Here is a 112277-nt window from a genome sequence, read left to right as displayed (position 1 = left end):
CCCTCCGCGGTCTCCCCGGCCGACGACGACTGGCTCGCCCGCGGCCTCGTCGGAGGCGACGAGCAGTGTCTGGCCGCTGCCTACCGGCGCTGGGGCCGCTTGGTCCACACCCTGGCGGCCCGTGCGCTGGGCGACCCCCGCGAGGCGGAAGACGTCACCCAGCAGGTGTTCGTCGCCGCCTGGCGGGGCCGGGCCAACTTCCGCCCCGAGCGGGGTTCCCTGCCCGCGTGGCTCACCGGCATCACCCGGCGCAAGATCGCCGACGCCCTGACCGCCCGCACCCGCCGCACCGAGCTCGCGGCGACCCTCGGCGCCTCCCTGGAGCACGAGGACCGGGCGGACGAGGGGCCCGAGCGGGTCCTCGACCGGATGCTCGTCACCGAGGAGCTGTCCAGGCTGCCCCGCGTCCAGCGCGACGTCCTCGAACTCGCCTACTTCGCCGACCTCACCCAGACCCAGATCGCCGATCGCACCGGCATGCCGCTCGGCACGGTCAAGAGCCACGCCCGCCGCGGCCTCCAGCGCATGCGGCACAGCCTCGAACTCGCGGGCGCCGGCGCCCCGGCCGCCCGCTGACCCGACCGGCCCCGCAGCACGTGCGTCAGGCTCCGGGACCGCCCGCTGACCCGGCCGGCCCGCAGCACGTGCGTCAGGCTCCGGGACCGGCCGCGTGGTCCGCGTACAGCCGGGAGACGAGGCCGATCGCCTCGCGCAGACCGGAGGGCCGCACCATGCCGGGAGCCGGTGTCCGGCCGAGCCAGCCGGGGCCCGCGAGCATCACGAGCGGAGTCCTGCGCGCGCCCCGCACGCCGAACGCCGTCGCCGCCACGTGCCGTGCGAGGGCGTGGTCGGCGGTGGACCGCGCCTGGGACCAGAGGGCGACGGCGGCGGGGCCGGACCGCCGGACCGCGGCGTCCAGGGCCTCCGCCGGCACGGCCGCGCCGAACATCCGGATCGGCAGGCCCTGCTCGGCGAGACCGGCGGTCAGCGCCTCCAGCGGCAGGGTGTGCTGCTCGGCCGGGACGCAGGCGAGGACCACCGGGGGGCCCGGGGAGGGTTCGGCGGAACCGGTCACGGTGGCCCGCCGCAGCGCGGTGGAGATGTGCCAGGAGAGCAGGTGCTCCACCTCGACGTACCGGTCGTCGGACGACTCCCACTTCCGGCCCACCGCGTGCAGCGTCGGCGCCATGACGTCCTCCCAGGCGGTGACGAGCCCGTACCGTTCGAGGACCTCCTGGAGCATCCCCTCCACCGCCGGTCCGTCGAGGCGCACCGCGGCGCGCGCGAGTCCGCGGCACTCCTGCCGCACGGCGCCCAGCGGCAGCCCGCTGCCCGCCGCCGCCCGCCCCGGGGCCGGGGCGTCGTCCCTGACCGCCACCCCCGTGGTCCGTGTCCGGAGCGCGGCCCGCGCGGCTTCGGCCGGCGGGACGCCCGAGGCCGTGAGACGGCACATCTCCTCCAGCATCGCCACGTCCCCGGGACCCCACCGCCGGTGGTGCCCGTCCGGGCGGGCGGCGGGACCGATCCCGTAACGCCGGTCCCAGGAGCGCACGGTCGTCGGGGAGACCCCGAGACGCCGCGCCAGGGAGCCGGTGGTGATCCCGTGTGAACCGTCGGACATACCGCCACCCTACGTCGCGAGAGCGGTGCGCGAACGATGCGAGAAGGGCGCGGGCCGGTCCGTCGTCGCGAGGGTCCGCTCACCCGTGCGGCGGCCCGCCGACGCCGAACGCTGCCGTTCGCGTCAACATCAGGCTGATTCCATTCGAAAACCCTCGTACGGCACGGGTGTTGCGTCACGCGGTTCACATGGGCGCATTACTCTTCGTTGACCCACGCTTGGGCTTGCTTTGGTGAATCCCGATGATGATGCGACCGGAGGATCAGGGAGGAGAGCGTCCACGATGCCGTCCGTCCGTACGCCCCCGGCCCTGCGCGCGGTCCTCCTGCTCCTCCTCGCCCTGGTCTGCGGCACCTGCGCCCTCTCCGCCCCCACAGGGCCCACTCCGACGGGGGCCGCGCCCCCGCTCCAGCAGCCCCGGGTCCAGCAGGCCGCGCCGGCCGCGGCGCACGAGCCCGGGCACGCCGGGGGAGGCGAGGCCGACGCCCCCCGGGGCTCCGTCCTCCACGGCGACCGGCGGAGGGCGGTGCCCGCCCCCACCGGCGCCCCGGGCCCGCAGCCCCTCGTCACCCGCACCGCCACGCCGTTCGCCGACCGGGGGACCGGCCGCACGGACGGATCCGACTCCCGCCCCAGACCGCTCGCCGGCCACGACCCCTCCGCCCTCCAGGTCTTCCTCTGCTGACCGGCGCCGCCACCCCGCGCCGACCTGTCAGCCCGACGCGCCCCCACGCGCGCCAGGAGGAAACCTTCATGCAGCCCCTCATCGACACCGCCCGCCGATCCGGACAGCGCCCTGAGGAGTCAGCCCAGGATCCAGCCGTACGCGAGCACCGCACCGGACCCGACGCCCCCGGGGCACCGTGATGAACGACCTCCGGACGCCCCGCTCCCACCCCTTCCTGAGGCAGGACCTCGCCGCCTCGCTCGTCGTCTTCCTCGTCGCCCTCCCGCTCTGCATCGGTGTCGCCGTCGCCTCCGGCGTCCCCGCCGAACTCGGCCTCATCACCGGCATCGTCGGCGGCATCGTCACCGGACTCATGCGGGGCAGCAGCCTCCAGGTCTCCGGCCCGGCCGCCGGGCTCACCGTGCTCGTCCTGGAGGCGGTCCGCGCCTTCGGCCTCCCCGCGCTCGGCGTGATCGTGCTGGCGGCCGGCGTCCTGCAGATCGTCATGGGGCTGCTCCGCTGGGGCCGCTGGTTCCGCGCGATCTCCCTCTCCGTCGTCGAGGGGATGCTCGCGGGCATCGGCCTGGTCATCATCGCCGGGCAGCTCTACGCCGCGGCGGGCCTGACGGCCCCGGCCTCCGGCCTCGACAAGCTCGTCGGCCTCCCGGGCGCCCTGGTCGAAGCGCTCGGCAGCCGTACGGCCCTCGTGTCGCTCGCCCTCGGGGCCGGCACCGTCCTCGTCGTCGTCGGCTGGCGGCGGATGCCGCGCCGGGCCCGCGCGGTGCCCGGCGCCCTGGTGGCGGTGCTCCTCGCCGCCCTGGCGACCGCCGCGTTCGGCCTCCCGGTGGAGACCGTGCGGGTCAGCGGAGTGCTGGAGGCCGTCCACCTGCCGGGAGCCGAGGCCCTCTCCTCCCTCGCCGACCCGGCCCTCCTCGGCACGATCCTCGCGTTCGCCCTGATCGCCTCGGCCGAGTCGCTGTTCAGCGCGGCGGCGGTCGACCGGCTCCACTCGGGACCCCGCACCGACTACGACAAGGAACTCCTCGCCCAGGGCACCGGAAACGCCCTGTGCGGCCTGCTCGGCGCGCTGCCGCTCACGGCGGTCATCGTGCGCAGTTCGGCCAACGTCGAGGCCGGCGCCCGGACGAAGGCGTCCCGGGTCCTCCACGGCGTCTGGCTGCTGCTCTTCGTCGCCCTGCTGCCGGCCGTCCTCGCGTACATCCCGCTGGCGGCACTGGCCGGGATCCTCGTGCACGCGGGCTGGAAGCTCATCCCGTTCAAGGGGATCGTGACGCTCTGGAGCCGTCACCGGGGCGAAGCCCTCGTCCTGGTGGCGACGGCGACGGCGATCGTCGTGGTCGGCATGTTCGAGGGCGTCCTGATCGGTCTCGTCCTGTCGGTGGCCAAGGCCGCCTGGGAGGCGTCGCACCTGCGGATCGAGCACAGTGACGACGGGCGCGACGCGGTGCGCGTACGACTCCAGGGGACGATCACCTTCCTGAGGCTGCCGCAGATACTCGACAGCCTCGAAGCCCTGCCCAGCGACCGCCGCGTGGTGCTCGACCTCTCCGGGATCCACCACCTCGACCACGCCTGCCGGGCGGCGCTGGAGACCTGGGCGGAACGGCACGGCGACGCCGACGCCGAGGCCGTCCGTGCCGGGACGGGCCCGGACAGGCACGAGAACGCGGCCCCCGGCCCCGGCCGGTGAGCCCGCGGGGGACGACGGCGAGCGCGTGCCCGTAGTCCCCCGCCCCACCGGGCACGGCCGCACCACGGCGCACGGCCCGCGGTCGCCCACCCGGTGGTGCGCGGCCCGCGGGCAACGCCGCCGTGGTGCACGGGCCGCGGGCAACTCCGCCGTGGTGCACGGCTCCCAGGCTTCGCGCCTGCTCAGGGTCCGTCGGAGACCCGCTCGGGCTCGCCCCAGCCCCGCAGTCGGTCCGGGCCGGGCACCGTGCCGGTCAGCCGGACCCGGCCTTCCGCGTCCGTGCGGACGGCCAGGGTCTGTCCCCGCGCGGTGGCGGAGACGGGTCCCTGGGCGGTGATCGCGGTCAGGGCCCGGCTGCCGGCGGCGAGGTAGTACCGCGCCCCCGACGGCGCCGTCCAGTACGTCCCCGCCAGCAGGTGCTGACCGAAGCGGCTGCACGCCGCGGTGTCCGCCGGCGGCGGGCCAGCCGCCGGTACCGGCGCCGTGCGGCCGTCCTGCCGCTCCCACGCCACCTGCACGCGGGCGCGTCCGTCCCAGCCCTCCGCACGCGTGCAGGTCCAGGTGGCGCGTCCCGCCCGCTCCGGCAGGGCCTGCTGGGCGAACTCCCACCGGTTCACGGCGCGTACGCCGGTGCCCCGAAGCTCCGGCAGGGCGCAGGCCGAACGGGCCCAGGCGGCGAGGCCCGCGGCCGACGTGGCCTCCCGCGGCTGGCGCGCGGGAGCTCCGGTCCCCGGCGGCGGAGTCCACGTCAGGTGCGCGGCGAAGGGCTCCCCGAGGTCGGCGAGCAGGAACGAATGGTCCTCGACGATCCTGGTCGACGAACGCACCTGGAGCGCGGGAACGGCGCGGCAGTCTCCCGGCGCCTGCGGCACGGGGTCGGTGACGCCGTCCCGGGAGACGCCCAGGGGCCGGGCGGGCACCTCGGGCCGGCGGAGGTCGCGCACCGCGCTCTCGTCGATCCAGGGGGCGAGCAGGAACCGCGCTCCGAGCGGTGTCCTGCTCACCGCCACGGCCGCGCCGCTGGTCACGTCCGCGTCGTCCGCCCGGGCCAGTTCGAGGACCGCCGCACCCCGGCCGCCGAGCGGCTCGGCGTACCGGACGAGCCGGCCGCCGTCGTTCAGGAGGACGACCGCGGAGTCGTCGACCGGGCCGGCGAAGAGCAGCCGGGCCGGCGCGACGGGCGGGGTCGTCGGCGTCCCCGGCGTGGCGGTGACCCGGATGCCCGTACGGTCCCCGGAGCCGCGCGCCCAGGCGTCGAGGGCGCGGGACAGCAGCGCCGTGTCCCCGGTCCCGGCCCCGCGCGCGGGCCACACGGTCAGATCGACGCGCGCGGTGTCGGCCCACAGCTCGGTGGGGGTACGGAGCAGGAGCGCGGGGTCGGCCGCGCGGGCGGACGCCACGGTGAGCGGCGTGACGGGCGGCTCGGCCGGACGAGGCGCGGGCCGCGGGGCGAGCACGACGGCCGTGGTCGCGGCGAGCAGCAGGGTGGCGGCGAGGGCGGCCACGCGGCCGCGGTGTCGGCGGCGCAGCAGGTCCGTCGGGCGCGCCTGGACGGTGCACGGGTCGAACTCGACGCCGTGCAGGAGCGATTCGGCGTCGGCGCCGAGCGTGGTGCGGAGGTCTTCGGCGGCCCGGAGGGCCTCCTCCGGCCGGCGCGCGCCCGCGGCGGCGAGGACGAGGACGGCGGGTTCGGCGGCGAGCCCTTCGAGGACGCGGAGGGCGAAGGCGGCCCGTACCTCGGGAGCCACCTCGGCCAGCGCGGCCTCCAGCGCCGTCTCGTCGTCGCCGCCGGCCCGGGGGAAGACCCTCAGTCCGAGGACGGCGGGGAGCGGGGTACGTCCGAGGGACCACCCGGGGCGGGCGGCCGCCCGCAGCGCGGCGGACACGACGCGTTCCCGCAGCCAGGAGAGGACCGGACCCTGCTCGCCGCGCGGCGCGGGCACGCGCGGGCGCGGGCGCGACGGGCCGGCCGCCGCGAGGGACCTCTGCACGACGGCGTGCGCGGCGAGCACGCGGCGGTGCCGGCCGAGGGCGGGCGGGAGGATCAGGTGGGCGAGCCTGACGAGCCGCGGATAGTGCTCGACGAGCGCCGCCTCGGCGTCGCTCCGGCCGGGGCGAGGGGGTGCGGCGGGGGGTATTCCGCTGCCGGGCAAGGTGTCGTACGACTGCATGACTGTGCCAACGAGGGGTCCGCGCATCGGTCACCTCGGACGGGTGCGCTGGGGGTCCCTCCCGGCGGATCCGGCGCATCCGGCACGACCGCCGCGCGCGGGCGCCGCCACGCGCGCGTGGCGGGAGCGGCCGGCGGGGGCGGCGAGTTGGTGGGGTCGGAGGGGGTGGGGGAGTCCAAGGGGCCTGCGGGGGCGAGGGTCGGCGACCTGCCGTCGTCGGTGCCGTGGGCCTGTCTGCGCCCGAGCCTTGGTCGGTTCGGTCGGCGCGGTCGGTCCGACCGAGCCCGGTCGGTTCGACGGCCCCGGTCGGTTCGACGGGTTCGACGGGCTCGGCGGTGGCGACCCGCGGCGGCGGCCACATGGGCCGCCCCGCAGTATCAGGCTCCGATGCTGGCCGGCCGCGTCGGGCCCGATGCACGTCCCCGGTGTTGTCGGTGGGCGCTCCTAGGCTGGTCGTGTGACTCGTGACACCCGGCCGCTGGCCGTCTTCGACCTCGACAACACCCTCGCCGGGACCGCCCACCGGCAGCACTTCCTGGAGGGCAAGCCCCGGGACTGGGACGGCTTCTTCGCGGCGGCGCCGGACGACCCGCCGCTGGCGCAGGGCGTGGAGCTCTGCCGTTCGGCGGCCGAGGAGTGCCAGGTGGTGTACCTGACCGGGCGTCCGGAGCGCTGCCGGCGGGACACCCTGGACTGGCTGGCCGCCCAGGGGCTCCCCGAGGGGCCGGTCCACATGCGCCGGCACCGCGACTTCCGGCCCGCCCGGGTCACCAAGGTGGAGATCCTGCGGCGGCTCGGCGCGGACCGGGAGGTCCGGATGCTGGTCGACGACGACGCGCTCGTCTGCGACGCGGCCGAGGCCGCGGGCTTCCCGGTGGTCCGCGCCGACTGGGCGTCCTCCTCGGAGGCGCTGCGGGAGGCCCAGGAGCGCGAGGGCAGGACCTGAGCCGCCGCCACACGCGTGTGGCGGCGGGCCGACGCGGGGTCAGGCGCCCTCGTCCAGCCTGAAGCCGACCTTCAGCCCGACCTGGTAGTGCTCGATCTGCCCGTCGACCAGATGGCCGCGCACCTGCGTGACCTCGAACCAGTCGAGGCCGCGCAGCGTCTGTGAGGCGCGCGTGATGCCGTTGCGGATGGCCTGGTCGACGCCCTCGGTGGAGGTGCCGACGATCTCGGTGACGCGGTACGTGTGGTTCGACATGGAGCGGGACTCCTCTCGGTGCCCCCGGTGGGGGTTCCCTCCACCGTGCCCCAGGGCGGGGCGCCGCGCGACACGGCGAGGGCGGTCCGCCACCCTTCGCCCGTACCCGTGGGTAACAGTGCCGTTTGCCCCGCCCGCTCCTGGAACGAGGTGGTCAAGGACTTGACCACTCGGTTGGTCCAGACCAGAATCCAGGCCACATACCCGCGCGAACACCCCGTTCGGTCCCCCCACGTCGGGTCAGCCCCCCCTTGCCGCACCCCCGTGTGCTGAACCGAAGGTGACCTCCGTGAAGAACCGCTTGCTCGCATGTCCGCTGGCTGCCGCCACCGCACTCGCCCTCGCGGGCTGCGGGCTGTTGCCCGGGACCGGGGGCGAGAGCCGCACGGTCGACATATGGCTCATGCGGGACAGCGTCAGCGAGGACTTCCTGAAGCGCTTCACCGAGGCGTACGAGGACGAGCACGGCGACGTCGACCTCAACGTCACGATCCAGGACTGGACCGGCATCGGCAAGAAGGTCACCGAGGCCATCAAGGGCGGCGGCGGACCGGACCTCATCGAGGTCGGCAACACCCAGGTCGCCCAGTACGCCGACACCGACCGGCTCTACGACCTCACCCTGGAGTCCGTCCGCGACCTCGGCAGCGAGGACTGGCTGCCCGGTCTGGCCGAGCCCGGCAACCTCGGCGGTTCGCAGTACGGCATCCCCTGGTACGCCGCCAACCGCATCGTCATCTACAACAAGGACCTCTTCGCCGCGGCCGGGGTCACCGAACCGCCCGCCACGCGCGCGGAGTGGCTCGACGTCACCGAGAAGCTCAACCGCCAGGGCTCCCAGGGCATCTACCTGGCCGGCCAGGACTGGTACACCCTCGCCGGCTTCATCTGGGACGAGGGCGGCGAGCTCGCCGTCGACGAGGGCGGCCTCTGGACCGGCACCCTCGACACGCCCGAGGCCCTGCGCGGCATGGACTTCTACAAGTCGCTCCAGTCCCTCGGCTCGGGGCCGAAGAACGCCGACGAGCAGAACCCGCCGCAGGCCGAGGTCTTCGCCCGCGGCGACGTCGCCCAGATCGTCGCCGTGCCCAGCGCCGTCTCCGCCATCCTCAAGGCCAACCCGGCCCTCAAGGACAAGCTCGGCTACTTCCCCATCCCGGGCAAGAAAGCGGGCACCCCGGGCGCGGTCTTCACCGGCGGCTCGGACCTGATCATCCCCGCGAACGCCCCCGACCGCAGCGCCGCCCTCGACGTCGTCAAGGCGCTGGCGGGCGAGAAGTGGCAGACGGAGCTGGCCCGCGCCATGGGCTACGTGCCCAACAAGAAGAGCCTCGCCTCCGTCGTCTCCGGCCAGGAGGCCACCGCCGCCATGGCCGCCGGCGCCGCCAACGGCCGCGCCACCCCCAACTCCCCCCAGTGGGCCGACGTCGAGGGCGACAACCCCATCAAGCCCTACATGACCGCCGTCCTGGACGGCGAGAACGCCAAGAAGGCGGCCCGCACCGCCTCCGAGGCCATCACCGACACCCTGGCCGAGTAGACCGCCGCGGCGCCCCCCTCCGGGGGCGCCGCGGAGCATTCAGCCTTCCCACACCCGCGATCCCCCGGCCGGTCATGTCGAATCCAGCCGGCGGCGGAAGAAACGAGGGGCCGGGCCGCACCGCTCGCGGACCGGCGACACCCCTTCACCTTCCGTACGCCGGAGGAGACCGCAATGCCCGCACTCTCGCCCGCGCTCGCCGACGCCACCGTCCCGGCCGTCCCCGTGCCGGCCGGCATCCCGCCCCTCGTGGCACTCCCCGCTCAGCCCGGTCCGGCCGACGCAGCTCAGCCGGCACCCCGCTACGTCGTGGAGCTCGCCCGCGACCAGGCCGACGTCAGGGCCGCCCAGCGCCTGCGCCACCTGGTCTTCGCCGGAGAGCTGGGCGCCCGCCTCGACGGACCCGAACCGGGTCTCGACACCGACGCCTTCGACGCCTACTGCGATCACCTCCTCGTCCGCGAGGAGACCACCCGCGAGGTCGTCGGCACCTACCGGATCCTGCCGCCCGAGCGGGCCGCCGCCGCCGGCCGGCTCTACTCGGAGACCGAGTTCGACCTCACCCGCCTCGCGCCCGTCCGCGACGACCTCGTCGAGGTGGGCCGGTCCTGCGTCCACCCCGCCCACCGCAACGGCGCGGTCATCGCCCTCATCTGGGCCGGCCTCGCCCGTTACATGACCCGCACCGGCCACGAGTGGCTGGCCGGCTGCTGCTCGATCCCGCTCGCCGACGGCGGCGCGCTCGCCGCCGCCACGTGGGACACCGTCAAGGCGAAGCACCTCGCCCCCGAGGAGTACTGGGTCACCCCGCACAAGCTGTGGAACGCCGACGGCGTCCCCCGCCCCGGCGGCCGCACCGAACTCCCCGCCCTGCTCCGCGGCTACATCCGGCTCGGCGCCTGGATCTGCGGCGCCCCCGCCCACGACCCCGACTTCGGCGTCGCCGACCTCTACGTACTGCTCTCGCTGCGCCGGACCAACCCCCGCTACCTGCGTCACTTCCTCTCGCTCGTCCCGGCCTCGTGAACCGCGCGGTCCCGCCTCCCTCGCCGTGGCTCCCCACGGCGCCGTGCACCCCGGGCCGCCGCTGCGCGGCCCACCCGGACGCGGTCACGGACCCCGGGACCGCCCGCGCGGCCTTCCGGCCCGCACCCGCCCCGCTGGCCTGCGCCCGCCTGGCGGCCGGGCTCGCGACCGTCCTCCTCGGGGTGGTCCTGCTCCCGGTGGTGAGCCGGCTGTCCGCCGCCGCGAGGCACGTTCTCGTACGGCTCTGGGCGCGGGCGGTCGTCCGCGCCTTCGGCGTCCGGCTCGCGGTCACCGGCCCCCGGCCGCCCGCCGGACGGCCCGCGCTCGTGGTCGCCAACCACGTCTCCTGGCTCGACATCCCCCTCGTCGCCACGGCCCTGCCCGGCCGGATGATCGCCAAACGGGAGGTGCGCGGCTGGCCGGTGCTCGGCGCGCTCGCCGCCCTCGGCGGCACCCTCTTCATCGACCGCGACGGGCTCCGCGGGCTGCCCGGCACCGTGCGCGAGGTCGCCGGCGCGCTGGCGGCGGGCGGCCGGGTGACCGCCTTCCCGGAGGGCTCCACGTGGTGCGGGCGGGCCGGCGGGCGGTTCCGCCCGGCGCTCTTCCAAGCGGCGGTGGATACCGGATCCGATATCCAGCCGGTACGGATCGGCTACCGGCCGCACGGGGCGTCGGCGTACGTGGGGGAGGACCCGCTCGGGGCGTCGCTGTGGCGGGTGGTGCGGACGCCGGGGCTGGCCGCCGAGATCCGGATACTGGATCCCATATCCACCATCCAGTATCCGGACCGCAGGCTCCTGGCCGCAGCGGCCCAGCACGCCGTCCACCCCACCGCCGTACCGCCCTCACCGCCCCGGCGTCCCACCGCCGGACCGCCGGCCGCCGTGCTCCCCGCCGGGACCCCGCTCGGGACCCCGGTCGGCCCGCGGCCCGCCGTCCCCCGGCAGACCGCCCCGAACGCCTACCGCGCCGTCGCCAGCGACAGCGCGAACCGGCCCTCCTCGTCCGTCCACCACCGCTCCGCCTCGAACCCGGCCTCGGCCAGCTCCTCCCGCACACCCTCCTGACGGAACTTCGCCGACACCTCCGTCCGCATCTCCTCGCCCGCCTCGAACGGCACCACCAGATCGAGGTCGGGGATCTTCACGGTCAGCGCGTGCCGCGCCCGCAGCCGCATCTCGATCCACTCCCGCTCCCGGTCCCACCGGGCCACGTGGTCGAAGTCCGCCGGATCCGCGTCGGCCCCCAGCTCCCGGTCGATCACGGCCAGCACGTTCTTGTTGAACGCCGCCGTCACCCCGGCCGCGTCGTCGTACGCGGCCACCAGGGTCGACTCGTCCTTCACCAGATCGGTGCCGAGCAGGAACGCGTCGCCCGGGGCCGTCATCGACCGCACCGAACGCAGGAACGCCCGCCGCTCCTCCGGCAGCAGGTTCCCGATCGTCCCGCCCAGGAAGGCGACGAGCCGGGGCCCGGGCGTCCCCGGCAGCGTGATCCCCCGCGTGAAGTCGGCGACCAGCGCGTGCACCCGCAGCTCGGACCGGTCCGCGAGCAGCGCCTCCGCCGCACCCGTCAGCGCCGACTCGCTCACGTCCACCGGCACGTAGGCGGCCAGCCCCGGCATCAGCGCGTCGATCAGGAAGCGGGTCTTCTCCGACGAGCCCGAGCCCAGTTCCACCAGCGTCCGGGCCCCGGTCGCCGCCGCGATCTCCGGCGCCCGCGCGATCAGGATCTCCCGCTCCGCCCGCGTCGGGTAGTACTCCGGCAGCCGGGTGATCTCGTCGAACAGCTCGCTGCCCCGGGCGTCGTAGAACCACTTCGGCGGCAGCTCCTTGGGCGAGCGGGTCAGCCCGCGCAGCACGTCGGCGCGCAGATCGGCGGTGGCCGCGTCCGCGGCGAGGGTGCGGGTCAGCTGGAACGTGCTCACGCGGACGACTCCTTGAGCGGGGTGAGGACGACATCCGCCCGGGAGGCGGTGACGAGCGTCCGCTCGGGCACCTCCCGCCAGCGCGGATCGTCGTCGTACGGTTCGGAGGCCACGGCCACCCGGCCGGGACCCGACAGACACCACAGACTGTTCCCCCACGCCGTCGCCGCGATCTGGTCGCCGTCGGTGAGCAGCAGATTGAGCCGCGCCTCCGGAGCGGCCTCGGCCGCCGCCAGGACCGTCCCGGCGAGCGCGTCCCCCGGCCCCTGACCGGCCCGCAGCCGGTGCAGCACCAGCGCCCACAGCAGCGCCGAGTCCGTCCGCGCCTCCAGATCGAGCAGCTCCGCCGCCGGCAGGGCGGCGGCCAGCGGCGTCAGCGACCCCGGCCAGCCCGGCACGGCACCGTTGTGACTGAAGAGCCACGGCCCCGACCCGAACGGCGCCGCGGCGGCCTCCCCGTCCGCGCCCGGCAGCGTCGCCCCCCGCACCGCGCCCAGCAGCGCCCCGCTCCGCACCACCCGGGCCAGGTCCGCGAAGGAGAGGTCGCCCCAGATCGGGCCGGTCCGCCGGTACCGGGCCGGGACCGGGTCCCCGTCCGCGTACCAGCCGACGCCGAACCCGTCCGCGTTCACCACCCCGCTGCTCTGGGTACGCGGCGCCCACGCCTGGCGCAACAGCGCGTGCGCCGGCCGCACCAGCAGGTCTCCGAGCGCCACAGGATCGCCGAGGTAGGCGATATGACGGCACATCAGTCGAGCTCCGCGGAACGGGCGGTGCGGAAGCCGGCGAAGATCTGCCGCCGCACCGGATAGTCCCAGTTGCGGAAGGTCCCCCGGCAGGCCACGGCGTCCACCGCGAAGGAACCGCCGCGCAGCACCTTGTACTCGGGACCGAAGAACACCTCCGAGTACTCCTTGTACGGGAAGGCGCGGAAGCCCGGGTAGGGCGTGAAGTCGCTCGCCGTCCACTCCCACACGTCGCCGATCAGCTGCCGCACCCCGAGCGGCGACGCGCCCGCCGGATAGCTTCCCGCCCGCGCGGGCCGCAGATGCCGCTGGCCCAGGTTGGCGTGGTCGGGACCGGGATCGGCGTCACCCCACGGATAGCGGCGCGAGCGGCCGCTCACCGGGTCGTGCCGGGCCGCCTTCTCCCACTCCGCCTCCGTCGGCAGCCGCCGGCCGGACCAGCGCGCGTAGGCGTCCGCCTCGTACCAGCTGACGTGGACCACGGGCTCGTCCTCCGGCACGGGTTCGGTCACCCCGAACCGGCGGCGCAGCCACTGACCCGACTCCTGTCGCCAGAACAGCGGCGCCACGACGCCGTGTTCACGGATCTGCGCCCAGCCGTCCGGCCGCCACCACCGCCGGTCGGTGTATCCGCCGTCCGCCATGAACGCCAGGTAGGAGCCGTTGGTGACCGGCACGGTGTCGATGTGGAAGGCGGCCACGGTACGGGTGTGCGCCGGGCGTTCGTTGTCGAGCGCCCACGGCTCGTCCGAGGTGCCCATCGTGAATGGGCCTCCGGGGACGAGGACTTCCTCCGGGAGCGGCCCCGAGGGATGGGTCGGGGGCGGGGGAGCGGCCAGCGCGGCCGGACCCCTCCGGAGCTGGTGGGTGATCAGCATCGTCTCGTCGTGCTGCTGTTCGTGCTGGGCGATCATCCCGAAGGCGAAGCCGGCGTCCAGCAGCGGACGCCCCTCCATGCGCGCCCCGGTCAGCACGTCGAGCACCCGGGTCCGTACGTCCGCGGCGTACGCCCGTGCCTCGCCGGGCGACAGCAGGGGCAGCGACGGACGGGCCGAGCGCGGGTGGGCGAAGGCGTCGTACAGCGGGTCGATCTCCGGGCGCAGCGCCTCCCGGCCCCCGACCTCCCGCCATAGCCACTGCTCCTCCTGGTTCCCGATGTGCGCCAGATCCCAGACGAGCGGGGACATCAACGGTGAGTGCTGCGCCGTGAGTTCACCGTCCTCCACGCAGTCGGTGAGGAGGGCGGTACGGTTCCGGGCCGTGGTCAGCGCCTCCAGCGCGCGGCTCCGCAGCTCCTCCGCGCCCGGAGCCGTCCCGGCGTCGGTCGTTCCGGTCATGACGTCATCACCTGGAGTTCGTCGGCCGGGCAGCCCCCGGGATCCACGTACCTTTCCTGGAAGGCGTCCACGGCCCGCCGCACCCGCTCGCTCGCACCGATCCGGCGCAGCGCCGGCCGGGCCGCCGCGAAGACGTCGCGGGCCGCCGCGTGCAGGACGGGATCGGTGAGCCCGTCGCGGGCCGCTCGCCGCCACAGCGGATTGCGGGGTGCCGGCTCAGGACCGGCGAGGCCGGCCAGCGGCCGTACCGCCCGGTACACCGTCTCGGCCGCCGTCGCGTCCTCGAAGACCGCGGTCGTCACCGCCACCGGCACCATCCAGCCGTCCGCGCCCGGCTGCGCGTCGATCATCCGCAGCTCCAGATGGCCGCGCGGCCGGACCGGCGGGAAGAGCGTCGTCACGTGATAGCGCAGGTCGTCGGCGTCGGCAGGCCGGGGCAGCCCCGTCCGCAGCCACTCCCGGAAGGTCAGCCCCTCCGGCACCAGCCAGGGGCCGGCCTCCTCGCGCACACAGAGCACCGGCGTGTCCAGGACGTGCGCCGCCCACTCCCCGCGCGGGTCGCCGTCGGCCGACGGCGCCAGCGTCCGCAGGGGGTCGAGGTCCGCCCAGAGCGACTGCCGGGTGGAACGCCAGCCGGTACGGCGCCCGCCGTGCTGCGGCGAGTTCGCGAAGACCGCCACCAGGACCGCACCGAAGAGGTGCGCCAGTTCCCAGCGGCGCAGATAGCCGAGCGGCCCCGGCTCCTCGTGGCCCGCGTCCAGGCAGACCTGGACCGAGGCCGACTCGCACATCATGGCCCGGCCCGCCGGGCCCGTCCGGCCGAGCGCTGCCTCCATCGCGTCGTACCGCGGCTCGCGCAGCACCCGCTCGCGCGGCGCGTGCCAGGGGTCGACCCCGTACCCGCTCAGCGTCAGGCCGAGCGGGCCGAGCGCCGACCGCACGGCCGTCAGGTCGGAGGCGAGCGAGTCCAGGCACTCCATGAGGGAACCGGCCGGGCGCGAGCTGAGCTCCAGCTGCCCTCCGGGTTCGAAGGTGAGCGCCGACACCAGCGGCAGGGACCGTACGGTGTCGAGCGCGGCGGCCAGCCGGGGCGGCCGCACCGGCTCGCGCGGGTCGCGCAGATCATGGACGAGCCACTCCAGCTCGGCCCCCACCGTCCGGGGCGGGCCGGTCTTGAAGCAGATACAGCGCAGCAGTTCCTCCGCCGCCTCCTCGGTGAGGGGCGGACCGCCGCGCGGGGTGCCGCTGAGCGTCATCCGTGCACCTCCAGGTGCTGGTCGCGGATCCGTTCGGGAGCCGCTGCTTCCACCTAAAGGCACCGCCGGGCGGCGTGCAAGAGCGCCTCAGCGCCCCCACGCGCGCCCCTTGTGCCCCCGGAGGTCCGTAAATCGCCGCTCACGCGGGAGTGAGGCGCGAGGGAGCGGGAGGGCGGGAAAACCGTTTGTCCCGGACACTCCGAAACGATCATCCTGCCGTCATGAGTGCACGACTGCGCGAGATCGCGCGGCAGACCGAGGCGATCGTCGCCGCGGGCTCCTACACCGCCCCCGGCGGGCGGACCGTCTCCCTCCACGAGGACCTCGCGGCCGCCCTGGCCGGAACCCGTCTGTACGGACCCGAGCCCGTCCCCGTCACCCCCGGCACCGGCCGCGCCGGCCGGATCGAGGTGACCGGTGAGAGCAGCCTCGCCGCCGCCCGCAGGATGACCGGCGCCGCCCCGGGCGCCCCCGTCGCCGTCCTGAACTTCGCCTCCGCCCGCAACCCCGGCGGCGGCTACCTCAACGGGGCGCAGGCCCAGGAGGAGGCCCTGTGCCGCTCCTCCGCCCTGCACGCCACCCTGCTCCGCGCCCCCGCCTACTACGCGCACCACCGGGACGAGCGGGACGCCTTCTACACCGACCGGGTGATCCACTCGCCCCGGGTGCCCGTCTTCCGTGACGACCGCGGTGCCCTGCTCGACGACCCCTTCACGGTCGGGTTCCTGACCTCGCCCGCGCCCAACGCCGGCGTCGTCCGCCGGCGGAACCCCGAGCGGGCCCACCATCTGCCCGCCGCGCTCGCCTCCCGCGCCGAGCGGGTCCTGGAGACGGCGGCGGCCGAGGGGTACCGCCGGATCGTCCTCGGAGCCTGGGGCTGCGGCGTCTTCCAGAACGACCCGTCCGAGGTGGCGGGCACCTTCAAGGCGCTGCTGACCGGCGACGGGCGCTTCGCCGGCCACTTCGACGAGGTCGTCTTCGCCGTCCTGGACCGGGGGGCCGGAGCCCCGACGCTCGCCGCCTTCCGCCGGAGATGGGATCCAATAGCCCGTTCAGGCACCTGATTCATCCCGCCATGCGTACTTCGTACTCCCGTGCGAGCCTGAAGGGACAGGGACTCGGCACGGGAGGCACCATCGTGGGCAAGAAACAGACCCGGGTGAACAAGGGCGCCCGTACCGGCGGCCACGAGCACCGCGAGGCGGTGACCGCCAAGGAGAAGGGCGGGACCGCGGCGGCGAGCGAGGCGCCGCGATCGGTCATCGAGACGGCGTCCCACCGCAAGGAACGGAAGTTCGGCCACAACTGAGCGGCCGCGGCGGCACAGGGGTACGGGACGACGGGGGTACGGGCCGGGGCCCGGCGCCGTGACGGCGCCGGGCCCCGGCCTTGGTGCGGTAAGGGTGGGCCGATCACGCGTCGTCGCCGACAGTGATCTCCACCGTCGCCACCTCCTTCGTGTCGCCGCCCCGCGCGGCCGGAACGGCGGTGGCCGGCCGGTCGGCGCCGTTCGGGCCCATCGTGGCGAGCAGCTGACGGGCGAGGCCGAGGCCCGTCCCGCCCATGGTCAGGGCCTTGGCGAACATCTCGCCCATGCCGTCGGCGCCGTTGAGCAGGACCATCTGGTCGACGTTGCCGAAGGCCGAAGCGCCGGCCTCGACGATCTCCGGCCACTTCTCGGCCAGCTGCTGGGCGACCACGGCCTCCTGGTTCTCGGCGAGGGCCGCGGCCCTGGCCTTGATCGCCTCGGCCTCGGCCAGTCCCTTGGCCCGGGTGGCCTCGGCCACCGCGAGACCCTTGGCGTGCGCGGCCGCGGCCTCGGCCTCTCCGGTGACCCGGGTGGCCGTCGCCGTCGCCGCGCTGGCCAGCTCGGTCTCCCGCGCCGTGGCCTGGGCGGCCGAGATCCGGGCGTCGCGCTCGGCCTCGGCCAGCGTCCGGGTCTCGTACGCCATCGCGTCGGCCGGCTTGCGGACCTCCGCCTGGAGCTGCTGTTCCTTGCGGTGGCCCTCCAGCTCCGCGACCCGGGTCTCCTGGACGACGACCTCCTGGCGGGAGGCCGCCTCGGCCAGCGGACCGGCCTGCCGGGCCCGGGCGCTGGCCTGGTCCCGCTCGGCCTGGTAGCCGGCCTGGAGGATCTCGCTGTCGCGGGTCGCCTCCGACATCCGGGCCGCCGCCTGCTGCTCGGCCTCGGTCGCCCGCCGGTTGGCCTCCGCCTGGGCGATCCGGGCGTCGCGCTGGACGGCGGCCGCGTGCGGGGCGGCGAGGTTCTTGATGTAACCGGTCGGATCCTCGATCTCGTGGATCTGGAGCGAGTCGACGATCAGACCGAGCTTCTCCATCTCCGTGCCACAGGCCGAACGGGCCTGCCCGGTCAGCTTCTCCCGGTCACGGATCATGTCCTCGACCGTCAACCCGCCGACGATGGCGCGGAGGTGGCCGGCGAAGACGATGTGCACCCGCTCGCTCATCAGCTTCTGCTGGTCGAGGAAGCGGCGGGCGGCGTTGGCGATGGACACGAAGTCGTCGCCCACCTTGAAGATCACCACACCACGGACCTTGAGCGGAATTCCCTGGTGGGTGACGCACTCGACGGACAACTGGGTCTCGTTGAGGTCCAGCGACAGCTTGCGCACCGCCTGCACACCGGGCACCACGAGGGTGCCGCGCCCGGTGACGATGCGGAACCCCATGCCCTCGCCGAGGCCCTCGTTCTTGTGGTTGGAACCGGAGATGATCAGCGCCTCGTTGGGTTCCGCGACGCGCCACATCATCTTGAACAGGACGATCAGGACGACGAGCGCGCCGACGGCGGCGCCCGCCAGGATGCCGATGCCCATGGGCAAGGTCCCCCTTCACCGGAGCCGTGCGGATCCGGTGAAGGGAGTGTGCGCCCGGGACGGACGCCGTTCAACGGGCGTGGCGGACGTCGTGTCAGACGTCGTACACGGCTGTGACATAGACGGTGCGCGGAGGGAGGTGTTCCACCACGGTGACGAGTGCGCCGACCTCGATCCGCTGCTTCGGGGAGGCGGCGTACGCGAGGAAGTGCTCGGCCCCGCCGCGGATCCGGAGGATCACCTCGCCGACGAGGCCGGGTCCGATGGTCCCGGTGACCCGGCCGAGCAGTCCCACCATCGAGCTGTCCATCGACGCGTCCATGCTCGAACGGTACGTCAGAACCAGCCGGTCCGGGGTGGGTTGCGCGGTCCGGCCGATCAGCGGACCGAGCGGATCGGCCGGACCGCGAGGGCGCCCAGGACCGACAGGACGGCGGCGACGAGGAACAGGGGTGTGTAGCCGCCGCCGATCGAGACCACCGCCGAGGCGACGAAGGGGGCCACGATCTGCGGGCCGGCGTTGGCGATGTTCAGCACGCCCATGTCCCGGGCCGCGTCCTCCGCCTTCGGCAGCACCATCGTCACCAGGGCGGTGTCCACCGCCATGTAGCAGCCGAAGCCGAGGCCGTTGACGATCGAGAAGGCGAGCATCGCGGTCCAGCTGGTGGAGACCGCGGGGATGAGCAGCGCGACGGCCGCCAGCGCGGCGGAGGCGCCGACGAACAGCTTGCGGCGGTCGTAGCGGTCGGACAGCCAGCCGCCGAGGACCGTGGAGACGACCATGGCCAAGGCGTTGACCGGCATGAGGATGGCGACGGCCTCCTCCGCCCAGAGCCCGGCCGGCAGCTCCGTGTGGTCCTTGAGGATGTAGAGCTGGAAGCCGGCCACCGCGAAGTAGCCCAGGACGAGCAGCGCGCGGCCGATGAAGGCCCAGCGGAAGTCGTGGTCCCTGAGGGCGCTGCCGAAGGCGGCGAGCTGCGCCTTCACCGGCATGGGCGCCTTGGCCGGCATCCGCTCCTCGCGGGCGAGCGAGGTGAAGACGACCGAGGTGACGGCGACGATCACGCCGAAGACCAGGTAGCCGGTCCGGTAGTCGTCGGAGAAGGCCGCGCCGACCAGGGCGCCGATGGTGGAGCCGATCGGCAGCCCCAGGCCGACGGCCGCCGACGCCTTGCCGCGCGAGGCGAGCGGGACCCGGTCGGGCACCACGGAGGTGATGGCCGCCTGGTAGACGTTCATCACCGCCTGGCCCAGACACCAGGCGATGGTCACCATCAGGATCGTGTCCACGCCGCCGAGCAGCAGCATCACCGGCACGGCGAGCAGACCGCCGGCCAGGATCCAGGGATTGCGCCGTCCGGAGCGGTCGGACAGCGCCCCCGCGACCGGGTTGAAGACCGTCGCGAAGATCGCGGATATGCCGGAGACGAGGCCGAAGTTCGCCACCTTGTCGGCCGGGTCGATGGCCTCGATCTGGAGCGCGAGCAGCAGTCCCGGCACGCCGATGTAGAGCGTGTACATCGCGGTGTTGCCGAGGAGCAGCAGCGGGAGCAGGCCACGGGTGGGCCGGGCGGTGGGGGAGTCGGGGCCGGCTGCGGGACCGGAGCCCGTACCGGCTCCGGTCCCGGGGGAGGAAAGGGCCACGTTGCCCTCCAGAGGAGAACGCCCGATGAGGGGGCGGGAAGCGGATGATTGGGGGTGGTGACACGTGTCAGCATTGTGTAGCACTCGATTCCGGCCATCCGCCAGACCTCGCGCCGGATTGTTCTGGAAAGATGCCGAAGCGATGAGTCAGTCGATCGAACAGCCCGCCGACGGCACCCCGGGCCGCACCCCCGCCCGCGCCGTGCCGACCAGCGCCGACGTGGCGCGCCTCGCGGGAGTGTCCCGGGCCACCGTCAGTTACGTCCTGAACAACACCTCGGCCGTCCGCATCAGCGAACCGACCCGCGAGCGGGTCCGCGAGGCGGCCCGCGAGCTGGGGTACGTCCCCCACGCGGCCGCCCGCACCCTGCGCGCGGGCCACAGCCGGATGGTGCTCCTGCCCACCGCCCACGTGCCCATCGGCCCGCTCTACAGCCGCTTCTACAACGACCTCCAGTGGGCCCTGCGCCGCCTCGACTACACCGTCGTCCAGTACGGCAGCGTCGGCCTCGCCCCCGAGGACGCCGCCCGCGCGTGGGCCGAGCTGCGGCCCGCCGCCGTCGTCTCGACCGGCGAGGTGGAGGTGCCGCCCGAGGCCGTGGAGATCCTCAAGCGCTCCGGCGTCAAGGCGGTGATCACCGTCGGGACCCGTCCGGCCGACGACACCCACTCCCTCGTCCTGAACCAGCCCCGGGTCGGCGAGGTCGCCGTCGAGCACCTGATCGCGAACGGCCGCCGCCGGATCGGTGTCGTCGTGCCCGAGGAACCCGGCCTCGGGATGTTCTCCGGCCCCCGCCTGGAGGGAGCCCGCCGCGCCGCCGAGGGCACCGGCGCCACCGTCGTACCCCTGCCCCTCGCCTACACCGAGGAGTCCGCGGAGGAACTGGCCGCGCGCTGGCCGCAGCTCGCGCTCGACGCCGTCTTCGCCTACAACGACGAGTACGCCATGCTCCTGATGCGCGCCCTCCAGGACGCCGGCACGACCGTGCCCGACGAGACCGCCGTCGTCGGCGCCGACGACCTCCTCCTCGGCCGGCTGCTGCGCCCGCGGCTGAGCACCGTGCGCATCGACCTGATGCCCGGCCGCGAACTGGCCGCCATGATCGACGACGCCGTCAACGGCACCGCCCCCGGGCCGAGCACCCGCTCCCTCCTCGACTCGCGGGTGATCCGCCGCGAGTCCAGCTGACCGCCGCGTCCGCCGCGTCCGCCGCCCGGCGGGAGGCGGACGGAGCGCTTAGCGTCGGTTCATGAGCACTCACCCGAAGCGGTACGAGATCCTGCTGGTACCGGCGCACGTCCTGGACCGGGGCGGGGCCGCCGTCACCGACAGCGCCGTCCGGACGGCGGTCGTGGAGCGGACCGGGCGGTCCGGCGAGTCCGGCTACCCCATCTACGAGGGGCACGGCATGGTCGCCGACATCGACCCCGAGACGCTGACCGTCGAGGCCCTGCTCGTGGACGGCAGGGAGCTCGACTACGGCCTGGTCGCGCTGGTGCGCGAGGCGTCCGCGGGATGACGGAGAGGGGCCGCGAGGCCCGAGGGGCTCCCGGGCGGGGCACTTCCGGGCCCCGCCTCGGGGATCGGGTGACCGTCGAGGGGTGGCCGCGGCGGTCGGGCCCGGCCCGGGGGACCGGGTGACCGCCGAGGGGTGGCGGGGGTCGTCGAGGGGTGACCGGGGTCGTCGAGGGGTGGCCGGGGCCGTCGGGCACGACCCAGGGGGCCGGGTGGCCTCCGAGGGGGATCGGGTGACCGCGGCCGTCGGGCCCGGCCCACCGTTGACAGGCGCGGCGGAGGGGCCCAGACTCTGCGCGCGCACCAGCGCGAAACTTCTTTCACCAGGCGAACAGAGTCGTTCCGCCGGTCACCCGGGAGAGATCCGATGAGCATCCGCGACGTGTACATCGTCGACGCCGTCCGCACCCCGATCGGGAAGTTCGGCGGCGGCCTCGCCTCCGTACGGCCGGACGACCTCGCCGCCCATGTCGTCAAGGCCCTCGTCGACCGCACCCCCGACCTCGACCCCGCCCTCGTCGACGACGTCTACTTCGGTGACGCCAACGGCGCCGGCGAGGACAACCGCGACGTGGCCCGCATGGCCGTCCTGCTCGCCGGACTGCCCGTCACCGTCCCCGGCGTCACCGTCAACCGGCTCTGCGGCTCCGGCCTGGAGGCCGTGATCCAGGCCGCCCGTGCGATCGCCCTCGGCGACGCCTCCGTGGCGATCGCCGGCGGCGTCGAGTCCATGTCCCGCGCCCCCTGGGTCCTCCAGAAGCCCGAGCGCGCCTTCCCCGCGGGCCACCAGCAGCTCCACTCGACGACCCTCGGCTGGCGCATGACCAACCCGCGCATGCCCGCCGAATGGACCGTCTCCCTCGGCGAGGGTGCCGAACTCGTCGCCGACAGGCACGCCATCGGCCGCGACCGCCAGGACGCCTTCGCCCTCGACAGCCACCGCAAGGCCGCCGAGGCGTGGGCCAAGGGCCTGTACGACGGCGAGGTCGTCCCCTACCCGGGCGCGGAGCTCGACCGCGACGAGTGCGTCCGCGAGAACACCTCCCTGGAGGCGCTCGGCCGCCTCAAGCCCGCCTTCAGGACCGACGGCGGTACCGTCACCGCCGGCAACGCCTCGCCGCTCAACGACGGCGCCGCCGCCCTCCTCCTCGTCGACGAGGACGGGCTGCGCGAGAGCGGCCGCGAACCGCTCGCCCGCATCCGCGCCTCCGCCGTCACCGGCATCGAGCCCCAGCTCTTCGGCCTCGGCCCGGTCGCCGCCGTCCGCCGCGCCCTCGGCAAGGCCGACCGCTCCTTCGCCGACCTGACGACCTTCGAGCTCAACGAGGCGTTCGCCGCCCAGGCCCTCGGCTGCCTCGCCGAGTGGCCGGAACTCGACCCCGCGATCGTCAACCCGCGCGGCGGCGCCATCGCCCTCGGCCACCCGCTCGGCGCCTCCGGCGCCCGCCTCGCCGGCTCCGTCGCCCACCAGCTCGCCGCCGCCGGCTCCGGCACGGGCCTCGCCGCCCTGTGCATCGGCGTCGGACAGGGCCTCGCCCTCGTCCTGGAGCGCTGACGGGCGCCCGCCCGCCACGAACCCGTCGGACATGGCAGAGCCCCCGCCGCAGCGGGGGCTCGCTCTCACCGGGCGCCGGCGGCCGGGATCACTTGCCTTCGGCCTGCTGCTGCTCCGCGACCGACTTCCGCACCTCGTCCATGTCCAGGTTCCGCGCCTGGCCGATGACGTCCTCCAGCGCGGCCTCCGGCAGCGCGCCCGGCTGCGCGAAGATCGCCACCTTCTCCCGGACGATCATCAGCGTCGGGATCGAGCGGATCTCGAAGGCGGCGGCCAGCTCCTGCTGCGCCTCGGTGTCGACCTTGGCGAAGACCAGGTCCTGGTGGCGCTCGGACGCCGCCTCGTACACCGGGCCGAACTGACGGCAGGGTCCGCACCAGGAAGCCCAGAAGTCGATCAGGACGAAGTCGTTCCCGCTCACGACCTCGTCGAAGTTTTCCTTGGTGAGCTCGATGGTGCTCATTCCTCCGCCTTTCCGTCTCCGGTGGTGTCCTCGCGGTCCCCTGGGGACTCGACCCGCACAACGGCCTATCGAGCCGCGCTATTCCGGCCCCTACCCACCAGACTGTTCCTCATGACGCGAACGGTGGAGAACGAGCACGAGTACGACGTGGTGGTCCTCGGGGCGGGACCGGTCGGCGAGAACGTCGTCGACCGGGTACGGGCGGCCGGTCTGACCGCCGCGATCGTGGAGGCCGAACTGCTCGGCGGCGAGTGCTCCTACTGGGCCTGCATGCCCAGCAAGGCCCTGCTCCGCCCCGTCCTCGCCCGCTCCGACGCGCGCAAGGTCCCCGGGCTGCGCGAGGCGGTGTACGGCCCGCTCGACGCCCTGGAGGTCTTCGCGCACCGGGACGAGACGGTCGGGCACTGGAAGGACGACGGCCAGGTCGACTGGCTGGCGTCCATCGACGTACGCGTGTACCGCGGCCACGGGCGCGTGCAGGGGCCCCGCAAGGTGGTCGTCGACGGCCCCGAGGGCGAGCGCCACGTCCTCACCGCCCGCCACGCGGTGGCCGTCTGCACCGGCAGCCGCGCCGTCCTGCCCCCGCTGCCCGGCCTCGCCGGCGCGCGCCCCTGGACCAGCCGCGAGGCGACGAGCGCCGAGCGGGTGCCGGGGCGCCTGATCGTCGTCGGCGGAGGCGTCGTCGGGGTCGAGATGGCGACCGCCTGGCACGCTCTCGGCTCGCACGTCACCATGCTCGTCCGGGGCGACGGGCTCCTCCCGCGCATGGAGCCCTTCGTCGGCGAGCGCGTCACCGAGGCGCTGCGCGCCCGCGGGGCCGACGTGCTCACCGGCGTCTCGGTGGAGGCGGTCGTCCGGGACGGCGGCAGCGGCCCCGTCACCGTGGTCCTGGAGGGCGGCGACACGATCGAGGGCGACGAGGTCCTCTTCGCGACCGGCCGCGCCCCGCGCACCGAGGACATCGGCCTGGAGACCGTCGGCCTGGAACCCGGCTCGTGGCTCGACGTCGACGACAGCCTCCGCGTCACCGGCAGCGACTGGCTGTACGCGGTCGGGGACGTCAACCACCGGGCCCTCCTCACCCACCAGGGCAAGTACCAGGCGCGGATCGCGGGCGCCGCCATCGCCGCACGCGCCGCCGGCACCCCGCTCACGGAGCTCGCGCCCTGGGGCTCGCACGCGGCCACCGCCGACCATGCCACCGTCCCCCAGGTCGTCTTCTGCGACCCGGAGGCCGCCGCAGTCGGCCTCAGCCTCGCCGAGGCCGAACGCGCCGGACACCGGGTCCGCGCGGTCGACGTCGAGATGAGCTCGGTCGCCGGCGCCGGGCTCTACGCCCAGGGCTACCGTGGCAAGGCCCGGCTCGTCGTCGACCTCGAACGCGAGGTCCTCCTCGGCGCCACCTTCGTCGGCCCCGCCGTCGGCGAACTGCTCCACGCCGCCACCGTCGCCGTCACTGCCGAGGTCCCCGTCGCCCGCCTGTGGCACGCCGTCCCCTCGTACCCCACGCTCAGCGAGGTCTGGCTCCGGCTCCTGGAGGCGTACCGGGACGGCGCCGACCCGGCGTGAGCGCCGAGGAGCGCGCCAACGCCTACGACGCCGCCTGCGCCCGCTGCGGCGAACCGGTCCCGGCCGGCGCCGGGCTGCTCCGGCACGGCCCCCGCGGCTGGGACGTCTACCACCGCGAGCACGCCCCGGCGCCCGGTCCGCCGCCGCCCGGAGACCATCCGGGCTGGCACCGTCGGCCGCTGCTGTCGCTGGACATCGGATCCACCGGGAACGATCCCGCGCGCGACCGGATCACGGCGGCGTCGGTGCGGGGGAGCGACGGGACGGCTCGGGACTGGGTACTGGATCTTGGATCCAGTACCCAGGATCCGAATATTGGATCCAGGATGTTGGATCCAAGCCCTGGCCCCCAGGCCACGGTGCCGGATCCTGGATCCACCACTCTGGATCCGAGTTCTGGATCCAACACCTTGGATCCAGGCGCTGGATCCAGCGCCTCGGACGCGAACACTGGATCCGGTGGCGTGCGTCCGGATCCTGGATCCAGCGCCTTGGATCCGAACCCGGGATCCGATATCCCGGATCCGAATATTGGATCCGCAGACCCCGCCCGAGCCCTCGACGAGCTCGCCACCCTTCTCTCCGACCACCTCGCCCGCCACGCACTCCTCGTCGTCTGGTACGCCCCCCATGTGCTGTCGACCCTCCACGCCGAACTGCTCCGCCACGGCCTGCCCCCGCTCGCCGACCGTCTCCCGGACGGCGTCGTGGCTCCGGTCTGCGATCCGCTGGTCCTGGACCGGCACGCGGACCGTTACAGGCCCGGTGGTCGTTCGCTGCCCGTCGTCGCGGAGTGGTACGGGGTTCCGCACGAGAGGCCGGGCGATCCGGCGTCGGACGCACGGGCGGCGCTGCTGGTGGCGGGCGCGATCGCGGCCTCGTACCCGGCGGTCGCGCGGCTGTCGCGGCCGGTGCTCCACGCCGAGCAGGTGATCTGGTACGCGGAGCAGATGGAGCGTCACCCCGACGCGCCGCCCTGGCCGTTCGAGCCGGTGGAGCCTGCGGGTCCCGTGGAGCCCGTGGAGCCCGTGACGGACTGAGCGCGGCTCAGGCGCGGGGGACGAGCAGGGCGGCCGCGGCGCGGGCGGTGTCCAACGGGGGGCGAGGGTCGGGGGTGGAGCCCTGGCCGAGGACGACGCGGGTGCTCAAGCCGTCGAGGAGGGCGAGGAGTTCGGAGGCGCGGGCCGTCGCGTCGAGCGGGGCGAAGCGGCCGCGGGCCGCGCCGGCGGTCAGCAGGGACTCCAGGTCGCGCTGCCAGTCGGCGTCCAGCTCCTGCTGGGCCTCGCGGAGTTCGGGGTTGCCGGGGGTCCGGGCCCAGAGCTCGATCCAGAGCGTCCAGCGGGGGTCGCGCGGGCCGCGCGGGAGGTAGAGCCGCAGGAAGTCGTCGAGCTTGCGCTCCGCGGTGGTCCGGCGGGCGATCAGGGCCCGGCGCTCGTCGGCCAGCGCGGCCTCGCTCCAGCGCAGCGCGGCGAGCAGCAGCCGGTCCTTGGAGCCGAAGTAGTACAGGATGTGCCCGCCGCTGGTGCCGAGTCGTTCGGCCAGCGCCGACATCGTGAGCGAGGCGAGGCCGTCCTCGGCGATCGCCGCCATGGCCTCCTCCAGCATCCGCTCCTGCGTGACGTGTCCGTCGCGCCGCCGTGCCGCCCCTGTCACCGTCGTCCCGCCCCGTTCGTCCGCCCCGGCCCCGCCCTGGCGCGCAGCCGCGTACGCCTCCGACCTTAACCGGACTTCCCCAGGGTCTTGACGCGACCGGAACCTGTCACTCATCTTGAATGTCATTCAAGAACTTAGAACAGCGTTCAAGATCATTGTTCAAGGTCGATGCTCAAGGTCGACGCCCAAGGTCGATGTTCAAGATCGTCGTTCGAGATCGCTGTGCGAGATCCAGGCAGGGGTGCAGGCATGCGTAGAGAAGAGCGCGGGGTGCTCGATCAGGAGACGCCGGCCGCGGCCGTCCCGACCGTCACCCGGGACGAGGTCTTCCAGGTCGAGGAACACGGCATCGACCCCATCCCCGACGCGGAGCGCCACGGCAGCGCCAAGGACGTCTTCTGGGTCTGGTTCGGCTCGAACCTCACCTTCACCTACGTGATCAACGGCTCCCTCGCCGTCGCCTTCGGCCTCTCCTTCTGGCAGGCCACCGCCGTCGTCGTGATCGGCGGCCTCTCCTTCCTCGTGATCGGCGCCGCCGGCCTCGGCGGCGCCCGCACCGGCACCGCCACCCTCGTCCTCTCCCGCGCCGCCTTCGGCCCCCGCGGCAACCGCCCCGCCGGCGCCCTCAACTGGATCGTCAGCATCGGCTACACGGTCGTCAACACCGTCGTCGGCACCCTCGCCCTGGAAGCCTTCCTCGCCTCCCTGGGCTGGTCGGGCGGACCGCTGCCCCGCGCCCTGGCCCTCGCCGTCACCCTGGCCCTGACCTTCGCGATCTCCTTCTGGGGCCACGCCACCGTCCAGTTCGCCGAACGCTGGATGGCCTACGTCCTCGCCGCCGGCTTCGGCGTCCTCGTGGTCCTGCTGGTGCCCGGCGCCGACACCTCCGCCCCCGTGACCGGACCCGGCGCCGCGGGCTGGAGCCTCGCCTTCGTGGTGATGCTCGCCGGCCCGTTCTCGTACCTCCCGATGCCCGCCGACTACACCCGCTACCTGCCCCGCACCACCAGCCTGCGCGCCGTCACCGTCAGCGGCGCCCTCGGCGGCTTCCTCTCCTCGGTCGCCCTCGGCGTCGCGGGCGTCGCCGCCGCCACGCAGACGGACATGACCGACGCGGTCGCGGGCGCCGAGAGGCTGCTGCCCGGCTGGTTCCGGCCGGTCTTCCTCGCCCTCGTCCTCGGCGGCTCCGTCACCAACTCCGTCATCACCCTCTACTCCTCCGGCCTCAACCTCCAGGTCCTCGGCATCCCCTGGAACCGCGTCCGCGCCCTCGGAGTCAGTGCCGCCGTCACCGCCGCGGGGTCCCTCGGCGCCCTCTTCCTCACCGACTTCACCACCTCCCTCCTCTCCTTCCTCTCCCTCCTGATCATCGTCTTCGCCCCCTGGGGCGGCGTCTTCCTCGCCGACATGGTGCTGCGCCGCTGCCGCTACGACTCCGACGCCCTCCACCGCACGGACCCGGCCGGCGCCTACTGGTACCGCGCGGGCTGGCACCCCGCAGGCGCCGCCGCTCTCCTCACCGGCGGCCTCTTCTCCGCACTCACCTGCGACTCCGCCCTCTGGACCGGCCCCCTCGTCGCCCCCCTCGGCGGCGCGGACCTCACGCTCCTCGGCGCACCCGTCGCCGCGCTCGTGTACGTCCTCCTGGCCCGCCGCACCGCCACCCCGCACCCGGCCGCCTGACCCGCGACCGCCGCCACCCCTCCCGTACGACAAGGAACGCACCCCGCATGAACGGCACCACCCCCGCCCCCGCAGACCTGCTCCTCACCGGCGCCCGCATCCACACCGTCGACCCCGCGCTGCCCGAGGCGGAGGCGATGGCCGTACGGGACGGGCGGATCGTCTGGCTCGGCGCCGCCGCCGACGCGGACGCCTGGACCGGCCCCGGCACCCGCGTCCTCGACGCCGGCGGACGGCTCGTCCTCCCCGGCTTCATCGACGCCCACAACCACGTCCGGCTCGGCTCCGACGACGCCTGCGTCCAGCTGGCCGGCGCCCGCACCCTCGACGAGATCCACGCGCGCGTGCGGGCCTGGCACGCCGCCCACCCCGACGCGGCCTGGATCGAGGCCGAGGCGTTCGACTACTCGGCGATCCCCGGCGGCCGCATGCCCACCGCCGCCGACCTCGACCCGGCCACCGGCGACACTCCGGCCCTCGTCCTCAGCTACGACGTCCACACGGCCTGGCTCAACACCGCGGCCCTGCGCGTCCTCGGCGTCGACCGTGACCACACCGACCTCCCCTTCGGTACCGCGGTCACCGACCCCACCACCGGCGAACCCACCGGCTTCGTCAAGGACTTCGCCGTCAAGGGCCTCTCCCGCGACGGCCACCGCGCGTTGCGCGCCCTCGGCGTCCCGTGGGCCTCGCCCGACCGTCAGTACGGGCGGCTCGCCAAGAGCCTCGACGACGCCATCCGCTTCGGCATCACCACCGTCGTCGAACCCCAGAACTCCCTCGACGACCTCGCCCTCTTCACGCGCGCGCGTGCCGAGGGCCGGCTTCGCTCGCGGATCGTCGCCGCGCTCTTCCACCCGCGCGGCACCACCGACGCCGACCTCGACGCCTTCGAGGCGGCGGCCGGGGAGCACGCCGACGACCGTTTCCGCGTCGGTCCGCTGAAGCTGTACATCGACGATGTCGTCGAGCCCCGGACCGCCGCCCTCCTGGAGCCGTACGCCGGCTGCGGCCACCACCGGGGCGACACCTTCTACCCGCCCGAGGAGTTCGCCGACCTGCTCGCCCGCCTCGACGCGCGCGGTTTCCAGTGCTTCGTGCACGCGACCGGCGACCGCGGCATCCGCACGGTCCTCGACTCCGTCGCCCACGCCCGCGCGGTCAACGGCCCCCGTGACGCCCGCCACCAGGTCGTCCACGTCGAGTGCCTGGACCCCGCCGACACCCCGCGCTTCGCCGCCCTCGGTGTCGTCGCCTGCATGCAGCCCCGGCACGCGGCCCCCGACATCGCGGGACCCGGCCAGGACTGGGCCGAGAACATCGGCCCCGAGCGCTGGCACAAGGCATGGCCGCTCCGTGACCTGCGGGAGGCCGGCGCGGTGCTCGCCCTCTCCAGCGACTGGAACGTCGCCGAGATGGACCCCATGGTCGGCATCCACGCCGCCGTCACCCGCCGCCCGCTCGCCGGCGGCGAGCCCTGGACGGAGGGGCAGACCCTCACCGCCGTCGAGGCCGTCGAGGGCTACACGATGGGCTCCGCGTACGCCAACTTCCTGGAGCACGAGCGGGGTTCGCTGACCGTCGGCAAGCTCGCCGACTTCGTGGTCCTCTCGCGGGACATCCTGCGGATCGCCCCGGAGGAGATCCCCGGAACGGTCGCGGAGACGGTCGTCGTCGGCGGCGAGATCGTGGCGGAGGCCGCCGCGGTGTGAGGCGGAGGCACCGTGGTGGAGCGGGGCGCGGAGGTGTGAGACGGGGCGGCAGCGTGGGGCGGGGACGGAGGTATGGGGTGGGGGCGCCCTGGTTGCCGGGCGCCCCTCGTTCTCGTACGGCCGTCCTCGCGTACCGCTCCGCTCAGTGACCCCCGCCCTCCCCGGGCGTCACCTTCATCCGGCGGACGAAGGAACGTCCCGCGTCCCGCGATTCGTACACCCCGTCGCCCGTGGCCACGAGGAGCCGCCGCGCGTCGACGGCGGTCAGTGCCTGCGGGGCCCCGCCGGGTACGGCGCCCACCCGGGTCCAGGCGGTGCCGCCGTCCCCGGAGCGGAGGAGGACTCCGTCGGGGGAGACGCCGTAGAGCGCGTCCGCCGCGCCCCAGGAAACGTACGAGACGACCCGCCCGGCCCCGGGCGCGAAGGTCCTGCCGCCGTCGGTGCTGCGGGCGACGCCCGTCTCGGTGGTGGCGACCACGGTGTCCGGCGCGGTCGGCGAGACAGCGATGTCGAGGGCGCGGAGCGCGGCGCGGTCCTCCCAGGCGGTCTGGTCGTGGGTGACCCTGAGTCGGCCGGTGGTGCTGTCGTAGCCGTAGACCGGCCCGCCGGGGGCGGCGTCGAGGGCGTGGAAGTCGACCTCGCCGGCGAGGGACCGCTCCGTCCAGGTGCGGCCCGCGTCGGTGGAGGCGACGAGCCCGAGATTCGAGGGGCCGCCGCTGCCGGGCGCGGGGTGGCCGCCGGCGAGGAAGGTGCCGTCGGGAGCGACGGTGAACCCCATGAAGTCGTCGCGCCGGTCACCGACGAGTACGGGAGCGCCGCCCGGGCCGGGGGAGTGGATGCCCTCGTGCGTGGCGACGTACAGGGTGTCCTCGTGGAGGCCGAGTCCATGGATGTGGGTGAGGGCGGATCCGGATCCGGACCGCCCGCTCGGGTCGTCCGGCGCCGGCGCCGGCGCCGGCGCTGGCGCTGGCGAGCAGGCCGTCAGGGCGAGGGCGAGGGTGAGGACGAGTGGCAGGGCGAGGGCGAGGCGAAGGGGCTGGGACGGGGCGGGGGCGGTCGCGGCGGTGCGGCCCGGGGGAGGCGTGGCTTGATCATCGTTCTTTCGTTCACCGGAGCGGAGGCGTGGAGGAGCCGAGGGAAGGGATCGGGTGGGAGCCAGATCCTGGGTGGGAGCCCGGTCCTGGGTGGTGGGAGCGAGAGCTCGGGTGGGACCGGAGTCTCAGGGGGGGGCGATCCCTCAGGGGCCGGGGCCCTCAGGGACCGGCCCCCCTCAGGGACCGGCCCCCCAGGGACCGGCCCCCTCAGGGACCGGGGCCCGCCCCTGAGGGATCGGGGCGGGCCGTCGTGCGGTGGCGGAGGGCCGGAAGCCTTCGCTAGCGGAGCCGGTCGAGGATCTTCCGCAGCTCGGTGATCTCGGCCGTCTGGGCGCGGACGACCTCACCGGCCAGGGCCTTGGCCTCGGCGTTGCCGCCGTCCTTCTGTTCGTCCCGCGCCATCTTCACCGCGCCCTCGTGGTGGGCGATCATCAGCTCGGCGAACGCGCGGTCGAAGTCCTCGCCCTTGGCGTCGGCGAGCTTCTTCATGTCCTGTTCGGACATCATCCCGGCCATCGAGTGGCCCGCCCCGGCGGACTCGGGCCTGCCCCAGCCCTTCAGCCACGCCCTCATCTTCCGGATCTCGGGGTCCTGGGCCTGCTCGACGGCGGCGACGATCTGCTTGATGCCCGCGTCCTCGGCGCGCCCGTCGGCGAGCTTCGCCATCTCCAGGGCCTGCTCGTGGTGGGGGATCATCATCTGCGCGAACATCACGTCCGCGTCGTTGAAGCTCCCGGTCGCCGAGGGGGCGGCGGAGGTGGATGCGGACGCCGAGGCGGTCTTGCCGCCGTGGTCCATCCCGCTCATCGAGCCGTCCTCGCCGCAGGCGGCGAGGAGCAGGGCTGCTGCGGCGACGGCGCCGGTCAGGCCGAGAGCACGGGCGGTGCGGTTCCGGAAAGTACGCATGGTGATACCTCGTGTGCTGTACGTACGGTCATGGGCTCATACCGGTAGGCGCGCGGGCAGCAGGGAGCGGCCCGCGGCGGTACGGCCTAGATCCGCAGGACGGACAGCCGGGCGAGGTCGGGTGGGCGGCGCGGCGGGGCGTGCGGCCCGAGCGCGGGCGTGAGGCGCGCGAGGAGGAGGACGAGCCAGTCGGGGCGGCGGCCGAGCGCGGCCCGGACGAGACCGGCGAGCAGCCAGCCGGCCAGGACGGCCACGCAGAGCGTGGTCATGTCCATCCCGGACCCGGGCGCGTGCCCCTCGTCCGGCGGACCGGAGCCGTGGGACCCGCCGGCGTCCGGCGCGTGCCCGGCCATGGCGCTCGCGGCACCCGTGGCGCTCATGTCGCTCGTCGCGCTCGCGGGGCCCGTGGCACTCATTGCGCTCGACCCGGCGGAGCTCCCGGTCGTGCCCGAGGAGGGACCCTCCGGGTGCCCCGTGGAGTGCATCATGACCACGCCGAGCGCGAGCACGACGACGAGCAGGAGGTGCGCGAGGGCACCTCCCGCTCGCTCGCCGCGGCGCGGGCGGGGTGTGGGCATGATCAGAACCTCCGGGGGCCGACCATACCGTGCCGGGGTATCAGATCCGCGTCAGGACGGCAGCTCGCCGCTCATCGCCGCGGCCATCCGCAGATGCGGGGCCGCCTCGTCCGCGCGCCCCTGGCGCTCCAGCGTGCGGCCGAGCATCAGCCGCGCGTAGTGCTCCACCGGGTCGCGCTCCAGGATCGCCCGCAGCTCGGTCTCCGCGAGCTTGAGCTGGGCGGAGTGGTAGTAGGCACGGGCGAGGAGCAGTCGCTGGGCGGTCTGGTGCGGGTGCTCGGCGACGAGGCCGCGCAGGATGCGGACGGCGGTCTGGTGCTCCTTCGCGTCGAAGAACAGCTGCGCGCGGCTCCAGCGATCGGCGGCCGTTCCGAACTCGTAGTACGTGTCGCTCACTTGCTCTCCCTGTTCCGGGGTGCCGGATCTGCCACCCTGTGGGGTGGTCCGCCCTCGTCAACACCGAAGAGTAGTTGAACATTCCACCACCTATGCTGTGCCTCGATCTTCCTGATTCCCCCACCGGAGAGGTGTCGATCCCCGATGAGCAATCTCGACCGCCAGGCCGAGCTCGCGGTGTGCGGTGGCCGCGGCTTCGTCGTCGCCGAGCCCGTACGCGAACTCCTCAGCCCCCGCCACGTCCAGCTCGGTGAGTCGACGGAGGTGCGCCGGCTGCTGCCCAACCTCGGCCGGCGCATGGTCGGCGCCTGGGCCTTCGTCGACCACTACGGCCCCGACGACATCGCCGACGAGCCCGGCATGCAGGTCCCGCCCCACCCCCACATGGGCCTCCAGACCGTCAGCTGGCTGCACGAGGGCGAGGTCCTGCACCGGGACTCGACGGGCAGCCTCCAGACGATCCGCCCCCGCGAGCTCGGCCTCATGACCTCGGGCCGGGCGATCTCCCACTCCGAGGAGAGCCCCCGGTCGCACGCCCGCCTCCTGCACGGCGCCCAGCTCTGGGTGGCCCTGCCCGACGCCCACCGCCACGTCGAGCCGCACTTCCAGCACCACACCGACCTGCCCACGGTCACCGCGCCCGGTCTCACCGCCACGGTGATCCTCGGCTCCCTCGACGGCGCGACCTCGCCCGGCAGCGCGTACACCCCGATCGTCGGCGCCGACCTCGCGCTCGCCGCCGGCACCGAGACGGAGCTCCCGCTCGACCCGGACTTCGAGTACGCCGTCCTCGCCATGTCCGGCGAGGCCCACGTCGACGGCGTCCCCGTCCTTCCCGGCTCCATGCTCTACCTCGGCTGCGGCCGCACCTCGCTCCCGCTCCGCGCCGCCTCCGACGCGGGCCTGATGCTCCTCGGCGGCGAACCCTTCGAGGAGGAGATCGTCATGTGGTGGAACTTCGTCGGCCGCACCGACGAGGAGATCCGCAAGGCCCGCGAGGACTGGATGAAGAACGACCGCTTCGGCGAGGTCAAGGGCTACGACGGCGCCCGCCTGGACGCCCCGGAGGTCCCGGCGACCCAGCTGAAGGCGCGGGGCAGGGTGCGCTGACCCGGGGTTCCATCTGCCGGGTCGACGGGGGGCGGGGGAAGGTGCGGCCCCGGCCCGTGGCTTGTCGCGGTGACTGCGGGAGGGGGCGTGACGCAGTCACCCGCGGTCACCGTCACCGTCACCGTCACTGTCACCACTCCGCGAAGGAGCCGTCCTTGTGACGCCAGACCGGGTTGCGCCAGCGGTGGCCGGTCTCGGCGGCGCGCTCCACGGCCTGCGCGTCGACCTCGATGCCGAGGCCCGGTGCGGAGAGGAGGGCGACGTGCCCGTCCTCGTACCGGAAGACCGAGGGGTCGACGAGGTAGTCGAGGAGGTCGGAGCCGGTGTTGTAGTGGATGCCGAGGCTCTGCTCCTGGATGAGCAGGTTCGGCGTGGCGAAGCCGACCTGGAGGCAGGAGGCGAGGGCGATGGGCCCGAGCGGGCAGTGCGGGGCGAGGGAGACGTCGTACGCCTCGGCCATGGTGGCGATCCTGCGGGTCTCGGAGATGCCGCCGGCGTGCGAGAGGTCGGGCTGCGCGACCGCGATGCCCGAGGTCAGCACGGATGCGAAGTCCCAGCGGGAGTAGAGGCGTTCGCCCGTCGCGATGGGGATCGAGGTGGAGCGGACGATCTCGCCGATGTGCTCGCTGAGTTCGGGGACCAGCGGTTCCTCGACGAAGAAGGGCAGGTAGGGCTCCAGGAGCGGCAGCACGCGACGGGCCATGGGGATGGTCAGCCGGCCGTGGAAGTCGACCGCGATGTCGAAGGAGTCGCCCACCGCCTCCCGGATGCTCGCGACCCGATCGACGATGCCGTGCACCGCCGCGGGGGTGTCGATGAACTCCAGTTGCGGTGAGGCGTTCATCTTGACGGCCGTGAAGCCCTCCGACCTCCTGGCGAGCGCCTGCTCCACGACGTCCTCGGGCCGGTCGCCGCCGATCCAGCTGTAGACGCGCACGCGGTCGCGGACGTTGCCGCCGAGGAGCTGCCAGACGGGGACGCCGAGGGCCTTGCCCTTGATGTCCCACAGGGCCTGGTCGATGCCGGCGACGGCGCTGGAGAGGACGGGGCCGCCCCGGTAGAAGCCGCCCTTGGTGAGGACCTGCCAGTGGTCCTCGATCCGCATCGGGTCCTGGCCGACCAGGTGGTCGGAGAGCTCGTCGACGGCGGCGGCGACGGTGTGGGCGCGGCCCTCGACGACGGGCTCGCCCCAGCCGGTGATCCCCTCGTCGGTGTCGATCCTCAGGAAGCACCAGCGGGGGGCGACGAGGTACGTGCGCAGAGAGGTGATCTTCACTTCGACTCCTTCTTGACCGACCAGCCGCCGTCGACGACGAGTTCGGTACCGGTGATGTAGGCGGCGTCCGACGACGCGAGGAAGGCCACCGCGGAGGCGACCTCGTCCGCCGCGCCGAGACGGCGCAGCGCGGTGGCGTCCGCGGAGAGCCGTCGGTCCTCCTCGGACACGGTGTCCCACACCTCGGTGAGGATCGGGCCGGGAAGGACGGAGTTGAACCGCACGTCGGGTCCGTACTCCACGGCGAGCTGGCGCATCAGCGCGCACGCCCCGCCCTTGGACGCCGCGTACGCGGGGTACCCGGAGGCCGAAGGCGAAGGTGATCGAGACGATCAGGCTGTTGTGACCGGTGCCGAGTCCGGCCTTGCCCAGGGTACGGATGCCTGAGACGGCGACCGATCCGAAGAAGACGACGCCCGCGCCGCCCAGGACCGGCAGCGGGACCAGCGACACGACGGACCCGAGGGCGGGGACCAGGCCCATCAGAGCGAGGATGCAGCCGCACAGGGTCACCACATGACGGCTGTGGATCCGGCTCAGGGCCACCAGTCCCACGTTCTGGGCGTAGCTGGTCGTGGTGAACGAACCCAGGACACCACCCATAGCGGTACCGAGCCCCTGCGCGCGCAGGGCGCCGGTGATGTGGCGGTCCCGCGCCGTCCGGCCGGTGATGGCCGACAGCCCGATGAGGGAGGCGGTGGCCTCCATCATGGAGACGAATATGACGACGACGGCCGTGATGATCACCGTGGGGACGAAGCGGGGCGCGCCGAACTCGAAGGGCATCGGGAAGGCGAACCAGGCGGCTTCGTGAAGAGTGCTCTCGTCGACCTTTCCCAGGGGGATCGCGAGGAGCGAGCCCGCGACCATGCCCAGGAGGATCGCGATCCGGCCCAGGAACCTGCCCGACAGACTCCGGTGGAGGACCAGCGTGATGACGAGAGTGGCCGCCGCGAGCCCGAGGTTGGTCCCCGATCCGTAGTCGGCTGCCTCGGGGTCGCCGCCTCTGGCCCAGATGCTCGCCACCGGCAGCAGGGAGATCCCGACGAGGGTGACCACGGATCCGGACACGACCGGGGGAAAGTATCTGACCAGGCGTGAGAAGAGCGGCGCGAGCAGGAAGCACAGAGCGCCGGCGATCAGCGTCGCTCCGAACACGGCGGAAGGGTGTTCTTCCCCTCGGTGGCGACCGCCGCGAGGGTGGGCGAGACGGCGGCGAACGACACGCCGTTGGTCAGCGGCAGGCTCGCCCCGATCCCGAAGACACCGAGCGTCTGGGCGATCGTGGCGAGTCCTGCGACGAGCAGGCCGGCGGCCAGCAGGGCGGAGAGTTCCGCCGGACCGAGGCCGAGCGCACCGCCGATGATCAGAGGTGGGGCGGTGAGGCCTGCGTACATGCTGGCGACGTGTTGGAGGGCGGCCGGGACCGATCGGCGGGCGGGAAGTCTCTCGTCCACCGGATGGGGGGCCGCACCGGCCGAGGTGGCTGTGGTGCGGGGCGACATGGTGAAGTCCTCGGAAGCACCGCTGGCCGACGGAGGGCCGACTGCGGCGGGCGAATGTGTGACGGGAAGCCGGCTCAGGGCGTAGGGGAGGCAGAAGGCGTGCGAGAAGCGCGACTGAGCGGCCAGGGAGATCCCTGAGATTCCGCCATGCGGGAACTCGCTTCTGCATGGCGAAGTGAAGCGGACTGTAGGGAGCGTCTGTCGACTCCGTCAACTTGTAGGTGGATACCGTCGAGACGCTGAATCTTTGGAGTTATCGCCAAGCACGCCATCGAGCGTGGGTCGCGCGAAGCTGCGTCCGCACGGCTGAACCCGCAGGTCAAGGCCGTGCCTGTCAGGACCTGGGCGGAGTGGCCGCTGTCCTCGTCCTCCATGATCCATTCGCGTTCCCGGTCCCGCGGGCGGTGGGGGGACATGGAGGGGGCTTGGCCGCGGCTCGCGGCCTCTCTAGCGTGTCCCCCCATGCCGAGAGACGATCACAGCGACGACCTGCCTCCCTTCGCCCCCGTGCGAGCCGTGGGCCAGCGAGAGAGCCTGGGACTCACGCTCGGACAGGTCGCCTGGGCCGTCACCGCCTACCGCGGGGAGTCCGTCCACCCCGACACCGTCGCCGCTTGGGAGTCGGGGGCCGTCGTCCCTGACGGGAGCCAGGTGAAGGCATTGGCCGCCGCCCTGTGGTGCTCCCCCGTCCAACTGGTGGGTGAGCCGACCACTCTCGCCCAGTGCCGCGTCGTGGCGGGCCTCGATATCGGGCAGGTCGCCCGTGAGGTCGGCGTGACCCACGACCGCTGGCAACGGATCGAACGACTCGACCGCTGGCAGGGTGACGCGGCACAGACGGCCGCGCTGCTCCGGACCCTGAGGCCACCGCCTGCCGTGTTCGTCGCCGCGTGCGGAACGACCGGCCGGCTCAGAGTGGCGTTGAGGGAGGCGGTCACCACCTGGTCGCCCCACCACGTCGTCGCTGTCGCCCGTATCGTGCCGATGCCGCAGTCGGTCATCGCCCAGGCCCTCGAACGCCTGCACCTGGTCCACCAACGCCTCGACCACCCCGCGGGAGGCTCGCAGTACGACCTGGCTCAGGCGGAACGGCGGTCCGCCGAATTCCTCGATCACATCGACCGGTACCTGTGGCACCTGGTGCGGCAGACCCCCGAGTCCTCCGGTCGCGAACCCTCGGGGCACTGAGGCGTCCGCGCCGCCCGGCCGAGTTCCTCACCGTGATCGGCGGCCCACCCCGGTCCGGGCGCCGGATCCGCCGCCGTCCGCGGCCTCATGCCAGCATCCGCCCCACCCGAACCCCTCCTGCCGGGATCGGCCGACTCTCTCGGCGAACCTTGCTCCGACCGCCGGGAACGGCGTTCATGGGAGTGCAGCACCCGACGGAAAGAGGCACAGCCGTGAACAGCTCGGAGCCCATGTACATCGTGGACGTCCCCTCGTCGAGGTCCACCGACACCCACGTCGACGGCAGCCATGTCTTCGTCGGCCCCGCCGCCACCGCCTACGAGGCGGTCGACGCGGCACGTGATGCCTACGAGGCGGCTCTGGAGGCCTCGGTGCGGGAGGAGGCTCCCTCTCCGTCACCCCGAGGCCGGCGATGGACGGCGCGGGCCACCCGCACCGACCGGACCCTCCTGTGGGACCGAGCCGAGGTCCGTCCCCACGTACCGCTGGGCATTCAGGAACTCCGCGCGCTGCAGCGCGCCGGCTAGTCGGCAACTCGCTCTCCGCGGGCGTGTTCTGGTGGCGGCTCCACTGACTGTGTGAGCAACCTCCGCTTCCCTGGCGGGAGTTCACTTATCATCCATCTTTGATGCGCTTTGGGTGGATAGCGTTCGATCATGAGAATTCGAACCACGTGCAGCTTTCTGTTCGCAGGCTTGCTGGCCGTGACCGGTATGGCGGTGCCCGGCCCCGCCTCGGCGCTCGCCGGCTCCCCGTCCTCACGGCCCGAGGCCCGGCAGTGCTCCCCCTCCGTATCCATCGGCGGCTTCTCGGACGAGCTCGACAAGACGAGCTTCGACGGTGCCTACGTGGGGAACCTCTCGGCGCTTGCTCCGAACGGTGAAGGGGGACTGCTCGCCCTGTCGGACCGCTCCGCCCTGTTCACCCTGGACCGCACCGGGAGCCGCCCCACACGGGTCGTACCGCTCGCTGACGAGCAGGGACGGGAGCTCGACGCGGAGGGGCTGGTCGTCGACCGCGACGGGGGGCTCCTCGTCTCCTCCGAGGTCGAACCGTCCGTCCGCCGGTTCACCGCCGACGGCGCGCTGCTGGGGCGTCTGCCCGTGCCCCCGGAACTGATGGTCGCGCCCGCGGGCCGCGCCGTGCGCAACGGCACCTTCGAAGGGCTGACCCTCTCTCCGCAGGGCCACCGGCTGCTCGCGGCGATGGAGTATCCGATCACCGGCGACGGTCCCGGCATCGTTCGCCTGCAGACGTGGGAGCGCAGAGGGCGAGCGGAGTTCGAACTGGCAGCCCAATTCGGTTACCGGGCGGACCCGGGCCTCGGAGTTCCCTAGATCCTCGGACTCGGGGACGGCCGCCTCGTCGTGATGGAACGAGGTTTCACGCCGGGCGTGGGCAATACGGTCCGCCTGTACCTCGCCGACCCGCGGCGGGCCACGGACACGCGCCGCGTCGAGAACCTGACCGGACAGAAGGGGGTGCGTCTCATCCCCAAGACGCTGCTCGTCGACCTGTCGTCCTGTCCCTCCCTCGGCGCCGTGGCCAGGCAGCCGCAGCCCAACCCGCTGCTGGACAACATCGAAGGCATGGCGGTCACCGGCCGCAATCAGGATCGGCTCCGCCTGATCCTGGTGAGCGACGACAACCAGAACCCTGCACAGGTGACACGCCTGTACGAACTCGGCGTGCGTCTCCCGGCGCCCCGCGAGCGGTAGCCACGGTCCGGTGGCGGGGGAGCTGTACCGCAGCAAGGGTGTGGTGCAGGTCCCCCGCGCCGACCCTCGACGAGGATGTGGCGCCGCGTTGTGCCTGGTCTCCGGCCGCCGCGTCATGTCCGGCGCAGGGGTACGGGAGATCTGCCGGACCGCGGGCCCGGGCATCGACTCCGGCACCGACTACTACCACCCCGACATGATCGTGGCACGCCGGGTGAACTGACTGTGTGGGCGTCGCCTCGCGCTGCGTTCGGCTCAGTCCGGCAGGAGGGTCAGGATCTCGCGGACGACGGTCTCGGGTTCGGTCAGGGGGACGTAGTGGCCGGACCTCTCGGCGATGACGTGCCGGCCTCCCGGCGCCAGGCCGGCGCGGCGGGCGTGGGAGGCGTTGGCGGCGGCGCGGACGGCGGTGTTCATGCCGTCGCCGGGGAGGCCGCCGGAGACGACCGTGATCGGGATGGCGCCGGTGTCCGGCGGGGTGTCGCGCCAGGTGGCCAGTTCGTCGAGGTACGTGCGGGCCTGGCGGCGCTGGGTGCGCACGACTCCGGGCGTGAAGCCCTCGCGTGCCATGTCGTGGCGGACGTCCTCCGGGAGGAGGGCGAGCTGGTGGCGGAACAGGGGGCGCAGCAGTCCGAGGGTGGCCAGCGGGAGGCCGAGGCGGAGAGCCGTACGCTCCATCCGCCGGAAGCCGCGGCCGAACAGGACGTCCGCCGCTTCGTCGGTGGGGTCCACCAGGACCAGGCCGGTGACGCGTCCGGGGTCGCGCGCGGCGGCGAGGCGGACCAGGGGGCCTCCCGCGCTGTGGCCGACGAGGACGTACGGGCCGGGGCCGAAGTGGTCGAGCAGGGCGCCGAGGTCCTCGGCCATCCGGGCCAGGGTGCGGCCGGCCGGGTCGGGTGCGCTGCGGCCGAGGCCGGAACGGTCGTAGACGACCGCGCGGGCGTGGGGCGCGACCGCCGGCTGGACCAGGCCCCACGAGGACCCGCCGGCACCCGCCCCGGCCTCGAACACCACCGTCGGTCCGTCCCGCCGGGGCCCGTCCAGGACCATCGCGTGGAGGCGCCGGCCGTCGGGCAGGGGGACCTGTACGGGGGTGCCCTGGACGTGGGCCGGGGTGGAGGTCACCGGGCCGTCTCCAGGGTGAAGAGGTTCATCCGGTAGGAGTTGACGACCGGCGGGGCCAGACGGGCCAGCAGCGGCATGCCGTAGCGGTGGCGCCACGGCCAGTCGCGGGCCACGTCGGGCTGCGGGGTGGCGAACGTCCTGCTCTCGTGGAGCCGCAGCCCCCAGCCCTCCAGGGACTTCGGGTCGTCGCAGGTCCAGGTCATCCGCGCGTCGACGGCCTTGAACACCGGGTTGCGGTCCTGGTGGCGCATCATCGTGCCGCCGGCGGTGTCGAAGCTGAGCGCGGACCCGGGGAAGCGCCGGCCCAGCGCGGCGACGACGCCGCGGACCTGGTCCTCGCCGAAATAGAGGAGCACGGCCTCGCTGACGAAGAAGTACGGTCCGCCGGTCGCCGCGATCCGCTCGAACCAGTCGGTGTCCAGCACCGAAGCGGCGAGGGTCTCCGTCCGCTCCGTGTCGGGGAGGAACCGCCGGCGCAGTTCCACCGTGTCCGGCAGGTCGAGGTCGAACCAGCGGGCCCTGCCGTTGTCGAGGCGGCGCGAGCGGGTGGTGAGCCCGGCTCCGAGTTCGACCACGGTGCCGTCCGGGTGTTCGGCGAGGAACCGGCGCACCCACCCGTCGAAGATCGCGCTGCGCAGGACGGAGCCGCCGAGGGAGGGTCCGCGGAACTTCGCGAAGTCGTAGTCGATCCGTTCGACCATCCTCCGTGCCTCGGCGTCCCCCAGGATCGGGCGGCGGGCCCGCGCGTCGAGCGCTCGGCCGTAGAGCGGAATGAGGAGTGTCTCCTGGACGGTGCCCAGCCCGACGGGCTCCTTCGCCATACGATCACCAACCTTGCTTAGGTAAGGCTTGCCTAAGTAACCCTAGAGTGGTGGGCGTGTGACATCAACTCCCTTGCGGGGAAGGGCCGACAGGAGCCGCCCGCCGTGCGGACGGCTCCGTGCGACCGTGCGCGGGGGATCAGGACCAGGAGGCCGTGACCAGCGAGCGTTCGGCGGCGTGGAGGTGGAGGGCCGAAGCCAGCCAGGCGCGGGCGTAGGCGTCGGGCGAAGGGTCCGTGAGGCGGCCGAAGGTGTCCCTCGGTCTGCGGTCCGCCTCGGCCGTCAGCGCCTCCACCAGATCGGCGGCGCCCGGGAGCCCCGCCCGCCGGAGGGGCACGGTGAGGGAGGCGCGGTCGGTGCCCCGGGACGCCTCGGCGACGGCGCGGCGGCCTCCGGCCACCCCCGTCTCCAGGAGGCGCCGGACCCTCCAGAGCGGAGCGTCGGCCAACGGGTCCGGGGCCGCCGGCGCGAGCGCCGGGACACCGGGGGCGGTACGGGGGAAGTGATCGCCCTGGAGACGGTCGTACCCCAGGTCCGCGTGCCCCCGCCACTCCTCCGGGAGACGGAGCGAGTTCGGGGCGTCCGGCACCGGGCCCACGGCCAAGGGGCGGAGGGTCGCCGCGCGGTCCGGGTCGGGGTGGCCCAGGACGCGGAGGACGAGGCCCGGGTGCTCGCCGATACGCCGCAGGTTGGCGGTGTGCGGGAGCTCCGGGTGGGGGTGCGCGACGCGCAGCCGCAGCACCGGGCCGCCGCCGAGCACGCGGGCGAGGAGGTGGTCCTCGGCCGCGCCGAGCACCTCGACGTCGCAGCCCAGCAGCGCCGGGCCCGCCTCGCCCGGCAGCTCCGCCGCGTCGAGCGCCGACGCCACCGCCTCCCGTACCGGACGGGCGAAGAGCGCCGCGACGGGCTCCTCCGACCAGGCCGCGCCCCGCAGCGGCGTGGCCCGGACACCCCGGCCCGCGCCGAGCCGGCCGTCGGACGAGACGGTCGCTCCGGCGATCAGCAGGCCCCCGCGCGCCAGCCCGGCGTGGTCGAGGACGGCCCCGCCGAGCGCGACCGACGCCGTGCCCGCGCCCCTGGCCCGCGAGAGACCACCCGGCCGCACGTCGGACAGCGTGTGCAAGGCGCCCTCGGGGGTCAGGAGATGGGTCGTCACCCCGCCGTACCCGGTCGCCGACAGCACCGGTTCCCGGCAGAGCCCGTACACGCGCAGACTGCCGCCCTGCTCGTACGCGCGCCGGGCGGGCCCGGTCGTGCCGGGTCCGGCCGCCCCCGCGAGCAACTCGCGGAAGGCCGCCGTCAGGTCCGGGAGCCCCTGGCCCCGGCCCTGTTCACGCGCGTTCCTGAGCCCGCGTACGACCCTGAGCGCGGCGGCCTCCGCGCGCGGCAGCCCCGCCAGCCGCGCCGTGTGGGCGGCGCGCAGCAACTCGGCCTGGACGACCGTCCCTCCCGCGGTGACGCCCGCCGACAGGGCTTCGGCGGCGGCGTGCCAGAGCGCCGACGCGGCGGCGGCCCGGGCGGGTGTGGGCGGCGCCGTCTCCGGCGCGCCGGCGGGAGCGGAACCCTCCGGCCGGGAGGCGGCGGTGTGCCCCGGCGCACCGGGGCCGGACTGCGCGGGGGACTCCCCGTCCGCGGCCGGGGACGCGACCGGGGCTTCCTCGGAAGCCTCGGCGGCCGCGGCGTCCGCGAGGGGCGCTGCCCCCAGGACCGCCGCGCGGTGCAGACAGCGCGGGGCCAGGAGACAGGTGCAGACCGCCTCGCCGGGGTCGGTGACCGTGCCCGACGGGCCGGGCCGCAGGGTGACGAGGGTGTCCTCGCCGAAGCGCACCCGCACGGCCCCGTCCGGGCCCGGCTCGGCGCGGCCGGCGCACTCCGCGACGGCGGCGTCCAGCTTCTTGCGCAGCCGCGCGGTCAGATGCCCGACGGCCTCGGCGAGGACCTCGGGGGCGACGGGCGGCAGGGCTGTGGTGCTCAACGGGCTTCTCCACGGAGGCGGTCGCCGACCCAGCGGGCGAGGGCGAGCGGGCTGAGGGCGGCCACCGGCATCCCGGCGGCGACGAGCCGGCGTGCCACCGGCACCGAGTAGCGGGGCGCGCCGGTGTCGTCGAGCGCCGCGCAGCCCAGCAGGTGCGCGCCGGACGACGCCAGCGCGCGGACCTCCCCGAGGAGGCCGGAGAGCGGGGCGCCCTCCTCGAAGTCGCTGACCACGACGACCAGGGTGCGGCTGGGCACGGTGATGAGGGTCCGGGCGTGCGCGAGGCCCGCCGCGATGTGGGTGCCGCCGCCGACCCGTACCTCCAGGAGCAGCGACAGCGGGTCCTCCACGCGGTCGGTCAGATCGACCACCTGCGTCGAGAACGCCAGGAAGTGCGTGGACAGCGTCGGTACGCCGCCCAGCACCGCGGCCGTCAGCGCCGACCAGACGACGGACGCCTCCATCGAGCCGGACACGTCGACCACGAGGATCAGCCGCCAGTCCGCCTCCTTGCCCGCGCGGGTGCCGAACACCGGGCGCTCGGGCACCACGACCACCCGCCCGTCGTCCAGCCGCCGGGTGTGCGCCAGATTGGCCCGCAGGGTGCGGGCGAGGTCGAGCCGTCCGCCGGGGCGGCGGGTCGGACGGGGCGAGGACAGCCCGGAGAGCGCCGGACGCACCCGGGTGGCCAGCTCCTTCGTCAGCTCGTCGACGAGCCGCTTGACCAGCGGGCGCAGGCGGGCCACCTGGGACTCGGGCATGCCGCCGGCCAGCGACAGGACCGAGGAGAGCAGTTCGACCGACGGGCGGACCGCGGCCGGGTCGAGCTGGGTCAGCACATCGGACCGGCCCGCGTCGGCGGCGTCCGCGAGGACCTCCTCGCGGACGTCGGCCCCGAACAGCGCCTCCAGCTCGTCCGCCCACTCACGCGCGGTCGGGAACGACGCCTCCTGCCCGCCGCCCGCCCCGGACGCCCCGCCGTCGAGCGCGTCGGAGCCCTCGCCGCGGCCGTGCCCGTACAGCTCGTCCAGCGCGTGCGCGTAGCGCCGGGCCCGGCCGTTCAGCCGGTCCTTGTGTCGGCCGAGCAGCAGCCGCCACCGGTCCGCCGTCGCGATGCCGTGCTCGGGCACCGGCGGGACCGGCGCCCCCGCCCCGGCCGCGGGAGCGGTTCGTACGGGCTCCGCACCGGCGCCCTCCCCGGTCTCGGCCGCGCGTGGCGGTTCCTGGCCGGGCAGGGCCAGTGTCTTCAGGGCCGCCAGGCCCGCCGCGTCGGCCGCCGCCCACAGGGCGAGCAGTTCGGGCGGGGCGTCCAGGGCGAGGTCGAGACGGTCGCCGAGCCGTTCCGTCACCGAGGCGAGCAGCCGCTCGCGCGCGGCCGGCGACAGCGCGTCGAATCCGCCCCGCAGCGCCGGCAGGCGGTCGAGGAACTCCTGGTCGGCCAGGGTGTCGATCCGGTCGAGGAGCGGCCCGAGGGCGTCCGGGGACACCTGGAGGAGTGGTCCCGCCGCGGTGAGCAGACCGGCGAGCCGCTTCATCAGCGCCCGACGCGTGCCGGGCTCCGTGGCGGCGTCGATCCAGCCCGCCGCCCGCTCGCCGAGACCGGCGGCCGGATCGAGGTCCACCAGGACACGGACCGCGAGGGCGGCGCCCTGGACGAGCGGTGAGCCGTCGGCGGCGAGTTCGGCCAGGGCCCGGTCCATGCGGAGACCGAGCTGCCGCGCGGCCGCCCGGTCGGCCAGCGCGACCAGGGCGGTCGCGTCGGCGCGGGAGTCGCTCCCGGCGAGGCCGGGCAGGGCGCGGACGGCGGCGTCGAGGAGCTCGCCGGAGAGGACGCCCGCCGCCTCGCGTGCCTCCGGGGTGGTGCCGGGATAGTGGCCGCGCCGCAGTCCCTCCAGCAGGTCGAGGGCGTCGAGGAGTTCGGGGAGGGCCGCCGTCCCGGGCAGCACCACCGCGGCCTCCGCCAGCCGCTCCCCGACCAGCTCGGGCAGATCGCAGCGGGCGGCGGCGGTCAGTCCGGCGAGGACCTGGGCGGGCGTCGGGCCGCCCTCGGCGGCCTCGCGCCGGGCGGTCTCGCCCAGTGTGCCCGCCGCCGCCTGCGCGGCGGTCACGCCGCGCACCCCGGCCAGGTCGAGCCGGGCGGGCACCGAAGGCGTCCACGTGAGACGCCACTTGGTGCCCAGCGCCGTACCGTCCCCGGTCGCCGCGACGGCGACCGGCTCCCCGTACGACGCGCCGATCACCAGCAGCCGCTGGAGCAGCACCTCGCGGCGGGCGTCGAGCGGCGACCGCAGGGGGTCGAGGCGGACTTCGCGCGGCTCGGGGTCGTCGGGGCGCGGCAGCCGGAGCCGGGCCAGCTCGTCCTCGACGGACGGGCCCAGGCCGGACCGGGGCGCGTGCGGGGTGAGCCGGCCGCGTACGGTGCCGACGAACACGGCCTCCAGAGCGCGGGCCAACGCCCGGCCCCGGCCGAGGGGTTCTCCCTGGCCGAGCACGGTGGTCACGGCTTCGAGGAGCTCGCTCCGGCCGGGCGCCGGCAGCCCACGAAGGGCCGCGAGGTCGCAGGCGAGCCGCAGCGCCTCGGTCGCCTCGCCCGTCCCCGCGGTGTGCCCCGCGCGGCGCAGCTCGCGGCACAGCCCCGTCAGCGCGGCGGCGGACGCCTCCCGCAGCCGCTCCGGTGCGCCGCCCGCCTCGAACACGGCCTGCTGCCAGCGCGGATCGCGGATACCGGCCGGATATCCGGAACGGGAGTCGAGCAGATCGAAGGAGTACGGGACGAAGGAGGTGACGGCGGTCCCGAGCGCCGCGCCCCCCGCCTGCCCCTCCGCGCCGACGCGGTCCGCACGACGGGAGTCCGTACCGCCGGAGTCCGTACCGCCGGAATCCGTACGACGGGAGTCCGTGTCCCCCGGTTCCGCACCGCCAGAGTCCGTGTCGCCCGGTTCCGTACCGCCGGAGTCCGGGCCCGCCGCGGCCTCCCCGGCGAGCGCGGGCGCGTGGAAGGCGCCGATCACGGCCGCCACCCGGCGCCCGCCCGCCGCGGCCCGCGCGACGACCGCGCGCATCCGGGCCTCGCGCGCCAGGTCGGTGGCGGGCACGGCCGCGTCGGAGCGCAGCGCCCAGCCCACGCCGAGCGCCGCCCGCCGCACCGCCTCGGGCGCGCATCCGGGGGCCAGCACCTCGACGGCGCGGTCCCACACGTCGTCACCGTCCCGACCGGTACCGGCGGCGGTCAGCGCGTCGGCGAAGAGACGCCGCCCGGGGGCGGTCGCCGCCGCCCCGGAAGTCCCGGGCGCCGCGGAATCCTCGGGCGTCTCGGGCGCCCCGGGCGCGGTCGCCTCCGCGGTCCAGCCCGGGTCGCCGAGCGGCAGGTCGCAGCAGACGACCTCGGCGCCCCTGGCACGGGCCCACCGCACCGCCGCAAGCTCCGGCGAGAAGTCCGCGAACGGGTAGAACGACAGCCGTCCGCCCTCGCCCGCCCCGGCCAGCGCGACCGGCGCGACGGTCTCGGGATCGGCGAGGTGCTCCAGCCACGGCTGGAAGTCGGCGGGCAGCTCGACGCAGACCACCTCGGCGTCCGCCGCGTCCAGGAGCGCGGGCACCACGGCGGCCAGGGCCGGGCTGTGGTGGCGCACCCCCAGCAGGTAGGGCGTGCGCGACGCGGCCAGCGCGTCGACGGCCGCCCGGGGGTCGGGGATCGTCAACGCAGGCTCCCGCGCAGGTCCCAGAGCCGGCGCCACATGGCCGAGCCGGTCTCCGCCCGGCGGCGGACGGGCCCGTCCCAGTAGCCGAGCAGCCGGGCGTGGTCGGCCGGGTCGTCCTTGCGGACGACCCCCAGGAGGTGCCCGGGGAGCAGATCGAGCACGTCGCCGCCGGGCAGGTACGCCGCGGAGAGCCCCAGCGAGGCCGCCACCTGCACCGCCTCGGCCGTGGACATGACCGTGCCGGGCCGCTCCACGTCCCAGCCCTCGGTGGACCGGCCCGAGCGCAGATCGCGGAAGACGGTGACGAGGGCGTCCAGGACGGCGTCGTCGACGCCGAACTCCGCCCCGGCCCGCCGCACCGCGGCGACGGCCTGACGCCGGATCAGCAGCGCCTCCGCGTCGGCGTCCGCGATCGGGTCCACGGTCTCGAAGTTGAAGCGGCGCTTGAGCGCGGCCGACATCTCGGAGACGCCACGGTCCCTGAGGTTGGCCGTCGCGATGACCGTGAAGCCCGGTGCGGCGCTCACCACGGCGTCCTCGGTGGCGGTCAGTTCGGGGACGGTGACGCGCCGGTCCGACAGGAGCGACACCAGGGCGTCCTGCACCTCGGGCAGACAGCGGGTGATCTCCTCGACGCGCACCACCCGGCCCGTGCGCATGGCGGACAGGACGGGGGAGTCGACCAGCGCCTGCGGGGTGGGGCCCTGGGCGAGCAGGAGCGCGTAGTTCCAGCCGTACCGGAAGGCGTCCTCGGTCGTACCGGCGGTGCCCTGGACCGTGAGGGCGCTCGTCCCGCACACGGCGGCGGCGAGGAGTTCGGACAGCATCGACTTGGCGGTGCCGGGCTCGCCGGTCAGCAGCAGACCCCGCTCACCGGCGAGCGTGACGACGCACCGCTCCACCAGCGCCCGCTCGCCGACGAACTTCGGGCCGATCGCCAGCTTCGCCGGCAGGCCGTCGCGCTTCTCGGGCAGCGCCAGCTCGACGCCTCCGCTGCCGCACACGAACGTGACGACGGCGCGCGGGGTGAGCAGCCAGCCGGGCGGACGCGGGCCCGGATCCTGCGCGGCGAGGAAGGCGAGTTCGGCCGCGTGCCGCTCCTCGGCGGGCCGGACCTGCCGGGCGGGGGCGGAGTGTTCGGTGACGGTCATGCGCGGTTCCTTCGGGACGGTCCTGCGTCGGGTCGGCGGGACGGCCACGGGCGTGCCCGTGATCGCCATGATGATCGGGTACGGGGGCGGGGACGGGCCCCGCGGGGGGTGCCGCCGGGAGCCGGTGGAGCTCCCGGCGACGGGGCGCGCTCCGGTGCCGGGCCCGCGGATCCGCCCCCACCGGGCGGGGGAAGGGCGGATCCGCGGCCCCGTGCGGCGCGGCGGTCAGCGCCGCCGGCGGGTGCGCTTCACCTTCAGCTCCTCGAAGCGCGGCAGGTCGCCGTCGACGATGCGCCGCCACGCGCGCGCGTACAGCTCGGCGACCGGTTCCGCCGGCACCAGCACGCCCAGGACGGGACGGCCGCCCGCCGGGAGGCCGTACAGGGCGGACTTCCACTGCTCGACCGGCGGCACCGGCGCGGACTGCTCCGCCCACGCCCCCGGCAGGAACAGCGAGCGTCCGGCGCGGGCCCGGACGGCGGAGACCACCAGATCGGTGGCCGCGAGCTCGGCCCGCGCCGCCTTCAGACGCGCCGGCTTCCACCCCGTCCAGCGGGCCGTGTTCCGGTCGGTCGGGTCGGGCAGCGCGAGCAGCATCAGGTACAGCGTCGCCGCGTCGGCCCCCAGGCCGTGCGCCGCCGCGGCCTCCGCGACGAGCGAGGGCACCGACCGCGAGGGATCCTGCGGCCACCATGTGCCGTCGTCCGCCGCCCCGCCCGCCGCAGGCGCGCCCGGATCGGCCAGCAGCCGCGCGAACGCCGGGTCGTGGCAGAGGCGCAGCGCCGCCTCGACCGACGTCGGCCGCTGGTCCTCTCCGCGCAGGGCCGGCAGATACGGGTCGGCGCCGGTCGAGTCGAGCAGCGCCGTCCGCAGCGCGGGCAGCGGCTGCCCGTCGTACGTGGCCATGAGCACCGCCCCGTACCGCTCGTGGTCCGGCGCGGTCTCCGTCGGCGCGCCCGCCACCTTCCGGAACTCCGCCAGGCTCGTGTAGTGCCCGACGGCGACGAGCAGGTCAGGCGAGGCGAGCCGCTGCCGCACCGCCGTCAGCGCGCCGGGCAGCGCCGCCCGCAGCGGATCGCCCGCCGGGAGCCGGTGCGCCAGCCACCCCATCAGGCCGACGGCGCCCGTCAGTACGGCTCCGGTGAACGGCGCCTCCACCGGAACGACCGGCGCGGGCTTGTCGTTGCTGATGTGCCAGGCCACGTCCACGCCCAGCTCGGGCGAGTTCGCCGGATCGAGCAGCCCGGCGAGCGCCCGGGGAGCCGGCCAGCCGCCCCGCACCGCACGGGCCGCCTCGGCCGTCAGCCAGTCCGGCACCTGCGCCCGGCGGCCCACGCGCGCGTTCCACACCTCGGCCGCGGCCGCCACGTCCGGGCCTTCGGTCCACAGGCGCGCCGGGTCGTCCGGCAGCAGCGCCGACACGACCGCCTGGCGCACCTCGACCGGGAGGGCCCGCAGCTCGTTCCGGGCGTGGGCGGCCTCGACGACCTTCACACCGAGGGTCTTGCGCAGCTCCAGGGGCAGGAAGTTGTTCTCGTGGCTGTCGATCTCCGGCATGCCGGCGAGAACGAGCCCGGCGAGCGCCCGGGAGGCGCCGGTGAGCCGGCCGAACTCCTCGGCGGCGGCGGGCAGGAACGGCGCTGCGCCGCCCCGGGCCTCCGCCTCCCGGAGGAAGGCGGACGCCCAGCCCGCGGCCCGCTCGGGGTCGCCGACGGGCACGCAGGCGCGCACCGTGTACGGGCCTGGCACCTCGAACCGGCCGCTCGGGTCGTACAGCAGGGCGCCGAGGTCCCGCCCGCCGGGCACGCTGTCGCTGCGCTCGGTGAAGCCGAGGGCCGCGCCGCCGCCCAGCGGGACCACGCTGCGGTGCGAGACGTTCCGGTCCTGGCCGTCGGGGGCGGTCAGGTGCTGGTCGGTCAGGTGCAGCAGGACGCGGCGCCAGTGGCCGGCGGATCCGGCGGCCGACAGCAGACCGAGGGCGTCGGCCCGGCCGAGGACGCCGAGCAGCGCGTCGCGGCGCGCCGGCTCGGTGCAGGGCGCGACCGCCCGGTAGGCGAGCACGGCCGGCGTGTCGAGGAGCGGGGTGAAGGGCAGCCCGGACCACGGCAGCGTCGGCAGGTCGAAGTGGAGGCGGCCGGGGACGGCCGGCGCGTCCGTGGCGGCGCGGACGGCGGCCAGCTGCTCCAGGTAGTGGTGGGTCACGTCCGAGTCGGCGCCCCACCGGGAGTAGCCGGACGCCACCACGCCGTTGAGCGCCTGGGAGAGGATCCGGTCGGCCGGACCCGCGACCCGCGACGCGACCGGCTCGTCCGCCGGGTCGAGCCGGGCGGCGACCGCGTCCAGCGCCTTCTGCTGCCGCACCGCGAAGCGCAGCACCTTCGTCACCCCGGCGGCGAGCTCGGGCGAGAGCCCGGGCAGCACGGTGCCGACGAGGACCGTGACGTCCTCCGCGCGCTCCGCGGCGACGGCGCCCTTCAGGAGCGCACCGGCGGTCTCGGCGTCGGCGGCGCGCAGCACGGCCGAACCGCGCGGGTCGCGGGTGCGGAGCGCGTACAGGAAGTCCAGCGGCGGGAGCAGCGACGTCGCGGTCCGGAACAGCTCGCCCCGGCCGCCCTCGCACGTCGCCGTGACGACGCCTTCCGGGTCGGTGAGCGACAGGGTCCGCCACTCACGGGTCAGCGCGCGCGGGCGGGCGTCGCCGGGGAAGGTGAGCGCCGCGAGCGGCATGTCGGACCCCTCCGGCAGCACGACCTCGCGGCCGGCGAGGTCACCCGCGTGCCAGCCGTTCTCCGGCAGCCGCACCACGCGCCAGCCGAGGAGGCCGTGGACGGGCGCGCCCACGGCGGAGTCCTCGACCGTCGGCGCGGGCCGCAGCCAGGAGGAGAAGTCGCCCAGGCGTGCGCCAGGGGCGTGCGGCCGCAGCGCGTCGGCGAGGAAGCCGGGCTGCGAGCGGCGCCCGGAGGTGCCCTCGACGGGGTCGTACTCGACCCAGCCGCTCTCGTCCTGCCCGTCGCGGTTCTCGTACGCCCAGTAGGACGTCCCGTCCGAGATGACGGGGACCTCCGCGGGGAGCCGGGTGTCGCCGGCGTGCAGCACGCCGCGGCCGGTGGTGCGCCCGCCGCCCGGCAGCTCCAGGCTGGCCCGCCCGGAGCGGAGCGACCACGTGTTGACGTTCCCTTCGAGCGTGAACACCCGGTCGGGGGCCGTGTGCCAGTAGCCGCGCGGGGGGTTGTTGCCGTACTCGGTCCAGAACACGAGCAGTGCGCCGTCCACGTAGTGGAAGCCGTGGCTGCGGATCGAGGACGCGGACGCCGTCGGGATGCGCAGGTCGTGGACGAGGAGGGTGGCGTCGGCGCCGATGACCCGGGCCTGGGAGGCGTTCGCCACGATCAGGTGCGGCCACGCCTCGACGACGGTCAGGTCGGACGGGTCGGAGGAGGCAGGTGCCAGCTCCGCCACCGCCCGCTCCCACTCCGGCCAGTGGAACTCCTCCCACAGGCCGCCGCGGAGCGTGCGGGCCAGCGTCTCGCCGAGGTCGGCGCCCGCCGCGGCGGCCACCTCCTCGGGGGCGAGCGCGAGAGCCTCGGCGGGGAGCCACGCCAGGGTGGAGAGGGCGGCCGGCAGGCCGGGCAGTCCGGCCGCGACGGACGAGCGGGCGACCTCCCGGGTCCAGCGGGCGAGCAGCACCCGGCCGCCCTCGGACGCGGCCAGCCGGCGCAGGACGTCCTCGCCGTGACCGCCGCCGTTGAAGGCGTTCGCCCCCCGGTCGAACGGGCGGTGGAAGCGCGGGTCGGCGGCGAGCGCCGCCAGGTCCCGGGGACGCTCCGACTGGTGCCAGTCCGTCAGGTCCAGGGCGACGCCGTGCCGTCGCTCGTCCCGCTCGGGGGCGCGGACCGGGACGTCCAGGGCGAGCAGCAGGTCCAGCAGGTTGGTGTCCTCCAGACCGATCCGCAGCTCGCGGCGGCCCTCGGGCCGGGCCGCGAGATCGGCGCGGATCCGTCCCGCCGCGCGCTCGACCAGGTCGAGCAGCGGCGTCGGCGTGGGCCGCCGGCCCCAGCCGCTGTGCCGGGCGGCGTGGAACCGCTCCAGCCAGCCGGCCGCCCCGTCGGCGCACTGCTCCTCGGCGGGCAGCCCCGCGTCGACCAGGCCGGTGTCGGCGCCGGACTCCGTGAGGATGTCGAGCCACAGCTCGCTCAGGGCGCCGTCGTCCGACGAGGGGGCGAGCGTCAGCAGCGTGCCCCGCGTCCCGGGCACCCGCCGGGCCAGCGCGACGAGCGGCGCGCGGTGCGCCTTCCACCAGCCCGTCGCCGCCCGCAGCGTGGCCGGCAGGGGCAGCAGCTCCGCGAGGTGGTCCTGCTCGGCCTCCCCGGCGGACAGCCCGGCGGCCCGGGCGAGCCGCCGCAGCTCGGTCGCGGCCTGCGCGGACGGCGCGAGCCCGCCCGCCGTGCGGCGCACGCACAGCCGCCGGAACCGCTCGTACGCCTCCTGGGGCGCCAGCCGCGCGGACAGCTCCTTGCCGTACCCGGACAGTACCTTCACGGGCAGCGCCCCGGCGAGCGCGAACTCCAGGAACACGGCGTCCAGCCGGTCCTCGTCCACGGGCAGGCCGTGCTGCGCCTCGCTGGTGCGGGCGCGGCCGAACAGCTGCCCCGCGTACGTGGTGTTCTCCACCGCCAGGAAGACCCGGGCGGCCTGCTCGAAGAAGACGGGCAGGAAGTGCGGCACGGAGGAGGCGAGCCGCCCCGCGAGTTCGAGGCAGGCGTCGAGCGCCGCCTTCGGCTTGCTCTTCGCCTGCCGCGCGAGCCGGTCCAGCTCGGGCACGACGGCGAGCGCGTGGTGCCCGTCCTCGGGGTGGTGCACCAGCACCCACTCCGGGAAGCCCAGCTCCTGGCGCCGGCCGAGTCCGACCACGGCCGGCTCCGCGGCCGGTTCGAGTCCGAGGAAGCCCGCGGCCAGGTCCTCGGCGGCGCCGAGTTCGGCGGCCGTCAGCCGCACCACGACCCGGTCGTCCCCGAACACGGGGTGCCGGTAGGTCCGGGCGGTCAGCTCCACGGCGGAGGGGCCCGCCCCCACCGTGTCCGCCGGGAGGACGGCCCCGGCGTTCAGCAGCTCGATGTCGTTCGTCGCGGTCGTGCCGGTCACGCGTTCCCACCCTCTTCGATCGTGCGGCCGGCGTAGAGCGCCGCGGCCATGCGCATCCCCTCGGACCAGGCCACCGGCCCGACCCCGTCGAGCCGCATCGCGCGGCCGTCCTCGTCGTGCCAGCTCAGCCCGCCGGTCTCCGACTCCCCGTCCCAGTACGGCTCGCCGATCCACACCGACGCCTCGGTGCTCCGGCCCCCGTCGCGCACCTTGCTCGTCGCGTACCCGCCGGAGACCCGGTAGCCGAGTCCGGTGGCCCGCGCCGCGAGCCCGAACCGCGAGGTGAACTTGCCGCCCACGTAGTCCCGCACCTCCGTCGCGTTCGCCGCGAGGGTCTCCGGGCGGGTCCAGGTCGCGCGGTGGATCTGCTCCACGCGCTGGGTGATGCCCAGTTCGGCCGCGAACTCGCGGACGTCCTCCAGGTCGGGGAGGAGCACCGGGTGCGGCAGGGTCACCGTGCGCGGCGCCATCCGCACCGTCTCGCCGTCCAGGTCGACGACCTTCAGCCCGCCGTCCTCGGAGACGTCCCGCAGGAAGCCGACCTCGTCCGGGTCGTCCCCGACCACGGCCATGTCGCGCAGCGCGGCCCGCCACGCCTCGTCCGGCCAGACCCGCGCGATCAGCGCCGTGGGCACCGGCAGCGAGGACACCATCCAGGCGTCCACCTGCGCCACGCACGCGTCCGCGTGCCGGTCCAGCCACTCGGACAGCTGCTTCAGCCTGTCCACCCCCGGGTCGTCCCGCAGGGCCTTCGGCACCGTTTTCAGCACCCGCCCCCCGGAACGGCGGGCGACCACCCGCCCGCCGTCGTCGAGGGTGACCTCGTACCCCTCACCCGCATCCAGCCACACCATGAGCCGCGCCCCTCCACCTGAACCGACGTGTCCACGCAGCCCGAAACAGGGGGCCCACGCCCCCGAACTGCGGTATGGGGAAGACGCTATGCGCTCCCACTGACAACGCGGGAAGGAGGCCGCGGTCTCCAGGGGGGAGGCCGCGGCCGGGTGGCTCGCCCCCGCCCTACGGCGCGGCGGGGGTCCTGGCCGGAGCGGCGGCGGGCGGAGCGTCCTGCCGGTAGAAGATGTCGATGTCCACCTCTTCGCCGCCGACGATCAGGGTGTCCCAGGCACCGCTCTCCCACAGCGTGCGCAGCGTCGAGGCGCCGAGGGTCTCCAGGTGGCTCCGGAGGGTCGGGTCGTCGGGCATGCCGGGCAGGCGGGAGGCGAGCCGGCCGCGGATCGACCGCAGCCGTTCCATCAGGGCGTCGATGTCGGCGCCCCTGTCGAGGTCCTTCCCCTCGTGCTCCTCGATGCTCTGGGCGATCTTCTCCTTGATCGGGCGGCTGACGCCGTGCTCGTCGGTGGTGATCATCGTGTTCCAGGCGCGGCTCTTGTGGCGGTACTGGAGCATGGACATCGCCGCCTCGTGGCGGGCGAAGTCGGCGTCGCGGAAGGGGCGGCCCGTCCAGGCCCCGTTGAGGGACCGGGCCAGCGAGATCGCCGAGCCCAGACCGCTGTTGAGCCCCCGGCCCGGCCAGAAGTGGATGGCGTTGGCGGCGTCCCCGAGCAGGAAGCCGTACGTCCCCGGCGAGGTCGGCGTGGCCGAGTACAGGCGGGTGGTGAACCTCGGGCGCTGCACCATGTCGAGCCGGAAGGCGGTGACGGCGCTCAGGTCGTCCTCGGCGACGCCGAACAGCGCGAGGCCCTCCCGCACCCGCTTCCACAGGGCCGAGCCCCTGACCATGGCGGGCAGGAAGAGGGTGCTGTGCGTCGAGCACTGGAAGTCGCCGTGGTCGTCGCGCCCCATGACGCACGGCCGTGAGGCGATGCAGTCCTCGAAGACGTGCCGGACCGGATCGATGCCGACCACTTCCGCGGCCTCGGCATCGGTGAGCCGCATGTTGAGGAAGCCCTCGCCGCGCAGGGCGTTGAGGAGGAACCGGTTCTGGGCGACGGTCAGCAGGACCGTCATGGGGTCGCTCAGGGCCGACTTGACGCGCAGTCCGAGGACGACGTCCTGCACGTGCCGGCCGTGCAGCGAATAGATGGACTTGTCGGCGTTCCCGAACTTGTCCGCGAAATGCTCCCGGGTCCGTGAGCGTCCTCCTTCGCAAATGGCGAGGACATGGTTCTTCGCTTCGGAATTCTGGTGCTCGGCCGGGTCGAAAGCTTCGGGGACGAGGCGGATGCGGTCCGGTTTCTCGTTGGCCAGGGCGAGGAGCGTGTCCTCGATATAGGCGATCCGGAGGTTTCTCGGGCTGCGGCCGAGGATCGAATCGGGCCCGACCGGCCACATCTCGGTGAACGCGGCGCTGTCGCGGAAGAGGCGTTCCTGCACCTCCTCGGGGAGGTTCAGGTACTGGCGGCTCTGCACCGTGACGACCTGTTGCCGGCGGACGTTGCCCTGGTCCTCGCCCTTCCACACGACCCGCGTCCCGTCCCGGGTCCAGCGGCCGTCGTACACGGTGATGGTGACGCGGTGCCCCATGAGGTGTTCGAGGAGCAGGGCGAAACCCAGGCCGACCGGGCCGCCGCCGGAGACCGTGACGTCCAGCACCGGTCCGGCCGCCAGGGTCGCCTGTGAGGACACGCCGAGCGGACGCAGCACGGACAGGTCGAGGATGGTCTCCATGGCGTCGGCCGCCTCGAAGCGGAACGTCTCGGTGCCGATCTCGATGAGGTCCCCGGGCTGCAACTCGTGCGAGGTCACCCGCGTCCCGTTGACGTGCGTTCCGTTGCTGCTGCCGCTGTCGTACAGGACGAATCCGTGGTTCTCCCGGCGCACTTCCGCGTGAAAGCGGGAGACGTTCTCGCCGAGGATCACGATGCTGTTGTCGCCCTTGCGACCCAGGGTCAGCGGTGAGGTGCCGATCGGGAACTGCTGTCCGGTCAGAGAGCCTTGATGGCCGACGAGCCGAGGAGGCATGGTCACCCAATTCCATTGGTCACGGATCCGATGACGAATTGCGAACCGGCGGACGGTTGTCGATTCCTGTCCCGCACGCCGTGGGGCGACCGGCACGCGGAGCAATCTTAGGGCGGGCCCGACGCCGCTGGAAAGGCGTGCGAACCCACTGGACATCAGAGGGTGACCCCGCTGTGAAAATGTCACGGAAGGGTTCCGGGGGAAGCCTCTGTGACTCCTGTGGGCGCTGTGCCGGAAGGGACGCTATTCCGCGAGGGCGGCGAGTTCGACCCGGAGGCGGACGAGGGTCGTCCCGCCGCCCTCGCGTGCCCCGCGGGCGAACGCGGCGGTGAACTCCGCCGCCCCGAGAGCCGCCCGCAGGATGCCGGTGATCCGGTCGACGTCGCCGCGCTCGGCGGCGGGCAACGGGGCTCCGACGCCCCGGCGTTCGGCGTCCGCGGCACCGAGGAGGGCGGCCGCCCCGGCGGGGCTGCCGGGGGCGAGGGCGCCCGCCAGCCCCTCCAGGCAGAGGGCCAGCGCACGGGGTTCGCCGAGGGTACGGGCCACCGCCAGCGCGCGCAGATGGTGCCGGGCCGCCTCGTCGGGGCGGCCCCGGAGCTCCGCGAGGAAGCCGAGTTCGGCATGGCGCAGATGCTCTCCCGCGGGAGAGGACGCCTGGGCGAACCGGTCCTGAAGTCGCGCCAGTTGGTCCTCGGCGGCGGTGAGGTCACCGGATCTGCGGGCGCCGAGCGCGAGCCCCATCCGGGCGTGGATCTCGGCGTACGCGTACCCCTGCTCGGCGGCGATCGCGAGGGCCTGCCCGTGCAGGGCGCGGGCCCTGTCCCCGTCGCGGTCGAGGAGCGCGAGCCGGCCGAGGCCCGAGAGCCGAGCGGACACCTCGGCGGTGAGCCCGAGCGCGCGGGCGATGCGCAGGCCCTCGCGCTGCCGGCGGCCGGCCTCCGCGTAATCGCCCCTGACCTCGGCGAGGGTGGCCAGCGGCGGCACGGTCTGCAGCTCGCCCCAGCGGTCGCCCAGCTCACGGAAGAGCCGGGCGCTCCGCCTGCCGTCGCGTTCGACACCCGCGAGGTCGCCCCGGTCCAGGGCGAGCCGGGCGCGCAGACTCAGGGCGGCGGCCGTCCCCCAGGCGTCACCGGACGCCTCGAACCCCTCCAGGGCAAGGGAGTTGACCTCTTCGGCCTCTTCCGGCGAGCCCGCGCTGAAGAGGCCGTACGCGCAGAGCCATCGGGCGCGGAGCCCGGCGGACGTGTCCCGGCCGGGGACGAGGTCCTCGCCCGGGGCGGAGGACCGTCCGGCCCCCCGGCCCTCGGTCAGGAGGCAGAACGCGCGATGCGGAACCCCGGTCGTCGCGTCCGGGTGGACGTCGAGGACCGCGCGCAGGGTGCGCCGGGCCTCGGTGAGGCGCCCGCGCAGCAGCCACCACCAGACCAGCGAGCCGGCCAGCCGGGCCGCGTCCGCGCCCCCGGAGGGCGGCCGCAGGGCCGTGTCGAGGGCGGTGCGCAGGTTGCCGGCCTCGGTGTCGAGACGGTCGAGCGTGTCGCGCTGGTCCGGGCCCCGGAGGGCGGGCTCGGCGCGTTCGGCCAGTGCCAGGTAGTGGGCGAGGTGACGGGCGCGTACGGAGTCGGGGGCGCCGTCCTCGGCGAGTCGTTCCAGGGCGTAGGCGGCGACGGACTCCAGCAGGCCGTAGCGAGGACCCGACGGAGCGGTCGTCACCGTCACCAGGGAACGGTCGACGAGCCGGGTCACCAGTTCCCACACGTCCGTCCCGGCCACCCCGTCGCCGCCGGCGACGGCGGTGACCGCCGCCAGGTCGCAGCCGTCACCGAACACCGCGAGGCGACTCAGCACCAGCCGCTCGGGCGGGGAGAGCAGCTCCCAGCTCCAGTCGATCACCGCGCGCAGGGTCCGCTGGCGGGCGGGAGCGCCGCGCCCCCCGCCGGCCAGGAGCCGGAAGCGGTCGTGGAGCCGGGCCGCCAGCTCCCGTACGCCCAGTGCGCGGACGCGGGTGGCGGCCAGCTCCAGGGCGAGCGGGATGCCGTCGAGCCGCCGGCAGACCTCCTCGACGCGCGCGCGGTCGTCCGGGGTGAGCGCGGCCGGATCGGCGGGGAAGCCGGGGGCGGAGGCGGCGGCCCGCTCGGTGAAGAGCCGGACCGCGTCGCCGGCGGCGAGCGGTTCGACGACGACGACCGTCTCGCCGTTCAGTCCCAGAGGCTCCTGGCTGGTGGCGAGCACCCGCAGCCCGGGGGCGGCCGTGAGCAGCCGCGCGGCGAGTTCGGCGGCGGCGTCCACGACGTGCTCGCAGTTGTCCAGCACGAGCAGCCCCTGCCGGTCGCGCAGCGCGGCGGCCAGCCGCCCGAGCGGGGTGGGCGCGGCACCGTCCGGCCCCGCACCACGGGCGTCGTCCCGCAGGCCGAGCACGGTGGCGACGATCTGGGCCAGGTCGTCGGCGGAGCGGGGCCGCACCCCGGCGAACTCGACCAGCCACGCGCCGGGAACCGACACCCGCGCCGCCGCGACGGCGACCCGCGTCTTCCCGACCCCGCCGGCCCCGGTGAGCGTCACCAGCCGCGCGGTGCCGAGGGCCTGCCGGACATGGGCGAGGAGCGCGTCGCGGCCGATCAGGGGGGTGAGCGGCGCGGGGAGGACGGCGGGGGGTGTGCGGGGGTGTTCGGCGGGGGCGGGTGCGGGTGCGGGTGCGGGTGCGGGGAGGGCGTGGGTACGCGGCGGCGCGACGGGGGCGGACAGTTCGGGGGCGTGGCGGAGCAGCGCGCCGTGCAGGGCGGACAGCTCGGGACCGGGGTCGACGCCCAGCTCCTCGGCGAGGCGGGCGCGCAGGGACTCGTACCCGGCGAGTGCTTCGCCCTGGCGCCCGGCGGCGTACAGGGCGCGCAGGTGAAGGGCGTGGAGCCGCTCGCGGAGCGGGTGCGCCGCCGCGAGCTCGGCCAGTTCCGCGACGAGGGCGGCGTCGCCGCCGACCGCGAGGCGGGCCCGGGCGCGGTCCTCCAGCGCGGCCAGCCGCTCCTCGTCCAGGCGGGCGGCGGCCGGACGGACGGGGCCGGCGTCCGCGACGTCGGCGTAGGCGGACCCGCGCCACAGCCCCAGTGCCTCGGTGAGCAGGCCGGTCCGGTCGGCCGGCCCGGGTGTGGCCGCGGCATGCGCCACCAGCGCGCGGAAGCGCGAGGCGTCGACCTCGTCCGGATCCAGCTCCAGCCGGTAGCCGGGAGGGCGGCGCACCACACGCTGCGCGCCCAGGACCCGGCGCAGCTGCGAGACCCGCGACTGGAGGGCGCCGGCCGGGTTCCCCGGCAGCCGGGCGGGCCACAGGGCGTCGATGAGGAGGTCGGCGGGGACGGTCTCGCCGCCGTGGGCGAGCAGCACGGCGAGCAGGGTGCGGACCTTGGCCTCGGGGACCGCGACCTCTTCGCCTTCGTCGCCCACGACCACGACTGGACCGAGCACCCCGAACCGCATGCCGATCACCTTATCCGCCCGGCTCCGCACGCCTGTCGGGGTAGCGGACGCGGGGCCCGCGAGCGGGGCGGACGCCGGGCCCGCGAGCGGTTCCCAAGGACTCCCGAACGACTCCCGAAGGATTCCCGAAGGGTTTCCGCAGCCTGCTCCTCCACAGTCGGCGCGACAGCACGCGCGGCACAGCACAGCGGCGGAAGCCGAGGGACGCGGTGCCGTCCTGGGCACCCCCCGAATCCACCTGGAGCACCCCATGAGCACCCCATCGGACGCCGGCACCGCCGTCGCGTCGGCGGCACCCGTACGAGCGGAGGACACCGGTCCGGCCGACGAACCCCGGAAACTCCCCCTCCTCGCGCTGCTGGCGCTGGCCACCGCCGTCTTCGTCACCAGCCTCACCGAGACCCTGCCCGCCGGACTGCTGCCGGCGATGAGCGCCGACCTCGGCGTCAGCGCCTCGGCGACCGGACAGACCGTGACCGTGTACGCCCTCGGCACCGCGCTGACGGCGATCCCGCTGACGGCGGCGACGTCCGGATGGCGGCGCAAGCGGCTGCTGTTGGCCTCGATGACCGGCTTCGCGCTGGCCAACACCGTGACGGCCGTCTCCTCGGAGTACGGCCTGACGATGGCCGCCCGGTTCGTGGCGGGCATGGCGGCCGGTCTGGCCTGGGCGCTGCTCGCCGGCTACGCGCGCCGCCTGGCCCCGGCGCGCCTGGAAGGCCGCGCCCTCGCCGTCGCGATGGCCGGCATCCCGGTCGCGCTCTCCCTGGGCGTGCCGGCGGGGACGTACCTGGGCGAGGTCGCCGACTGGCGGACCGCTTTCCTGGCGATGACCGGGCTGACCGTGGTGCTCCTGGGGTGGATCGCGGCCGCCGTCCCGGACCGTCCCGGCACGCGAACCGGCGAACGCCCCGGCATGCTGAAGGCGTTGAAGGTTCCGGGCGTGCCGGCGGTGCTCTTCGTGACGCTGGTCTTCGTCCTCGCCCACACCGTCCTGTACGCGTACGTGGCCGCGTTCCTCGACGACCTCGGCATGGGCGGCAGCACCGATCTGGTGCTGCTGGAGTTCGGCGCGGCCTCGCTGGTGAGCATCTGGGTCGTGGGCGCCCGCATCCACCGGCGCCTGCGCGGGCTGACCGTGGCGGCGACGCTGCTGGTGGCACTGGCGGCGGCGCTGCTCGGCGTTCTCGCCGAGCACGCGCTCTTCGTCCACCTGGCCGCCGTGGTGTGGGGGCTGGGCTGGGGCGGCGTGCCCACGCTGCTCCAGACGGCCGGGGGCGAGGCGGGCGGAGACCAGGCCGACGGGGCGCAGGCCATGCTGGTGACGCTGTGGAACGTGGCCATGGCCGTGGGCGGCGTGATCGGTGGCATCCTCCTGGACACCGTCGGCAGCGGCGCCTTCCCCTGGACCCTGCTGGCGCTGCTCGTCCCCGTCCTGGCGGTGGTGCTCCGGGCCCGGTCGCACGGCTTTCCGGCCCGCCGGTCCGGGCCCTGAGGGCGCACCCTCGCGCCGCGCGGCGGCCGTTCAACCGGCCGCCCGCGCACGGCGGCGGTGCGCCCCTCGCCCGTGGCCGTGAATGATGGCGGGATGGAGCCACTCCTTTCCCGTCTGCCGGCCGAGTTCCGGTCCGTCCGCTACGACGGCTCGCGTTTCCCGGGCGCCGCCTCCGTGGCCGCCCGGCCGGGTCTCGGGCCGGGCGCCAACTGCCAGTTGTACGCCTACGAGGTGCTCCGGCACTTCGGCCTGCGCCCGCCGGACCTGCGCTCCTCGGAGCTGTGGGAGGACACGGAGTCCACCGTCCGCGTACCGCTCGCCGACCTCCGCCCCCTCGACCTGCTCCTGTACATTGCCACCGACCGGGCCTACGGAGCCCATGTGGGCGTCCGGGCGGGGGAGGACGCGGTCCTCCACCTGTGCGCGGAGGTCGGGCGGCCGGCGGTGTGGTGGCCGGAGGACTTCGCGGCGCGGGAGCGGTACGGCGTCCTGCTCGGCGCCAAGCGGGTCCTCCCGGCTCGATGACGAGGCCGGGCCGGTCGCCACGACCGGGTCCTCCCGGCCCGGATCGGATCGGATCGGCCGAGGCCCGCACCGCACCCCGGGTGTCCGCCGTCCGGCGTGACGCGGTCCGGTCGGCGTGACCCGCGACACGCATGATCGACGGCGATCCGGGGGAGGGGATTTCTATGGGAGCGAACGGAAACGGTCAGCCCGGCTGGACCTTCCTCACCAATCACGCGCGTGTCCTGCTCACCGTCGCCCGCGACCCTGAGGTGCGTCTGCGTGACGTGGCGTCGCGCTGCGGGGTGACGGAGCGGACCGTCCAGGCGATCGTCGCCGATCTCGAAGAGGCCGGGTACCTGGCCCGGGGCCGGGCCGCGGACGGCCGCCGCAACCACTACCGGGTCAACCCGGACGCCCCCTTCCGGCACCCCGCCGAGGCCGGGCACGAGATCGCGGGACTGCTGGCACTGCTGGCCCGTGAATCCGACCAGGCACAGGCAGAGTCCTAGGGCGTGTTCCGAGAGGAGCGCCAGTCCGCCCGGAGGGGCAGACGGGACTCTCGAGTCACGCCCCGGCCGCGGGGCCCGTCAGCGCCGACTGCGGCGGCGGGCGACGAAGAAGCCGAGGACGAAGCCGACGAGGAGCGTGACGGTGAGGACGATCCAGAGCGGGAGCGTGACCGTCGGGATCCAGAGCCGGATCGTGACCGAGCCGGTGTTGGCGGCGATGAACCAGATGGCGAGCGCGGCGACCAGGACGAATGCGAGGGTCCGCAGGCGCATGTCCCGTCCCTTGACCGTCACGGTCGCCGGTTCATGAGGCTGCTTCGCGGTGCGCTGAGACATGAGAGCCGGTTCCTCTCTCGGGGAGGAGGGGTCCCTCCCCAGTATCGAGGCGGCCGGGACCGCTGTCCCGTCGGACGCCCCGCCGGGTGCCCCACGGGCCGGGAGCCGGGCGCGGGCCCGTTACCTGTGGAGAACGGTCCCGGCGGTCCCGGGACGGACGAGTTGTCCACAGCCTCGGGCGGGCGGCCCGGTCGCGGTGCCCGGGCGGATAGGCTTTTCGGGTGGCCCTCATCGACGCTTCTTCCGACTCCTCCGACTCCTCCGCACCGAGCCCCGACGGATCCCCTGACGAGTCCCCCGACGGATCCTCCGACGCCTTGGAGGTGCTCCACCGCGTCTTCGGCTACAGCTCCTTCCGCGGCGAGCAGCAGGAGATCATCGAGCATGTCGTGGCCGGCGGTGACGCCCTCGTGCTCATGCCGACCGGCGGCGGCAAGTCGCTCTGCTACCAGATCCCCGCGCTGGTGCGGCCCGGCACGGGTGTGGTGATCTCCCCGCTGATCGCGCTCATGCAGGACCAGGTGGACGCGCTCAACGCCCTCGGCGTCCGGGCGGGCTTCCTGAACTCGACGCAGGACCCGTACGAGCGGCAGACCGTCGAGCAGGCGTTTCTCGCCGGGGAGCTGGACCTCCTGTACCTGGCCCCCGAGCGGCTGCGCACGGAGGGCGCCCAGCGGCTGCTCGACCGGGGCACGGTCTCCGTCTTCGCGATCGACGAGGCGCACTGCGTCTCCCAGTGGGGCCACGACTTCCGGCCGGACTACCTGGCCCTCTCCCTCCTCCACGAGCGCTGGCCCAAGGTGCCGCGGATCGCGCTGACCGCCACCGCCACCGAGGCCACCCACGGCGAGATCGCCACCCGGCTCGGCCTGGGGGAGGCACGCCACTTCGTCGCCAGCTTCGACCGGCCCAACATCCAGTACCGGATCGTCGCCAAGAACAACCCGACCCGGCAGCTCCTCGACCTCATCCGCGCCGAGCACGCGGGCGATGCCGGAGTCGTCTACTGCCTGTCGCGGTCGTCCGTGGAGAAGACCGCCGCCTTCCTCGCCGAGCACGGCGTCGACGCGATCCCGTACCACGCGGGCATGGACGCGGCCTCCCGCGCCGCGAACCAGGCGCGGTTCCTGCGCGAGGACGGCGTCGTGGTCGTCGCGACCATCGCCTTCGGCATGGGCATCGACAAGCCGGACGTCCGCTTCGTCGCCCACCTCGACCTGCCGAAGTCCGTCGAGGGCTACTACCAGGAGACCGGCCGCGCGGGTCGCGACGGCGAGCCCGCCACCGCCTGGCTCGCCTACGGCCTCCAGGACGTCGTCCAGCAGCGCAAGATGATCGACGGCTCCGAGGGCGACGAGAACCACCGGCGCGGTCTCGCCGCCCATCTCGACGCCATGCTCGCCCTGTGCGAGACCGTCGAGTGCCGGCGCGTCCGCCTGCTCGCCTACTTCGGCCAGAAGTCCGGGCCCTGCGGGAACTGCGACGCCTGCCTCGCCCCCGCCGAGTCCTGGGACGGCACCGTCGCCGCGCAGAAACTGCTCTCCACCGTGTGGCGGCTGGCCCGCGAGCGGCGCCAGAAGTTCGGCGCCGGCCAGATCATCGACATCCTCCAGGGCAAGAAGACCGCCAAGGTCATCCAGTTCGACCACGACACCCTCTCCGTCTTCGGCATCGGCGCCGACCTCGGCACGGCCGAGTGGCGGGGGGTCGTCCGCCAGCTCCTCGCCCTCGGGCTGCTCGCCGTGGAGGGCGACCACGGCACCCTCGTCCTCACCGAGGCCAGCGGCGAGGTCCTCGGCGGCCGGCGTCAGGTCCCGATGCGCAAGGAGGCGGCGAAGGCCGCGGCGCCCCGCAAGGAGAGCGGCGGCCGGTCCGGGAAGTCCCGCGTCCCGGTCGACCTGCCCGCCGGCGCCCTGCCCGTGTTCGAGGCCCTGCGCGCCTGGCGCGCGGCGACCGCGCGTGAGCAGGGCGTGCCCGCGTACGTCGTCTTCCACGACGCTACGCTCCGCGAGGTCGCGACGACGCTCCCCACGAGCGTCGCCGAGCTCGGCACGGTCGGCGGTGTCGGCGAGGCCAAGCTCGCCAAGTACGGCGAGAGCCTTCTGGAAGCCCTCGCCGGGTTCGCGGCCGAAGGCGGCACCGGTGGCGCGAGCGGTACGGCCCCGGCCGACGGTACGGCTCCGGCCGGCGACGCCGGCCCGGACGAGCCTCCGACTTCCGCCTCCGCCGCGGCCCCGTCCCGCGCGGCGACGCGGGCGGCCGACCAGCGGGCCGCCCGCTCGGTCGGCGGCGCGCCCGCCCCGGCAGCCGCGCGGAAGGCCGCGCCGGCGGCCCGTCCCGCCGCCCCGGCGGCGGCACCCGAGGACGAGCCGCTCTTCTTCGGCGAGGACGAGACCGAGCCGTCCTGGGACGACTGGGAGTGACGCCTGCGGGCCCGGCCGGACAAGCCCGGCCGGGCCCGGCCCTCACGGCGCCGCGGGTTCCACGGCGGCGGTCGCCTTCTCCCCGGCGGTCGCCGGCCGGTCCCGCCGGCCGAGGCCGCGGATGGCCGGGACGCAGAGCATCGCGCCCAGCAGCAGGAACGACACCGCGGAGGAGAACAACAGGACCCGGTCCGCGCCGAAGGACTCCGCCACGGGGCCGGCGAGGGCCCGGCCGAGCGGGATCACCATGATCGAGCCGGCGATGTCGTACGCGGAGACCCGGCTCAGCACGGCCAGCGGGATGTGGGACTGCACGCTCGTCGCCCACATCACGCCCCAGAAGGCGAAGCCGCAGCCGGCCACCATGCCCGTGACCGCCGTGAGCCAGAAGTTCCAGCCGAGGGCCGGCGCCAGCGGGTTGAGGGCGAAGAAGAACATCGCGCACACCCCCGCGACCAGCGGCCGTCGCGGACGGACCCGCATCCCCAGCAGACCGCCGATGATCGTGCCGAGCCCGTCGGCCGAGGCGATCCAGCCGTAGCCGGTGGCACCGTGCTGCTCGGTGAGGAGCGCCGCGCCCAGCGGCAGCGACGGGCCGAAGACGAAGAGGCCGTACACCGCCCACAGCGAGATCACGCCCCACAGCCAGGAGCGCGAGCGGAACTCGTGCCAGCCGGTGGCGAGCCGTCGCCACATCGGATCGTCGCTCTCGTCGTCCTTGTCCCGGGCGGAGGCGAGACCCCTCAGCGGCAGCAGGCCGCCCGCGCTGACCGCGTACGCCACCGCGATCACCACGAAGGAACCCGCCCGGTCCCAGTACGCCACCAGGAAACCGGCCAGACCGGGGCCGATGAGGGTGCTCATCGACTCGGAGATCCGCAGCAGCGCGTTGGCCCGCTGGATGTCGTCCGCGACCCGCGGCACGATGCTCGCCAGGCCCGGCTGGAACATGGCGGTCGCCGCGCCGCTCACCGCCATCAGCGCCATGATCTGCCAGAGCCGTACGTCGCCCCCGGCGAACAGGACGGCCATGACGAGCATCGCCACCACGCGGACCGCGTCCGCGCCCACCATCATGACCTGCGGGGTGAACCGGTCGGCGAGCACTCCGCCGAAGAGGATGAGCAGCACGATCGGCGCCATCCAGGCGGCGAGCGCGTAGCCCACGCCGGTCGCCCCGAACCCGGCGCCGAGGACCGAGGTGGTCACGGAGACCATCAGCATGCCGTCGGCGAGCAGTGAGGCGCTGCGGGCGGTGAAGAAGAGCCGGAAGAGCCGCGACCGCCACGGGCTGGGCAGCGGGGACGGGTCCGCCGCGGCGGTGTCATCGGTGGTCATGTGGCATCCCGGCCCCTGCCGGTCCCTTCCCTGAGAATCCGCTGCGCCGCGGCGTCCTGCCGCGGCGGGCCCTCGACGAACACGTACCGGTGCGGAGCCAGCACGCCCGGTCGCCCCGGCAGCACCGCCATCAGCGCCGCGTGCGCCCGGTCCGGCGTCATGTCGGCGTCCGCCCACTGCTGTTCGCGGGTCCCGACGTACGCCGTCAGCCGTTGCCCGCCCGTGTCGCCGCCGGGTTCCGCCTCCACCACGACCTCGACGGCCCACCCACCCGAAGCCCCGCCGGACGCTCCCGACGGCGCGTCGGACAGCGGGCCGGACAGGTCGGACAGCGCGTCGGACAGCGCGTCCGCGACGGCCGTGGGGGAGACCCAGCAGCCGTCCACCCGCACCCACTCGGGCCCGCGCGCCACCGGCCGCACTCCCGTCACCCCGGTCAGCGGACCGGGCGTGTCGAGCGGCAGATCGCCCTCGGCGACGGCCTCCAGGAGCAGCACCAGACCGGTGACCAGCTCCTCGGCCGCCGCTCTGGGGAAGAGCGCGGGATCGGCCCAGGTGGCGAGGCGTAGCTCCGGCTCCGTCTCGTACACGAAGGTCAGCAGCCGGGTCGGCAGCGACTGCCCCGCGCTCCAGGCGAGTTCGAGCTCCGGCGCGGCTCCCTCAGGGGCCGCCGCGGCGGCGAGGGTGCTGGGCAGGGCGCTGATGTCGTTGAAGACCGCGTCGCGCGCGAACTGGCTGCCGCGTTCGGTCGTGACCCGGCCGATCAGCTCCCACAGGTCGAGCGCGTCGAAGCGGCTGTGCCGGTACGCGTTCATCGCCGCGCCCCACGCCTTCGTGAGCAGAGCGTCGAAGGACGGCGCGCGGACGTCGAGGTCGAGCAGGGCGTCCTGGGACAGGGTGCTGACCGAGCGGGCGAGCTTCGGCAGGAAGCGGTTCGAGGTGGGGACGGCGGCGACGCAGACGGACTGGCCCGCCCGGTGCGCGGTGAGCACGCACCACGCGGTGAGCAGCACCGTGCCGGGCAGCGCGCCGGTACGCCGGGCGGCGGCGGCCAGGGCTCGGGCGCCGCGCGCCGAGCGGAGGGTGAGGCCCGGGGTGTCGGTCTCGGTGCCGCCGGCGTGGTCCTCGGCGAACATCGCCTGCGGACCGGTCCGCAGGATCCGCTCCCAATGGGCCAGGGAGGCGGCCGATTTGCGCCGTCCCGCAGGGCTCAGCTCCTCGGCGGCGAGGTCCAGCGGGGTGAGCGAGGTGACCGGCGGCAGCTCCTCGCCCGCCAGCAGGGCGAGCCATTCGTCGCGCAGGACCCCGAGGGCGCTGCCGTCGGTGACGGCGTGGCTGGCCGCGAGGGCCACCCGGACCGGCCGGCCCGCGCGGGCGAGGATCCGCAGCCGCAGGGGGAAGTCGAGATCGAGGCGGAAGCGGGTGTCCCGGGCCGCGCGGGCCACCGCCTCCGCGTACGCGTCCGGGTCCTCGGGGAGCGCGTCGTGGTCGAGGACGGTGACGGTGAACGAGCCCGCGGCGGCGACGACCTGCTCGACGGGGACGGCGCCGGTCCCGGCCTCGTACGGGAAGGTGGTGCGCAGGGCCTCGTGGCGCAGCGCGAGCGCCGCGAGGGCGTCGAGCGCCCGGTCCATCCCGGTGCCGTCGGGGACCGGCCACACGTCGTGGATGTTGATGCTGTCGGGCTCGTCCCGCAGGATGCAGCGGATCATGTTGGCCTGGCCCATGGTGACGGGGCCCCGGCGGGAGCCGCCGCCCGCGTAGCGGACGGTGAGGGTGCGGGAGCCGGTGACGCCGTCCGGGGCGTGCGCGGTCGTCACGGCGCCACGGCCGGTGCGGGTGCGGTCCCGGCCGCCCTCGGCGGGTGAGGCGGGTGCTTCACGGTGGTGCCTTTCGCGTGCGCGGTCAGGGAGCCCCAGGCGTCGACGAGCAGGGCGAAGTCCGTCATGCCGTCGCGGGCCTCGGTGAGGAGCCGGTCGCGCCGCTCGGTGAAGAGCGCGGCGGCGGTGGCGTACCGGCCGCCGAGGGAGCGGTAGCGGCGGACCAGGACGTCGAGCCGTGCCTCCTTGCCGGCCGGGTCGATCCGGGTGCTCTCGCGGACCAGGGCGGCGACGGCGGCGGGCCGGAGCCGCCCGGCGGGGTCGAGGAGCGTGTCGCCGGCCGCGGTGAGGCCCGCGTACACCGCGTCGAGGTGGACGCCGGCGAGCAGGTACTTGGCGAAGCGGAGCTGGTAGGCGAGGAAGCCGGCGTCCGAACGGCGCTCGTCCGTGTGGTAGTTGACGATGTGCCGGTTGTGCAGGACGCCGGGCAGTCGCGCCTTGTGCACGAGGTGGAGCAGGAAGTAGTCGGTGCCGATGGTGTCGGTGGCGGGCGGCAGCGGGACCCGGCCGTACACCTCGCGGCCGAGCGCGACGTTGCACATGTCGACGCGGGTCGGGGCGACCAGGGTGAGGGTGGTGAGATCGGTGGTGAAGGGCGTGTCGCCGGCGCCCCGGAACGCCTCGTCGATCAGGTTCCGGCGCCAGATCTCGGGGTATCCGGCGGGCACCGACAGACCGACGACCTCGTGGTACGCCTCCGGGTCGAGGGCGCGCAGCTCGGCCACGTCCACGGAGAGCTCGCCGATGAAGGACGCGCCGGCGAGGACGACGGTCCGGTCCGCGCAGCCGGGGTCGAGGCGGCTGCGGGTGACCTCACCGGCCACGTCCGCCGCCCGCCGGCCGAGCGCGGTGAGCTCGTGGTGGATCGGGAAGACCGGTGCGCCGTCGCCGAGTTGGTAGCGGCTGTCGGAGTCGCGCCGGTGCACCGACGCGCAGCCCAGCGCCTCCGCGATCAGGAAGGCGCGGTTGGTGCAGGCGCCGTACGACACCCGGTCCGGGAGCATCAGGTCGAGCAGCCGGTCCGCCCCGGCCGCTCCGGCCGCGGCCAGGACCTCCTCCAGGAAGGCGCGCTGCCGGTCCTCGTCGAGGTGGTGGACGACGACACCGGGCGCCGGCGGCAGGGCGGCCACCGCGGCCCGGTGGGCGGCGAGGTCGGCCGGCGCCGAGGAGTCCAGGATCAGCAGATGCACCTCGACGCCGAACTCCCGCGCTCCGTAGGCGGCTTCCTCGGCGACCGCGGCGATCGTCCCCGTACAGGCGCGGTGGGTGGGCAGGGTCAGGCAGACGCGGCGCACGCGGGCTCCCCGGTCGGCGCGGCCGCGGGTTCCGCCGCCCCGTCGACGGGCTCGTGCCAGGAGGTGAGTCCGAGCAACTTGGATCCCAGCGGGCTGAGTTCGGCGGTCGGATAGCGCTTGGACTCGTGCAGCACGGGGTCGCCGACGAGGGTGCGGTTCCAGCGCGGGGTGCGCAGGTGGCGCCAGGACTCGACGCGGGAGCGGCGCAGCTTCGCGTGCTCCTCCAGCGCCGGCATCATCGACAGGTACTGCACCGCGCGGACGCCGTCCGCGGAGGCGTTGCGGGCCACCCCGTGGGCGAGCAGGCCGTTCCAGATCAGCAGGTCACCGGGGTGCAGGTCGGGGCGGACGACGGGGAACTCGGCGCGGTCCAGGTCGGGGCGGATCGGGTCGCGGCCCTCGGGCTGCGCGAGCTTCCACTCCTCGAAGCGGCGGAAGAGCTCCGGGTCGCACTGGAAGCCGCCGGTCTCGGGGCTGGTGTCGTTGAGCGCGATGATGCCCTGCACGCGCTGCGGCGGCACGCCGAGGGTGGTGTCGATGTCCCAGTGCAGCTCGATGTCGAAGCCCCGGTCGGTGGGTTCGATGAGGGCGCGGTCGCGGTTGCGGACGTTGGGCGGGTTGAGGTTGAGCCGGTCGAGGGTGACCCACAGCTCCTCGCAGTCCCAGACGTCGACGAAGGCGTCGTAGACCCGCTGGGCCTGGCGGCTGTCCCAGAGCAGCTGGTGGTGGTACGCCTCGACGAAGCCGTAGATGTGCAGCTGCTGGTCCAGCTCCGAGCGGAACGGCCGGTCCTCGTACCAGCTCTCCGGCCGGTCCGGGTCCAGGCCCTGGAAGTCCCAGGCGAAGTCGAGGAGCCGGCGGGCCGCCGCGGCCGGGATCGCCTCGCGGACGATCACGTAGCCGTACGTCTGCCAGTGCGTGAAGTCCTCCTCGGAGAGCACCCGCAGCGGCCGGGTCTTCCGCAGCTCCCGCAGGGTCGTCGCGGCCAGGTAGGACTCGCCGTCGTCGCTGAAGTACGGGCGCTCGGTCGCCGCCCGGTGCAGGTAGGGGGCGCGCGGGCGGCGCGCGGCGGCGGGGGTGGGTGGCGTGGTCAAGGGTCCCTCCAGCGGGGGTCGGGCGGCGTGCGGGCACGGGGGAGAGGGGGCACGGCGGGACGGGGCGCGGACCTGGCGACGGTGGAGGGACCGCGGGGGACGAGGGAAAGAATTGGTGTAGACCAACACTGGTGTCAAGTGACTCGGTGGTATGCGTCGCGTGTCGGCCAATGGCCCGAAATCGAGCCTTCGGGAGGTCAGTTGGCTCGGGATCTTTGGTCTAGACAACCATCGCGCGGCTGGCCTACTGTCCGAGTGCGCAGAGCCGGCGCCGACCCGACCACCAGGGCCTGCCGCCACACCTCCGTCCGCCCCGCGACCGGGCGACGGCGGCGAGGTGACGACAGGCCACGGCACCGGCCCGACCACTGCGCCCCGGTCGACGGCGACCGCGAGCAGGGCCGCGCCCGTCGCCCGCGCCCGGCCGGCACGGCGACGGACCGCCCGCGCCCGCGCGACCGAGAACGCCGTCGACCGACCGCCCACGCCGAGAGGGAACGGTTCCATGAGCACAACCAGCGCCACGACCCCGGCCGCCATCGACCTGCGGAGCCCGGGCCCGGGCCTGATCACGCTGGACCCGGTGCACACCGCCCTGCTGCGCGGCCTCGACGCGCTCCTCACCGGCCTCGCCGCCCGGCTCTCCGCCCCCGAGGTCACCGGCCCGCCGCTGCTCGCGGCCGAAGGGCTCGCCCGCCTCGACTACTTCCGCAACTTCCCCCATCTCGGGGTCTCCGCGGGCCGGTTCACCCCCGACGCCTACGACGGGCTCGCCGCCGGCCTGCCCCCCGGCGATCGGCCCCTCGAACCCACCGGCTACCTCCTGCCCTCCGCCACTTGCTACGGCCTCCTGCTCTCCCTGGAGGGCACCGACGTCGGCGACGACGGCCTGCGGATCTCCGCCGCCGGCCGCTGCTTCCGGAACGAGACCCACTACGACGGACTGCGCCGCCTCTGGGGCTTCCACATGCGCGAGGTCGTCTACCTCGGCACCAAGGACGGCGCCGTCGAACACCTGGAGCGCGGCGGTGAGTTCATCCAGGAGACCGCCGCCCTCCTCGGCCTCGACCTGACGCGGGCGACCGCCGACGACCCCTTCTACGACAAGGGCGGCTCCCGCGCCCGCCTGATGGCACTCGACCCCGTGAAGCACGAGTACAGCGCCTCCGACGGCACCGCCATCGCCTCCGTCAACCGCCACCGCAACTTCTTCGGCGAGCGCCTGAACATCCGCGCCGGCACCCACGGCCCCGCCTACAGCGCCTGCGTCGCCTTCGGCGTCGAGCGCTGGGTGCACGCCCTGCTCCTTGCCCACGGCGGACCCGGGCAGGCCCTCGACCGCCTCCACGAGGCCACCGCCACCGTCGCCACCGCCTGACACCACCGCACCGACAGGAGAACCACCCCGATGGAACGCGTCGCCGCCTGGATCCACGAGAAGAACCCCGGCCTGGACGGGCCCGTCGACGTCGACGAGGACCTCATCGAGGCCCGGCTCATCGACTCCATGGACTTCCTGGAGTTCATCGACCTCCTGGAGGACATCTCCGGCACCTCGATCGACCTCCAGGAGGTCACCATCGACGACTTCCGCACCCTCGCCCGCGTCCGGGAGCGCTTCCTCACCCCCGCCAAGTGAGCACCGGACCCTTCGCGGTCCTGGCCACCACCCGGGAGGTCCTGGAACTCCCGGGCCTCGGGCCGCACCTGCTCGCCCCCTGGGAGCTGCGCCGCCTCGACGCGATCCGGGTCCCCGCACGCCGCGACGACGTCCTGGCGGCCCGCCTCCTGCTCCGCCTCTGCGCCGCCCGGCTCACCGGGCTGCCCCCGGACGCGACCGGGCTCGCCCAGCGCTGTCCGGAGTGCGGCCGGGACGGTCACGGCCGCCCCTACCTCGCCGGACGCCCGGGGCTCGGCGTGAGCGTGAGCCACGCCGACGGCCTGGTGGTCGCGGCGGCGGGCCCCGGCGGGATCGGCGTCGACGTCGAACCGGCCGGCCGCCGGCCCGGCCCCCTCCCGGTCCTCCGCCGCCTGCTGCCCGAGGCCGAGCTGCGGGAGGCGGCGGAGCACCGCGATCCGGGCCCCGCGCTCCTGCGCGCCTGGGTCCGCGCGGAGGCCCGCTTCAAGGCGGGACCGCCCGAGCCGGAGGCCGTACACCACCTCACGGAGTGGACGGACCACCGACGGGCGGCCGTGGCGGCGATGGTGACGACCGCGACACCCACCGGCACCGCCGAGCCGGACGACAAGCCCCCCACCGGCACGGCCGAGCCTGTCGGGACTCCCGCGGGCTCCGCCATGACGAGGGGGACACCCGTCGACGCGGCCGTACCGGCCGGGACACCGGCCCTCCTCCTGCCGCCGTCGGCGCTGCTCGGAGGACCGCCGCCCGGCCGGGGCTGATCAGGCGCCCACGTACCGTGCCAGGTGCTCTCCGGTGAGGGTCGAGCGGGCGGCGACGAGATCGGCCGGGGTCCCCTCGAAGACGATCTGGCCGCCGTCGTGGCCGGCGCCGGGGCCGAGGTCCACGATCCAGTCGGCGTGCGCCATCACCGCCTGGTGGTGCTCGACCACGATCACCGACTTCCCGGAGTCCACCAGCCGGTCGAGCAGCCCGAGGAGTTGCTCCACGTCGGCGAGATGGAGGCCCGTGGTCGGCTCGTCGAGGATGTAGATCCCGCCCTTGTCGCCCATGTGGGTGGCCAGCTTCAGCCGCTGCCGCTCGCCGCCGGAGAGCGTGGTGAGCGGCTGCCCCAGGGTGAGGTAGCCGAGGCCGACGTCCACCAGCCGCTCCAGGATCCGGTGCGCCGCCGGCGTCCGCGCCTCGCCCGCGCCGAAGTACTCCTCCGCCTCGGACACCGGCATCGCGAGCACCTCGCTGATGTCCCGCCCGCCGAGCTTGTACTCCAGGACCGCGGCCTGGAACCGCCGTCCCTCGCACTCCTCGCAGGTGGTGGCCACGCCCGCCATCATCGCCAGATCCGTGTACGTGACGCCGGCGCCGTTGCAGTTCGGGCAGGCGCCCTCCGAATTGGCGCTGAACAGCGCCGGCTTGACGCCGTTGGCCTTGGCGAAGGCCTTCCGGATCGGGTCGAGCAGGCCCGTGTACGTCGCCGGGTTGCTGCGCCGCGAGCCGCGGATCGGGGTCTGGTCGACCGAGATCACCCCGGCGTCGGCCGGGATCGAGCCGTGCACCAGCGAGCTCTTGCCGGAGCCGGCCACGCCGGTGACCACCGCGAGGACGCCGAGCGGCAGGTCGACGTCCACCTTCCGCAGGTTGTTGGCGGTCGCTCCGCGGATCGGCAGGGTTCCGGTGGCCGTCCGCACCTCGTCCTTCACCGAGGCCCGGTCGTCCAGGTGCCGGCCGGTCACCGTGCCGCTGCCACGCAGTGCGTCCAGGGTGCCCTCGAAGCAGACCGTGCCGCCGCCGCTGCCGGCGCCGGGGCCGAGGTCCACCACGTGGTCCGCGATCGCGATCGTCTCCGGCTTGTGCTCCACGACGAGGACCGTGTTGCCCTTGTCCCGCAGCCGCAGCAGGAGTTCGTTCATCCGCTGGATGTCGTGCGGGTGCAGACCCGCCGTCGGCTCGTCGAACACGTAGGTGATGTCGGTGAGCGACGAGCCGAGGTGCCGGATCATCTTGACGCGCTGCGCCTCGCCGCCCGACAGGGTGCCCGCGGGGCGGTCCAGGGCGAGATAGCCGAGGCCGATCTCCACGAAGGAGTCCAGGGTCTGGCGCAGCGATTCGAGCAGGGGCGCCACCGACGGGTCCGTCAGCTCCCCGACCCACGCGGCCAGGTCGCTGATCTGCATCGCGCAGGCGTCGGCGATGCTCACGCCCTTGATCTTCGAGGAGCGGGCCCCCTCGTTCAGCCGGGTGCCGTCGCACTCCGGGCAGACCTGGGTGGTGGTGGCCCGCTCCACGAAGGCCCGGATGTGCGGCTGGAGCGACTCCACGTCCTTGGCCAGGAAGGACTTCTTGAGCTTGGGGATCAGGCCCTCGTACGTGACGTTGATGCCCTCCACCTTGATCCGGGTGGCGGGCTTGTGGAGGAAGGCGTCCAGCTCCTTCTTGGTGTACTTCCGGATCGGCTTGGCCGGGTCGAGGAAGCCGGAGAGACGGAAGATCCGGCCGTACCAGCTGTCCGCCGTGTATCCGGGGATGGTCAGCGCGCCCTCGTCGAGCGACTTGGTGTCGTCGTACAGCTCCGCCAGGTCGATGTCGGAGACCCGGCCGCGGCCCTCGCAGGTGGGACACATGCCGCCGGTGATGGAGAAGCTGGCCTTCTCCTTCACGGTCCGTCCGCCGCGCTCGACGGTGATGGCCCCGGCGCCGCTCACCGAGGGCACGTTGAAGGAGAAGGCGCGCGAGGAGCCGATGTGCGGGGTGCCGAGCCGGCTGAAGAGGATGCGCAGCATCGCGTTGGCGTCGGTGGCGGTGCCGACGGTGGAGCGCGGGTCGGCGCCCATCCGCTGCTGGTCCACGATGATCGCCGTGGTCAGCCCGTCGAGCACGTCGACGTCCGGCCGGGCGAGCGTCGGCATGAAGCCCTGGACGAAGGCGCTGTAGGTCTCGTTGATCAGCCGCTGGGACTCGGCGGCGATCGTGTCGAAGACCAGCGAGCTCTTTCCGGAGCCGGACACGCCGGTGAAGACGGTCAGCCGCCGCTTGGGGATCTCGACGCTGACGTCCTTGAGGTTGTTCTCGCGTGCGCCGAGCACACGGATCAGCTCGTGGCTGTCGGCGAGGTGCGCGGCAGACGTCGTGGCGCCCTTCCGCTTGGCCGTACTCAAAGGATTCTCCCTCGTCAGGGCGGGCCGGTACGCGACCCGGGAACGCCACCCGCGCATGCGACCCGGGCATGCGACCCACCTTAGGCGCCGCCACTGACAGCCGCCCGCGAGTTGATAGGCAAGTGGCGGCTTGCCTATCGTGGCGGCATGGAGGAGGATCTGTTCAAGGCGCTGGCCGACCCGACGCGCCGGGTGATCCTCGACGAGCTGACCGAACGGGACGGACAGTCGCTCTTCGAGATATGCGCCCGGCTCGCGACCCGGCACGGCCTCGCCCTCACCCGCCAGGCGGTCAGCCAGCACCTCGCCGTGCTGGAGGCGGCCGGCCTGGTCACGGCCCGTCGTGAGGGCCGCTACAAGTTCCACGACCTCGACCCCCGCCCCCTGGAGCACATCGTCACGCGATGGCTCACCCCCGCACCCCCGGAGGACACCCCGTGAGGATCAACCTGACCAGCGTCTTCGTCGACGACCAGGAGACGGCGCTCCGCTTCTACACCGACGTCCTCGGCTTCGTGCTGAAGCACGACGTGCCGCTCGGCGAGGACCGCTGGATCACCGTGGTCTCCCCCGAGGCCCCCGAAGGCACCGAACTCCTCCTGGAGCCCTCCGGCCACCCCGCCGTCCGCCCCTACAAGGAGGCCCTGGTCGCCGACGGCATCCCGGCCACCTCCTTCGCCGTCGACGACATCCAGGCCGAGCACACCCGCCTGACCGCCCTCGGCGTCCGCTTCACCCAGCCCCCCGTGGAGATGGGCCCCGTCACCACCGCCGTCCTCGACGACACCTGCGGCAACCTCATCCAGATCGCCCAGTACGCGTGACGCGGCCCCGGCGGCCGCGAAGCGTCAGTCGCTGACCGCGAGGCGCACCGCGAACGCGCCGATCACCGTGCCCGTGACCCGGTCCAGGACCCGGCGGGCCCGGGCGCCGCGCAGCCACGTGCCCAGCGCGGTCGCGGAGGCGATCAGGACCGTCGACCAGGCCATGCCGAGGACGACGTGGACGGAGGTCAGCGCGAGGCCCATCGCGAAGTGCGGGGCCTCGGCCGGGATGAACTGCGGCAGGACGGCGACGTAGAAGACGCCGACCTTGGGGTTGAGGAGGTTGGTCAGCGTGCCCTGCCGCCAGCCGCCGGACAGCGTGTCCGCTCCGCCGACCTCGACCTCCGCGTCCGCGCCGGCGCCCTCGCGCCGGAAGGTCGCCGCGATCATGCGCCCCGCCATCCACAGCAGGTAGGCGGCGCCGGCCCACCGGAGGATCTCGTACGCGAGGTGCGAGGCGGTCAGCAGGGCCGTCACGCCCAGCGAGGTCAGCGCGCCCCAGATCAGGGTGCCGGTCTGGATGCCGAGGACGACGCCCCAGGCGCGGGTGCGGCGGCCGAGCGCGGCCGTGCGCAGGATGAGGGCCGTGTCGAGGCCGGGAGTGAGGGTGAGGAGTCCCACGACGAGAGCGAAGGACCAGAGTGCGGTGCTCGATGCCATGGAAGGCCACCGTACTCCAGCGCCCCCACCGCCGTCCGCGCCCCTCCGCCCCCGGACCGCCCCCGGCCGCTTCCGCCGCCGCCCGCCGACGGGCCTCCGCCACCGCCTCGGCCCCCGCCGCCCGGGCCCCACCGCCTCCGCCCCCCCGCCCGCTGAACCGGCCCCTTCCGCCTCCCCCTTCGCCTCCGCCCCTCCGCCTCCCCCCGCCCCTACCCCTCCGCCCCCGCCGTCCGCCGCCGCCCCGTTCGTAGGCTGACCGCATGAGAGAACTGTTCCTGACGGACCGCCAGGCGTATCTGCGGTGGATCGACCTCCCGGGCGAGGGGCCCGTGCGCGTCTTCCTCCACGGGCTCGGCTGCACCGCCGCGTCCGACTTCGCGCACATCGCCGCGCACCCGGCGCTGGGCGGCGGGCGCGCGCTCCTCGTCGACCTGCTCGGGTACGGACTGAGCGACCGGCCCGCCGACTTCGACTACCGGCCCGAGGGGCAGGCCGCCGCCGTGGCCGCGCTCCTCGACCACCTCGACCTCACCGGCGTCCAGCTCGTCGGCCACTCCATGGGCGGCGCCGTCGCCCTCCACCTGGCCGCGGCCCGGCCCGGACGCATCGCCCGCCTGGTCGTCGCCGAGCCCAACCTGTACGCGGGCGGCGGCGCGTTCAGCAGGCCGGTGGCGCGGCAGCCGGAGGAGGAGTTCGTCCGGAGCGGGTTCGCGCGGATGCTCGCCCTCGCGGACCGGGCCGACTACGCGGCGCGGCTGCGGCTCGCCGACCCGAGGGCCGTGCACCGCAGCGCGGTCGCGCTCGTCGAGGGCGGCGCCCCCGAACCCGGCGACGTGCTGGCCGGGCTCACGATGCCCCGGGCGTTCCTGGTGGGGGAGAAGAGCCTGCCGGACACCGCCGCGGAACAGGCCGCGGCCATGGGCGTGCCGGTCCTGGAGGTCCCGGGCGCGGGCCACAACATGATGCTCGACAATCCGGACGGCTTCGCCGCCGCTCTCGCCGAGGCGCTGACACTGCCCGCGCCCCCGCCGCGATAGACCGTTTCCGGCCGCGTACCGCCGGGGCCCCGCGCAGAGGTCTTGCGCGGGGCCCCCGCCGCTCTCTACGCTCGGGCCGCCGATAGTTAGGAACGTTTCCTAACGAGCAATGGCCGTGAAGAGAACTGAAGAGAAAGGGAGTTGCCATGCGCCGACGAAGCGTCATCCCGCTCGGACTCGCCGCTCTGCTGGCCCTGCCCCTCACGCTCCTGCCCGGGACCAGAGCCGAGGCCGCCGACGGCCTCGTCTCCGGGGGCAAGACCGCGACCTCCTCCTCCGTGGAGGGCTCCGGCTTCGCGCCGGGCCTCGCCGTGGACGGCAGCACCGGCACCCGCTGGGCCAGCCTGGAGGGCGTCGACCCCCAGTGGATCCGGATCGACCTCGGGGCGAACCACACCCTGTCCCGGGTGAAGCTCGACTGGGAGGCCGCGTACGCGAAGACGTACCGGATCCAGACCTCGGCCGACGGCTCCACCTGGACCGACGTGTACGCCACGACGTCCGGCGACGGCGCCGTCGACGACCTCACCGTCTCCGGCAGCGGCCGGTACGTCCGCATGTACGGCACCGGGCGGGGCACCCCGTACGGCTACTCGCTCTGGGAGTTCCAGGTCTACGGCTCGCCCACCGGCACAGGCGGCGGCACCGGCCCCGCCGTCCCGTTCGGCAGTCACCTCAAGCCCTACGCCGCCGGCATGCTCAAGCCCTCCGGCGGCCAGTCCGCGCTCGACCAGAAGGTCGTCGACTACTACAACCGCTGGAAGTCCGCCTTCGTCCGGCAGAACTGCGGCAACGGCTGGTACCAGGTCATCTCGCCCGACGCCGACCACCCGTACGTCGCCGAGGCGCAGGGCTACGGCATGGTCGTCACCGCCACCATGGCCGGCGCCGACCCCGACGCGAAGAAGATCTTCGACGGCCTGGTCAAGTGGAAGCTCGACCACCCCTCGTCCATCAACCCCGACCTCCTCGCCGCCGAGCAGGACGTCAACTGTCGCAGCGTCAACGGCGGGGACGGCGCCACCGACGGGGACATGGACGTCGCCTACGGCCTGCTCCTCGCCGACAAGCAGTGGGGCAGCGGCGGCACGTACGACTACAAGGCGCTCGCCCTCAAGCACATCGCCGCCATCAAGAAGGACGAGCTGAACCCCACCACCAAGCTGCTCAAGCTGGGCGACTGGAGCAGCGCGGGCGACCAGTACTACTACATCTCCCGCACGTCGGACTGGATGGTCGACCACTTCCGCGCCTTCAGGACCGCCACCGGCGACACCACCTGGGACGGCGTCCGCACCGCCCACCAGACGCAGATCGCCAACCTCCAGTCCGGTTACGCCCCGGGCACCGGTCTCCTCCCCGACTTCGTCGTGGACACGAACACCAGCCCCAAGCCGGCCCCGAACCAGGTCCTGGAGGACCCCAACGACGGCCAGTACTGGTGGAACGCCTGCCGCACCCCCTGGCGCATCGCCGATGACGCCGTGACCAGCGGCGACGCCAAGTCCCTCGCCGCCGCCCGCAAGATGAACAGCTGGATCAAGGGCAAGACCGGCGGCGACCCGAACAAGATCGCCATGGGGTACAAGCTCAACGGCACCCAGATCTCCGCCGGCAGCGAGGCCGCCTTCTTCGCCCCCTTCGCCGTGGCCGCCATGACGGACTCCGGCAGCCAGGCGTGGCTCGACGCCCTGTGGAACAAGATGCTCGCCACCCCGATCGACACCGGCAGCTACTTCTCCGCCAGCATCCAGCTCCAGGTGATGATCACGGTCTCCGGCAACCACTGGGTCCCGTAACCCCTGCCGCGCCGCCCCGGGTCACGTCCGGGGCGGCACCAGCCCCTCGCGGGGATCGGCGCGGACACGGCCCTGCCACACGGGCGCGCCGCACCCCTCCCCGTTCGGGTGGAACTCGCTCGACCCGACCCGCGCGGAACGGTCGTAGACGACCCGGCCGCGGCAACTCCCGACCATGATCACCTGAATGAGTGAGCGGTCCGCCGGAGCGGGCCGCTCATGGTCCATCCTGGCCCCGTACGCGCCCGGAGAGGGCGCCGTCCCCCCTTCCTCCAGGAGCCGGACCGCATGACGTACCGCACCGACCCGCGCGAACGCCCCGAAGAACAAGCACTGTTGCTGGCGGCCGGCCTCGCCGACCTCGTGGTGGAGGCGATCGGCGGCGCCGCCGGATCCCTCCGCTCCCTCCTCGGCCGCTCCGACTCCGCGGACCTCGCCCGGGACGCCGCCGCGGACCTCCGTGCCAGGGGCCGGCTCGCCCTCGACCGCCTCGCCCCCGACGGGGACGGCGCCGGCGGCCTCGCCCACATGGAGGTGCTGGCCCGCGAGGCCGTCGCCCGCCGGGCCGCCGCCCCGGCGACCCCCGGTGAGTGACGACTGGGCGCCGGAGGCGTTCAAGACCCGCACCGACACCGTCCTCGCCGGCTTCCTTGACGACGAGGCCGCCGCACTCCTCGCCGTCGACGACGCCCTCGACCCGCTCGCCGAGGCCCTCCGCACCACCGCCCGGCACGGCAAACGGCTCCGCGCCGCCTTCTGCTACTGGGGCTGGCGCGCCGCCGGACAGCCCGACAGCGACGCCCTGATGCGCGCCGCCGCCGCGATGGAACTCGTCCACGCCGCCGCCGTCGTCCACGACGACCTCATCGACGACAGCCCCCTCCGGCACGGCCGCCCCACCGCCCACCGAGCCTTCGCCGCGCTGCCGGGCCCCCGCCGGCCCCGCGCGGCGGCCCGCGGGCTCGCCCTCCTCCTCGGCGACCACCTGATGGCCCTCGCCGGCCGTCTCTACGCCGAGTCCGGGCTGCCCGCCGCGTACCTCTCCCGGGGCCGGCCCCTCTGGGCCGCCCTCGCCCGCGAACTCGTCGCCGGGGAAGCCCTGGAGATCCTGCACACCGGCGGCCTCCCGGACACCGGCACCTCGCTCAAGGTGATCCGCTACAAGACCGCCAAGTACACGGTCGAGCACCCCCTCCTCCTCGGCGCCCTCCTCGCCGGCGCGCCCCCCGCGCTCCGCGCCGGACTCTCCCGCTACGGGCTGCCGCTCGGCGAGGCGTTCCAGCTCCGTGACGACCTGCTCGGCCTCTTCGGCGACCCGGCCCGCACCGGCAAGGCACCCCTCGACGACCTCCGCACCGGCCGCCCCACCGTGCTCCTCGCCGAGACCTGGCGCGCCGCCGACCCCGCCCGGCGCGAGCTGCTGCGCCGGACGCTCGCCGGGGACGGACCGGCCGGCGAGGAAGCACTGCGACAGGTGCGCGCCCTCATGGGAGAGCTCGGCGCGCCCGCCCGCGTCGAGCGGATGATCGCCGGCCGCGTCGAGGAGGCCGTCCGCACCCTCGACGAGCTCGACCTGCCCGCCGACGCCCACCGCGCCCTCACGGACCTGGCCCACCGCGCCGCCGTCCGCCACCACTGACCCGACCCCGGAGCGCACCCGTGACCACCACCCCGTACACCGAGGCGTCCCTCGACGCCCTGCGGAACAGCGGCGACGAGCTCGCCGACGCGGTCGTCGCCACCCTCTTCGAGCGCGGCGAGATCGGCCTCTTCAACTCCCTCATGCGGTACGTCTCCGTCTCCGGCCAGGAGCTCCCGGCCGGCCTGCCCGACGTCGCCCGCGAGTACCTGGAGACCACCGCCGTCCCGCCCGCCTGGGTGGACTGGAACGAGATGGAGAAGGCCCGGCTCTTCTTCACCGACAACAACGTCCACATCAACACCGCCCTCTCCTTCGCGGCCATGCCCGCCTGCTACGTCGTCCCGCGCGTGGCCCGCCTGCTCTCCGCCACCCACGGCCTGCACTACCCCAGCAAGAGGATGGCGGAGACCGGCCAGTTCACCGTCTACCTCATGCGCCCCGACGCCTTCGAGGCCGGCGGACGGTTCATCCCCGCCGCCCAGAAGGTCCGCCTGCTGCACGCCTCCATCCGCCACCACCTGATCCGCTCCGACCGCTGGGACACCGCCGCCGACGGCGTGCCGATCTGCCAGGAGGACATGATCGGCGGGCAGATGTTCTTCTCGATGCTCGTCCTCGACAGCCTGCACCGGCTCGGCGTCCACATGTCCACCGAGGGTGCCGAGGCGTACTACTACGCCTGGCGGGTGGTCGGCGCGATCCTCGGCGTCGACCAGACCGCCGTGCCCAGGACCCTCGGCGAGGCCCGCCGCTACCTCGACCTCTACCTCCTGCGCCACATGGGCCCCTCCGAGGAGGTCGTCCTGCTGACCCGGCAGCTGATCGACCTGTACGAGGAGGTCGTCCCCGGCACCTTCTTCGACCCGGTCGTCTCCGCCCTGATCCGCCACCTCGTCGGCGACACCTGCGGCGACTGGCTCGACGTGCCCCGCAGCCGCTGGGACACGGCGGTGAAGGCACTGCCCGCGCTGCTCGGCGTCCTGGAGTCGGTGGAGGACGCCTCGCCGTACGCCGCCTGGGCGCTCGACCGGCTCGGCCACCTCACCTCGGTCCTCGAACTGTCCACGCTCACCCGGGGCCGCGTGATGCACTACGCCATCCCGGAGCACCTCAGGAAGGAGTACGGCGTCGACGCCGGCGTCGCCCGCCACCATCGCTGGGCCCCGCCGCCCGCCACGGTCTGACGCCCACCCGGCCGACTCTCCTCGCACACCGGGCCGAACTGGCCGAAAATGGTCTCACCGGCGAAGGTGAGGTGCGCATGGACAGCGAGCAGGGCGCGCTCGGCGACGGACTTCCGCCCCGGCGGCGCGACCGCTTCACGGTGGACGTCCGGCCCGCCTGGGGCACGGAGACCGTCGTGGTCGTCCCGAGCGGCGAGCTCGACCACGACACGGTCGAACCGCTGCGCACCGCACTGGAGAAGCACGAGGACGCGGGGCGGATCGTCGTCGACTGCGCCGGACTCGCCTTCTGCGACTCCACCGGCCTGAACCTGCTGCTCAGGGCCCGGGCCCGAGCCGTGGAGTCCGGAGCGCGGCTGGAGCTGGCCGGGCTGCGACCCCCGGTGCAACGCATGTTCGAGATCACCGGAGCCCGACGCGTCTTCCGGATCTACGCCGACGTGGGCGAGGCGCTGGCCGCCGACGGGACGGGCGGCGCCCCTCCCGGGGATCCGGCGTGACGGGCCCTCCGGCCGTGCGGGAGGGTGAGATGGCCCAGGGCGACGGGACACCCGCGCAGACCCGCCGGCTCCTGCTCCACGGCAGCGCCGGGGCGGTCTCCCGCTGCCGCGACTTCACCGCGCGGGCGCTCGCCGACTGGGGCTGGATCCCCGCCGAGAGCCCCCTCGCGCGCGAACGCGTCGAGGACGTCCTCCTGCTGGTCTCCGAAGTGGTCACCAACGCCTGCCTGCACGGCGGGGGACCGGAGGAGTTCGTCCTCCGGCACTCCGACGGCCTGCTGCGCGTCGAGGTGGCCGACGGGAGCCCCGAGCACCCCCGCCGGATGGCACCCCGCTCGCCCTCGCTGCCCGGCGGTCACGGCCTCATGGTCCTCGACCGGCTGGCGAGCGACTGGGGATCGTCGGACCGGGGCCCCGGGGGCACCGGCAAGGTGGTGTGGCTGGAGGTCAGCAAGCCGTCGCGCCCGCCGTGGCGCCGTCGTCCGGCAGACCGTACCTGAGCTCGCCGAGGACCCGGGCGACGCGGACCCGGGCCAGGCCGACGCGCCGGACGGTCCCGGCCCGGGGCGGCTCCTGGCCGAAGCACGACGAGACGACGAGCCGGTCGCGGGTGTCGGGCCGTGCGGCCGGCGGCCGGAGCGAGCCCAGGTCCTCGATCCGCCGGCGGGCCGGTGCCTCGACGGTTCCTGGCCCCGGTCGTTCCCGGCCCCGGCCGATCCCGGCCGGCTGTCTGAAGCGGCACGAGGGGGGTAGCAGCCGAAGGGGGACGCCCCGCCGCTCGCGGGGATCCGCATCGGAGGAGGTGGCCGCGATGGACGAGACCCGGCTCTCCGCGTACGAGCGGCGCGTACTGGCGGAGATTGAGGAGGACCTGCGCGGCGACGCCGGCCTCGACCGGCGCATGGCCGGACGCCGGCCCTCTCCCCGCCTCCCCGGGCCCCGTGCCACCGCATGGCGGCGCCTGGCCGCCGTGGCGCTCGGAGCCGCGACGGTGACCCTGCTCGTCCTCGCGGTGGCGACCTCCGCACCCGCCCTGATCTGGGCCTTCGCCGCCGTGTGGGTGGCGACGCTGGTCCTGCTGCTGCGCCTGGCGATCCGCTGGACCCGGCGGCTCGCGGGCGGCGCACCGCCTGACCCCTGAAGCGAACGAGAGGAGCGCACGATGCCCCGCGGATCGAACGCCAAGCGCGAGAGGCAGTACGAGCACATCAAGGAGAGCTTGCTCGACCGCGGCGAGAGCGAGGAGCGCGCGGAGGAGATCGCCGCCCGGACCGTCAACAAGGAACGGGCCCGCGCGGGCGAGTCCAAGACGGCGAGCAAGAGCTCGATCGACGACATGTCCTCGTCGCGGCGCGGCGGCCTGCGCTCCCACAGCGGCGCGCAGGGCCCGACCTACGACCAGCTCTACGCGGAGGCCCAGCGCCGCGACCTGCACGGCAGGTCGCGGATGAACAAGGCCGAGCTCAAGAAGAAACTCGGCCACTGAACCGCCGAGGACCCCGGCGCCCGCCCCGCCGGGGTCCGTCCGTGCCCCCGTGCCTCAGCGCCCCTGCCGGGGTCGGCCCGTGCCCGCGCGTCAGCGCCCCTGCCGGGATCCGGCCGTACCCCCGCGTCAGTGCTCCGGATCCGCCGGCCGCGCGCCGACCACGCCCCGGACGACGCCCAGCTCCACCAGATCCACCGGCCGGAGCCGGAGCCGGTCGGCCGTCGTGTCCGCCTCCTCCGGGGGCAGCTTCAGGATGGCGGTGGCGAGTTCGGGGGCGATCACCGAGAAGTACGCGTCCGGGGTCGCCCAGGTGTTACCGGGCGCGGCCAGGGCGAGCGCGCCGCCCGAGCCGCCCTCGCCGACGAGGAGCGCGGTGACCGGGACCCGCGCCTCCGCGACGGCTCCGAAGAGGTCCGCGATGGCCGGACCCGCCCCCGCCCGCTCCGCCTCGGCGTCGTTGGCGGCGCCCGGGGTGTCGATCAGCGTCAGCACCGGGATCCCCAGCCGCCCGGCGAGCCGCACGAGCCGGGCGGCGGTACGGAAACCGGCCGGCCGGGTCGCCGTCCCGCACTGCGCCGCGTACGCCGCCGTACTCCCGTCCGGAAGCCGCCCGAAGCCGCAGCGCATCCCCGGATCGGTGCCGCCCGCGCGATCGCCGGAGAGCTCCGCCCGCTCGGTGAACACCTCGGCGAGATACCGGTCGGCGCGCGGCCGCTCCGCCCGGCGGGCCCGGGCCACCGCCTCCCGCCCGCTCGTGGACGGCTCCGTGCCGCCGAGCGCGTACGGCGGCGGCACCGGCCCCACGGCGGGACGGGCCAGCAGCGAGAGCCAGCGGCCCAGCACCGCCCGCAGTTCCTCCGCCGGGACGACGGCGTCGACGTGACCGTGCGCGAGCTGGGACTCCGCCGTGTACGCGGCCGGATCGGCGTCCGCCGGCCGGACCCGGGAACCCGCGAAGCCGACCTGCGCGCCCGGCAGGGCCAGGACCACATCCGAGCCGGCCCCGAGGGTGGCCCAGCCGCCCCCGGTCGTCGGATCGCGCAGGACCGCGAGCTGGGGCAGGCCGGCGGCCCGGGTGAGCGCCGACTCGCCCGCGAGCCGCTGGAGCTGGACCAGCGCCCGCATCCCCTCGTGCATCCGGCTGCCGCCCGTCGCGAGGAGGACGGTCACGGGCAGCCGGTGCGCCCGGGCGTGGGCGTGCGCCGCCGCGACCCGCGCGCCCGTGCCCTCGCCGATGGAGCCGCCGAGGAACGCGAACTCGAAGGAGACCAGCACCGTCCGCGTCCCGCCGACCGTGCCGGTACCGCAGACCACCGACTCGGAGGCGCCGGAGCGGGCGGCCGCCGCGGCCCTGGCCCGCCCGTACCCGGGCCAGCCGATCGGCCCGTCGCCCTCGTCCGTGCCCCCGCCCGTGCCCCCGTCCGCGCCCTCGGACGGGCCCGTGCCGGGGAGTTCGGTGAAGTCGTCGGTGACGAGAGCCAGAGCCTCGCGCGCGTTCGCAGGTACTGTCATCGGGGCCTCCCGCCCGTCGCCAGGTCCCGTCACCGTACCGCCGGGTAGCCTGCCCGGACCGGCCCCGGGCCCGGGTGCGGCGGAGATCACTCCGGCCCCGGCCCCACGCCTCCGCGCGGCGTGCCGAGCGCGAGCAGACCGCCCGTGATCCCGAGGGCCATGCCGAGCACGAGACCACCCAGGTCGGACGCCACCCAGGAGCCGAGCGAGGCCAGGACGCCGACCACGGCGCACCCCCTCCGGCCGCGCGGCAGGAACACCACCAGCACCCCGCAGGCGCACATCAGCAGCGGCAGCGCGTACCGCACGTCGGCGCCCGACGCGAGCAGCGTGGCCGGACCCGCCCGCTGCACCAGCAGGATCTCGGCCCCGCCCAGCACGAGCAGCACCCCCGCACCGAACGGCCGCCGGAGCCGCCACTCCCGCCACCTCCTCCGCTCCCACCGGGCACGCCGGAGGCCGGACACGGATGCGGGCAGGTCCATGGGCTGCTCCCGACGGCGGCGGAGGAGCGGGAAGAGGCGGAGCGCGGTACGGGCGGACCGTACGACCGCGCCCCCGAGAGGTCAACGCCCTTGCGGGGAAAGCCTCGACGCCTCAGCCCCGGTCAGGCCATGATCCCGCTCCCGTGCGGCGCGTACAGGTCGAGGAGCCGCACCCGGGTCACCTGGAGCCGGTGCGCCAGGATCGACCCCACCCAGTAGTACACCGCCGACCCGAACTCCAGGTCCGAGTGGCACATCGACCGCACCGCCGTCGCGTCGAACTGGTAGGCCCGCACGGGCGTCATCGCCTCCGCCCCCGACTGGCACAGGTACGGCGGGAACAGCCAGGAAAGACCCACCAGCTCCCCGTGGCGCAGCGTCTCGATCACCGGCGAGCCCCGTCCCGGCACCTTGGCGTCCAGACCGACCGCGCCGGTCTTCACGATCCAGAACCGCTCCGCGTGCTGCTGCTCCTCGAAGAGCCGGTCGCCGGACTCGAAGTACACATCCTCGGCGAAGGCCATCAGCCGCTCGCGGTGCTCCGCCGGCAGCGTGCTGACCTTGGGTGCGGCACTCCTCATGACGGGCCCTCCTCCTCGCGCGTACGGCTCCGCTCCCAGTCTCCGCCCACCCGGGCCGGACCGCAGGCGACACGGGCTCCGCAACCGCGCCGCCGACCGCCCCGGCACACCCCCGGGGTGCGTCCCGGCGGTGCAGGGCGGAGCATGAGACCGAGGAGGAAACGGCAGCAGGGGGCGTGAGCCAGGAGGGTGACATGCCCGTCCCGGAAGTGCCCGTCCCGGACCTTTCCGTCGCGGACGGCGACGCGCTCGTCGTGCTGCGCGGGGTCGACAAGCACTTCGGCACGCTCCACGTCCTCCAGTCGATCGACCTCACCATCCGGCGCGGCGAGGTCGTCGTCGTGATCGGCCCGTCCGGCTCGGGGAAGTCCACCCTCTGCCGGGCGATCAACCGCCTGGAGACCATCGACAGCGGCGAGATCCGCATCGACGGCAAGCCCCTGCCCGCCGAGGGCCGGGAGCTCGCCCGGCTCCGCGCCGACGTCGGCATGGTCTTCCAGTCCTTCAACCTCTTCGCCCACAAGACCGTCCTCGACAACGTCACCCTGGGACAGATCAAGGTCCGCAAGAAGGACCGCAAGAGCGCCGAGGAACGCGCCCGCGCCCTCCTCGACCGGGTCGGCGTCGCCGAACAGGCCGGCAAGTACCCGGCGCAGCTCTCCGGCGGCCAGCAGCAGCGCGTCGCCATCGCCCGCGCCCTCGCCATGGACCCGAAGGTGATGCTCTTCGACGAACCGACCTCCGCCCTCGACCCCGAGATGATCAACGAGGTCCTGGAGGTCATGCGCCAGCTCGCCCAGGACGGCATGACCATGGCCGTCGTCACCCACGAGATGGGCTTCGCCCGCTCCGCCGCCAACCGGGTCGTCTTCATGTCCGACGGCCGGATCGTCGAGGAGGCCACACCCGAGGAGTTCTTCGGCAACCCGCGCAGCGCCCGCGCCCGCGACTTCCTCTCCAAGATCCTCCACCACTGAGCCCACCGGGGTGATGACCATGAACCCGCTCAGGACCACCAGGACCCTCGTCGCCTCCGCGACGGCCGTCGTCCTCGCCCTCGGCACCGCCTCGCTCGCCCAGGGCGCGGTCCCCGCAGGCCACGACGACGGCGAGGAGATCACCATCGGCATCAAGTACGACCAGCCCGGCATCGGCCTCAAGACCCCGGACGGCACCTACACCGGCTTCGACGTCGACGTGGCCACGTACATCGCCAAGGAACTCGGCCACGACCCCGACCAGATCGTCTGGAAGGAGGCCAAGAGCGCGGACCGGGAGACCATGCTCCAGCGCGGCGACGTCGACTTCATCGCCGCCTCGTACTCGATCAACGACGAGCGGGCCGAGAAGGTCGACTTCGCCGGCCCCTACCTGCTCGCCCACCAGGACGTCCTGATCCGCGCCGACGACGACTCCATCAAGCAGCCGTCCGACCTCAACGACAAGCGGCTCTGCTCCGTCACCGGCTCCACCTCCGCGCAGAACGTCAAGGACGAGATCGCCCCCGACGCCCAGCTCCAGGAGTACGGCGGCTACTCCGAGTGCCTGACCGGCCTGGAGAACGGCGTCATCGACGCCCTCACCACCGACGACTCCATCCTCGCCGGATACGCGGCCCAGGAGGAGTTCGAGGGCAAGTTCAAGCTCGGCGGCTTCGAGCTGAGCAACGAGAACTACGGCATCGGCGTCCAGAAGGGCAGCGAACTCAAGGCGAAGATCAACACCGCCCTGGAGAAGATGGTCGCGGACGGCGCCTGGGACGCGGCCGTCGAGAAGAACTTCGGCCCGGCGAACTACCAGAACGAACCCGCCCCCAAGATCGGCGTGATCGTCGAGTGAGCCGGCCGCCGTGTTCGACTTCCTCGAAGGCTACGACCTCCTGGGCGCCTTCTGGGTGACCGTCCAGCTCACCTTCTGGTCCGCCCTCGGCTCACTGGTGTGGGGGACGCTCCTGGCCGCCATGCGCGTCGGGCCCGTCCCCCTCATGCGGGGCTTCGCCTCCGCCTACGTCACCATCGTCCGCAACATCCCCCTCACCGTCATCATCGTCTTCACCTCGCTCGGCCTCTTCCAGACCCTCGGCGTCGACCTCGGCGCCGACCGCTTCACCACCATCAACTTCCGGCTCGCCGTCCTCGGACTCACCGCCTACACCAGCGCCTTCGTCTGCGAGGCGCTGCGCTCCGGCATCAACACCGTCCCCCTCGGCCAGGTCGAGGCCGCCCGCGCGATCGGCCTCAGCTTCCCCCAGATCCTGCGGATCATCGTGCTCCCGCAGGCCTTCCGCTCCGTCGTCGGCCCCCTCACCAACGTCCTCATCGCCCTCACCAAGAACACCACCGTCGCCGCCGCCATCGGCGTCGCCGAAGCGGCCCTGCTCATGCGGGAGATGATCGAGAACGAGGCCCAGCTCATCCTCATCTCCGCCCTCTTCGCCTTCGGCTTCATCTGCCTCACCCTCCCCACCGGCCTCCTCCTCGGCCGGCTCGCCCGCAAAGTGGCGGTCAAACGGTGAAGCCGACCGACAAGGGCGACACGGCGAAGCGCGCCGCCCGAGGACGGGCCGCGAAACGCGCCGACAAGGGCGAACCCGCCACCGTCCTCTACGACGTCCCCGGACCCCGCGCCCGCCGCCGCAACCTGCTCTGGACGGTGCTCTTCCTCGCCGCCCTCGGGGCCGTCGTCTGGTGGGTGATCGACGGGCTGGCCGCCAAGAACCAGCTGGAGGCCGCCAAATGGGAGCCCTTCTTCACCGACGGACGCATCTGGGAGACCTACCTCCTGCCCGCCCTGAAGAACACCGTGGTCGCCGCGGCCCTCGCCATGGTCCTCGCCCTGCCGCTCGGCGCCCTCCTCGGCATCGCCCGCCTCTCCGACCACCGCGCCGTCCGCGCCGGCGCCGGCACCGTCGTCGAGTTCTTCCGCGCCATCCCCGTCCTCATCCTCATGCTCTTCGCCAACGCCGCCTACGCCGAGTTCACCGACATCAGCCCCGAGACCCGCCCCCTCTACGCCGTCGTCACCGGCCTCGTCCTCTACAACGCCTCCGTCCTCGCCGAGGTCGTCCGCGCCGGCATCCTCGCCCTCCCCGCCGGCCAGACCGACGCCGCCAAGGCCATCGGCATGCGCAAGGGCCAGACCATGGCGTACGTCCTGCTGCCCCAGTCCGTCACCGCCATGCTGCCCGCCCTCGTCAGCCAGCTCGTCGTCATCGTCAAGGACACCGCCCTCGGCGGCGCCATGCTCGGCTTCTCCGAACTCCTCGCCTCCGTACGCCCCATGAGCGCCAACTACGGCGCCAACACCATCGCCTGCTTCACCGTCGTCGCCGTCCTCTTCGTCCTCCTCAACCTCGCCCTCACCACTTTCGCCAACCGGCTCGAACGCCGGCTGCGCCGCGGCAAGCGCTCCACCGGGGCCGTCGTCACCGCCGAGGCCGTCGACGACCTCGCCACGCCGGGGGAGCCCCCCAAGCCGTAGCTTCCGACAGGAGATTTCGGGCCGGACATGAGGGACACTGCTCCCGTGCGTGGACATCTACCGGACGAGAACCCGGGTTTCGCAGGCCGCCGCACGGAACTGAAGCGCATCACCGCCGCGCTGGCGGAGCACCGCCTCGTCACCGTGACCGGCGTCGGCGGCGTCGGCAAGACCCGGCTCGCGCTGCGCGCCGCCCACCGCGTGCGCCGCCGCCACCCCGACGGCGCCTGGTGGGCCGACCTCGGACAGCTCGACGGCGAACGCCTCCTCGTCGCCCTCGTCGCCGACTCCGTCGACCTCGCCGACCACACCCCCGGCACCGACTCCGGCGCCCTGCGCCGCCGCCTCGCCGAGACCCGCCTCCTCCTCGTCCTCGACTGCTGCGACCACCTCGCCGACGCCTGCGGCCGGCTCGTCGCCGAACTCCTCGCCGCCGCCCCCGGCCTCACCGTCCTCGCCACCTCCCGCCGCCCCCTCGGAGTCCCCGGCGAGCACACCGTCCTCCTCGACCCGCTCCCGCCCGCCGGCGACGACGCCCTCGCCCTCCTCCGCACCGCCGCCGGCGAGGACCTGCCCGCCGCCGGACCCGCCGGCGAGATCTGCGTCCGCCTCGAAGGCATACCCCTCGCCCTGGAGCTCGCCGCCGCCCAGATCCGGCTCCAGGGCGCCGAAGCCGTCCGCGACCAGCTCGGCAGCCGCCTCACCGCACCACCCGAAGCCCGCTTCGACCTCCTCGCCCACCCCGAACGCGTCTGGCCCGCCCGCCACCAGACCCTGCGCGCCGCCATCGGCTGGAGCCACGAGCTCGCCGAACCCCTCGAACGCCTCCTCTGGGCCCGCCTCTCCGTCTTCCGGGGCCCCTTCGACCTCCCCACCGCCGCCGCCGTCTGCACCGGCGGCCCCCTCACCCCCGACACCCTCCCCGCCGCCCTCGACGGCCTCGTCCGCGCCTCCGTCGTCCGCCCCGCCGACAGCGCCGGCCGCCACCGCCTCCTCGACACCATCCGCGAGTACGGCGCCGGCTGGCTGGACCGGCTCGGCGAGAGCGGTACGGTCGCCGACCGCCACGCCGCCCACTTCCGCGCCCTCGCCGGACAGGGCCCGGACGCCTGGCACGGCAGCCGCCAGCTCTCCTGGTACCGCGCCGTCGACACCCACCACACCGACCTCCGCACCGCCCTCGACCGGCTCCTGCGCACCGACCCCGACGCCGCCCTCGACCTCGTCGGCTCCGTCGCCTTCGCCTGGTCCTGCCGCGGCCGGCTCCGCGAGGCCCGAGACGGCCTCGAACAGGCCCTCCTCCTCAGCGAGACCCGCGGCCGTCCCCGCACCCGCGCCCTGTGGGCCCTCGGCGTCACCCTCGTCCTCCAGGGCGACCACGGCCCCGCCCAGGACATCAGCGAACGCTGCGCCCGCGAGGCCCGCCACACCGAGCACCCGCCGGACCGGCCGGGCACGGCCTCGGAGCCGTACCGCCCCGGCGAGCTCACCCTCGACGCCGCCGCCCTCGCCGGCCTCCTCGCCCTCACCACCGGCCGCGCCCGGGCCGCCCTCCTCGTCGTCGACCACGTCCTCGCCGCGGCCCGCGGCGGCCCCGCCGACTCCGCGGCGACGCTCCGCTGCCACCTCGTCCGCGTCTTCGCCCTCACCGGCCTCGGCCGGCTCGCCGAGGCCCGCCCCGACGCCCTCGCCCTGCGCGCCCTCTGCGACACCCTCGACGAGCACTGGATACGCACCGCCCTGGAGTACCAGCTCGCCCTCACCGCCCTCCTGGAGGGCGACCCGGCCGCCGCCGGCGACCACGCCCGGGCCATGCTCGCCGGCACCCGCGCCCTCGGCGCCGGACTCGGCACCGCCCTCGGCCTCGACGTCCTCGCCACCGCCTACGCCGCCGCGGGCGACGGCGCCCGGGCCGCCGACGCCTCCGGCACCGGCGAGGCGTACTGGCGCGCCACCGGCCAGCCCCGCCGCGGCCTCCCCGGCCTGCGCGCCCTCCACGCCCACTACACCGCCGACGTCCGCGCCGCCCTCGGCGACCCCGCCTACGAGGAGATCTTCCTCCGCGCCCTCACCGACCACCCCGCGACCGGCCTGAACCGAGCCCTCGACACCGGCTGACCCTCGGCAGAGCGGAGACCCCGCCGAGCTCCGGCCGGAACCGCCCGCTGACCCGCCCGGGACCGTCCCCGGAGCCGGGGCGACCCGGACCACCGGCGACGCCGTAGAGTCGGAGCCGTCGCCCGTACCCGTCCCGACGAGGAGATTTCCGTGACCGACCCGGCGCCCACCACCCGCCAGCACCAGATCGCCCGGGAGCTCCAGGTCTCCGAGAGCTTCGACCCGGCCGCGGAGATCGAGCGCCGGGTGGCCTTCCTCGCCGAGCGCCTGACCGGCACCGGCCTGCGCTCGCTCGTCCTCGGCATCAGCGGCGGCGTCGACTCCACCACCGCAGGACGGCTCTGCCAGCTCGCCGTCGAGCGCGCCCGCGCCGCCGGCCACGAGGCGACCTTCTACGCCATGCGCCTGCCGTACGGCGTACAGGCCGACGAGCGGGACGCGCAGACCGCCCTCGGCTTCATCCGCGCCGACCAGGTCCTCACCGTCGACATCAAGGCGGCCAGCGACGCCGCCCTCGACGCGACCCTGGCCGCCGGGGTCGTCTTCCGCGACGCCCACCACCAGGACTTCGTGCACGGCAACATCAAGGCACGCCAGCGCATGATCGCCCAGTACGCGGTCGCCGGCGCCCAGGACGGCCTCGTCGTCGGCACCGACCACGCCGCCGAGGCCGTCTCCGGCTTCTTCACCAAGTTCGGCGACGGCGCCGCCGACCTCGTCCCGCTCACCGGCCTCACCAAGCGGCGGGTCCGCGCCGTCGCCGCCGAGCTGGGCGCCCCCGACAGCCTGGTCTGGAAGGTCCCCACCGCCGACCTGGAGACCCTCGACCCGGGCAAGCCCGACGAGGACGCGCTCGGCGTCACGTACGACGACATCGACGACTTCCTGGAGGGCAAGCCCGTCGGCGAGGCCGCCCACGCCTCCATCGCCCGCCGCTACGACCTCACCGAGCACAAGCGGCAGCTGCCGATCGCACCCTGAGCGCCCCGCGCCGAACGGGCGGATCCTGGAAGGGCGGGAGCCCCGCCCTCCGGGGCCCCGGAAGGGAGCACACCATGTTCGGCGAGACGACGGCGTACAGCAGCTTCTCGGTGGACGACCTCGACGCCGCCCGGGACTTCTACGGCGACCGGCTGGGCCTGACCGTGGAGGTGAACGGGAGCGGGGACATGCGGATGATGTTCCTGACCCTGCCGGGCGGGGCCCGGGTCTTCGTGTACCCCAAGGAGAACCACACCCCCGCCTCCCACACGATCCTCAACTTCGAGGTCGACGACGTCGGCCGGGCCGTCGACGACCTGATCGCCCGGGGCGTGACCTTCGAGCGGTACCCCGAGTTCGAGGCCGACGACAAGGGCGTCGTCCGGCCCGGCGAGGGCGAGCACGAAGAGGGCGGCCCGGCCGGCATCGCCTGGTTCACCGACCCGGCGGGCAACGTCATCGCGGTGATGCAGACCGACTGACCCCGCCCGGGCGGGCCGGTGCGGCGGTCGGCGGCGGACTGTGATCCACTGTGCGGGCGGGGGAGCACGGAGCAGGAACAGCCGCAGGAGCACCGTTGACCACCTATCGCCAGCCCGGCGTCGTCGTCACCGACCACCACTTCCCCGTCCCCCTCGACCACGCCCGCCCCGGCGGCGAGCAGATCGAGGTCTACGGACGCGAGATCGTCGCCAGTGGCCTGAGCGACGCCGAGCGCGAGCGGCGCCCCTGGCTGGTCTATCTGGAGGGCGGCCCCGGCTTCGGCGCCCGCCGTCTCATCGGAAGGCAGGCCTGGCTCGACCGCGCGCTGCGCGAGTTCCGGGTGCTGCTGCTCGACCAGCGCGGCACCGGCCGCTCCACCCCCGCCAACCGCCAGACCCTTCCGCTGCGCGGTGACGCCGCCGCGCAGGCCGAGCACCTGACGCACTTTCGCGCCGACTCGATCGTCACGGACTGTGAGCTGATCCGCCGCCGGCTCACCGGCGGCGCCCCCTGGACGGTCCTGGGCCAGAGCTTCGGCGGCTTCTGCGCCGTCCACTACCTGTCCACCGCCCCCGAGGGCCTGGAGCGGGTGCTCGTCACCGGCGGCCTGCCGTCCCTCGACGCCACCGCCGACGAGGTGTACGCCGCCGCCTACCCGCGCGTCCGGCGCAAGAACGAGGCCCACTTCGCCCGCTACCCGCGCGACGCCGAACGCGTCCGCGCGATCGCCGCCCACCTCCTGGAGCACGAGGTCACCCTCCCCGGCGGCGGACTCCTCACCGTCGAGGCATTCCAGTCCCTCGGCATCCTCCTCGGCTCCGGCGACGGCACCCACCAGCTCCACCACCTCCTGGAGGGCGCCTTCGTGCCGGCCCCCGGCGGTCCCGCCCTGGCCGACGCCTTCCTGGAGCAGGTCCAGGCCCACCTCTCGTACGCCGGGCACCCGCTCTACGCCGTCCTCCACGAGGCGATCTACGCCCAGGGCCGGGGCCCCACCGCCTGGGCGGCCGAACGGGTCCGCGCCGACTTCCCCGAGTTCGACGCCGCCGGGGCGCTCGCCGCCGGCCGGCCCGTCCTGCTGACCGGCGAGACCGTCCACCCCTGGCACTTCACCACCGACCCCGCCCTCCGCCCGCTGCGCGAGACCGCCGAGATCCTCGCCCGGCGGGACGACTGGACCCCGCTGTACGACCCCGAGGTCCTCGCCGCCAACCGGGTGCCGGTGGCCGCCGCCGTCTACCACGACGACATGTACGTCGACACCGCCCACTCCCTGGAGACGGCCGCCGTGATCCGCGGCGCGCGGACCTGGGTCACCGACGAGTTCGAGCACGACGGGGTACGGGCCGGAGGCCCGCGCGTCCTCGACCGGCTGCTCGCCCTCTCCCGCGACGAGCTCTGACGGCACGTCCGGTGCGCTGCCGGGTCCGTTGGACCAGCAGGGGCCGCCGGCCGCCGGTCGGGGGCCGGTACACCGGCAGGCCGGCGCGCGCCGTGGCCGTCAGCCACCCGCACGCCGCCCTCTCCGTCCCCTCCGCACGCCGCCCTCTCCGTCCCCTCCGTACGCGGGCCCGCGCGAAAGTCCAAGCGCCGGACCCCGAACACCCATGGCCCGCCCCGGCCCGGCCCGCTACAACTCGGTCCATGAGCGCACACGTCACCGCCGAGATCGCCGGCCAGCCCGACAGCTGGCGCCGCGCCGCCGCCCTCGCCGGCCCGCTCGCCGACCGGCTGCCCCGGCCCGGCGAGCGGGTCGCCGTCGTCGGGTGCGGCACCTCGTACCTGATCGCCCGCGCCTACGCGGCCCTGCGGGAAGACCTCGGCGCGGGGGAGACCGACGCCTTCCCCGCCTCCGAACGGACCCCGCTCGGCCGGGGTTACGACCGCCTCGTGGCCCTCACCCGCTCCGGTACGACCACCGAGGTCGTCGACCTCCTCGCGGGCGCCGCGGGACGGATTCCCACCGTCGTCCTCACCGGCGTCCCCGACAGTCCGGCGGCCCGCCTCGCCGACCGGACCGTCGACCTGTCCTTCGCCGACGAACGCTCCGTCGTCCAGACCAGGTTCGCCACCACGGCCCTGCAACTCCTGCGCGCCGGGCTCGGGGTGGACCTCGCGCCCTCCGTCACCGACGCCGAACTCGCCCTCTACGAACCCCTCCCCACCGCCTGGGAGCGGCGCGGCCAGTTCACCTTCCTCGGCACCGGCTGGACCGTCGGAATAGCCGACGAGGCGGCCCTCAAGCTCCGCGAAGTGGCGCGTGTCTGGACGGAGTCGTACCCGGCGATGGAGTACCGGCACGGACCCATCAGCGTCAGCGACCGGCACAGCCTCGTCTGGTGCGTCGGCCCCGTCCCGGCCGGACTCCGCGAGGAAGTCGAGTCCACCGGAGCCCTGTTCACCGCCGACGCGGTCGATCCGGTCGCGGCCCTGGTCCGCGCCCAGCGCCTCGCCGTCGCCCTCGCCGCGCGACGCGGCCTCAACCCCGACCGCCCCCGCCACAAGTCACGCTCCGTCATCCTCGCCGGAGCGTTCCGGCCGACCGCGGCCGACGCCGCCCGTATCCTGCGGGCATGACCGATACCGAAGCCACCGGCCTGCCCCAGCTGCCCGAACTGCCCGGCGACTGGCAGCGCGCCCTCGCCGTCGTCGCCCACCCCGACGACCTGGAATACGGCTGCGCCGCCGCCGTCGCGAGCTGGACCGACGCCGGCAAGGAGGTCGTGTACCTGCTGGTCACCCGAGGCGAGGCAGGGATCGACACGATCGCCCCCGACGTCTGCGCCCCGCTCCGCGAGGCCGAGCAGCGGGCGAGCGCCGCCGTCGTCGGCGTGGACACCGTCGAGTTCCTCGACCACCGCGACGGCGTCATCGAGTACGGCACCGCCCTGCGCCGCGACATCGCGGCGGCCATCCGCCGCCACCGTCCCGAGCTGGTCGTGACCCTCAACCACCACGACGGCTGGGGAGACGGCCCGGGGACGCCCCGGAACTCCCCCGACCACATCGCGGTCGGCCGCGCCACTCTCGACGCGGCCTCGGACGCGGGCAACCGCTGGATCTTCCCGGAACTCGGCGACCAGGGCCTCGCACCCTGGGACGGTGTCCGCTGGGTCGCCGTCGCCGTCTCCAACACCCCCACCCACGCCGTCGACGCCGGCCCCGGTCTGGAGCGGGCGATCGAGTCGCTCCTCTGTCACCGCGCCTACATCGAGGCCCTGACGGACCAGAAGCCGGAGGAGTACGTCCGCGAGTTCGTCACCTCCACCACGTCCGGTTCGGCCGACCGCTTCGGCGGACGTCCCGCGGTGACGTTCGAACTGTTCCCCCGCTAGGCGTCCGCCAGGACGACGGGGACCGAACGGGGCCGCGTGAAGGGCGAGTTCCGGACCAGGGGCGGCGCGGGGCGACCGTGGACGGCGTGACGAGGCGGTGCCGGTGGGCGACACGGCCGCAGGGCCGGGAGGCCACGCCGGATCGGAACACCGTCGTCAGTGCCTACGGCGTCCTGCCGCTCCTGGTGGACGGCCGGAACGCCCCGCTGTCCGAGGTTCAGGGACGCGGGCGCCGCCCGACGGCGAACGTCAGGCGCCCATGGGTGCCGGCTTGAGGACCGCGAACTCGGCGCCGAAGGGATCGGTGAACCAGGCCAGGCGGCCGACGTCCGGGATGTCCGCGGGCGGGAGCAGGACGGTGCCGCCCGAGACGGTCACCGCGTCCGCCGTCGCGTCGGCGTCGTCGACCTCCAGGTAGGGGATCCAGCGGGACCGCTCGCCGGAGTCCTGGAGCTCGGCCGCCCCGCCGAAGGAGGCCGTCTCCTGGTCGCCCTCGGCGGTGGAGATCACCCGGTACGTCATGCCCGGGGCGTCCATCTCCGCCCAGCGCCAGTCGAAGAGCGAGCGGTAGAACGCGAGGGCGGCCTCCGGATCGGGCGTGTGGAGCTCGACCCAGACGAGGGTGTTCCGGGAGGAGGTGCGGTCCAGCCCCTTCACCGAACCCGCCTGCCACACGGCGAACTCGGCGCCGCCCGGGTCCGTGAGCGCGGCCGCCCGCCCCGCGTCCATCACGTCGGTCGCCCGGACCCGTACCCGGCCGCCCTCGGCGGCCGTCACCATCTGGGACGTGTCCGCGTCCGTCGTCCGGAAGTACACCGTCCAGGCGCTCCGCGCGCCCCCCTCGGTGAGCGGACCGATCGCGGCGACGGTCGCGCCGTCCTGCTGGAGGAACCCGTACCCTCCGGCTTCCGGACCCGCGGACCGGAACTCCCAGCCGAACACGGCGGTGTAGAAAGCCGCCGCGGCGACGGTGTCGGGGCTGCCGAGGTCGATCCAGCAGGGGGAGCCGTGGGTGTACTGGGTGCCGAGCATGGGGCGGTGCCGTCCTTCCGTCGTCCTGCGTCCGGTCCGGATCCCGGCCACCATGGCCGATCCCCGGCCCCTCACCCGCCCGACACGACCGCTACCGCCCCGGTTCATCCGACCGGCGCACGGCCCGGGGCGCGGTCCGACGTACGGCCATGGGGCGGCGCTGAGCACGGCGCGGCGCGCGGCCCGGCGGACCGCTTCGGGCACGGCCCGGGGCAGGCCCGGGACAGCCCCCGGAGGACCAGGCCGGCACCCGCCCCCTGGCCGCCCGCGCCCGGAATCCCGCCGCCCCGGTCATCCCGGTCACTCCGCGCGCTCCTCCGCCCGCGCGGCCAGGTCGGCCATGAGCAGTTCGCCGTGGAGCATCGCGCCCGCCCGGTAGCCCGCGCTCGCCGCGTTCACGACCTGTTCGGCCGGCCCGGTCACGTTCCCCGCGGCCCAGACGCCCGGCACGCTCGTCCGACCCGCCTCGTCGGTCTTCACGAAGGCGCCGAACGGCGTCTCGTACAGCTCCGCGCCGAGCCGCCGGAGCACCCCGTCACGGGGGAGCAGCCGGGTTCCCGCCGCGAACACCACGTCGCAGCCGACGGTGCGCCCGTCGGCGAGCCGGACCCCGGTCAGCCGGTCGTCCTCGACGACGACCTCCTCGACCGTGCCCGCCACGGTCCGGACCCCCGCCGCGGCCAGCAGCCTGCCGTCCTCGCCGGTGAGCTCCGCACCGTTCAGGAAGAGCGTCACGTCGGAGGAGAGGTGCGAGACCATCAGCGCCTGATGCGCCGGCATCGCCGGGTGCGCGACGACCCCGAGGGCCTGGTCGCGGACCTCCCAGCCGTGGCAGAACGGGCAGTGCAGCACGTCCCGGCCCCACCGCTCGGCCAGTCCGCGGATCGCCGGCAGCTCGTCCACGAGCCCGGTGGCCACGACCAGGCGGCGGGCGGTGAGCGCGGTGCCGTCGGCCAGGGTGAGGGCGAAGCCGTCGCCGTCCCGGGACGCGGCCGTCACCTCGCCCGGCCGGACCTCCACCCCGTACGCGAGGAGTTCCCGCCGGCCGGCGGCCAGGAACTCGGCGGGGCCCATCCCGTCGCGCGACAGATAGCCCTGCATGTGGCCGCTCGGCGCGTTGCGCGGCGCGCCCGCGTCCACCACCAGCGTGCGGCGCCGCGACCGGCCGAGGATCAGCCCGGCGCTGAGCCCCGCCGCGCCGCCACCGACGACCACGACCTCGTAGGCGTTCTTCTCTTCCACGACCAAGTCCACGACTGAGTCAACGACCGAGTCCACGACTGCCTCCATGACTGTCTCCGTGCGTGCGTTCATGTCGAGAGCGTCGCCCCGGGTCCGCTTCATCGGCAAGGAAAGTTGCCGGTTCTGCAACACTGGACCCATGACCGAAGACGACCGCATCGACGCCGTACTGACCGAGGTCGGCCCCCGGCTGCGCCGGGTCCGCCGGGACCGCGGGGTGACCCTGGCCGACCTGTCCGCCGCCACCGGCATCTCCGTCTCCACCCTCTCCCGCCTGGAGTCCGGGCAGCGCAAGCCGAGCCTCGAACTGCTCCTGCCGCTGGCCCGCGCCCACCAGGTCCCGCTGGACGAGCTGGTCGGCGCCCCGCCGGTCGGCGACCCCCGGGTGCGCGCCCGCCCGATCGTCCGGCACGGCCGCACCATGTACCCGCTCACCCGCCAGCCGGGCGGCCTCCAGGCGTACAAGGTGGTCCAGGAGAAGGCGTCCGAGCAGCCGGACCCCCGGGTCCACGAGGGGTACGAGTGGCTCTACGTCCTCTCCGGGAAGCTGCGGCTGGTCCTGGGCGAGCACGACGTGGTCCTCGCGGCCGGGGAGGCGGCCGAGTTCGACACCCGGGTGCCGCACTGGTTCGGGCCCACCGCCGACGGCCCGGTGGAGTTCCTGAGCCTGTACGGACCGCAGGGGGAGCGGATGCACGTACGGGCGCGGCCCAAGAAGTCCGGCTGAGCGGACGCGCGGACCGGCACGGTTCGCCCGGGAAGCCGGGCCGGGCGGACGTGCGGACGCACACGCCTCCGCCACGAAGTCCGGCCGAGCTGTTCCACCAAGGGCAAGCGACCGCTTAGTATGCGACCGACCGCACGGTACGGACGGAGGCTCGACGGATGCAGGCATGGCGAGTGCACGAGAACGGCGAACCCGGCGCGGTGATGCGCCGGGAGGAGACGGACGTCCCCGAGCCCGGCCCCGGCCAGGTCCTCCTCAGGGTCCGCGCCGCGAACGTCAACTTCCCCGACGCGCTGCTCTGCCGCGGCCACTACCAGATCCGTCCGCCGCTGCCCTTCACCCCCGGTGTCGAGATCTGCGGCGAGACCCCTGACGGACGCCGGGTCATCGCCACCGCCGCCCTTCCGCACGGCGGCTTCGCCGAGCACGCCCTCGCCGACGCGGCCGGGCTCCTCCCCGCCCCCGACGCCCTCGACGACGCCGAGGCCGCCGCCCTCCACATCGGCTACCAGACCGGCTGGTTCGGCCTCCACCGCCGCGCCGCCCTCCAGCCGGGCGAGACCCTCCTCGTGCACGCCGCCGCCGGCGGCGTCGGCAGCGCCGCCGTCCAGCTCGGCAAGGCCGCCGGCGCCACCGTCATCGGCGTGGTCGGCGGCCCCGCCAAGGCCGCCGCCGCCCGCGCGCTCGGCTGCGACGTCGTCATCGACCGCCGCTCCGAGGACGTCGTCGCCGCCGTCAAGGCCGCCACCGGCGGCCGGGGCGCCGACGTGATCTACGACCCGGTCGGCGGCGAGGCGTACCAGCAGTCCGCGAAGTGCGTCGCCTTCGAGGGCCGGATCGTCGTCGTGGGCTTCGCGAGCGGCGCCATCCCCGCCCCGGCCCTCAACCACGCCCTGGTGAAGAACTACGCGATCCTCGGCCTCCACTGGGGCCTGTACGCCCAGCGCGACCCGGCCGCCGTCCTCCAGTGCCATGAGACCCTCACCGCGCTCGCGGCCAAGGGCATCGTCAAGCCGCTCGTCGCCGAACGCGTCCCCTTCGCCGGCGCGGCCGACGCCGTCCAGCGCGTCGCCGACGGCACCACCACCGGCCGCCTCGTCGTCCTCCCGGAAGGAGCCCGCGCATGACCGACGGACAGACCGGCGCCCAGACCGACGGACAGGCGGACCGACAGGCCGGCGCACAGGCGGACCCCCGGACCGGCGCGCAGGCCGGCCTCCGTACCGCCGCCCCCCTCGACGCCGCCGCGCTCCGGGCGCGCACCCGGGCGCTGCTCGACGCGCACCCGCCCGCCACCACCGGCCGGCTCGACTTCCTCCGGGCCCGCTTCGACGCCGGACTCGCCTGGGTGCACTACCCCGCCGGCCTCGGCGGACTCGACGCCCCGCGCTCCCTCCAGGCCGTCGTCGACGCCGAACTCGCCGCCGCCGATGCTCCCGACAACGACCCCCGCCGTATCGGCATCGGCCTCGGCATGGCCGCCCCCACCCTCCTCGCCTACGGCTCCGACGAGGTGAGGTCCCGCTTCCTGCGGCCCCTGTGGACCGGCGAGCAGGTCTGGTGCCAGCTCTTCAGCGAGCCCGGAGCCGGTTCGGACCTCGCCGCCCTCTCCACCCGCGCCGTCCGCGACGAGGCCACCGGCGACTGGATCGTCGACGGACAGAAGGTGTGGACCTCCAGCGCCCACACCGCCCGCTGGGCCATCCTCATCGCCCGCACCGACCCCGACCTGCCCAAGCACCGGGGCATCACCTACTTCGTCTGCGACATGACCGACCCCGGCGTCGAGGTCCGACCGCTCCGCCAGATCACCGGCGAGGCCGAGTTCAACGAGGTCTTCCTCACCGGCGTCCGCATCCCCGACGCCCACCGCCTCGGCGAGGTCGGCGACGGCTGGCGGGTCGCCCAGACCACCCTCATGAACGAGCGGGTCTCCATCGGCGGCGCCCGCATCCCCCGCGAGGGCGGCATGATCGGCAAGGCCGCGACCGTCTGGCGCGACCGCCCCGCACTACGCACCCACGCCCTCCACCGCCGCCTGCTCGACCTCTGGGTCGACGCCGAGGTCGCCCGGCTCACCGGCGAACGGCTCCGCCAGCAGCTCGTCGCCGGACAGCCCGGCCCCGAGGGCAGCGCCATGAAGCTCGGCTTCGCCCGCCTCAACCAGGCCATCAGCGGCCTGGAGGTCGAACTCCTCGCCGAGGACGGCCTGGCGTACGACGACTGGACCATGCGCCGCCCCGAACTGGTCGACTTCACCGGTCGCGAGGCGGGCTACCGCTACCTGCGCTCCAAGGGCAACTCGATCGAGGGCGGCACCACCGAGGTGCTCCTCAACATCGTCGCCGAGCGGGTCCTCGGACTCCCGCCGGAGCCCCGCAACGACAAGGACGTCCCCTGGAAGGACCTCGCCCGATGAGCCACGAGCCGGACCTCCTCTACTCCGACACCGAGGACGCCCTGCGGGACGCCGTCCGCTCCCTCCTCGCCGACCGGGCCGGCCACCAGGCCGTGCTCGACCGGATCGAGACCGGCGACCCGTACCCCACCGGACTCTGGCCGGCCCTCGCCGCCGGCATCGGCGCCGCCGGGCTCCTCGTCCCCGAGAAACTGGGCGGCCAGGGCGCGAGCCACCGCGAGGCCGCCGTGGTCCTGGAGGAGCTGGGCCGGGCGGTCGCCCCCGCCCCGTACCTCACCGGCGCCGTCGTCGCGACCGAGACTCTGCTCGCGCTCGCCGCGACCGACGGCCCGGCCACCGCCCTGCTCGCCGAGGCGGCGGCGGGGGAGCGCACCGTCGTCCTCGCGGTCCCCTTCACCACCGCGCCCCGCACGGCCGGCACCGTCTTCGGGACGACCGGCCCCGTCCGGGCCGTCGCGGACGCCGTCGCCGCCGACGTGTTCCTCGTCCCCCGGGCCGACGGGCTGTACGCCGTGCCCGCCGCCGAGGCCACCGTCACGCCGCTCACCCCGCTCGACCTCACCCGCCCGCTCGCCGTCGTCGACACCGGCACGTCCGCCGGCACCCTCCTGGCGGGGCCCGAGGAGGCCCGCGCGGCGGTCCGGCACGGCCTGCTCTCGGGGGCGGGCCTCCTCGCCTCCGAACAGCTGGGGCTCGCCGAGTGGTGCCTGGAGGAGACCGTCCGCCACACCAAGGAGCGGTTCCAGTTCAACCGCCCCGTCGGCTCCTTCCAGGCGCTCAAGCACCGCATGGCCCACCTCTGGCTGGACCTCGTCGGCGCCCGGGCGGCGGCCCGGGCCGCCGCCGACGCCCTCGCCACCGGAGCCGCCGACGCCGAACTGACGGTGGCCGTCGCCCAGGCGTACTGCTCCGGCGTCGCCGTCCGCGCGGCCGAGGAGTGCGTCCAGCTGCACGGAGGCATCGGCATGACCTGGGAGCACCCGGCCCACCTGGCGCTCAAGCGCGCCAAGGCGGACCAGCTCGCCCTCGGCTCCACCGGCCACCACCAGGACGTCCTCGCCGACCTGATGGACCTCCCCGCCCCGACCTGACACAGGCCCCACGAGAACGGCCCAGGGGCCGCTCCGACGCCGCCGCGCCGGACCGGCCCCGGGCCGCTCACGCCTCCGCGCCGGACCGGCTCCGCGGCCGCTCACGCCTCCGCGGCCGTCCCGCGGCGCGCGTAACAGAACAAGTGCTCCTCCGGCTCCCCGCCCGGTACCTCCGGCCGGAAGACCGACAGCTCGTGGTGGAGCACCTCCAGACCGCACTCCTCCCGCAGCACCCCCAGGTAGGCCTCGGCGGAGAAGCTGGACACCCGGGCCCGCCGCCCCATCCAGGTGATCTCGATCCCCTCGATGTCGGCCGGCACCGTCGCCGACACCAGCAGCCCGCCCGGCACCAGCCACGACGCCATCCGCCGCAGGACCGCGATCTGCTCCTTCCGCTCCATCATCAGCAGCGGGAAGAACGCGCAGACCGCGTCGTAACCGCCCGCCGGGGGGACGTGCTCGCGCAGGTCGGCCTGGACGAAGCGGGCCCCCGGCACCTGGGCCCGCGCCAGCTCGACCATCGTCCCGGAGACGTCGACGCCTGTCACCGCGTGCCCCGCCGCGTCGAGCAGCGCGGCCACCGGCCTCCCCGTACCGCTGCCCGCGTCCAGAACCCGGGAGCCGGGGGAGAGGCGCTCGTTCAGCCACTCCACCGCTGCGAGCTGCGCGGGGAGCCGCCCGAAGGCCCGCTCGTAGTCGATCCCCACCCCGTCGAAGAGCTCGGCGGCCCCGAGTACGCCCCCACCGCCCTCTGGTACGCCCCCACCCGCGACCGGCACCCCATCCACCCCGCCGCCCTGCTCCTCCCCACCGTCCCGCCGCTCCACCGCGCCGCCCCGCTCCTCGTCCGTCCCGCTCATCGCCCCTCCCAGGTCGTCGTCGTCCGGGGCGGCCTACCCCACCAGGGACCGCTTCGCACCATGGGGTTTAATTGCATGCTGCTCGCAATAACTCTTGATCTTCAAAAAAGGGGACCCGATGGCCGCCCGATCCGTCCGCCGCGCGACCGCCGCGATAGCCACGGGGGCCTTCGCCCTCACCGCCGCGGCCTGCACGAACCCCGGCGCCGACACCGCCGGCACCGGCGGCCCCAAGGACTCCGCGGTCGTCGGCATCGCCTACGAGCCCGACAGCCTCAGCCCGCTCCTCGGCTACGGCAAGGACGGCAACTCCAAGATCTTCGACGGCCTCCTCGCCTTCGACGCCGACATGAAGCTCCAGCCGGCCCTCGCCCGCGAGCTCCCGCACATCAGCGACGGCGGACGCACGTACACGTACAACCTCCGCACCGGCGTCACCTTCAGCGACGGAGCCCCCTTCACCGCCGAGGACGTCGTCTTCACCTACCGGACGATCCTCGACCCGAAGACCAACAACCCCTCCCGCACCGAACTCGACGCCCTCAAGAGCGTCGAGGCCGTCGGCGACGACACCGTGGTCTTCCACCTCAAGTACCCCTACGCGGCCTTCGCCGAGCGCACCGTCCACGCCATCGCGCCCGAGCACGTCGCCGGCAAGCAGGACGTCAACACCGGCGCCTTCACCACCCAGCCCATCGGCACCGGCCCCTACATCCTCACCGGCTGGTCCAAGGGCGAGAAGATCAGCCTCAAGGCCAACCCGAAGTACTGGAACGGCGCCCCCGCGGTGAAGAAGTTCACCATGGCGATCATCAAGGACGACGACGTCCGCGCCACCCGCCTGCGCGCCGGCGACCTCGACGGCGCCATCCTCCCGCCCAACCTCGCCGCCGGCTTCGGCAGCGACAAGGGCAAGCGGACCTACGCGGCCAAGACCTACGACTACCGCACGGTCACCCTCCCCACCCACAACCCCGTCGCCGGCGACACCGCCGTCCGCCGCGCCCTCGACATCGCCGTCGACCGCCAGACCATGGTCGACAAGATCCTCGAAGGCGCCGGCAAGCCCGCCTACGGCCCCGTCCCCACCGACAGCCCCTGGTTCACCCAGGGCACCGAGCGCCGCCACGACCTCGCCGGCGCCCAGAAGATCCTCGACGAGGCCGGCTGGAAGCCCGGCTCCGACGGCGTCCGCGTCAAGAACGGCGTCCGCGCCTCCTTCCCGCTCTGGTACGTCTCCGGCGACAAGCTCCGCCAGGACCACGCCCTCGCCTACGCCTCCGACGCCCGCAAGGCCGGCATCGAGATCAAGACCCAGGCCGGCACCTGGGAGGTCATCGAACCGCGCATGAAGAACGACGCGGTCCTCGCCGGCGGCGGCTCGCCCGGCGACCCCGACTTCGACCAGTACCTCCTGCTCACCTCCTCCCTCGCCGGCGACGGCTTCAACAACATGGCCTGGTACGACAACAAGGCCGTCGACCGCGCCCTGGAGGACGGCCGCCGCACGAACGACCACGCCAAGCGCAAGGCCGCCTACGACACCGTCCAGCGCGAACTCGTCAAGAACCCCGGCTACACCTTCCTCACCCACATCGACCACCTCTACGTCGTGAACGACGCCTGGGACTCCGACACCAAGGGCGCCCCGCTCAGCACCCAGATCGAGCCCCACGACCACGGCCTCGCCGCGGGCCCCTGGTGGAACGTCGAAGCCTGGAAGCCCAAGAAGTCCGGAGACACCGAGAAGTGAGCCGCCGCCTCCCCTGGGGGGCCATGGCCCGGATGACGGGACGGCGCGCGCTCGCCGCCGTCCCCGTCCTCCTCGGCGTCACCCTCGCCGTCTTCGCGGTCGCCGAGGCCTCCCCCTTCGACCCCGTCAAGGCGTACGCCGGCACCGCCGGCCTCACCGCCTCGCAGGAGAACCTCGACCAGCTCCGCCAGAACCTCGGCGTGGACCAGCCCCTCCTCACCCGCTGGTGGGAGTGGCTCACCTCGGCCGTCACCGGCGACCTCGGCGACTCCTCCGTCATGCGCCGCCCCGTCGCCGACGTCATCACCGAACGCCTCGGCTGGTCCGTCCTCCTCGCCGTCACCGCCTTCCTGATCGCGATCGCCCTCGGCACCCTCCTCGGCACCCTCCTCGGCGTCCTCGCCGGCCGCCGCCGCGGCGGCCTCCTCGACCGCGCCGTCAGCGCCCTCGCGTACACCCTGGAAGCCGCCCCCGCCTTCTGGCTCGGCCTCCTCGCCATCTGGTTCTTCGCCCTCAAGCTCGGCGTCCTGCCCGCCGGCGGCCTCACCGACACCGCCAGCGACACCGTCACCTTCGACCAGGTCGCCCGCCACCTCGTGCTCCCCGCACTCGTCCTCGGCGTCTCCCAGATGCCGTGGTTCTTCCTCTACGTCCGCCAGGGCGTCGGCGATGCCCTCGACGAGGACCCGGTCCGCGGCGCCCGCGCCCGCGGCCTCGCCGAACGGACCGTCCTCACCGGCCACGCCCTGCGCTCCGGCATGCTCCCGATGCTCACCCTCATCGGCTCCCGCGTGCCCGAAGTCATCACCGGAGCCCTCCTCGTGGAGACCGTCTTCAGCTGGCCCGGCATCGCCGCCGCCACCGTCCAGGCCGCCACCGCCGTCGACTTCCCGCTGCTCGCCGCACTCACCGTGCTCGCCACCGCGGCCGTCCTCCTCGGCAACCTCCTCTCCGACCTGCTGTACGGCCTCGCCGACCCGAGGGTGGGCTTCGATGGCTGACCCCCGCACCCACCGCCTCCGCCTGTGGACCTCCGCGGTCATCGTCGGCGCCGTCGCCCTCGCGGTCCTCCTCGTCCCGCCGATCGTCCAGCTCGACGAACAGGCCGTCGACCTCTCCCAGAAGCTCCTCCCACCCTCCTGGGACCACCCCTTCGGCACCGACGACGTCGGCCGCGACCTCCTCCTCCGCTGCGTCTACGGCCTGCGGATCTCCCTCCTCGTCGGCCTCGTCGCCGCCCTCGTCGCCACCGTCCTCGGCACCGCCGTCGGCGCCGCCGCGGGAGCCCTCGGCGGCTGGACCGACCGCACCCTGATGCGCCTCGTCGACGCCTTCTCCTCCGTGCCCCACCTGCTGCTCGGCATCTTCGTCGTCGCCCTCTTCCGCCCCGGCGTCTGGCCCGTCATCGTCTCCGTCGCGGTCACCCACTGGCTCTCCACCGCCCGCATCGTCCGCTCCGAAGTCCTCTCGCTGCGCTCCCGCCCCCACATCGAGGCCGCGATCTCCGGCGGCGCCTCCCGCCGCCGCGTCGCCACCCGCCACCTGCTCCCCGCGGTCCTCCCGCAGGCCGGCCTCGCCGCCGTCCTGATGGTCCCGCACGCCATGTGGCACGAGTCCGCCCTCTCCTTCCTCGGCCTGGGCCTCCCCAGCCACCAGGCCAGCCTCGGCAACCTCGTCCAGTCCGCCCGCTCCTCCCTCCTCGCCGGCGACTGGTGGCCCACCCTCTTCCCCGGCCTCTTCCTCATCGTCCCCACCCTCGCCATCGCCGGCCTCGCCGGAGTCTGGCGCGACCGCCTCAACCCCCGCCGCCGATCGGAGCTGATGCTGTGAACGCCCGCGTCGCACGCGCTCTCGACGCCGTCACCGCCGAACGCGCCGAGGACGCGCTGCTCAGCGTCCGCGGCCTCACCGTCCGCTTCCGCCTCCGCGGCGGCAAGCAGGTCGCGGCCGTCACCGACGCCGACTTCGACCTGGCACCGGGGGAGTGCCTGGCCCTCGTCGGCGAGTCCGGCTGCGGCAAGTCCGTCCTCGCCTCCGCCCTCCTCGGCCTGCTCCCCTCCAACGCCGACACCAGCGGCACCGCCCTCGTCCACGGCACCGACCTGCTCGCCGCCGACGAGAAGACCCTCGCCCGCTCCGTACGAGGCCGACGCGTCGGCCTCGTCCCCCAGAGCCCCGCCGCCCACCTCACCCCGGTCCGCACCATCCGCGCGCACCTGGAGGAGACCGTCCGGGCCCTCACCGACACCCCCCGCTCCGGACGCCGCAAGGCCGCCGAGGACGCCGCCGCGCGGGCGGCCTTCCCCGCCACCCACCTCGACGCCTACCCGCACGAACTCTCCGGCGGCCTCGCCCAGCGCGCCGCCACCGCCCTCGCCCTCATCGGCGACGCCCCCCTCCTCCTCGCCGACGAACCCACCACCGGCCTCGACCGCGACCTCGTCGAGCGCACCGCCGACGAACTCCGCCGCCACACCGACGACGGCCGCGGACTGCTCCTCATCACCCACGACCTGACCGCCGCCGCCCGCATCGCCGACCGGATCGCCGTCATGTACGCGGGCCGGATCGTCGAGATCGCCCCGGCCCACCGCTTCTTCGGCACCACGGGACCCGACCACCCCTACGCCCGCGGCCTCCTCGACGCCCTCCCCGACCGGGCCTTCACCCCCATCCCCGGCATGCCGCCCGAACTCTCCGACCTCCCCGAGGGCTGCGCCTTCGCCCCCCGCTGCCCCCGCGCCACCGACCTCTGCGCCACCGTCCCGGACCTCCGCGCCGGCGTGGCCTGCCACCACCCGGAGCGCCCCCGTGCTTGAACTCGACTCCGTCACCGCCGGCTACGAGCCGCGCAAGCCGGTCTTCCGCGGCGCCTCCCTCACCGTCGCCCCCGGCGAGTCCGTCGGCCTCCTCGGCCCCAGCGGCTGCGGCAAGTCCACCCTCGCCCGCGTCGCCGCCCTCCTCCACCGGCCCGACGCCGGCCGCCTCGTCCTCGACGGCACCGAGATCACCACCTGGCGCCACCGCGCCCCGCGCGAGCGGCGCACCGCCGTCGGCGTCGTCTTCCAGCAGCCCCGCACCGCCGCCGACCCCCGCCTCACCCTCGCCGACCTCATCGCCGAACCGCTCCGCGCCACCGGCCGCAAGAACGAGGCCGCCGCCCGCGTCGCCGAACTCGCCCCCGCCGTCGGCCTCACCCCCGAACTCCTCACCCGCCGCCCCCACGCGGTCAGCGACGGACAGCTCCAGCGCGCCTGCCTCGCCCGCGCCCTCATCCTCCGCCCCCGCTGGCTCGTCTGCGACGAGATGACCGCCATGCTCGACGCCTCCACCACGGCCGCCCTGGTCGCGGCCGTCGAGACCTACCGCGAGGAGACCGGCGCCGGCCTCCTCGCCGTCGGACACGACCGCGTCCTCCTCGACCGCTGGTGCGACCGTACGGTGGAGTGGCGGGACTGCCTGCCGCCCGAGGAGACCCCGTGACCCGAGCCTGGACCCTCGCCGCCGCCGCCGACCCCCTCGACGGACTGCGGGACCGGCTCGCCGCCGCCGACTGCGGGTACGAACCCGGGGACGGGTACGAGGACCACTGCTGGCTCCTCACCCCCCTGTACGACGAGACCGGCGCCCGGCACCGCTGGCACGACGTCCTGGCCCGGGCCGGCACCCGCCTCGCCGACCGCCCCCGCCCCTTCTCGTACCTCACCTTCGAGGGCGTCGAAGGCGCGGACGCACTCGAAGGCGTCATGGGCGGCGAGATCGACCGCACCACCCTCACCGCCCTCGTCCCCCACCTCGCCCGCCACAGCGCCGCCGGCGGGGCGACCCCCTGCGGCGCAGCCCAGGCCCCCGTCACCAACAGCCCCGGCGTCCCCCTCGGCTCCGCCCCGGAGCCCATGGGCCCTCTCATCGCCTGGCGCGGCCCGCTCTCCGACGCCCCCGCCCACCACGACGCCGCGCCCCACCACTGCTTCCCCGCCACCTGGTGGGCGGCCGACGGCAGCTGGCTCGTCCTGACGAACGTGGACCTCAGCGCCACCGAGGTCTTCGGCCGCGCCGCCCTCATCGCGGACCTCCTCGCCGATCCGGAGCTGGAAGCGGTCCGCGCACCCACCCTCGCGGAGACCTTCGGCGCGTGATCCACTCGGATCCCACCCGGGTTTCACCCGTATGGCCGCCCCGCCGTTCCCCCGGACGGATCGCCCATTCCGCCACACTGTCCGCCGAACGCCGCAATTCCGGTGCGGCAGAAGAAGGACGTGAGAGCGATGGCCGTTTCCGTTTCCGTCGTGGTGCTGCTCCTCGTACTGGCCGTGGTCTTCATGCGCAGCGGAGGCCTCAAGGTCACCCACGCCATCGTCTGCGCCCTGCTCGGCTTCTTCCTGGCCGGCACGAGCATGGCCCCCACCATCCAGAACGGCGTGGCCGCCACCGCCGAGGTCGTCTCCAGCCTCCGCCCGTGACCTGGACGGCACCCCTGGCCATGGCCGCGGTGGCGGCCCTGGCCTGGGGCGAGTGGATGAACCGGCGCTGGTCCCGGGCGTTGGTGGGGGACGGCGAGGGCGCGGCGGGTGCGACGGAGGCGGTCGTCGTACTCGGCTACCGCAATCCCGGTCCGACGGCCAACCTCGTGAACCGGTGGCGGGTCCGTGCCGGCGTCCGCTCCCTCACCCCCGACAGGGCGGTCACCACCTGCCTGATCCTGAGCGGCGGCGCGGTGGGCGGAGACACCGCGGAGGCCAGGCTGATGGCGACGTACGCGACCTCGGTCCTCGCCCACGACGGCCGAGTCCTCATCGAGGACCGGTCGACGACGACGTGGGAGAACGTCCAGAACGTGATCCCCCTGCTGGAGAACGTCGACCGCATCAAGATCGCCTCCCAGCCGGCCCATGCGCTCAAGGCCCGCGTCTATCTGCGGCGCAGCCGTCCGGACCTCGCCGAGCGGCTGGTGCGCGCGGACGACTACCGACCCGGCGAGTGGGCGGCCGCCAAGCCGCTCCTGGCCCTCTACGGCCTCTGGACCCTGCGGTGCCTGCGCCGGGACACGAGACGGGGGTGATGGAGGGGAGCGGGGTTGACACATGTCGGCCCGGTCCGTAATGTTCTCCGGGCTGTCCGACGTGAGCACCGACCCCGGTCGGCCCCGGACAGCGATTCCGCAAGAACCACCGAGCCTTATGGCTGCGATTCGTCGCGCCGTTCTGCTTTCCGTTCGCATTTGCGGAATGAGGAATCCACGTTCGAAGTTCGGACGAGGACCCCGATTAGCTTCGGGGCCGGGGAATCCGCTAAAGTCTCACTCGTCGGAACGGCCCAACAGCCGGAAAGACGAATCCCGCTGACTGGGAATCAGACGCCGAAAGGATCTGATAGAGTCGGAAACGAAGAAAGCGCAGGAAGCGCCCGGAGGGCCTGGAAACAGGAACGAAGGAAGCGTCCGCACCTTGAGAACTCAACA

The 112277-nt window shown here is 74.5% G+C and carries 100 protein-coding genes and 3 pseudogenes (1 of these 103 running past the window's edge); 61 read left to right on the top strand and 42 right to left on the bottom strand.

All coding sequences use genetic code 11. From position 1 onward, the window contains the following. Window positions 1–576 carry the 3' portion of a sigma-70 family RNA polymerase sigma factor gene (locus tag ACFYT9_RS25990; protein WP_389167737.1) on the top strand. The gene continues 99 nt to the left of window position 1, outside the view, so 576 of the gene's 675 nt are visible here — the last part of the coding sequence; its start codon lies off the left edge, out of view; it ends in the stop codon at window positions 574–576. Window positions 577–649: 73 nt separating this feature from the next. Here ACFYT9_RS25990 and ACFYT9_RS25985 read toward each other — a convergent pair whose 3' ends face one another. Continuing rightward, on the bottom strand, window positions 650–1621 hold the full coding sequence (locus tag ACFYT9_RS25985; protein WP_389167734.1) for a MerR family transcriptional regulator: 972 nt from the start codon (window positions 1619–1621) through the stop codon (window positions 650–652). Window positions 1622–1904: 283 nt separating this feature from the next. On the opposite strand from ACFYT9_RS25985, the gene ACFYT9_RS25980 reads away from it, so the two are divergent. Continuing rightward, window positions 1905–2306, top strand: a complete 402-nt coding sequence (locus ACFYT9_RS25980; RefSeq protein WP_389167733.1) for a hypothetical protein — start codon at window positions 1905–1907, stop codon at window positions 2304–2306. Window positions 2307–2487: 181 nt separating this feature from the next. Further along, window positions 2488–3999: a SulP family inorganic anion transporter gene (locus ACFYT9_RS25975; RefSeq protein ID WP_389167730.1), complete on the top strand. Its 1512-nt coding sequence runs from the start codon at window positions 2488–2490 to the stop codon at window positions 3997–3999. Between the two features lie 182 nt (window positions 4000–4181). On the opposite strand, the gene ACFYT9_RS25970 is transcribed toward ACFYT9_RS25975, so the two are convergent. Then, window positions 4182–6170, bottom strand: a complete 1989-nt coding sequence (locus ACFYT9_RS25970) for a hypothetical protein (RefSeq protein ID WP_389167919.1) — start codon at window positions 6168–6170, stop codon at window positions 4182–4184. A 457-nt stretch (window positions 6171–6627) separates the two neighbouring features. Here ACFYT9_RS25970 and ACFYT9_RS25965 point away from each other — a divergent pair, with 457 nt between their 5' ends. Next, entirely contained in the window at window positions 6628–7116 is a 489-nt protein-coding gene (locus ACFYT9_RS25965) for a hypothetical protein (RefSeq protein ID WP_389167728.1), read from the top strand. A gap of 39 nt (window positions 7117–7155) precedes the next feature. Here ACFYT9_RS25965 and ACFYT9_RS25960 read toward each other — a convergent pair whose 3' ends face one another. After that, the gene (locus ACFYT9_RS25960) at window positions 7156–7371 is read right to left on the bottom strand and encodes a dodecin (protein ID WP_376602141.1); all 216 of its coding nucleotides are present in this window, start codon (window positions 7369–7371) and stop codon (window positions 7156–7158) included. A gap of 289 nt (window positions 7372–7660) precedes the next feature. Here ACFYT9_RS25960 and ACFYT9_RS25955 point away from each other — a divergent pair, with 289 nt between their 5' ends. From ACFYT9_RS25955 to ACFYT9_RS25945, 3 genes are all read left to right on the top strand, one after another. Continuing rightward, window positions 7661–8911: an extracellular solute-binding protein gene (locus tag ACFYT9_RS25955; RefSeq protein ID WP_376602140.1), complete on the top strand. Its 1251-nt coding sequence runs from the start codon at window positions 7661–7663 to the stop codon at window positions 8909–8911. 174 nt (window positions 8912–9085) lie between these two features. Next, window positions 9086–9937: a GNAT family N-acetyltransferase gene (locus tag ACFYT9_RS25950; protein WP_389167725.1), complete on the top strand. Its 852-nt coding sequence runs from the start codon at window positions 9086–9088 to the stop codon at window positions 9935–9937. Beyond that, window positions 9934–11004: a lysophospholipid acyltransferase family protein gene (locus tag ACFYT9_RS25945; protein ID WP_389167724.1), complete on the top strand. Its 1071-nt coding sequence runs from the start codon at window positions 9934–9936 to the stop codon at window positions 11002–11004. Before ACFYT9_RS25950 ends, ACFYT9_RS25945 begins: the two co-directional genes overlap by 4 nt. On the opposite strand, the gene egtD is transcribed toward ACFYT9_RS25945, so the two are convergent. From egtD to egtA, 4 genes are read right to left on the bottom strand one after another with little or no spacing between them, the layout of a single operon-like run. Beyond that, window positions 10899–11864 (bottom strand): L-histidine N(alpha)-methyltransferase, encoded by a 966-nt coding sequence (gene egtD / locus ACFYT9_RS25940; RefSeq protein WP_389167721.1) that lies wholly within the window; start codon window positions 11862–11864, stop codon window positions 10899–10901. The genes ACFYT9_RS25945 and egtD overlap by 106 nt on opposite strands. Further along, window positions 11861–12613: an ergothioneine biosynthesis protein EgtC gene (gene egtC / locus ACFYT9_RS25935; protein ID WP_387280203.1), complete on the bottom strand. Its 753-nt coding sequence runs from the start codon at window positions 12611–12613 to the stop codon at window positions 11861–11863. The genes egtD and egtC overlap by 4 nt, the downstream gene beginning before the upstream one ends. Then, entirely contained in the window at window positions 12613–13947 is a 1335-nt protein-coding gene (gene egtB / locus ACFYT9_RS25930) for an ergothioneine biosynthesis protein EgtB (RefSeq protein ID WP_389167718.1), read from the bottom strand. Before egtB ends, egtC begins: the two co-directional genes overlap by 1 nt. Continuing rightward, window positions 13944–15203, bottom strand: coding sequence for an ergothioneine biosynthesis glutamate--cysteine ligase EgtA (gene egtA, locus ACFYT9_RS25925; protein ID WP_387280206.1), 1260 nt, complete (start codon window positions 15201–15203; stop codon window positions 13944–13946). Before egtA ends, egtB begins: the two co-directional genes overlap by 4 nt. Before the next feature lie 221 nt (window positions 15204–15424). On the opposite strand from egtA, the gene ACFYT9_RS25920 reads away from it, so the two are divergent. Both ACFYT9_RS25920 and ACFYT9_RS25915 read left to right on the top strand, forming a co-directional pair. Continuing rightward, complete coding sequence (locus ACFYT9_RS25920; protein ID WP_389167715.1) at window positions 15425–16267, top strand: TIGR02452 family protein; 843 nt, start codon at window positions 15425–15427, stop codon at window positions 16265–16267. 11 nt (window positions 16268–16278) lie between these two features. Then, on the top strand, window positions 16279–16512 hold the full coding sequence (locus ACFYT9_RS25915) for a hypothetical protein (RefSeq protein ID WP_376602132.1): 234 nt from the start codon (window positions 16279–16281) through the stop codon (window positions 16510–16512). Window positions 16513–16615: 103 nt separating this feature from the next. Here ACFYT9_RS25915 and ACFYT9_RS25910 read toward each other — a convergent pair whose 3' ends face one another. The 3 genes from ACFYT9_RS25910 to ACFYT9_RS25900 form a co-directional block, all read right to left on the bottom strand. Further along, window positions 16616–18040 (bottom strand): flotillin family protein, encoded by a 1425-nt coding sequence (locus tag ACFYT9_RS25910; protein ID WP_376605508.1) that lies wholly within the window; start codon window positions 18038–18040, stop codon window positions 16616–16618. Window positions 18041–18134: 94 nt separating this feature from the next. Continuing rightward, window positions 18135–18338, bottom strand: a complete 204-nt coding sequence (locus tag ACFYT9_RS25905) for a hypothetical protein (protein ID WP_384672972.1) — start codon at window positions 18336–18338, stop codon at window positions 18135–18137. A gap of 80 nt (window positions 18339–18418) precedes the next feature. After that, window positions 18419–19684 (bottom strand): MFS transporter, encoded by a 1266-nt coding sequence (locus tag ACFYT9_RS25900; RefSeq protein ID WP_389167712.1) that lies wholly within the window; start codon window positions 19682–19684, stop codon window positions 18419–18421. Window positions 19685–19826: 142 nt separating this feature from the next. On the opposite strand from ACFYT9_RS25900, the gene ACFYT9_RS25895 reads away from it, so the two are divergent. The 3 genes from ACFYT9_RS25895 to ACFYT9_RS25885 all read left to right on the top strand — a co-directional run bounded on the left by ACFYT9_RS25895 (window position 19827) and on the right by ACFYT9_RS25885 (window position 22755). Then, a complete protein-coding gene (locus tag ACFYT9_RS25895) occupies window positions 19827–20873 on the top strand; it encodes a LacI family DNA-binding transcriptional regulator (protein ID WP_389167709.1) in 1047 nt (348 codons plus the stop codon). 61 nt (window positions 20874–20934) lie between these two features. Next, complete coding sequence (locus tag ACFYT9_RS25890) at window positions 20935–21204, top strand: hypothetical protein (RefSeq protein ID WP_389167708.1); 270 nt, start codon at window positions 20935–20937, stop codon at window positions 21202–21204. Window positions 21205–21567: 363 nt separating this feature from the next. Next, window positions 21568–22755, top strand: a complete 1188-nt coding sequence (locus ACFYT9_RS25885; protein WP_387275969.1) for a thiolase family protein — start codon at window positions 21568–21570, stop codon at window positions 22753–22755. 88 nt (window positions 22756–22843) lie between these two features. On the opposite strand, the gene trxA is transcribed toward ACFYT9_RS25885, so the two are convergent. Then, entirely contained in the window at window positions 22844–23218 is a 375-nt protein-coding gene (trxA, locus tag ACFYT9_RS25880; protein WP_387275967.1) for a thioredoxin, read from the bottom strand. 111 nt (window positions 23219–23329) lie between these two features. On the opposite strand from trxA, the gene ACFYT9_RS25875 reads away from it, so the two are divergent. Beyond that, window positions 23330–24787: a dihydrolipoyl dehydrogenase family protein gene (locus ACFYT9_RS25875; RefSeq protein WP_376603245.1), complete on the top strand. Its 1458-nt coding sequence runs from the start codon at window positions 23330–23332 to the stop codon at window positions 24785–24787. 491 nt (window positions 24788–25278) lie between these two features. Further along, the gene (locus ACFYT9_RS25870) at window positions 25279–25827 is read left to right on the top strand and encodes a hypothetical protein (RefSeq protein WP_389167704.1); all 549 of its coding nucleotides are present in this window, start codon (window positions 25279–25281) and stop codon (window positions 25825–25827) included. Window positions 25828–25834: 7 nt separating this feature from the next. Here the strand turns inward: ACFYT9_RS25870 and ACFYT9_RS25865 are convergent, their stop codons facing one another. Continuing rightward, on the bottom strand, window positions 25835–26440 hold the full coding sequence (locus tag ACFYT9_RS25865) for a TetR/AcrR family transcriptional regulator (protein ID WP_376603243.1): 606 nt from the start codon (window positions 26438–26440) through the stop codon (window positions 25835–25837). 249 nt (window positions 26441–26689) lie between these two features. Between ACFYT9_RS25865 and ACFYT9_RS25860 the strand changes: the two genes are divergently transcribed. Continuing rightward, window positions 26690–28123: a purine-cytosine permease family protein gene (locus ACFYT9_RS25860; RefSeq protein ID WP_389167703.1), complete on the top strand. Its 1434-nt coding sequence runs from the start codon at window positions 26690–26692 to the stop codon at window positions 28121–28123. Window positions 28124–28170: 47 nt separating this feature from the next. Continuing rightward, on the top strand, window positions 28171–29835 hold the full coding sequence (locus tag ACFYT9_RS25855; RefSeq protein WP_389167700.1) for an amidohydrolase: 1665 nt from the start codon (window positions 28171–28173) through the stop codon (window positions 29833–29835). Between the two features lie 142 nt (window positions 29836–29977). On the opposite strand, the gene ACFYT9_RS25850 is transcribed toward ACFYT9_RS25855, so the two are convergent. The 4 genes from ACFYT9_RS25850 to ACFYT9_RS25835 form a co-directional block, all read right to left on the bottom strand. Next, the gene (locus tag ACFYT9_RS25850) at window positions 29978–30727 is read right to left on the bottom strand and encodes a F510_1955 family glycosylhydrolase (protein ID WP_389167916.1); all 750 of its coding nucleotides are present in this window, start codon (window positions 30725–30727) and stop codon (window positions 29978–29980) included. 481 nt (window positions 30728–31208) lie between these two features. After that, on the bottom strand, window positions 31209–31835 hold the full coding sequence (locus ACFYT9_RS25845; protein ID WP_389167698.1) for a DUF305 domain-containing protein: 627 nt from the start codon (window positions 31833–31835) through the stop codon (window positions 31209–31211). Between the two features lie 86 nt (window positions 31836–31921). After that, window positions 31922–32413, bottom strand: a complete 492-nt coding sequence (locus tag ACFYT9_RS25840; RefSeq protein ID WP_389167696.1) for a hypothetical protein — start codon at window positions 32411–32413, stop codon at window positions 31922–31924. Window positions 32414–32464: 51 nt separating this feature from the next. After that, complete coding sequence (locus tag ACFYT9_RS25835; RefSeq protein ID WP_389167693.1) at window positions 32465–32809, bottom strand: tetratricopeptide repeat protein; 345 nt, start codon at window positions 32807–32809, stop codon at window positions 32465–32467. A 144-nt stretch (window positions 32810–32953) separates the two neighbouring features. Here ACFYT9_RS25835 and ACFYT9_RS25830 point away from each other — a divergent pair, with 144 nt between their 5' ends. Then, complete coding sequence (locus tag ACFYT9_RS25830; protein ID WP_389167691.1) at window positions 32954–33919, top strand: pirin family protein; 966 nt, start codon at window positions 32954–32956, stop codon at window positions 33917–33919. 130 nt (window positions 33920–34049) lie between these two features. Here ACFYT9_RS25830 and dgoD read toward each other — a convergent pair whose 3' ends face one another. The 4 genes and pseudogenes from dgoD to ACFYT9_RS25810 form a co-directional block, all read right to left on the bottom strand. After that, on the bottom strand, window positions 34050–35195 hold the full coding sequence (dgoD, locus tag ACFYT9_RS25825) for a galactonate dehydratase (protein WP_389167914.1): 1146 nt from the start codon (window positions 35193–35195) through the stop codon (window positions 34050–34052). Then, a pseudogene (locus ACFYT9_RS25820) lies at window positions 35192–35497 on the bottom strand (SDR family NAD(P)-dependent oxidoreductase); the annotation flags it as partial. The pseudogene ACFYT9_RS25820 and the gene dgoD, both read right to left, overlap by 4 nt. A 46-nt stretch (window positions 35498–35543) precedes the next feature. Beyond that, a pseudogene (locus ACFYT9_RS25815) lies at window positions 35544–36353 on the bottom strand (solute carrier family 23 protein); the annotation flags it as partial. Then, on the bottom strand, window positions 36335–36700 hold the full coding sequence (locus ACFYT9_RS25810; RefSeq protein ID WP_389167688.1) for a solute carrier family 23 protein: 366 nt from the start codon (window positions 36698–36700) through the stop codon (window positions 36335–36337). The gene ACFYT9_RS25810 and the pseudogene ACFYT9_RS25815, both read right to left, overlap by 19 nt. Window positions 36701–37162: 462 nt before the next feature. Here ACFYT9_RS25810 and ACFYT9_RS25805 point away from each other — a divergent pair, with 462 nt between their 5' ends. From ACFYT9_RS25805 to ACFYT9_RS25790, 4 genes and pseudogenes are all read left to right on the top strand, one after another. After that, window positions 37163–37888, top strand: a complete 726-nt coding sequence (locus ACFYT9_RS25805; protein ID WP_389167685.1) for a helix-turn-helix domain-containing protein — start codon at window positions 37163–37165, stop codon at window positions 37886–37888. 212 nt (window positions 37889–38100) lie between these two features. Then, window positions 38101–38415: a hypothetical protein gene (locus ACFYT9_RS25800; RefSeq protein ID WP_389167682.1), complete on the top strand. Its 315-nt coding sequence runs from the start codon at window positions 38101–38103 to the stop codon at window positions 38413–38415. 129 nt (window positions 38416–38544) lie between these two features. Then, window positions 38545–39606 (top strand): annotated as a pseudogene (locus ACFYT9_RS25795) (esterase-like activity of phytase family protein). Window positions 39607–39616: 10 nt separating this feature from the next. After that, a complete protein-coding gene (locus tag ACFYT9_RS25790) occupies window positions 39617–39829 on the top strand; it encodes a hypothetical protein (protein WP_389167681.1) in 213 nt (70 codons plus the stop codon). Window positions 39830–39861: 32 nt separating this feature from the next. Here the strand turns inward: ACFYT9_RS25790 and ACFYT9_RS25785 are convergent, their stop codons facing one another. The 9 genes from ACFYT9_RS25785 to ACFYT9_RS25745 form a co-directional block, all read right to left on the bottom strand. Then, window positions 39862–40731 (bottom strand): alpha/beta fold hydrolase, encoded by an 870-nt coding sequence (locus ACFYT9_RS25785; protein ID WP_389167678.1) that lies wholly within the window; start codon window positions 40729–40731, stop codon window positions 39862–39864. Then, window positions 40728–41552 (bottom strand): class I SAM-dependent methyltransferase, encoded by an 825-nt coding sequence (locus ACFYT9_RS25780; protein WP_376602832.1) that lies wholly within the window; start codon window positions 41550–41552, stop codon window positions 40728–40730. The genes ACFYT9_RS25785 and ACFYT9_RS25780 overlap by 4 nt, the downstream gene beginning before the upstream one ends. 139 nt (window positions 41553–41691) lie before the next feature. Further along, on the bottom strand, window positions 41692–43527 hold the full coding sequence (locus tag ACFYT9_RS25775) for a hypothetical protein (RefSeq protein WP_389167675.1): 1836 nt from the start codon (window positions 43525–43527) through the stop codon (window positions 41692–41694). Further along, on the bottom strand, window positions 43524–47228 hold the full coding sequence (locus ACFYT9_RS25770) for a DUF5682 family protein (RefSeq protein ID WP_389167673.1): 3705 nt from the start codon (window positions 47226–47228) through the stop codon (window positions 43524–43526). The genes ACFYT9_RS25775 and ACFYT9_RS25770 overlap by 4 nt, the downstream gene beginning before the upstream one ends. Beyond that, the gene (locus ACFYT9_RS25765) at window positions 47225–48379 is read right to left on the bottom strand and encodes an AAA family ATPase (RefSeq protein ID WP_387276243.1); all 1155 of its coding nucleotides are present in this window, start codon (window positions 48377–48379) and stop codon (window positions 47225–47227) included. Before ACFYT9_RS25765 ends, ACFYT9_RS25770 begins: the two co-directional genes overlap by 4 nt. Window positions 48380–48604: 225 nt before the next feature. Further along, complete coding sequence (locus ACFYT9_RS25760) at window positions 48605–53521, bottom strand: DNA-binding protein (RefSeq protein ID WP_389167670.1); 4917 nt, start codon at window positions 53519–53521, stop codon at window positions 48605–48607. After that, complete coding sequence (locus ACFYT9_RS25755; RefSeq protein ID WP_389167668.1) at window positions 53518–54375, bottom strand: DUF4132 domain-containing protein; 858 nt, start codon at window positions 54373–54375, stop codon at window positions 53518–53520. The genes ACFYT9_RS25760 and ACFYT9_RS25755 overlap by 4 nt, the downstream gene beginning before the upstream one ends. A gap of 166 nt (window positions 54376–54541) precedes the next feature. After that, window positions 54542–56446, bottom strand: a complete 1905-nt coding sequence (locus ACFYT9_RS25750; RefSeq protein ID WP_389167912.1) for an FHA domain-containing protein — start codon at window positions 56444–56446, stop codon at window positions 54542–54544. 243 nt (window positions 56447–56689) lie between these two features. Beyond that, window positions 56690–59914 carry a BTAD domain-containing putative transcriptional regulator gene (locus tag ACFYT9_RS25745; protein WP_389167665.1) on the bottom strand — a complete coding sequence of 1075 codons (3225 nt, stop codon included), beginning with the start codon at window positions 59912–59914 and terminating at the stop codon, window positions 56690–56692. A 250-nt stretch (window positions 59915–60164) separates the two neighbouring features. Between ACFYT9_RS25745 and ACFYT9_RS25740 the strand changes: the two genes are divergently transcribed. The 3 genes from ACFYT9_RS25740 (at window position 60165) to ACFYT9_RS25730 (ending at window position 62425) form a co-directional block, all read left to right on the top strand. After that, on the top strand, window positions 60165–61409 hold the full coding sequence (locus ACFYT9_RS25740) for an MFS transporter (RefSeq protein ID WP_387276251.1): 1245 nt from the start codon (window positions 60165–60167) through the stop codon (window positions 61407–61409). Between the two features lie 93 nt (window positions 61410–61502). After that, window positions 61503–61934, top strand: coding sequence for a hydrolase (locus ACFYT9_RS25735; protein WP_389167662.1), 432 nt, complete (start codon window positions 61503–61505; stop codon window positions 61932–61934). Window positions 61935–62098: 164 nt separating this feature from the next. Beyond that, entirely contained in the window at window positions 62099–62425 is a 327-nt protein-coding gene (locus ACFYT9_RS25730; protein WP_376599438.1) for a helix-turn-helix transcriptional regulator, read from the top strand. 78 nt (window positions 62426–62503) lie between these two features. On the opposite strand, the gene ACFYT9_RS25725 is transcribed toward ACFYT9_RS25730, so the two are convergent. Next, on the bottom strand, window positions 62504–62761 hold the full coding sequence (locus ACFYT9_RS25725; protein ID WP_376599436.1) for a LapA family protein: 258 nt from the start codon (window positions 62759–62761) through the stop codon (window positions 62504–62506). A 323-nt stretch (window positions 62762–63084) separates the two neighbouring features. Between ACFYT9_RS25725 and recQ the strand changes: the two genes are divergently transcribed. After that, complete coding sequence (gene recQ, locus ACFYT9_RS25720; protein ID WP_389167910.1) at window positions 63085–65184, top strand: DNA helicase RecQ; 2100 nt, start codon at window positions 63085–63087, stop codon at window positions 65182–65184. A 42-nt stretch (window positions 65185–65226) separates the two neighbouring features. Here the strand turns inward: recQ and ACFYT9_RS25715 are convergent, their stop codons facing one another. Genes ACFYT9_RS25715 through ACFYT9_RS25700 form a run of 4 tightly spaced genes read right to left on the bottom strand, consistent with a single transcriptional unit; the run spans window position 65227 to window position 70791 of the window. Continuing rightward, window positions 65227–66522 carry an MFS transporter gene (locus tag ACFYT9_RS25715; protein WP_389167659.1) on the bottom strand — a complete coding sequence of 432 codons (1296 nt, stop codon included), beginning with the start codon at window positions 66520–66522 and terminating at the stop codon, window positions 65227–65229. Continuing rightward, on the bottom strand, window positions 66519–68342 hold the full coding sequence (locus ACFYT9_RS25710; protein ID WP_389167656.1) for a condensation domain-containing protein: 1824 nt from the start codon (window positions 68340–68342) through the stop codon (window positions 66519–66521). The genes ACFYT9_RS25715 and ACFYT9_RS25710 overlap by 4 nt, the downstream gene beginning before the upstream one ends. Further along, window positions 68339–69697: a DUF6271 family protein gene (locus tag ACFYT9_RS25705; RefSeq protein ID WP_389167654.1), complete on the bottom strand. Its 1359-nt coding sequence runs from the start codon at window positions 69695–69697 to the stop codon at window positions 68339–68341. Before ACFYT9_RS25705 ends, ACFYT9_RS25710 begins: the two co-directional genes overlap by 4 nt. Further along, a complete protein-coding gene (locus ACFYT9_RS25700) occupies window positions 69679–70791 on the bottom strand; it encodes a phytanoyl-CoA dioxygenase family protein (RefSeq protein ID WP_389167653.1) in 1113 nt (370 codons plus the stop codon). The genes ACFYT9_RS25705 and ACFYT9_RS25700 overlap by 19 nt, the downstream gene beginning before the upstream one ends. A gap of 505 nt (window positions 70792–71296) precedes the next feature. Between ACFYT9_RS25700 and ACFYT9_RS25695 the strand changes: the two genes are divergently transcribed. The 3 genes from ACFYT9_RS25695 to ACFYT9_RS25685 are packed head-to-tail and all read left to right on the top strand — an operon-like array spanning window position 71297 to window position 73194. Further along, window positions 71297–72169 carry a hypothetical protein gene (locus ACFYT9_RS25695; protein WP_389167650.1) on the top strand — a complete coding sequence of 291 codons (873 nt, stop codon included), beginning with the start codon at window positions 71297–71299 and terminating at the stop codon, window positions 72167–72169. 30 nt (window positions 72170–72199) lie between these two features. After that, complete coding sequence (locus ACFYT9_RS25690; RefSeq protein ID WP_387276200.1) at window positions 72200–72430, top strand: acyl carrier protein; 231 nt, start codon at window positions 72200–72202, stop codon at window positions 72428–72430. Further along, a complete protein-coding gene (locus ACFYT9_RS25685) occupies window positions 72427–73194 on the top strand; it encodes a 4'-phosphopantetheinyl transferase family protein (protein WP_389167648.1) in 768 nt (255 codons plus the stop codon). The genes ACFYT9_RS25690 and ACFYT9_RS25685 overlap by 4 nt, the downstream gene beginning before the upstream one ends. Here the strand turns inward: ACFYT9_RS25685 and ACFYT9_RS25680 are convergent, their stop codons facing one another. Then, window positions 73195–75585 carry an ATP-binding cassette domain-containing protein gene (locus tag ACFYT9_RS25680; RefSeq protein WP_389167645.1) on the bottom strand — a complete coding sequence of 797 codons (2391 nt, stop codon included), beginning with the start codon at window positions 75583–75585 and terminating at the stop codon, window positions 73195–73197. Window positions 75586–75732: 147 nt separating this feature from the next. Between ACFYT9_RS25680 and ACFYT9_RS25675 the strand changes: the two genes are divergently transcribed. Further along, window positions 75733–76026 carry an ArsR/SmtB family transcription factor gene (locus ACFYT9_RS25675; RefSeq protein WP_376600128.1) on the top strand — a complete coding sequence of 98 codons (294 nt, stop codon included), beginning with the start codon at window positions 75733–75735 and terminating at the stop codon, window positions 76024–76026. Further along, window positions 76023–76409, top strand: a complete 387-nt coding sequence (locus ACFYT9_RS25670; protein ID WP_387276194.1) for a VOC family protein — start codon at window positions 76023–76025, stop codon at window positions 76407–76409. The genes ACFYT9_RS25675 and ACFYT9_RS25670 overlap by 4 nt, the downstream gene beginning before the upstream one ends. Window positions 76410–76433: 24 nt before the next feature. Here the strand turns inward: ACFYT9_RS25670 and ACFYT9_RS25665 are convergent, their stop codons facing one another. Beyond that, a complete protein-coding gene (locus ACFYT9_RS25665) occupies window positions 76434–77069 on the bottom strand; it encodes a LysE family translocator (RefSeq protein ID WP_376600125.1) in 636 nt (211 codons plus the stop codon). Between the two features lie 260 nt (window positions 77070–77329). Between ACFYT9_RS25665 and ACFYT9_RS25660 the strand changes: the two genes are divergently transcribed. The 9 genes from ACFYT9_RS25660 to ACFYT9_RS25620 all read left to right on the top strand — a co-directional run bounded on the left by ACFYT9_RS25660 (window position 77330) and on the right by ACFYT9_RS25620 (window position 84717). After that, window positions 77330–78106, top strand: a complete 777-nt coding sequence (locus ACFYT9_RS25660) for an alpha/beta fold hydrolase (RefSeq protein WP_387276192.1) — start codon at window positions 77330–77332, stop codon at window positions 78104–78106. 146 nt (window positions 78107–78252) lie between these two features. Further along, entirely contained in the window at window positions 78253–79905 is a 1653-nt protein-coding gene (locus ACFYT9_RS25655) for a glycosyl hydrolase family 8 (RefSeq protein WP_389167642.1), read from the top strand. 288 nt (window positions 79906–80193) lie between these two features. Further along, on the top strand, window positions 80194–80499 hold the full coding sequence (locus ACFYT9_RS25650) for a polyprenyl synthetase (protein WP_389167640.1): 306 nt from the start codon (window positions 80194–80196) through the stop codon (window positions 80497–80499). Beyond that, on the top strand, window positions 80492–81544 hold the full coding sequence (locus tag ACFYT9_RS25645; RefSeq protein ID WP_389167638.1) for a polyprenyl synthetase family protein: 1053 nt from the start codon (window positions 80492–80494) through the stop codon (window positions 81542–81544). Before ACFYT9_RS25650 ends, ACFYT9_RS25645 begins: the two co-directional genes overlap by 8 nt. 20 nt (window positions 81545–81564) lie before the next feature. Further along, window positions 81565–82731: an oxygenase MpaB family protein gene (locus ACFYT9_RS25640; RefSeq protein ID WP_389167634.1), complete on the top strand. Its 1167-nt coding sequence runs from the start codon at window positions 81565–81567 to the stop codon at window positions 82729–82731. Window positions 82732–82808: 77 nt separating this feature from the next. Further along, entirely contained in the window at window positions 82809–83231 is a 423-nt protein-coding gene (locus ACFYT9_RS25635) for an STAS domain-containing protein (protein ID WP_389167631.1), read from the top strand. Beyond that, the gene (locus ACFYT9_RS25630) at window positions 83228–83731 is read left to right on the top strand and encodes an ATP-binding protein (RefSeq protein WP_376604419.1); all 504 of its coding nucleotides are present in this window, start codon (window positions 83228–83230) and stop codon (window positions 83729–83731) included. The genes ACFYT9_RS25635 and ACFYT9_RS25630 overlap by 4 nt, the downstream gene beginning before the upstream one ends. A 311-nt stretch (window positions 83732–84042) precedes the next feature. Beyond that, window positions 84043–84372 carry a DUF3040 domain-containing protein gene (locus ACFYT9_RS25625; RefSeq protein WP_389167629.1) on the top strand — a complete coding sequence of 110 codons (330 nt, stop codon included), beginning with the start codon at window positions 84043–84045 and terminating at the stop codon, window positions 84370–84372. A gap of 21 nt (window positions 84373–84393) precedes the next feature. Next, window positions 84394–84717, top strand: a complete 324-nt coding sequence (locus ACFYT9_RS25620; protein WP_389167627.1) for a plasmid stabilization protein — start codon at window positions 84394–84396, stop codon at window positions 84715–84717. A gap of 126 nt (window positions 84718–84843) precedes the next feature. On the opposite strand, the gene ACFYT9_RS25615 is transcribed toward ACFYT9_RS25620, so the two are convergent. From ACFYT9_RS25615 to ACFYT9_RS25605, 3 genes are all read right to left on the bottom strand, one after another. After that, on the bottom strand, window positions 84844–86229 hold the full coding sequence (locus tag ACFYT9_RS25615) for a carboxyl transferase domain-containing protein (protein ID WP_389167624.1): 1386 nt from the start codon (window positions 86227–86229) through the stop codon (window positions 84844–84846). Window positions 86230–86315: 86 nt separating this feature from the next. Continuing rightward, a complete protein-coding gene (locus tag ACFYT9_RS25610) occupies window positions 86316–86714 on the bottom strand; it encodes a DUF6114 domain-containing protein (RefSeq protein ID WP_389167622.1) in 399 nt (132 codons plus the stop codon). Window positions 86715–86836: 122 nt separating this feature from the next. Continuing rightward, window positions 86837–87295: a cyclic nucleotide-binding domain-containing protein gene (locus ACFYT9_RS25605; RefSeq protein WP_376599216.1), complete on the bottom strand. Its 459-nt coding sequence runs from the start codon at window positions 87293–87295 to the stop codon at window positions 86837–86839. A 194-nt stretch (window positions 87296–87489) separates the two neighbouring features. Between ACFYT9_RS25605 and ACFYT9_RS25600 the strand changes: the two genes are divergently transcribed. From ACFYT9_RS25600 to ACFYT9_RS25555, 10 genes are all read left to right on the top strand, one after another. After that, window positions 87490–88272 carry an amino acid ABC transporter ATP-binding protein gene (locus ACFYT9_RS25600; RefSeq protein ID WP_376599217.1) on the top strand — a complete coding sequence of 261 codons (783 nt, stop codon included), beginning with the start codon at window positions 87490–87492 and terminating at the stop codon, window positions 88270–88272. 19 nt (window positions 88273–88291) lie between these two features. Continuing rightward, on the top strand, window positions 88292–89134 hold the full coding sequence (locus ACFYT9_RS25595; RefSeq protein WP_389167618.1) for a glutamate ABC transporter substrate-binding protein: 843 nt from the start codon (window positions 88292–88294) through the stop codon (window positions 89132–89134). Window positions 89135–89144: 10 nt separating this feature from the next. Beyond that, window positions 89145–89810, top strand: a complete 666-nt coding sequence (locus tag ACFYT9_RS25590; RefSeq protein ID WP_376599220.1) for an amino acid ABC transporter permease — start codon at window positions 89145–89147, stop codon at window positions 89808–89810. Window positions 89811–89935: 125 nt separating this feature from the next. Beyond that, window positions 89936–90775, top strand: a complete 840-nt coding sequence (locus tag ACFYT9_RS25585; RefSeq protein WP_387276212.1) for an amino acid ABC transporter permease — start codon at window positions 89936–89938, stop codon at window positions 90773–90775. Window positions 90776–90820: 45 nt separating this feature from the next. Then, window positions 90821–92893 carry an ATP-binding protein gene (locus ACFYT9_RS25580; RefSeq protein WP_387276169.1) on the top strand — a complete coding sequence of 691 codons (2073 nt, stop codon included), beginning with the start codon at window positions 90821–90823 and terminating at the stop codon, window positions 92891–92893. A gap of 150 nt (window positions 92894–93043) precedes the next feature. Further along, complete coding sequence (gene nadE, locus ACFYT9_RS25575) at window positions 93044–93874, top strand: ammonia-dependent NAD(+) synthetase (protein ID WP_376599223.1); 831 nt, start codon at window positions 93044–93046, stop codon at window positions 93872–93874. Window positions 93875–93948: 74 nt separating this feature from the next. Beyond that, on the top strand, window positions 93949–94356 hold the full coding sequence (locus ACFYT9_RS25570) for a VOC family protein (RefSeq protein ID WP_387276167.1): 408 nt from the start codon (window positions 93949–93951) through the stop codon (window positions 94354–94356). Between the two features lie 95 nt (window positions 94357–94451). After that, window positions 94452–95759, top strand: a complete 1308-nt coding sequence (locus ACFYT9_RS25565) for an alpha/beta fold hydrolase (protein ID WP_389167614.1) — start codon at window positions 94452–94454, stop codon at window positions 95757–95759. A gap of 242 nt (window positions 95760–96001) precedes the next feature. After that, entirely contained in the window at window positions 96002–96934 is a 933-nt protein-coding gene (locus ACFYT9_RS25560) for an SIS domain-containing protein (protein ID WP_389167611.1), read from the top strand. Next, the gene (locus ACFYT9_RS25555) at window positions 96931–97692 is read left to right on the top strand and encodes a PIG-L deacetylase family protein (RefSeq protein ID WP_376599229.1); all 762 of its coding nucleotides are present in this window, start codon (window positions 96931–96933) and stop codon (window positions 97690–97692) included. Before ACFYT9_RS25560 ends, ACFYT9_RS25555 begins: the two co-directional genes overlap by 4 nt. 249 nt (window positions 97693–97941) lie before the next feature. Here the strand turns inward: ACFYT9_RS25555 and ACFYT9_RS25550 are convergent, their stop codons facing one another. Both ACFYT9_RS25550 and ACFYT9_RS25545 read right to left on the bottom strand, forming a co-directional pair. Continuing rightward, window positions 97942–98724: a VOC family protein gene (locus ACFYT9_RS25550; RefSeq protein ID WP_389167608.1), complete on the bottom strand. Its 783-nt coding sequence runs from the start codon at window positions 98722–98724 to the stop codon at window positions 97942–97944. A 300-nt stretch (window positions 98725–99024) separates the two neighbouring features. Next, window positions 99025–100038, bottom strand: a complete 1014-nt coding sequence (locus tag ACFYT9_RS25545; protein WP_389167607.1) for an NAD(P)/FAD-dependent oxidoreductase — start codon at window positions 100036–100038, stop codon at window positions 99025–99027. A 67-nt stretch (window positions 100039–100105) separates the two neighbouring features. Between ACFYT9_RS25545 and ACFYT9_RS25540 the strand changes: the two genes are divergently transcribed. From ACFYT9_RS25540 to ACFYT9_RS25525, 4 genes are all read left to right on the top strand, one after another. After that, the gene (locus ACFYT9_RS25540) at window positions 100106–100693 is read left to right on the top strand and encodes a helix-turn-helix domain-containing protein (protein WP_376599234.1); all 588 of its coding nucleotides are present in this window, start codon (window positions 100106–100108) and stop codon (window positions 100691–100693) included. A gap of 158 nt (window positions 100694–100851) precedes the next feature. After that, window positions 100852–101820: an NADPH:quinone oxidoreductase family protein gene (locus ACFYT9_RS25535; RefSeq protein ID WP_389167604.1), complete on the top strand. Its 969-nt coding sequence runs from the start codon at window positions 100852–100854 to the stop codon at window positions 101818–101820. After that, window positions 101817–103112 carry an acyl-CoA dehydrogenase family protein gene (locus tag ACFYT9_RS25530; protein WP_389167601.1) on the top strand — a complete coding sequence of 432 codons (1296 nt, stop codon included), beginning with the start codon at window positions 101817–101819 and terminating at the stop codon, window positions 103110–103112. Before ACFYT9_RS25535 ends, ACFYT9_RS25530 begins: the two co-directional genes overlap by 4 nt. Then, window positions 103109–104203 carry an acyl-CoA dehydrogenase family protein gene (locus ACFYT9_RS25525; RefSeq protein ID WP_389167599.1) on the top strand — a complete coding sequence of 365 codons (1095 nt, stop codon included), beginning with the start codon at window positions 103109–103111 and terminating at the stop codon, window positions 104201–104203. Before ACFYT9_RS25530 ends, ACFYT9_RS25525 begins: the two co-directional genes overlap by 4 nt. A 101-nt stretch (window positions 104204–104304) precedes the next feature. Here ACFYT9_RS25525 and ACFYT9_RS25520 read toward each other — a convergent pair whose 3' ends face one another. Then, window positions 104305–105063, bottom strand: a complete 759-nt coding sequence (locus ACFYT9_RS25520) for a class I SAM-dependent methyltransferase (RefSeq protein WP_389167596.1) — start codon at window positions 105061–105063, stop codon at window positions 104305–104307. Between the two features lie 118 nt (window positions 105064–105181). On the opposite strand from ACFYT9_RS25520, the gene ACFYT9_RS25515 reads away from it, so the two are divergent. From ACFYT9_RS25515 to ACFYT9_RS25480, 8 genes are all read left to right on the top strand, one after another. Continuing rightward, a complete protein-coding gene (locus ACFYT9_RS25515) occupies window positions 105182–106816 on the top strand; it encodes an ABC transporter substrate-binding protein (protein ID WP_389167593.1) in 1635 nt (544 codons plus the stop codon). Beyond that, the gene (locus ACFYT9_RS25510) at window positions 106813–107817 is read left to right on the top strand and encodes an ABC transporter permease (protein ID WP_389167590.1); all 1005 of its coding nucleotides are present in this window, start codon (window positions 106813–106815) and stop codon (window positions 107815–107817) included. The genes ACFYT9_RS25515 and ACFYT9_RS25510 overlap by 4 nt, the downstream gene beginning before the upstream one ends. Beyond that, a complete protein-coding gene (locus ACFYT9_RS25505; RefSeq protein WP_387276145.1) occupies window positions 107810–108646 on the top strand; it encodes an ABC transporter permease in 837 nt (278 codons plus the stop codon). The genes ACFYT9_RS25510 and ACFYT9_RS25505 overlap by 8 nt, the downstream gene beginning before the upstream one ends. Then, window positions 108643–109635, top strand: coding sequence for an ABC transporter ATP-binding protein (locus ACFYT9_RS25500; RefSeq protein WP_389167587.1), 993 nt, complete (start codon window positions 108643–108645; stop codon window positions 109633–109635). Before ACFYT9_RS25505 ends, ACFYT9_RS25500 begins: the two co-directional genes overlap by 4 nt. Then, window positions 109628–110299 (top strand): ABC transporter ATP-binding protein, encoded by a 672-nt coding sequence (locus ACFYT9_RS25495; protein ID WP_389167585.1) that lies wholly within the window; start codon window positions 109628–109630, stop codon window positions 110297–110299. The genes ACFYT9_RS25500 and ACFYT9_RS25495 overlap by 8 nt, the downstream gene beginning before the upstream one ends. Then, window positions 110296–110955, top strand: coding sequence for a hypothetical protein (locus tag ACFYT9_RS25490; protein WP_389167582.1), 660 nt, complete (start codon window positions 110296–110298; stop codon window positions 110953–110955). Before ACFYT9_RS25495 ends, ACFYT9_RS25490 begins: the two co-directional genes overlap by 4 nt. A 129-nt stretch (window positions 110956–111084) precedes the next feature. Further along, window positions 111085–111279 carry a hypothetical protein gene (locus ACFYT9_RS25485; protein ID WP_376601921.1) on the top strand — a complete coding sequence of 65 codons (195 nt, stop codon included), beginning with the start codon at window positions 111085–111087 and terminating at the stop codon, window positions 111277–111279. 20 nt (window positions 111280–111299) lie between these two features. Beyond that, window positions 111300–111878, top strand: coding sequence for a YdcF family protein (locus tag ACFYT9_RS25480; protein WP_389167908.1), 579 nt, complete (start codon window positions 111300–111302; stop codon window positions 111876–111878). The last annotated feature ends 399 nt before the right edge of the window (window positions 111879–112277 follow it).

The organism is Streptomyces sp. NPDC004435, assembly GCF_042873895.1.
GTDB lineage: Bacteria > Actinomycetota > Actinomycetes > Streptomycetales > Streptomycetaceae > Streptomyces.
Note: the sequence above shows the minus strand (reverse complement) of the source record. Positions and strands in the feature narration are given on the sequence as shown.

What these genes read in the sequence shown, in the direction of transcription:
- ACFYT9_RS25910 (WP_376605508.1), bottom strand. Translation starts at nt 18,040, where the DNA reads ATGGGCATCGGCATCCTGGCGGGCGCCGCCGTCGGCGCGCTCGTCGTC.
- ACFYT9_RS25970 (WP_389167919.1), bottom strand. Translation starts at nt 6,170, where the DNA reads ATGCAGTCGTACGACACCTTGCCCGGCAGCGGAATACCCCCCGCCGCA.
- ACFYT9_RS25810 (WP_389167688.1), bottom strand. Translation starts at nt 36,700, where the DNA reads ATGTCGCCCCGCACCACAGCCACCTCGGCCGGTGCGGCCCCCCATCCG.
- ACFYT9_RS25920 (WP_389167715.1), top strand. Translation starts at nt 15,425, where the DNA reads ATGAGTGCACGACTGCGCGAGATCGCGCGGCAGACCGAGGCGATCGTC.
- ACFYT9_RS25480 (WP_389167908.1), top strand. Translation starts at nt 111,300, where the DNA reads ATGGCCGCGGTGGCGGCCCTGGCCTGGGGCGAGTGGATGAACCGGCGC.
- ACFYT9_RS25855 (WP_389167700.1), top strand. Translation starts at nt 28,171, where the DNA reads ATGAACGGCACCACCCCCGCCCCCGCAGACCTGCTCCTCACCGGCGCC.
- ACFYT9_RS25780 (WP_376602832.1), bottom strand. Translation starts at nt 41,552, where the DNA reads ATGGCGAAGGAGCCCGTCGGGCTGGGCACCGTCCAGGAGACACTCCTC.
- ACFYT9_RS25755 (WP_389167668.1), bottom strand. Translation starts at nt 54,375, where the DNA reads ATGGTGTGGCTGGATGCGGGTGAGGGGTACGAGGTCACCCTCGACGAC.
- ACFYT9_RS25545 (WP_389167607.1), bottom strand. Translation starts at nt 100,038, where the DNA reads ATGAACGCACGCACGGAGACAGTCATGGAGGCAGTCGTGGACTCGGTC.
- ACFYT9_RS25610 (WP_389167622.1), bottom strand. Translation starts at nt 86,714, where the DNA reads ATGGACCTGCCCGCATCCGTGTCCGGCCTCCGGCGTGCCCGGTGGGAG.
- ACFYT9_RS25635 (WP_389167631.1), top strand. Translation starts at nt 82,809, where the DNA reads ATGGACAGCGAGCAGGGCGCGCTCGGCGACGGACTTCCGCCCCGGCGG.
- ACFYT9_RS25595 (WP_389167618.1), top strand. Translation starts at nt 88,292, where the DNA reads ATGAACCCGCTCAGGACCACCAGGACCCTCGTCGCCTCCGCGACGGCC.
- ACFYT9_RS25950 (WP_389167725.1), top strand. Translation starts at nt 9,086, where the DNA reads ATGCCCGCACTCTCGCCCGCGCTCGCCGACGCCACCGTCCCGGCCGTC.
- ACFYT9_RS25505 (WP_387276145.1), top strand. Translation starts at nt 107,810, where the DNA reads ATGGCTGACCCCCGCACCCACCGCCTCCGCCTGTGGACCTCCGCGGTC.
- ACFYT9_RS25725 (WP_376599436.1), bottom strand. Translation starts at nt 62,761, where the DNA reads ATGTCTCAGCGCACCGCGAAGCAGCCTCATGAACCGGCGACCGTGACG.
- ACFYT9_RS25660 (WP_387276192.1), top strand. Translation starts at nt 77,330, where the DNA reads ATGAGAGAACTGTTCCTGACGGACCGCCAGGCGTATCTGCGGTGGATC.
- ACFYT9_RS25845 (WP_389167698.1), bottom strand. Translation starts at nt 31,835, where the DNA reads ATGCGTACTTTCCGGAACCGCACCGCCCGTGCTCTCGGCCTGACCGGC.
- ACFYT9_RS25830 (WP_389167691.1), top strand. Translation starts at nt 32,954, where the DNA reads ATGAGCAATCTCGACCGCCAGGCCGAGCTCGCGGTGTGCGGTGGCCGC.
- ACFYT9_RS25600 (WP_376599217.1), top strand. Translation starts at nt 87,490, where the DNA reads ATGCCCGTCCCGGAAGTGCCCGTCCCGGACCTTTCCGTCGCGGACGGC.
- ACFYT9_RS25520 (WP_389167596.1), bottom strand. Translation starts at nt 105,063, where the DNA reads ATGAGCGGGACGGACGAGGAGCGGGGCGGCGCGGTGGAGCGGCGGGAC.
- ACFYT9_RS25605 (WP_376599216.1), bottom strand. Translation starts at nt 87,295, where the DNA reads ATGAGGAGTGCCGCACCCAAGGTCAGCACGCTGCCGGCGGAGCACCGC.
- ACFYT9_RS25885 (WP_387275969.1), top strand. Translation starts at nt 21,568, where the DNA reads ATGAGCATCCGCGACGTGTACATCGTCGACGCCGTCCGCACCCCGATC.
- ACFYT9_RS25555 (WP_376599229.1), top strand. Translation starts at nt 96,931, where the DNA reads ATGACCGATACCGAAGCCACCGGCCTGCCCCAGCTGCCCGAACTGCCC.
- ACFYT9_RS25730 (WP_376599438.1), top strand. Translation starts at nt 62,099, where the DNA reads ATGGGAGCGAACGGAAACGGTCAGCCCGGCTGGACCTTCCTCACCAAT.
- egtA (WP_387280206.1), bottom strand. Translation starts at nt 15,203, where the DNA reads ATGACGCTCAGCGGCACCCCGCGCGGCGGTCCGCCCCTCACCGAGGAG.
- egtB (WP_389167718.1), bottom strand. Translation starts at nt 13,947, where the DNA reads ATGACCGGAACGACCGACGCCGGGACGGCTCCGGGCGCGGAGGAGCTG.
- ACFYT9_RS25690 (WP_387276200.1), top strand. Translation starts at nt 72,200, where the DNA reads ATGGAACGCGTCGCCGCCTGGATCCACGAGAAGAACCCCGGCCTGGAC.
- ACFYT9_RS25740 (WP_387276251.1), top strand. Translation starts at nt 60,165, where the DNA reads ATGAGCACCCCATCGGACGCCGGCACCGCCGTCGCGTCGGCGGCACCC.
- ACFYT9_RS25805 (WP_389167685.1), top strand. Translation starts at nt 37,163, where the DNA reads ATGCCGAGAGACGATCACAGCGACGACCTGCCTCCCTTCGCCCCCGTG.
- trxA (WP_387275967.1), bottom strand. Translation starts at nt 23,218, where the DNA reads ATGAGCACCATCGAGCTCACCAAGGAAAACTTCGACGAGGTCGTGAGC.
- ACFYT9_RS25540 (WP_376599234.1), top strand. Translation starts at nt 100,106, where the DNA reads ATGACCGAAGACGACCGCATCGACGCCGTACTGACCGAGGTCGGCCCC.
- ACFYT9_RS25985 (WP_389167734.1), bottom strand. Translation starts at nt 1,621, where the DNA reads ATGTCCGACGGTTCACACGGGATCACCACCGGCTCCCTGGCGCGGCGT.
- ACFYT9_RS25675 (WP_376600128.1), top strand. Translation starts at nt 75,733, where the DNA reads ATGGAGGAGGATCTGTTCAAGGCGCTGGCCGACCCGACGCGCCGGGTG.
- ACFYT9_RS25915 (WP_376602132.1), top strand. Translation starts at nt 16,279, where the DNA reads ATGCGTACTTCGTACTCCCGTGCGAGCCTGAAGGGACAGGGACTCGGC.
- ACFYT9_RS25615 (WP_389167624.1), bottom strand. Translation starts at nt 86,229, where the DNA reads ATGACAGTACCTGCGAACGCGCGCGAGGCTCTGGCTCTCGTCACCGAC.
- ACFYT9_RS25665 (WP_376600125.1), bottom strand. Translation starts at nt 77,069, where the DNA reads ATGGCATCGAGCACCGCACTCTGGTCCTTCGCTCTCGTCGTGGGACTC.
- ACFYT9_RS25560 (WP_389167611.1), top strand. Translation starts at nt 96,002, where the DNA reads ATGAGCGCACACGTCACCGCCGAGATCGCCGGCCAGCCCGACAGCTGG.
- ACFYT9_RS25735 (WP_389167662.1), top strand. Translation starts at nt 61,503, where the DNA reads ATGGAGCCACTCCTTTCCCGTCTGCCGGCCGAGTTCCGGTCCGTCCGC.
- ACFYT9_RS25650 (WP_389167640.1), top strand. Translation starts at nt 80,194, where the DNA reads ATGACGTACCGCACCGACCCGCGCGAACGCCCCGAAGAACAAGCACTG.
- ACFYT9_RS25625 (WP_389167629.1), top strand. Translation starts at nt 84,043, where the DNA reads ATGGACGAGACCCGGCTCTCCGCGTACGAGCGGCGCGTACTGGCGGAG.
- ACFYT9_RS25750 (WP_389167912.1), bottom strand. Translation starts at nt 56,446, where the DNA reads ATGCCTCCTCGGCTCGTCGGCCATCAAGGCTCTCTGACCGGACAGCAG.
- ACFYT9_RS25765 (WP_387276243.1), bottom strand. Translation starts at nt 48,379, where the DNA reads ATGACCGTCACCGAACACTCCGCCCCCGCCCGGCAGGTCCGGCCCGCC.
- ACFYT9_RS25530 (WP_389167601.1), top strand. Translation starts at nt 101,817, where the DNA reads ATGACCGACGGACAGACCGGCGCCCAGACCGACGGACAGGCGGACCGA.
- ACFYT9_RS25905 (WP_384672972.1), bottom strand. Translation starts at nt 18,338, where the DNA reads ATGGTGGGACTGCTCGGCCGGGTCACCGGGACCATCGGACCCGGCCTC.
- ACFYT9_RS25980 (WP_389167733.1), top strand. Translation starts at nt 1,905, where the DNA reads ATGCCGTCCGTCCGTACGCCCCCGGCCCTGCGCGCGGTCCTCCTGCTC.
- ACFYT9_RS25840 (WP_389167696.1), bottom strand. Translation starts at nt 32,413, where the DNA reads ATGCCCACACCCCGCCCGCGCCGCGGCGAGCGAGCGGGAGGTGCCCTC.
- ACFYT9_RS25695 (WP_389167650.1), top strand. Translation starts at nt 71,297, where the DNA reads ATGAGCACAACCAGCGCCACGACCCCGGCCGCCATCGACCTGCGGAGC.
- ACFYT9_RS25515 (WP_389167593.1), top strand. Translation starts at nt 105,182, where the DNA reads ATGGCCGCCCGATCCGTCCGCCGCGCGACCGCCGCGATAGCCACGGGG.
- ACFYT9_RS25620 (WP_389167627.1), top strand. Translation starts at nt 84,394, where the DNA reads ATGCCCCGCGGATCGAACGCCAAGCGCGAGAGGCAGTACGAGCACATC.
- ACFYT9_RS25525 (WP_389167599.1), top strand. Translation starts at nt 103,109, where the DNA reads ATGAGCCACGAGCCGGACCTCCTCTACTCCGACACCGAGGACGCCCTG.
- ACFYT9_RS25655 (WP_389167642.1), top strand. Translation starts at nt 78,253, where the DNA reads ATGCGCCGACGAAGCGTCATCCCGCTCGGACTCGCCGCTCTGCTGGCC.
- ACFYT9_RS25535 (WP_389167604.1), top strand. Translation starts at nt 100,852, where the DNA reads ATGCAGGCATGGCGAGTGCACGAGAACGGCGAACCCGGCGCGGTGATG.
- ACFYT9_RS25745 (WP_389167665.1), bottom strand. Translation starts at nt 59,914, where the DNA reads ATGCGGTTCGGGGTGCTCGGTCCAGTCGTGGTCGTGGGCGACGAAGGC.
- ACFYT9_RS25960 (WP_376602141.1), bottom strand. Translation starts at nt 7,371, where the DNA reads ATGTCGAACCACACGTACCGCGTCACCGAGATCGTCGGCACCTCCACC.
- ACFYT9_RS25895 (WP_389167709.1), top strand. Translation starts at nt 19,827, where the DNA reads ATGAGTCAGTCGATCGAACAGCCCGCCGACGGCACCCCGGGCCGCACC.
- ACFYT9_RS25890 (WP_389167708.1), top strand. Translation starts at nt 20,935, where the DNA reads ATGAGCACTCACCCGAAGCGGTACGAGATCCTGCTGGTACCGGCGCAC.
- ACFYT9_RS25485 (WP_376601921.1), top strand. Translation starts at nt 111,085, where the DNA reads ATGGCCGTTTCCGTTTCCGTCGTGGTGCTGCTCCTCGTACTGGCCGTG.
- ACFYT9_RS25570 (WP_387276167.1), top strand. Translation starts at nt 93,949, where the DNA reads ATGTTCGGCGAGACGACGGCGTACAGCAGCTTCTCGGTGGACGACCTC.
- ACFYT9_RS25860 (WP_389167703.1), top strand. Translation starts at nt 26,690, where the DNA reads ATGCGTAGAGAAGAGCGCGGGGTGCTCGATCAGGAGACGCCGGCCGCG.
- ACFYT9_RS25975 (WP_389167730.1), top strand. Translation starts at nt 2,488, where the DNA reads ATGAACGACCTCCGGACGCCCCGCTCCCACCCCTTCCTGAGGCAGGAC.
- ACFYT9_RS25715 (WP_389167659.1), bottom strand. Translation starts at nt 66,522, where the DNA reads ATGACCACCGATGACACCGCCGCGGCGGACCCGTCCCCGCTGCCCAGC.
- ACFYT9_RS25875 (WP_376603245.1), top strand. Translation starts at nt 23,330, where the DNA reads ATGACGCGAACGGTGGAGAACGAGCACGAGTACGACGTGGTGGTCCTC.
- ACFYT9_RS25550 (WP_389167608.1), bottom strand. Translation starts at nt 98,724, where the DNA reads ATGCTCGGCACCCAGTACACCCACGGCTCCCCCTGCTGGATCGACCTC.
- egtC (WP_387280203.1), bottom strand. Translation starts at nt 12,613, where the DNA reads ATGTGCCGTCATATCGCCTACCTCGGCGATCCTGTGGCGCTCGGAGAC.